Origin of the sequence: Gluconobacter sp. P5H9_a (genome assembly GCF_018812085.1) — a bacterium.
Taxonomy (GTDB): Bacteria; Pseudomonadota; Alphaproteobacteria; order Acetobacterales; family Acetobacteraceae; genus Gluconobacter.
The window spans coordinates 1-115343 of sequence record NZ_JACRVW010000001.1 but is presented as its reverse complement, the minus strand read 5'-3'; the positions used below and the strand labels follow the sequence as shown (position 1 = coordinate 115343).

Sequence of the window (115343 nt, the reverse complement as noted above, 5' to 3'; positions counted from 1 at the left end):
CTCCCTGCTACATGCCGAGCGGCAAGCCCGCGATAACCTGCTACAGGCCAACGAGACCTATAAGGCCACAGTCCTGAGTGCCATTCAGGACGTCGCGGACAGCCTTCATGCACTGGACTTTGATGCTGATGCGCTGATGGCGAATGAGAACGCCTATACTGCGACAGGAAAGAGTCTGAAGATTGCTCAGGCTCAGCTTCGTCTGGGAGATGTCAGTGAGCTGATGGTGCTTCAAGCCCAGCAGTCTCATGCTCAGGCGCGGTTGGCCTATGTGCAGGCACAGGGCGCAAGGTTCTCTGATAGTGTAGGTCTGTTCCAATCCCTTGGCGGCGGCTGGTGGAACCGTAATGACCTGGGGATGACTCCTGAAGCACAGAAAGCTCTCGGGAAATCGTTGCTACCATGGTGACGAAGCGCCACTCAGATCGTTTTTGATATGACGATCTTCTGTGGCGTACCTCTAGGGTACGCCACAGAAGGGAAATCGTTCAGTCCTTCACAGCATCCAGCAGAGCTGTGTATTCGGCAGGGACACCACAGAACGTAATCACGTCCTGAGGCACGAGATCGTAGTGGATCTTCCGCCCTTCCTTGATCAGGTGATTATAAAGCGGTGCGACATAGAGCTCCGGAGAGGAAGGCGTCAGACGCTCCTGCGCGAGAGCATTCAGAAAATCGCTGGCGCGAGCAAAGTGATAAAGCCCATCACAGCACAGATCTGAAATGGGCTGCTTTTCGGTCGTTCTGGCCGCCAGGGGTTCATTGCTGTTTTCTTCAGGTCCAACGTAAGACCAGTTGGCCCCTTCGCCTTTGAAAACTTCCAGATAACCGTCGGATGTCTTGAACCACGGTGCATCCGGAAACCGGAAGTCCTCACGAAATGTATCAATGTTGAAGATTGTCAGTGGCGTTTCCAAATCCAGCCCGGCTTTCCTGACGCCAAATTCAACTGTCTCAGCCTGCCCAGCCGTTTCATGATCAAGGATGATGATACGCACATCCTTGATGCCAAGCTTGGCTGTTTCTTCCCTGATGAAAGCTTCTGTATCTGCCACAGTCCGAGCGATGAAGATGAATGGCATCGTCTCGAAATAGGCTGAAAAGCTCTCGATGGAATGCGCAAACACGCTTTTCCCAGCCAGGGGCAGCATATACTTCGGCTTGGTATACCCGGCTTTTGTAAAACGGCTGGATAGACCAGCCATCGGGATGACGATCATCAGATTTTTCCTTCAAGAGTCGAATACAGACGCAAGGCATTGGCGATGAACGCCTTTTGTCGATCTGGTCTGTCGGAATGCAAAGGCAGCATGGAAATGAACAGGGACGTCGTGATTGCTCGAATTTCTGCGCTGGAAACAGAAATACCAGCAATGCTCATTTCAGAGAACGCGCTTTGCAGCCACTGACGATGAGAGGACGTATCGAAATTCAGGTCGAAATTGTAAAGTCCATCCTGCTTCAGGTCATACCGACCGGCAAGAATGAAGTCATACAGTCCGTCAACTGAGTGGGAATATTTTGCGATATCATATCGGCAATCACCGTAGATTTCGCGCTTTTCGCTGAAGACATACCCACGGGGATCAATGACAGAGATACGACTGTTTCTGGAGTTGTAAAGGATATTGCTGAAGCAGAAATCGCCATGCATCATGGTAGATGAAGCCGCAGGATCAAACGATACCATCGTTTCCAGCTGGCGGCTGATTTCTAAGAGAGACGGCATCTTCCGTCCCTTGTAAACCAGTTCATGCTCTATATCGAAGCCGGTTTCCTTAGCGAACCGCTCCAGCCGTTCGACCGTCTTGCTGCCCATAAGCTGCCGCGAGTAATCGTCTCTCGGCTTGTCCCCAGGTGTCGCTGCACAGATTTCCAGAAATTCTGCGCAGGAGGTCAGGATCTTCTTCCAGGAGACACGGCCGATTGCAGAGAAAACATAGAGTTCCGACAGATTCGGCGCGTACTGGTATTCAGTTGAATAGAAGGCCCTTTGCCCTTGGTCCCCCTTGTCCAGCAATCTCGCCGCGTAGGGCTGTACCTTTGGTGGAACACTCTCAAACCATTCAGCTTCAGCTTTCATCTTGAAGGTGTCAGCCGAAAGCTTACGAACCGTATTGCGGGTAATCTGAAGGGAGTTGAACGCGCGCGCTGTCGTTACGAGCCGACGAGAGCGGAAATAAGTCTGGATATGACCAAAGTCATACCAGTCCTGAATTTCCTCCATCTTCATAGGACGGCGCTGCAAGTAGTTGTTTATGCCGTCAATGAAACGACCGCGCACCTGGCTGATGGAGCGAACAAGCTCTGCACCACTGGAGAATGCGAAATAGCCGCAGGCAACGGGATTTTCGGTATTCTGCTCGCTTGTGGCCTCAAACGTTTGCAGACTGACGATAACATTGTCGCTATGTTTGATCGCAGCCCACGAATAGTCATCCCCCTCCGCATGACCGGCAATCACGTCGAGCTGGGTTGGGATCTGGCTCAGAACGGTGTCACCGTGCAAAATGCGGACGCCTGTATTGTAGGCGTTGATCACATTGATGGCGTAAACAATCGCTTCGCCGAGCTGCATGTCATCTGGAACGGGAAGAAGGGTAACTCCCTTTTCATTCAAACGCTGAGTATCGTAGGCCGGAACGTCAAAACTCTCGGGAACCGTCATGTACAGAGGGAATGTCTCGGTGAAGTTTTTCCGAAGACAGTCTATCTGCATGTCATACAGACGGCCTACGCCCAGCGGCAGAAATGAAGGGGGTAAAAGGCCGAACTCCGCAACCAGTTCTTGATCGACGAAGGCGCCTGATGTGATCAGACCAATGGAGGAGGGGGCACTCATTTGTGCGTCTCAATCAGCGTATTGATCTCTTCAAGCGACAAAGAGAGAAATTCAGACGGACGCACGGCACGGTCATCAATATAGAACCCTTCCGTCCCACACCACGGCTTGCCAACATAAATCTCGTCGTACGGTACGTCATGCTTTTTCAGCCATTCGATGATGATAGGCAGTGTATTGGCGTTGATCTTACCAACAGCCCCCTGATAGGTGCGCATGTTACGCGCCGTCTGGATCAGAATTTCGAAACCCTCAGACTTGTACTCCCGAAGCTTCTCGATCAGGGGAAGATTGGGCTCTTTATCACTGTAAGAGAGGTCAGGGTTGTTTTTCGTAAGAGTATCATCAAGATCAACAACTAGACGCTTCATAGTTCAGCACAGCCTCCGAGGATTTGAGTTTCACTTTTATCTTGGGTTTCTAGAGAATACCAGTAAGCCGATTGCCTGATACAGGCTTCAAGAGACAGATTTCATAATCGGCATTTTGAAAACATCCGGAGTTTTTCAGCGTAAAAGGACCGCCCGGATCGCCATAAGCCCTTGTATTAAGGGCAGAGCCATCAGATGTGAAAATTTCGATGACCGATGCATCCACATAAATATCTAGCTCTGCCGAGCGTGAACTGGATAACGGAACTGTATCTTCATTGCAGGACACTTCCGCTCCGGTTTTCTGCGGATTGTAGTCAAGATGCAGAAAACGATCTGTTCGACTGAAGACCAATTCGCCCGCCGAGCTCGCATCGAATCTGACACGTATCCGAACACACGGCCCTGGAAGCGTTACAGGTTCCTTGGGAGATCCGGAGAACAGAATCTCACCGTGAAGTGCCTCAACCGAGGGATGAAGATGAGAACGGACCTTTCCATCTGGCCCGGCGACAAGCAGCCGAGGAAAAGACATGACGCCGCTCCAGCCACGATCCGCGGCAGCGCCTGCCTGCCAGGGCTTTTCAGTAATCCAACCAAAGAGCGTACGCCGCCCTTGAGCATCAAGCATACTGCGAGCTGCGTAGAAATTACCGTAGCCTAGCGCATCCAGCGTTAAGGGGTGGAATTTCCCATTCACGTAGTCACCCGTTGCAACATGCACGACCCAGTTAATGGAAAACATCAGAGCATGTCGGGCGCCCACGCGAAAGAAATCCGGACATTCCAGCGCATCATCACCACCCCGCAAATCCGAAGGACCGTAAAAAATTCCTTTATAAGACCAGTCTCGAAGATCACGGCCTTCATAGCGTAAGATGACGCCCCCCTGGTTCTCAATGCTGCTACCAACAAGCATGACCCAGGTATCGCCTTCACGCCAGATTTTCGGGTCTCGAAAGCCACGGATCTTCAATCCAGGCGGCCCAACTGGCAGTACAGGATGAGATTCCTGACGCCAGTGCGTCATGGTGAGATCAGATGTAGCAATACATTGAACCTGGTCCGGCGCCCGCCCTGCCTTCAGACCGGTGTAAACAGCGATTGCCTGCTGTCCATCCAACACGACATCTCCTGTGAAGACACCGCTTGAATCCGGACCATCAGGCTGTGGCGACAAAGCAATAACCTGATGCTCCCACCTCACCAGATCACGGCTGGTCGCATGTCCCCAATGCATATTACCCCATACGGCGGCATCAGGATTCCACTGATAGAAAAGGTGGTAGGTGCCATTTGCAAAGACGGGTCCACAGGGATCGTTCATCCAGCCATGAGGTGGCAGCAGATGGGATTGCGGTCTGAAAGGATCAGACATCAGAAGATAGGCTGGGGGGGAATGCCCCGTTTCCCCCAACGCACGAGCAGAATACCCAAGCAGAGCGGCGGCCGTAGAAACCATGAGAGACCGGCGTGATAGCCGCGCAGGTAACGCATCGGTTAATAAGTACCTGGACACAGAACGTCTCCCTGTCGTGACCGCAATTGTCTATTGCGGGAGAGACTATGACATGAGACGCTGAACTGACACCAGAGAACGTCCAGCTACTCTATCAAAGGTGGGAAAACAGTATTGAACGCAGGTAGACTCTTTGCGGCAGTCATGATTGCAGGCAGCAGTTTTGCCTGCTTTCCCACCAGCCATGCTGAAGAACTATCAATTCTTCCGCTCAAGGCAACACTGACGAAAAGTACCCCGTCATTCCAGGTCAAGAATCTTTTTTCGTTCCAGTTACCCGCCAACCTTCCCGCACCCGCAAACTTTCGCGGGCTGATTGGAACACTTTCCACAACCACAAGCCCGGACAAGACAACACATAAGCCGGTTTGGTCAGAAACGCTCTTTGGGCTGGCGTATACAACACGGTCAGTATGCCCGTTATCCGGCCAAAAGATTGGGAGTTATTCTGAAATTTTCTCCAGCTTCCCCAGTCAGGGGCTGGCGGGGCTGATTGTTAAACAGTCGGGTCCAGGGACCGTGACAATCCCTGTGGCCMTCAAACTACCCGCCGGTCTTCCAATGCGCCTACCACCCGGCGGGTGCCTTTTCATGAGCTTTGACGGAACAGATTTTGCCAATCGTCCTTATACAATGACCAGCAATCTCTCGTTGCTTTACGACACGCAGCCCCCAAAATGGCCGTCTTACAGCGTCAACGGACTGGATGCAGAGTTCGTGGTTACGCCCAGCACCGCACACGGCCCAGTTCTCAACGCCTATACCGTTCTTCCCGTTTCAGAAAAGGGCCCCTTACACCCCGGGCTCCTCCTCGATGTTTACGGAAACGTCTCAGCCACATCATCCAATGGATTTTCCGGAGCCCCTGTAAAATCGGGTCGCTGGAGCATTCGGGAAATTGTCTCTGTTTACCGCCGGGGCAGCTGTAACCAAGCCTTTCCTCACCATTCGGAAAACAAGTTCATGTGGAATGACCATAGCGGCAATGGCACTGAACCCAATCCTTCTCATGCGCTAAAGCCCACAGCACAGAAAATACTCGATATTGTTCTGGATGGTAACGGGATTGATTCAGTAATGAAGCAGGCTAATGGCATACAGACATTGCCAGTCTCTTTAGAGGCAGGAGACTGCGTTGTTTCAGCCATTCTGCCCAATACAGTTGATAAATCGATTGATGGCAGCGTGAATGTGGAAACGCAGATCAAAACTGTCTCTACACCCTGATCTCCTCTTCCTATTTTGGCTGGACGCTTTAAGAATAGTCAAAACAGGCATAATGCTTTCAGGCGCGTGTACTGACGTTTGGTAAGGTGGAGCAAGTTTCGTGGGCAATATCACTACCGGATTCAGCATTCTTTCGAGCTCACAGACCTCTCCACAGGTAAACGAAGAATTTTCCTCTCAGCGCGAATGGTTTCCCTGGTGGCAGATCAGCCTCAAAGAGCCCGTTCGCGTCGAAGGCATAAGGCTTGAAGGCTTTCTGGAAGGCACGGACCAGCCTCCTCTCATGACGGTTCTTATTTCAGACGACGGGCAAAACTGGCTTCCTGTCTGGACACAACCTCTCTACGAGCCCGACACCCGCGCAATAACCTCAGTATCTTTCCAGCAGGTATTTTCTGCTCGCCACATCCGCCTTCGGTATGATGCGTTCGGCGTCCTGAGTTTTAAAAAAGCTGTTTTTGAGACTTCTGCTTTCACAGGGCATGAACAAACAGTTGAAGAGGCATTACGCGGCTATAAAAAAACAGCCGCAAACTCACAGGTCGTACTTTCAACGCTTTTCAACGAAAGCGATGAGTTCCTTGAACAATACATTGACAATTTTCTGGCCTACACCCCTGAGAATGTCTGTGTAGCGCTAAATTTTCCTTCTGAACGTGCAATTCCTCCCCACATCAAGACGATCAGCCCCCGTGTACATGTTTTCAACGGGAAAATCCGTCGTGAGAAATGGGGGCACACGCTTCTTCTGGGGCATCTGGAAGCCTTTGAAGAAGCACAAACCGCTTTTCCCAATTTTGATTATTTCGCCACCATGGCCTCCAATGGGCTCATGGTCCGAAAAATGGACGTTGCCGCCGCAATCGAGCAGCTTCCGCTGGCCTGTCGTGTTCCTGTCGCCTCCGAGCGGGCCTATGAGAGAGATCTCGATGTAGATGTGCTGGAGCCGACATACCATGGGACATGGATGTGGCATCATTTTCGCAACTCTACCGGTTTGGGAAATTATCTCCGGGAGAAACTGGCCGTAGAAAAGGTCTCTGCGACACAGATCGAAGGTCTTTTCGCGCGCAGGCAGGACTGGGACCAGCTCCATGCACGCAAAAGCCTGATTGAAGGGCTGGAAGACTTCATTTCCTTCGAAAACTATATGGCTATCGAGGAAGTGCTTCCAACGTCCATTTTCGATCGATTTGGAACGGGCCAATACACGCATATCTGTCGTGTTCTCTGGTCAGGCACCCGCCAGACAACGGTTTCAGACCTTCTGGAAATGGTCCCCACTATGCCGGATCATTTCTGTGCACTGAAGTGGTTTGACCGCTCCCGGATTGCCCAATCCACTGTTGCGGTGACAACACCTTGGGGCCGCAGCCTTCTGGAAATGGGTCAAAGCCAACACAGTGATATCGAACAGTTCCAGAAAGTTACCCTTGCCAAAACCCTGCTTGCAAAAGCGTATGAAGCAGAACATTTCGGCCCACTGACAAACCGTTGGTGGCCGACCGATGCACAAGGGAAAAAGGGCTTTAACTGGTCCGTCAGGGATCTGATATGCAACCGCCAGCATATTGAATTGGATATCCCTGAGCGGTCCCCTTCCCGGGTGGCTCCAGCATATCTGTTCATGGAAGCCACAAACCAACGTATCTCTGTGGCCTTGAATGTACGGGAAACTGCAGAGGCCGAAACCATTTTACGGCTATCCTGCAGCGCGTTGACAGAAGACGGCGCGCCCGTTTCAGGGGTGCATCTGCAAGGCTATCTCTATCTTTCCGGCCTGCAGGGAGACACCGTCTTTTGTCTCTCCATCCCTCGTGGGAAATGTTTTCCACATGATGCGCTGGCTCGAACCGTTTTTCACGATGAACACGGTTACACGGTCGATTACGCCGATCGTATTGAGCATTTTGATGATGTTGAAAAACGTTATTTTGTGCGCAAAGCGCGCGGAGCAGAGGGGCAGGTCTGGCTTGGTCTTCCTATTCACTGCAACGCCACAGTAGAAGTCGGCCTCTCAGTAGGCCCGGACTATCGCAACAACCGCAGCTTATCCGTCTGAGATCTGACACTGATATGATTGACCTCGCGCTCGGCAAACCAGCTACCCAGAGTTCCAAGCATCCAGATATTCTGCTGCCACTGACCGTTGATGCTGCCAATGCAAATCGGCCAGATCGCTCTGATGCTCATTTCCAAACGGCTGCAGAGTGGTTTCCCTGGTGGCAGGTTGATCTCGAAGAACTCTGCATCATTTCAAATGTAGTGTTGTACAATTCATCTTTCTGGCCGGGCCGGGCCCGCATGTTTTCAATTCTGGTCTCACAAGACGGCCAGACCTGGAAAGACGTCTTTTCGAAAACGGATCACAGCGTTTTCGGTGACAACGACGACACTGCTTACAAAGTCGTGTTTCCAGAGCCCGTTATCGGACGCTTCGTAAGAGTTCGACTGGATAACTGGGACCATCTCCACCTGAAAAGTGTCCGCGTTTATGGGGAGCCATGTCGAGCAACCCTGTCTACCAACACACCTGAAACGCTTTTATCTTCTCCTGAAGGGGTCGTAGTATTCGCGACCAACTACAACGAAGAAGACAGATTCCTACCGGTTTATATCGATAATTTTCTGAATTTTACTTCTGAAAATTGCCATATATTTATCAATTTTCCAAAATCACGCCAAATACCAACTGACCTTCTAACACCAAATCCACGTGTCCACGTTTTTAATGGTGTCATTGAACGCAAGAAATGGGGTGGCACCCTCTTGCTGGGCCATATGGAATCTTATGGCGAAGCACTACGCACGCTGGAAAAGATTGATTATTTCTGCACCTGCGCGTCAAACGGGTTATTCATACGTCCGTTCGATTTCGCGGCAGCTGTCCGACGCCTAGAATTAAAAGACGACGCACCCGTCGGCATGACCCGGCCATATCTGATTGATGCAGACCTCAAAACGCTACCGCGGGAAGGGGCAGATATGTGGGTCTGGAATAACTTAAGAAATTCCCACGGCCTGGATGAATATCTTGAAAAAAATTTGGGAATTACCAAATTTTCCCTCAACCAAATCGAAGGTTTATTTGCGGAAAGCTATGAATGGGACCAATTATATTTACGAATAAACGAGCTTACGAAATGCAATGAGCACTTCGGCATACCTGTATTCGAAACCCCTGCTTTAGAAGAATTCATTCCGGTAACTTTCTTTCGCCATTTTGGAAAAGGGCGATTTGCCAATATCTGCTATATGCTCTGGGACCCAATCCGGGAAATCATATTCCCAGATCTTCTTCAATGCGTGCAGAAACTTCCAGCTCATATGTGTCAGGTCAAGTGGTTCAGTCGGGATCCTGATTCCACGCCAACGGCCGCACTTTCTCACGCATGGAGCCGAGCTCTTCTGGAAACACTCTCCAATGAAGAGACCCCGGAAGCTTATCATGACCGGTTTCTGAACCGTGTTTTGACCCAGAGCTTTTCTGATGCCGTTCGTAAAAATGAAGTTTATACGCCTTTGACACGCCTTTGGCGCTCCGATGCACGGTGGGGCCGCGTTCAGTGGATTTACTCTTCTCTGCTTCCACAGGGCGAAAAAACAAAGGTATCTCCCGCATTTCCGGGCACCCCTATGCAGGAGGATGGAATTTCATCTGCGTGGGTTCTCTCCGCAGACCCTATGCACGATGGTCTGCAATATGAAGCCGTCGTTGCAGAAGAGCCTTCCAATACGACCCTTTCTCTTCAGGTGAGCCGAGAAGGCGAAGCTTTTGGACGGCACGAGTGGGGAGATACACGGGCTATTCTGTTTCTTTCTCCCTTGGCAGGAGAAAAAGCTCAGGTGTTCCGTCTTTCGTTGCGCCGGCCTTTTGAACACGCCCATGAACAACTCATGCACAATGTCAGGCGGTCTGATGGGCGGTCCAATTTTGCATGGCCGCTGATCATGCAGGAAGATGAAGGCAATATGCGCCACTTCTATTTCCTGCGTCCGCAGAACCATAAGGGCGAAATCTGGATCGGAATTCCTGCATTCCTCAGAACATCCATTTCCATGGAACTCGCTTTTGGAATTGCTTCCGTTTAAACGACGGGAGCTCAGCATTGTGTGTGGCAGACAGGGACTATCTGCTCACACACAATGACTGGCCAATAAAAAATTGGGCACGGCAATACAGCCCAATTTTCAATATCCCCTGCCAAGGGGGTGTTAATCAGTTACCAGCTCTGAAGTTCAACACGCTTCCAGCTATTTGAAGCAACACAGACGTAATGATAGTTTGCATCATCTGTGAAGTCGCCAGGCGTGCAATCCGCCGTTGAGGATGATGGTGTTGAAAGCGTTTCCCTGAAGGCCTTGGCTGTTGCCGTGGTCGCCGTAACAGTATCTGCACCAAACGTACTGACCCCGGTTGTTACGATACCAGCAAGGCGCAAAAACCCATTGGCATCTCCTGCCTGATTGGTCAGACTGATCGTCTGAGAGTCTATCTGAGAAAAGCTGGGAGCGTTCCCTGCACCAACTCTAAGCCCGGCTGGGGCACGCGCAGTACCATCAGATTCCGTCACAAGTCCCAGCTTGGTATTGCTGCCCTGGCCAACAGCAAGAGCGACACCGCCGGTATACCCACTAGGATCAAATACGATCTGGCCAGCCTGCACACATTGTGAGGCACTGATTCCAGAATCCAGCATATAAGCCGTTCCATCGCAAAGAGGAGCAGCGTTGTACTGGAGACTGGGGTTACTGCTTTCCAGCGCACCAAGATGCAAGGAGCCGTTTCCTGATGATCCATCCTGCGAACCATAGAACGAAAGTTCTGTGTATTTCCCATTTACAACACCATTACCCATCATAGAGATTGGCTGTGTTGCATTAACGTCTGCAGACATGTTGGCCTGATTACGGACGTCAAAGAACCCACTATCTGACTTGATCGTTTCGCCTCCTGGAATAACGCCACCTACCCAAAGACCGATACCAAGAGTATTGGCCCCTGACAGCCTCAGCATATAGCTGTCATTAGCCAAAGGTCCTGAGGTGCCATTATAGGCAAGGGTGAGCCCCTTCATGGATACTTCGCCGGGATGATCCTGATTCGCCCAGAAGTCCCACTCATTATCGAAGGAACGGGTAACGCTATCGGTTTTTCCGACGCGATACTGAAGGTTGTAGTTGTTGAAATTCTTGTTGTTCATGCCCAGAAAAAGCGTGGGCTGGCTATAATTATGATACTGGCTAGTGTGGGTTTCCTGTCCGGTAGCAGGGTGGGTATAAGTAATCTGATTGTCTATCTGGTCTCCACTATTTTGCCCTGGAGCTGCGGTGGCAGCGGCACCCCATTCACCAACGGTGCACCATCCCGGTTGGGCGGACGATGTCCCTGGGTAGTATCCGCTCTCTACAAAAAATGTGCTGTGCGCACTATCAGTGTTCGCCGCATCCCAACCAGAGAAATAGGCAAGATAGTAGTTCGGGAGATCCACATTCGTAGCGTCAGGATTGTACCCCCCTTCCGTGCTATTCATTCCTTTTGCGTAATTTGTCCAAATAGCCATACGATTTTGAAACAAATTCATTTCAAGCGTATTAAGCGCTGGATACACAGACACTTCGTTCGCCCCAAGGAACCTTATGGCATGAGCAATTCCGTCAGATGCCAGATACTGGACCGTTACACCTGTGTTGGCTGCAACTGCGGAGGCCAACGTGTATCCGGATGGCAGAGTGACTGTTGTAAGGTTGGTCGAAGGGTTATAAGCCGCCTGCATGATTTTTGCAGTTTCAGAAGACACAGTGCCGGACGCTCCTGCCAGCGAGAGGCCTGAAATCTGGCAGCCCGCCAAACTATCCGCCGCCTGAACTCCACACCCTAGAGCACCGACCAGCGTAAAGCTTGAGGCCCCGGCAGCAGCATCTGTCCCGATGCTGTATGAGGTTCCTACAACACGATAGGATCCGTCACTTTCTGTAGCCAGAGTATTTCCTCCCAAAGCATCCAGTGGGGAAACATCGCTGGACCGGGCATCAATATTAATTCCGTCCGTAATACCCGCGCCGGAACGGTTATTGATTTCTGGCCCCCCCATATCCGTGAACTGATAGCAGGACCCGCCTTCATCTCCACCACTGGTGTTTGCACACGAGGCTTTCAGATGCACCAGAGAATTTGCCGTAGATCCACCCAACATCAGTGTATTAGGGTTTTGGTTTACTGCATCCCAGTGATTGCGGGACATGGTAATAAAAGGAGTAGTAGTCGCACTCTGATAAACAGACTGTCCTTCGTATCCAACTTCCAGAGTTCGATCCAGCTTTGCAAGTGCGTCAGCAACGCTTTGCCCATTAACCGTGACGTCTGCACCAAAAATTCCCGTCCCGGTGGAAATTCTGTTATTAAACTCCCAGGTATTTCCATATGATAAATTATCGAAATGACAATGCCCCTGGCCGTCGCTGCCAGTGGCAGTGTCACACCAGATAAAGACATCATTATTTGCGATATAGGGATTACCCGGATGGAAGTGAATTGCCTCCGTCTGTCCGCTATTATTTTGCTGCTGTGCAAAAAGAATATTCCCAACGGCGTCGCGCCCGACCACCCCGTTAGGAACGTCTTTCTGATTGCTCGCCTGAAAGGCATCCATTGTTGTGGAAAGCGTATTCAGAAGACCTGAAAGCTGTGCGCCGCCAACAGTACCCTTGTCGATAGAACCACTGACCGGTGCCGTGATGTACCCTGAACTGTCCAGTACCACGGCATTGGATTCTACGCCCGTAGGAGCCTGACACGGAACAGGATGACCTGCATCATCCAACCCGCATGTCATCATGACAACTGTTGTGGCATGCCATTGATTATCCGTTCCTTTATATGCCGGAACGACAGGTTTCTCGTTGTTTCCAACGGCTGACACCACTTTAAGCGGCTGGTAGCTGCCATCAGTTCCTTTGTAAGCCGCAGGAGACGCAGCAAAAGAATGCAGAGGAATTAATAATGATGAAATTATTAGAAGATTTTTTTTCGTCATCGAATTCTCTGTTAATTAGATTTTCTGTAACGACGAGACACAAAAAAAGCCCTTTCCCCAGAAGAGGAAAAGGCCATCACCGTGAATTTATTGCTATTTTTACTTGAAACAGCCGTTACATATGTCGGCTATCTTCTTTTCTTCTACCATATTGCGCGTTCTGAATCAATTAAACTTTCCAACGCATTTAAAACACATAACCTAACAAACTGGCAGCCCCGCTAGAGGAATACGGGGCTGTTCAACAGTTTGCATTACAGTGGTGCGTAAATTGCTCCCAGATAATCGGGGGTGCCACTCACGCGATCCAGACGCGGGTAACGCAGGCCATCATGATATGGGATAGAAATCGTGCTGATGTGCTCGCCAGATTTCACGACAAGTCTGATTGGCTGTTTCGGGTCTTGTTGTGCGTCCGCGATGGCATGACGCAAACGATCCCCTGTGTAGGCCATGTCATTAACAGCCAGGATTGTCTCTCCTGACGCCAGACCCGCCTTGTAGGCAGGGCTCATCCAGTGAACACGTGCTGTTTTGCCATCACGTGTGACACTCATACCGAGCGAGAACGTCAAATCCACACTGTGACGAACAGCTTCCGATGCTTTGATGAAGGATGTTGGCTTGTCTGTGTAAACAAGCTTGTACCCACCGTTTGTCAGGCCATCCAGCGGAGCGTGCGGTCGGATAGTGTCCAGACGATCATGCAGGAATTTGGCCCAGTCATAGGGCTGGATGCTGTTCAGGGTCGAAGCCACCTCATCGAACTGATAGGGGCTGACGATAAAGCTTCCATTATTCGTGCCGAAAAAGGCCTTCGCGAAATCGTTCAGAGATTTCTGTCCGTTGGAAAGCTTGCGGATCAGCGTATCTGCGTCGAGCCAGACAAGCTGACCTTCCACATAGTAGTCTTCCGAACGCTGCCAGTCGCGCCATGATAGAGGAGCACGCTGAGCAATGACGGGGTCATTGGTGGTATCTTCCAGCGGGCGCCACAGACGACCTGTTTGGTTTTCGTAGGTCGCTGCCATATAGGCCAGTGCTTCGAAGCCCTGATCCTTCGTCACAAGCCCTGAACGGGCGGCAAGAACATTTCCCCAATACTGGGTCTGACCTTCATACACCCAGAGTAGAGACCCGCGTTGTGGAACATTAAAGTTTGGAGCCCACATATCAGCCGGGCGACGATACTTTCCGTTCCAGGAGTGCGTGTACTCATGCGCAAGCAGATCACGCTCAGGGAACGTCTTGTCCCATTCCGTGAAATATCCCGGAGCAGCAGCATTCTCGCTGGACTGATGATGTTCCAGCCCAATCATGCCCAGCTCTTCCGTCAGGGCGAGCAGGAAGTCGTAATGATCATAATGGTGGGAGCCGAAAAGAGCCGTAGCCTGTTTGACGAGGTTCTTATGAGCTTCGATCTGCTGCGGCGTCGCATTCAAGGACTCTGCATCGTCTGCAACAACATTGAGCGCGACAGGGACATGATCCGGCCCGGTCAGATCAAACTTACGGAAATACCGGCCCGCATAAATCGGGGAGTCGACCAGCGTATTATAGGTCGTTGCATTGAAGTGGGTTTCATCGCCATAGGCAGAGGCGCGCAAAGCGGAGCCAATCTGCCATCCATGCGGCACCAGAACGCTTGGCTTGACCGTAATATCCCGCGTGAAATACCCAGCTGGATATAGAGAAACCTGATCCCACTGAACATTAACGATGGATGGCGTCATAACGACACGACCCTGACCCGGCGTAACCGGAGACAGAAGCTGGAAATGGACGTCGAGTGTGGGGGTCGTGGCGGAAACGGGAATATGAAACGCAGCGATATTGACCGTGTCGCGCTTCCAGGGAATCGTCTTGCCACCTGATTGGATTTTCAGGCTGGCAAGCTGCTCAATGACGCCCGTTGGGGAATGATCGCCCGGGATCCACATGGGATAGAGCAGGATCAATTCGCCTTTTTGTACAGCCTCTTGCGGAACAGGCACTGTCTCATGGATGGACATGACGTGGTGGGCTGTGTCGGTCGCATCCACAGCAACGGTCAGAGCGCCCGGGAAAGGTTTGTCCTGCGGATCAGGGATGGCGGCAGGGAGAGGAAGCGGTTCTGGCTGAGGCTGGGCAAAGGCTGGGGCAACCAGACTGCTGAACGCAGTCAATGCCACCAGAAAGCGCATACGCATCATAAGGAAGGTTCCGATTTGTAAATCAAAGTCCTTCCTGCCCTAATTGCCCTCGCAGGCATGCACAAGGGGTAATAGTGTCGAACGGGTTTTCAGGCTCGTGGCGTGTAGCCCATCTTGGATCCTACAAGAATATAGTGATCCAGAAGCGTATCGTAGCGCCCCATTGCAACATCCATGGCAGCAGCGGGGTAAGCGGTAGCATAGTATTTGTTGTCCAGGTGAACGGGATGTTTCCCTTCCCAGAAACCGGCGCTACAGAAATGGTTGATTGACCCTACAGCTCCATAAGTTCCAAACAGCCCTATATCTCCGTACATTCCAAGGTAATCTGCCACGTTGAAAACACTGAGCGCGTCATTCAGTGTGGGGCGGTTGCTCTGGCGTTTCTGTAATATGGATGCTGCTGGAACATATTGCCATGTTCTTCGTACGGGATCGAGATAGTCCCGATAGTTCGCGATGGCTCGCGAGTGATAAATAGGAAAGACATAAAATTCGTATCGGGGGTCATCCAAAGGCAGCAGCATTGATGAAGGATGCTGCTGCGGTGACATCACGCCTGCGACCGGAAAAAAGATTTTTCTGGCATCTGAAAGCCACGCAGCGAGCCAGGAGAACGTACTCAATGCTGGAACGATGTAGTGTGATCGACGAATATAATCAAAATCAAGCGCCTCCCCGCGGGAGGAAATAAAACGTGCATCTGGAAAGCGCTGTTTCAGTTCGTCCAGATAAGGTGATGGCGTCAGTTGACCATAGAAAATTGGTTTCTTGCCGGTTTTCTGGATGAGGTGTTCATAGAATTCCGGAGGGAGCATTGTATAATCCGGATGCAAACCCGTAAGAACCTCTCCGCCACGGATATTAATGACAAGATCATCAGGCCCCCCATACTGCTCATTATCGGAGCAGTATGGGAAAATTTTATCATAGTCCGTAATTCTGCGATCAGGAAAATTGTCGATATGCTGGCTATACCCTTCCAGACTGATAAACGCCGCATTGGAGCGAGGGACAATATGGCAGTAACCATCTGTTGAGACACGTCCATGAACCCGAGAGTTGATAACCTCTGTGTCATGCAAGCCAAATTGATTTCTGGTGTCGATGTCTGGAATTGAAATATCGAAAAGCGGAATTCTTACATTGCAGATGGTCCCATAACCAAGATCCGACTGAAGCTTCAGAGCCGAAAGATACATCATCATGATGTTCCCGGTATTTCCGTACAGAGATACTCTGATTGTAAAGTTCTTCATGGCCTGTAGCACAGTTATGGTTCAGCTAGACCATAACATTTGTTGAAACAGGGGTCCATTCCATGAAGAACCCAAGCGGTAGAGGAAGATTACGCGTCTTCTGGAATGTAAGGGAGAATGGACCATCCCGCCTCTGAGGGTGACAGATAAAGCGGGGTTGCATTTGGCAAACGAACATTGACGGGTAGACTCATTCCCGCCCGCAGGCTTCTGAACAAGGCGCCATGTGCGACAAAGAGGGGTGTTCCGTCAGTTTGCAGGGAGCGGTTAACCGCTCCAACAGCACGCGCCTGAAGGGTTGCAAAGCTTTCAGCACCTTCGGGCGTATAGCCATCTTCAATCCATGGGTCATACCATTCTCCCATGGGTTGCCCCTCCTGTACCCCGAAGCAGACTTCCTTGAGTTCGGGATCAATGATCAGAGGAAGATCAGGCCCCCCGCTGTCACGAATGGCATCACGAGTGTGTTCTGCGGTGACAAGGGCGCGGCAGAGGGGGGAGGCAATAATCCGGTCGAAAGGTGTTTCTCCCTTCCGGAACAGGTCCGCAAAAATCTGACCTGCACGGATCGCCTGTGTCAGCCCCGTGGCATTCAAAGGAATGTCCGTCCGCCCTTGGGAGAGACCTCTGAGGTTCCAATCCGTTTCACCGTGCCGGAGATACCAGTAAGGCTTGGTCAGGATCTTCGGCATGGATGAAACCTCCAGAGATGGGAAAGCTTAGTCGAAGAGAGAGGAAACCGAGCTTTCATCTGCAACAGCGCTCATGGCGCGAGCCAGAAGATTAGCAGTCGTAATCTGGCGAATGTTTGGCGTATCGAGCAGCGCCTGGGTAGCAGGGATGCTGTCCGTCAGGGTCAGCATGTTCAAAGGACTGTTTTTCACGCGCTCGCAGGCATTACCAGTCAGAACGCCGTGAGTGACATAAGCCTCCACGCCTTCCGCGCCCCGGCTCATGAGAGCATTGGCCGCGTTACAGAGTGATCCACCACTGTCCACAATGTCGTCTACCAGCACGCAATAACGTCCTGAGACATCGCCAATCACGTTCATGACTTCCGACACGCCGGCGCGTTCACGGCGCTTGTCGATGATGGCCAGGTCAACGTTCAGACGCTGTGCAAGCTGACGGGCACGAACAACGCCACCAACATCAGGAGACACGATCATGAGCTCCCGGTCCGGAAGGCGCGTTTTAAGATCACGCACGAAAAGCGGAGCCGCATACAGGTTGTCCGTCGGAATATCGAAGAATCCCTGAATCTGCATGGCGTGCAGATCCATTGTCAGGATACGGTTCGCACCCGCTTCTGTCAGCAGATTGGCAACCAGCTTTGCACTAATGGGCGTACGGGGGCCGGACTTGCGATCCTGTCGGGCATATCCAAAATACGGCATGACAGCCGTTACCCGGCGGGCAGACCCACGACGCAGCGCGTCGAGCATCACCAGCAGTTCCATGAGGTGATCGTTTGTCGGCATGCAGGTGCTCTGCACCACGAAAACGTCCTCACCGCGGACGTTCTCCTGAATTTCGACAAAGACTTCGCCATCCGCGAAGCGTTTGACCACGGTTTTGCACACGGGCAGCCGTAGTTCACTCGCCACCGCACGAGCCAGCGGCAGATTACTGTTGCAGGCAACGATCTTCATGAAACGGCCTCGTCTGGTATCCGTCAGGGGGAGAATTGCGCGCTTTCTAACAGCGCACCCCCCTGCTGTCATCAGTTCTGAGCCATTCTTTGCACGGAAGTTGGGCTTGATGTGCTGACCGATGCAAGCGAAACACATTCAAGAACTGTCTGCGCGGCCTGCTGGAGGCTGCTTCAAGCTTCAGGAAAGGTCGGGATATGGCCCTGAAAGACTGTACGGGTTTCGTTGGTCGGAGACTTCTGATTCAGGACCTCCCAAACCAGCGGGACGTCAGAAATGCTGTCTTTATCCCGCCTGGAACTGCCCCACAGTGGGGACTTTTCGAACCCTCGGGCCGAAGTGTGCCTGAGGGAATGCTCTATACCGGCGCCGGTGCGCTTCACACACCACTCTGTTCCAGAGATTGTGCGGATATTCCGGCATGCCCGGTTCTGAGTGATGAGTTTGATTATTTTTTCCTTGGAAACCTTAATCCGTCATATCCTTATTTCTTCGCCAACGTCTTCTCTCGCCTGTGGGGCCTTCCTCCTTACGCACGATCACGCCTGAAGCTGGTGTTTAGCAGTCCGCAGCCTGTGGCTCAGTTGATGGCGCAGAGCTACTTTCGGACGATCATGACGGCCCTTGATCTGACGGCAGATCATTTCCTGCAGGTTTTATCCCCAGTCCGCTTTCCAAGGATCACAGTTGCAGCGGCGGCATTTGAAGAGCTTTCCTTCATTTATGATGTCTTTGCAGATCTGGCGCACAGCATTGGGCGAAAGATTTTGCCCGAAGGCGAACAGAACCACCCGGGGCGCGTGCTCTTTCTCTCGCAAGAGAAGCTGCCCGAGGGCAATGTCAGGGTGGAAAATGAAAGCCTTTTGACGTCCGCGTTGAGAGCGAAGGGTATTGGAACCGTTTATCCAAGTGAAATGACTTTCCGGGATCAGCTCAAGCTCTGGGCGTCAAATCCCCTCGTGATCGGGTATAATGACGCCTATCTGCATACGAGCCTCTTCTTCCCTCAGCGCAGGGTTGTCACACTGGCACATGGTCCGGATATGTGGGTTAACCAGTGCCTGGTCGATAAGGCGAACAACAATCACGCCCGCTATCTGTATGATAGCGCCGGCCTGGATCCGGTTGGCGCAGGAAGTGGCTTTCATATGAACTACCGGATTCCTGACCCCGAGAAACTTGCAGATGAACTGGCGGACTTTACCTTGGGTTAACCGGATCAGCCCCTCGAAGGCATGTTCGATTTCTGTTTCATTTTGAAACAATCGGGCCACACAAACGTCTTGTCGCGGATGAACTTTCCTCCGCGAATAGCGTTTCGATAACGAACGCTTCTTCAAGGAGTTATACCCAATGTCCATCAAGTCCGTCGCCCGTGTTGCACTTTCCCTGACGCTACTGTCTGGTGCCGCCGTCTCTCTCTCGGCCTGCAACACTGTTCGGGGTGCTGGTCAGGACGTCAGTTCCGTGGGCCACAATGTGTCTCGCGGTGCGAACGCAACGCAGGATGCCATTCAGCGTCACACGGATGCCTCCACGCACTGATTGCTGTCTCTCTTCAGGGAGAACAGTCAGAAAAAGCCGCCAGAGTCTTCTCTGGCGGCTTTTTCTATGGCGCTTAAGAAAACCTACAAGATCACGAAATATGACACATAAGCAGTTTTCACGTCTCTTTGTGTTCGATTCCACTTGTAATCTGTGATTTCCCGGTCTCATATTCCTGACTGAACAGACGTTCTCGGGGCGGGGTGAAACTCCCCACCGGCGGTATTGAAGGGATTTCGGTCCCTCCTAAGCCCGCGAGCGCCTTCTTATCTACGGATAGGAAGGGTCAAGCAGATCCGGTGAGACTCCGGAGCCGACGGTCATAGTCCGGATGAGAGAGAACGCAGCACTTGCCCGATTGCTCGGGTGGGAGGACCGTGCATCTTCGCGCTCTCCCACTGCGAATATCGGTTAAGGGCGGCGTGCGCCCTGCGAACGTCCCTAATAATGGGACCGTGACCGCAGCCTTGTTAAAACAAACCACCTTTTCCAGCGCAGCGAGTGCAAGCCAGATCCGAGCAGGATTTCGCTTGGCCCTGGACCATGCGGCCGACACGTTGGGAGCAACCTCTCCCAATCCATCTGTCGGATGCGCACTGCTCGATGCAGAAGGCCATGTTCTTACAGTCGGCGTTCATCCACGAGCTGGGCAGCCTCATGCAGAAGCCATGGCTCTTGCACAGGCTCGCGATGCCGGTGTTCTGGGCAATGTGCGAACTGCACTTGTAACTCTGGAGCCCTGCAATCACACGGGGCGTACCTCTCCCTGCAGTGAAGCGCTGCGCAATAGTCCCGTCGAGCATGTCTGGATCGGCGTTGCTGACCCTAATCCGCAGGCTGCAGGCGGCGCAGAGCGGCTGCGGGAGATGCCGAACGGGCGCCGCGTGACATTCCTTTCGGATGTCCCGGAAATGGCTGATCTTGAACGCGATTGCCGTGCCCTGCTGGCACCTTTTCTGAGCCGCGTCGTTCGTCATCGCCCCTGGATCAGTGTCAAGCAGGCTCTGGATTCAAATGGTACGATGATTCCGCCGACGGGACAGACGACGTTCACCTCCGAAGCCTCACTGACGCTGGCTCATCGTCTGCGCCGTGCTACCGATGCCATCATCACGGGCATCGGGACAGTTCTGGCTGACAAGCCGCGCTTTACAGTGCGTCGGGTAGCGGATCACCCGGATCGCGGCCCACGCCTTCTTGTGGTGTGTGACCGGAAAGGGCGCCTGCCCACAGACTGGAAAACCGGGATGGAACAGGCCGGGTTCACGGTTCTGGTCAGTCCTGACCTTCTCTCCGTACCCCCCATGCTTGCCCAGCGCGGCGTGAACTGGGCCATGGTGGAAGCCGGTCCATCCCTTCTGAAAACCGTCTCCGATGCCGGCATGTGGGACGACTGGCTGACCATCCGCAAGGATGGCGACACTGATCACATCGAACTTCAATCGCGGGACGAGAGCCCGCTACGACTGCTGAGGGAAAGCGCATGTTCTCTGGAATCATAGAGCGTCTGGGTACTGTCAAAGCCGTATCCCTCCGTGACAAGGCCATGGACCTGACCGTCGAGACAGGCTTTCCGGATCTTGAGTTAGGCGAAAGTGTCGCTGTGAATGGCGTCTGTCTAACGGTTGAAACGTTCGATGCGGCTGGGGTGGCAACATTTCACCTGAGCGGCGAAACTCTCTCCCGGACACCTCTGGAGCAGCTCAAAGCCGGGTCTCGCGTTAATCTGGAACGTGCGGTCGCAGCCAATACCCGATTGTCCGGGCATATCGTGCAGGGACATGTCGATAATGTCGCGACGTTTGCCAGTGTCGAAAAATCCGGAGACTCGTATTCCCTCCGCATTTTCGTCCCACAGGCTTTGCGCCAGTATGTTGTGGAAAAGGGCTCCATCACGTTCGATGGGATCAGCCTGACGGTCAACGAACTGCATGATGATGTTGTGCGGGGAAACCAGTCCGGATTTGAGGTTGGTCTGACAATCATCCCTCATACCTGGGACCATACGAACCTCTCGTCCCTCACAGTCGGAACACGCATAAACGTGGAGGTCGATGTACTCTCCAAGTACGTCGAAAACCTGCTGCGCTTCTCGCCTACACTTGGAAAGGTTGCGTCATGAAGCCATCCCTGAAAGCTGCCATTGAAGCCATTCGCGCAGGTGGCATGGTCGTCATGGTTGATGACGAGAACCGTGAAAATGAAGGCGATCTGGTCATGGCGGCGCAGTTCGCCACACCGGAAGCCATCAATTTCATGGTGCGTGAAGCGCGGGGTCTGGTCTGCCTTCCTTTGGAAGCTGAGCAGGTGGACCGTCTTGGTCTACCCCCCATGGTCAGCCGCAACCGTGACCCGCGGGGCACGGCCTTCACAGTCTCCATTGAGGCGGCCACAGGCGTAACCACTGGCATTTCGGCCGCAGACCGTGCCCGAACAATCGTTGTTGCCGCCAGCCCTGACGCAACAGCAGCTGATGTGATTTCGCCGGGCCACATCTTTCCTCTGCGCGCCCACCCAGAGGGTGTGATCGCCCGTAATGGCCACACGGAAGGGTCGATTGATATTGCGCGCCTCGCTGGCCTCGAGCCTGCGGGCGTGATCTGCGAAATCATGGCGGACGACGGGAGCATGATGCGCCTGCCCGAATTACGCCGCTTCGCTGCAAAGCATGGAATGCCAGTCGTCAGTATTGCGGACTTGCAGGAGTGGTGCCGCGAGCACGGGCGTGGCTCCGTGGATGATGCTCAACTGATCAGCACACCAGTCCCTGCTACCGGTGAAATGGTGGCTGTATCTGCTCTTCCCAGCATTTTCGGTGGCCATGATCTGAAGATCCATGCTTTCCGGGCCGTAGACGGTGTCGAACACGTGGCCCTCGTGAAGGGAGATCCTTCTCAGGGAATCCCGCTGGTTCGACTGCACTCAGAATGTGTCACGGGTGACGCATTGGGTTCTTTGCGGTGCGATTGCGGTGCTCAGCTTCGGGAAGCTCTTGAGCGGATATCAGCGTCTGAATGCGGCGTGCTGGTTTATATGCGCGGTCATGAAGGCCGAGGCATTGGCCTTGCCAACAAGATTCGGGCCTATGAGCTTCAGGATGGCGGCATGGACACCGTGGAGGCAAACGAGGCTCTGGGCCTGCCCGCGGATGCCCGTGAATGGGATGCAGCCGCCGACCTGCTCCGGCATCTGGGCGTCACGTCCCTTCGCCTTCTGACGAACAATCCGGACAAGGAATCCAATCTTGTTCGCTTCGGTTTTGATGTGCAGTCCCGCGAGCGACTGGAAATTGAAGCCAACCCTTTTAACCGGGCCTATCTCGCCACCAAGCGGACGCGGATGGGCCATTTCCTTCAGGAACAGCCCGCATGAGCAAGCATATCCCCGTCGCCCCTGACCTGCGCCTTTCTCCAGCCCCCAAAATGGCGATCATCGTCAGCCGTTTTAACACCGGTATCACAGGTGGCCTGAAGAATGGGGCGCTCGAATGGATGGAAGAGCGCGGCATCACGGATGTGGACGTCTATGATGCTCCTGGTGCATTTGAGCTGCCGCTTCTTGCTCAGAGACTGGCCAAATCGGGCAAATATGAAGGTGTGATCTGCCTCGGCTGTGTCATCAAGGGAGATACCGCCCACTTCGAGTTTATCTCGCTGGGTGCGACCATCGGTATTATGCAGGCTCAGCTCGCAACGGAAGTGCCGGTCGCGTTTGGTATCCTGACAACTTACACCGAAGCACAGGCTGTTGCCCGTTCACGGGAAGACGCTGAGAACAAAGGCCGTGAAGCTGCTGCGGCCTGTGTGGAAAGCGTAGCTTTCCTTCGGAACGTGCCGGTAGCCTAACTCAAATAAGCCAGGACGGCCTCAGTCGTCTTGGCTTAAAAACCTTTCATTAGCCTGCTGCCGAAACCAAGGCGTCATGCGACGCACAGCCTCTTCAATCCGATCGGTGGAAACGGCAAAACTGAACCGCATGAAGCGATTACCATTAACAGGGTCGAAGTCTACACCGGGCGCCGTCGTGACCCCCGTTTCCAGAAGAAGCTTACGACAGAACGACAGACTATCCTCTGTGAGATGTCCAATATCCGCGTAAATATAGAATGCACCATCCGGTGGTGCGATATGCGTCAGGCCAAGCACGGGCAGAGCTTCAAGAAGCAGATCGCGGTTTCGCCGATAGGTCTCAATATGGCCATCGAGCTCCTGCCGACAATCAAAAGCGACCAGTCCCGCATGCTGACTCAATGCAGAGGGTGTGAGGAAAAGATTTCCCATGCGCGCCCGGGCAGCATCTATCTTGTCCAATGGCACAATCAGCCACCCCAGCCGCCACGGAGCCATACTGAAGTATTTTGAAAAACTGTTGACCACCAGCGCGTGTGGGTCATGTTCCAGAACACTATGGGCGGGCTCCCCGTAGCTCAGACCATGATAAATCTCGTCTGATATAATTCTGATTCCACGGGCCTTGCAGACATCAATGATAGACTGCAATTCACTGTCTGGCAGAATTGTCCCCGTTGGATTGGCAGGGCTGGCAATAATAAGACCGTCTGGTGCAGGTTCCAGCTCGGCCACGGCTTTTGCCGTCAACTGGAAGCGTTCCGCTTCTCCGCAAGGCATTTCCACCGGCATCATATGAAGTGTGCGGAGCGTATTGCGGTAAGCAACATAACCCGGTCGCGCGAGCGCAATACGCTGCCCAGGCACAAAACAACTCGTCAGAGCCAGGACAAGCGCCGGAGAGGCGCCGCAGGTCAGGATTACCTGCTCTGGCTGAACGGCGACGCCGTAGGTCTCCTGGTAATGCCGGGCAATACGCTCCTTGAGTGGCTGGCTTTCCCAGTATCCCATGGGATCTGTCGCCAGAATATGCTGTGCCCGTTCAATGGCTTCCTTCGGCGCACCAGTGGAGGGCTGACCAAATTCCATATGGATGATGCTGCGCCCCTCCGCCGCAAGCTTGTGAGCAAGCGCACTAATGGAGATAGCGTGAAACTGGTCAATGTCCGGAACGGGCATGGGAAACTCGATACAAAACTTCAGAAGCGACGGTAAACCAGTTCAGGCGTTTCTGCCTGCTCCACCGCCTTCTCGACGATGTCATGAAATGGTGAGCGGCTGCAAACCGGGTCCATGTTGGCGGCATTCCCTGTCAGAGCCAGCGCCTGACAACGACAGCCTCCCCAGTCGATCTCCTTGCGGTCACAGGCCCTGCAGGCTTCCGGCATCCACTCCGTTCCACGAAACATGTTGAACAGGTGGGAATTGTTCCAGATCTCGGCCAGCGATTCATCCCGTACGTTCGGGAAGGTTACATTCGGAATGATTTCCGCAGCATGGCAGGGAAGAACGCGACCAGACGGGGAGATGTTCACGAACCGCTGCCCCCAGCCGCCCATGCAGGGCTTGGGACGGTCTGCATGATAATCTGGCGTGACATAGTCAATGGCCAGACCTCCCTTCTCACGCTCGGCTTCTACAGCACGCGTAGACTCTTCGAGCTGTTCTCTGCTGGGAAGCAGCGCATCGCGGTTTTTGAGGCCCCAGCCATAATACTGGGTATGAGCAATTTCGACGCGGCCAGCCCCAAGCTGACGTGCCAGCTCAAACATTTGTGGAATGCGCGCGACATTTTCCCGGTGAACAACAAAGTTCAACGTCATGGGCATCCCGGACGCCTGAATCAGCCGGGCGGCTTTAAGCTTGCGAGGCTGCGCGCCTTTCAGGCCGCCAATGCGTTCGGCGCCCTCTTCCGTCACATCCTGGAAAGAAAGCTGGATATGATCCAGCCCGGCCTTATCCAGTGCATCAAGTTTGGCTTCATCCAGCAGGACGCCGGACGTAATGAGATTTGTATAAAGATTCAGCTTTCGTGCCAGCGTCACCAGTTCGACCAGATCCGGCCGGGCCATTGGCTCACCACCCGAGAAGTGAACCTGCAGGACGCCCATCTCCGCCGCCTGTTCAAGCACCCGCCTCCATCCAGCCGTATCCAGCTCTGCCGCCTTGCGTTCCAGATCCAGCGGATTGGAGCAATAGGGGCAGGCAAGCGGACAACGATGGGTCAGTTCAGCCAGAAGGCTCATCGGTGGCTGGGGCAAGGTCATGCGCGCAGAACGCCCTTTTCCGTCAGATCAGAAAGAAGCGCGAGAACATCCGTGGAGATGACTTCGCGCGGGGCGGAGAACTGTTCCGTCAGCTTCTCTATAATAGAGTCAACAGCCAGCTCTCCGTCCACAAGACCTAGGATATGTGGGGCGGCGCCTTCGATAATGAAAGCCTTTTCGGGAGCCTGAACAAGCCAGACATCCCGAACACGGTCATGTTGCAACCGATGACCACGCGCAAAGGACAGGACGGTCTCTTCCGTCACGCTCATGGGACGAAAGCGCCCGGCGGGATGTGCCCTTCCACATACGCGTAATCCAGCGCATCCAGCATGGACCACAGAACGGAGCACTTGAACTCCAGAGCACCCAAAACTTCGCGCTGCTGTTCTGGCGTTCGAGCATTCTCCCGCACGTAGGCCAGCGCGAAATCGGAATCCCGAGGAGCCTGCGTAAGGCGTGGGGTGAAATAGGCCAGCGTTTCTTCAGAAATGAAGTCGTAGTGCCTCAGCATTCCTGAGACACGTTCGCTGATGATCGTCGGAGAGAACAGCTCGGTCAGGGAGGATGCGATAGCGGCCAGAATGGACTGATCACGCACGAAATTCACGTACGCATCCACGGCAAAACGAGTCGCGGGAAGCAGGCCGGCCGTGCTCTCAACGTACTCCCGATCCAGACCCAGACCGTCCGTGAGTACGAGCCAGCGCGCGACACCACCTGTTCCCGGCTCCGTACCATCATGATCCTCGATGCGGCGACGCCATTCGCGGCGCAGCTCGGCGGTCGGGAGGCGAGCAAGGAGCGTGGCGTCCTTGGCCGGGATCTTCGCCTGATAATAGTAGCGGTTCAGGGACCAAGCCTGTACCTGCTGCTTCGTCAGCAGACCGTCATGCAGCTTGCGGTGGAACGGATGACGGTTGTGGTAGCGCTCAGCCCCGATCTGGCGGAGACGGGTTTCGAGCTGGTCAGGGGTCAGGAGTGTCATGGTGTTTCCAGTCTGAAAGTCATGCCGTCTTCGGACACGGTCCACCCCGCGTTCTCGACGTCTTTGCGTTCCGGACTGTCTTCCATCAGAACCGGGTTCGAGTTGTTGATGTGAATCAAGACTTTACGCGGTTTTGAGCAGGACACGAAGCACTCCACCGGGCCGCCGCTATCCCGGACGGAAACATGCCCCATACGCTGACCTGTCTTGGGGCTGAGTCCCGCACGAATCATTTCATCATCGCGCCATAGGGTGCCATCAAAAAACAGCAGATCCGCTTGAGAGGCACGTTCGATGATTTCTGGTGTTATGTGGGCGCAGCCGGGGATGAACAGGACCGTCTGCTTTCCATCCGTGATGGACACACCCAGTGTCTCATCAGGCCGCGACCCTTCAGCCTCAGCGTAAAGCGGGGCTTTCCCCGGAACCGCGAAGGCTGTGAGCGTCAGGCCTGACAGGCTGCCATCCTTCAGCTTCAGAGCTGTGAGCGCATCAAGCGTCAGAGGAACGCGCGGGACAATCGCAGGATCGAGCGCACCGAAAATCGGATTGGCCGCCAGTTGCTCCAGTGTGGAGTCACTCCCCATGAGCGTGAAAGGCTCACGTTCCCGCAGGGTCAGCAGACCCGTAATGGCGTCAATTTCACCACAGGTGAGAATGACGCTCTGGATCGGCGTACCGCGCAGACTGCCCTGATGATGAAGGGCCGGAGTCTCGATAATCTGCTGCCGGAGATCAGGGGAGGCGTTGAGAACAAACCAGTGTTCTCCATCAGCACTCACGGCAATGGAGGCCTGAGTGCGAGGGCGTGCGCCCTGTCGCGTGCGGGCGGCAACACACCCCGGCGCTGCGGAGTTCCATTGGGGGAAACCACCGCCGGCCGCGGAGCCGAGCACGATGACATCAATCATTTTTCAGAAAACCGTCTGGGAAGCATGAACAGAAAACGGCCGCCCCTGTGGGAGGCGGCCGCCATTTTTCCCCAAAAGGGAAAAGATGATTACTTCTTCTCGCCGCAGACGTACGAGTTGATTTCTGCGCCTAGCGGAATTTCGGTAACTTTCGGCGTGTTCCAAGCCATGGCTGTTCTCCTAGCTCCAGGTTCGCCAGCAGGGCAGACCCCCACCAGCTCTGATCATTATTTAGTTACCTCTTCCCACTGGAGTTCAAGAGGGTTTTTGGGCAGAACACGCAACTGTGTCCTCTGTCAGGGCTTTTACCCTGACGTCACCCTTCTCCGCTTCAGGCGTCAAACATGTCCGGCCGTCCGACAGAGCCTTCCGCAGTTTCCAGCCAGAAAGCCTCTCTTCCGCCGGAAGAGGATGCATCCGGCCCAAGTTGGCCCCCTCCGCGGGATAATGATGAACTGCCAGATCCGACGCTCGACCGTAACATATTACGTCAGCACCTGAACGTCCGGGACATCTGCGTTCTGATTCTGACGATTCTGGCCGTATTCTACTCTCTATACTTCACAGCCCCCATTCTTCTGCCGTTCGTGTTCGCACTGGTCGTCAATCTGATGATGATTGCCCCCATGCGCTTCCTTCGGCAGAGGCTTCATCTTCCCAAACATCTGGCTGCCCTTCTGTTGATCGTTGCCATGTTTGGCGTGGTTGGAGGGATTGCGACCACGATTTCAGTCCCGGCGGCAGGATGGATTTCCCGCGCACCACAGACCCTCCCTGCTCTTCAGAGCAAACTGGCCGTCATGCGAGGGCCGATTGAAGTCATGCAGCGGGATTACATGCGGCTTTCCGGGATGTTCGGCGGCTACAGACCCTCTGGCTCTCATGCCGTAGCGGCTCCGATTGGTGGAGAGAATGCCCTCAGCCGCCTTGGAACGTCAGTTCTCGCAGGCACCAGGGAAATTGCAGGCGGCTTCTTTTCCATGCTGCTGATGCTCTTCTTCCTCATGACGGAAGGGGACACACTACTGCGCCGGATTGTGGAAATCATGCCCACATTCCGGAAGAAGCGTCGGCTCGTTCAGATTACGACCCAGATCGAACGGAATGTCTCGCTTTACCTTGCAACCATCACGATGATGAACCTGCTGGTGGGGCTTGCGAACATGATCCAGTGCTGGGCAACGGGCATGCCCAATCCCCTGCTCTGGGGGGTTCTGGCTTTTTTGCTCAACTACATCCCGATCATCGGCCCCCTGACCGGAATGGTGGTCTATTTCGTTGTAGGGCTCTTTACCTTCCCGTCCCTGCTTTATGCACTGGTTCCCCCTTCCATCTACCTGCTGATTCATGTGCTGGAAGGAGAAACCATTACCCCCATGCTTCTGGCCCGGCGCTTCACGCTGAACCCGGTTTTCGTGATGGGGTCTCTTCTGTTCTGGGACTGGATGTGGGGCATTTCCGGCGCCTTCCTGTCCGTCCCGATGCTCGCCGTTTTCAAGATCATCTGTGACCATATCGAGGTTCTGGCCCCCCTCGGCCACATCCTTGGCGGATCCCGCAGACGGTCTCTCAGCAGCGCAATAACAGCACAGCTTCAGTCGGAAACCTGAGGAACATCTGGTCAGACAAGGGGTTTTCAGGCTAGAGGCAGCGACATTGTCCTGCCTCAGGAAACATCAAGGAGACCCTCATGATCCAACAGCCCCGACGCGGTGTCTGCCTGGTGATTTCAGCCCCCTCCGGTGCGGGTAAATCCACGATTGCAAACGCCCTTCGTGCGTCAGAGCCATCATTGAAGCACTCTGTTTCCGTGACGACCCGTGGGCCGCGTCCCGGTGAAGTCGAAGGTGTTCATTACCACTTCCGAGATATCGAGGCGTTTCGCACGATGGCAGACGCCGGGGAGCTTCTGGAATGGGCAGAAGTTTTCGGCCGTGGCTATGGCACGCCACGCGCGCCCGTTGAGGAGGCATTAGAGGCCGGTCATGACATGGTCTTTGACATTGACTGGCAAGGCCATCGCCAACTGAGAGCCGCCCTCCCCGCAGACGTAGTGAGCCTGTTTGTTCTGCCACCGTCACTTGAAGAACTGGAACGCAGGCTCCACAAACGGGCCTCTGACGACCCGGCAGAAATTGCAAAGCGCATGAAAGCCGCGCTGGATGAAATTTCTCACTGGGCAGAGTTTGACCACACGATCATTAATTCTGACCTCGATACAGCTATCTCTCAAGCCAGATCAGTTCTGACTGCTGCACGGCTTGCGACACGAAGGCAGAGAAACCTCTCCAATATTGTAGCGGCCTTCAACAAGACCGCCTGACATCTTCAAAATCTAAATGTTCCAGAAGGCCGCAATTTCCTGATTGCGGCCTTTGTTTCTTTTTCAGAATGACAAAACATTTCGGTATCAGAATTTGCATAGCCAGACGTAACGAGTTCGTTATGAATAATGACAGCAGCGTTGGTGCTGCAGAAGACCGTAGCTTATTGGGAGTCGACGGTATGTCATCAAGGCGTCTCTTTTTCTTCGCAACAACGTCTCTCCTGGCGTCCACCGTCGGAACCCATGCTTTTGCCGCAACACCTACGGCAACGGCGAATACTCATCCCAAAACCATCCATCGTCATGCCACGCCTCAGGCAGCAACAACGCCCACGGCAGTGAAGCGACAGGCTGTGCAGCATCACGCTGCTGAAGGCGGCAATGAGAGCATGATCGTTACGGGGACACATGCCAGTAACAAAAGGGCTCGAGACAGCTCGAGCCCGGTAACAGTCGTGTCCGCAGCAACGCTTCGTCGGTCCGGCCAGATGAATCTGGCTGATGCCCTGACCCGCACCTACGCTTCGATCAACGTCTCTGCGAAGGGGAGTGATACTGCCGCTCTCACCTCCTCGATCCGGATGCGTGGCCTTAACCCGAACCAGGTGCTGATCCTGATTGATGGCAAGCGCCGTCATGTTACCGCCAACATCGTACAGAACGCCGGGCCCCAATTTGGCTCCACACCAGTCGATCTGAACATGATCCCGGCAAACATGATCGACCACATCGAAGTTCTGGAAGATGGCGCAGCAGCCATGTACGGCTCCGATGCGATTGCAGGCGTGGTGAACATCATCACCAAGAAGCAGAATCACGGCCTGAACATGTCAGCCCAGACTGGCGCGAACGCCTATAACGGAGACGGATGGCAGTACCAGCTCAATGCTGATGGTGGCTTCAAACTTGGCCATGATGGTTTCATGCACATCAGCGGGCAAGTTTATCACACGGATCACTTTGTTGCTGGTGCGAATGACCATCGCCTTCTGGGAAGCTGGCCGGCAGGCGCCAACACCAATGGCTACTATACAGGCGTTGTGGCCAATGCCGTGAACGTGCCGAAAAATTCTAACAAAATCATGAGCACCCCCGAAGAAACCCGTGAAAATCTGGGGATTGATTTCGGGAAGCCGATTACTGAAAAAATCGATTTGTATGGGCAGGTGACCTACGCCCATCGTCATGCCGAAGCCATTCAGAATTACCGCGTTCCTAGCATTGCCCCGACGCTTTATCCCTCCGGTTTCTCCCCCCTCGAAGTCATTGATGAAGACGACTACGCCGGTGAACTCGGCCTCAAAGGGCATGATTTCTATGGCTTCGACTGGGATCTGAGCACGGTTTACGGTGCGGACCAGGACAAGATCAGCAACAAGAACACGGCCAACACCGGTATGCTGGGCTCTACCTGCAACAACGGCAACGTCGCCAATTATTCCTCCACCGGGTGTGGCTGGTCTCCCACGACTGTGCGCGCGCTAAACTACCGTAATGCCCAGTGGACCAACAACCTGGATTTCCGCCGGAAGATCAACATCTTCAACACCGTCCCGATGGTTCTTGCCTTTGGAGGTGAACATCGCCTCGAAATGTATGACATCGTCGCTGGTGAGCCCGCTTCTTACGAGGTTGGTGGCACGCAGGGTTATGCTGGTCTGCGACCACAGAATGCAGGCTCCTGGAGCCGAAACATCTGGGCCGCATATATTGATGGCGATTTCCACCCTCTGAAGCACTGGGATCTGGATTTCGCAGGCCGGTTCGAGCATTACACAGATGTTGGCAATGCCCAGAACGGCAAGGTCTCCACACGCTACGACGCAACGCCCTGGCTGGCCTTCCGCGGCACGATCAGCACAGGCTTCCGTGCCCCGACCCTCGCCGAGCAGCACTACAGCACGATGAGTGTGAGCCCGACCAGCGCCAGCGGCCTTCTGCCTGTCAGCTCCGCAGCAGCACAGATCCTGGGTGCCAGCCCGCTCAAGCCCGAATACTCCGTAAGCTCCAGTGGCGGCGTCGTCGTGGAACCGGTCAAGGGCTTCCACGTGGAGGCAGACGTCTATCAGATCAATCTGCGCAACCGCATTTCGCAAGGTGGAACCACGAAGGGTCAGGCGGCTGTCGACGCCATTCAGGCCATGGGTTACGCGCTGCCAGTCAACTCTTTTGATGTCAGCAACGTCTCGGCCTATTACTTTGCCAACGTTGCCAGTACGCGGACACAGGGCCTGGACATTAAGGCCGACTACACGTTCCACCTGCATCGCTACGGTAATCTCGCTCTCAGCATGGCGCTGGATCTGAACCGTACCCGCATGCATCATGTTGCCAGCGATACAAATGGCAACCCGCTGCTCAATGCGCAGACAATTGGGTATCTCACGACGGGCTACCCACGGAGCAAGATCATCCTAAACGCGTACTACACGGTTGGGAAATGGGACATCAACGTGCGGCAGACGCGTTACGGCGAGACCACCAGCATGATGACCTATCAGGACTGGACGCCAACCTCTGCCACCTGCGCCGCTGCCGGCGGGGCCGCCCTTCGTTACTCCAACACCTGCTTTGGCCAGTTCAAGAACACTCCGCGCTGGCTGACCGATCTTGAAGTCGGCTATCGCTTCAACGAGCACTGGCATGTGGCTGTTGGCGGCAACAACGTCTTCAACATTCGTCCCCGCAGACTGCCAGAAGAGCTGAGCTCATACGGTGCTGCCGTCTATGACTCCAACTCGGCACAGGTGCCGATCAATGGCGGCTACTACTACGGCCGTATCAACGCGACATTCTGAGCCTGCAAAGGGCTGCCAGGGAGAAAACCCTGGCAGCCTTTTTTCTTACTTAGTCGTGTATCCACCATTCACAAGAATGGTCTGACCCGTCATCCACCAGCCATCAGACACGAGCGTCCGGACAAAGGGGACAACATCCTCAATATCGGTCAGGCCGGTCTTGCTTAGAGCGGACAGGGCAGCAGCCGTCTTGTGATATGCGACGGCATCCGCACCTTCCTGCCCATAAAAGAAGGGCGTATCCATTGGCCCGGGACCAATCGCATTCACGGAAATGCCTCGTGCACCGTACTCTTTGGAAGCAGCCCGTGTGAAATGCTCGACGGCTGCCTTGCTTCCCGCATAGGTGGAGTAGAACGGCGTGTAAGCTCCCAGAAGTGACGTAACGAGCGTCAGAATCTTGCCGTTGTCGTTGAGATGTTCTCCGGCTTCTTTAATGAAGAAAAAAGCCGACTTCGTGTTCACGTCGAACATCTCGTCGAACTCCTGCTCAGACGTCTCTGCCATTGGCTTCTTGAGCACTTTGCCAACCGTATTGATCGCAATATCCGGCCGACCAATCGCAGCCACAGTGTCAGCAAACAACTTGGTGTTCCCATCAGCGGTTCTCAGGTCCTGCTGAAAGGCGACGGCCTCCACGCCCTGGGCTTTGAGAGCCGCGATCGTTTCGTCCGCAGCGGGTTTTGTCGCTGCACTGTTGTAGTGAATGGCGATGGCACGAGCCCCATGAGCCGCAAGATCCCGAGCGATCAGGCCGCCAAGGTTCTTGGCGCCCCCAGCAATAAGAACCGTTTTTCCTTTGATACTGTGATCTGTCATGATCCGGTCTCCGCCTTTTTGAAATGGAACGCGCAGGCTACCGTCTGACGGAACATAACAAAGGCTGTATTCCTGACGACACCTGTCAGGAATCACGAACAAACTCAGGCCCCTGCTCTGCGGAGACTTTTTTGGACCGGATCGACCTCTTCCGCATTTTCACCAGAGTCGTTGAAACTTCCAGTTTCACACGCACGGCTGACATGCTGAACATGCCACGTTCGACCATCTCCACAGCCATTCGTGATCTGGAAACGCGAGCAGGAACGCGTTTGCTCGCCAGAACCACGCGCGCGGTCTCTCCCACTCAGGACGGACTGGCTTTTTACAAGCGTTGCCTGCGCGTCATCGGGGAGGTGGAGGACATTGAAACGCTGTTCCGGAAAGACCGTGACGGCCTCAGTGGTGTCGTAAGGGTCAATATGCCGGGCAGGATCGGACGTCTCATTGTTGCCCCGGCTTTACCCGATTTTTTATCCCGTCACCCTGGCTTGTCCGTCGATCTTGGCGTCACGGACCGAGCCATCAATCTGGTGGAAGACAGAGCAGATTGCGTTCTGCGTGTAGGGCCGTTGCAGGATTCCGGTCTCATCAGTCGCAGGATCGGAGAACTCAATCTGATTAACGTCGCGAGTGCGGCCTATCTTGACCAGTTTGGCAGCCCTGCCCACCCAGATGCCCTGAACGATCATTACGTGGTGCGATATGCATCCCCCGTCACTGGCCGACCGGAAGAATGGGAATGGCAGGAGGGCGGAGAGACCAAAACCGCTTCGCCACCCAGTCGCGTGACGGTGGATAACGCTGAAGCCCTCATTGCCTGCTGCCTGGCCGGGCTGGGTCTGATCCAGATTCCGGCCTACGACGTGCAGCATCACATCCAGACTGGAGAGCTCGTCAGCGTAATGCCTGAATGGTGCGCAGAGGCTCTGCCTATGACCATTCTATATCCACACAGGCACTCCGCTGGTGATCGTGTGACAACATTCGTGGACTGGCTGGAGCCTCTCATCAAAAGCCACGTTCTGACGTGATTTAGGCTGATGGTGCTTCAGAATCCGTTTGTGTTGCGGTTTGCACGGCCGCAGCAAAGGCGGTCGCACTGCCCATCGCATCGGCCATGGTGGTCGGCATCAGGATGGTCGTTCCACGGTTTTTGTTCATCTCAAAAACGCGGTTGATCTGAAGAATCTGCAGGGCAATCGGTGAGGCTTCATACGTTTTGGCTGCAGCCGCCAACTCCACAGCAACAGCACGCTCGGCACTGGCGAGCGTAACACGCGCTGCACGTTCCCGTTCTGCCTGCGCCTGACGGCTCATCGCATCCTGTAAATTATCTGGCAGCTGAACATCACGGATCTCAACGGCCTGCACCGTGACACCCCATTCGCGCGTCTTAACCTCAATCAGATCCCGAAGCTGGTCATCAATTCTGCGACGATCCTCCAGCAACACGGCAAGGTCAGAACTGCTGACCACTTCACGCAGAGTCGTCAGGGCTACCATAGACACGGACCCCTCGTAGTCATCCAGCTCCGTGATGGCGCGGAGTGGATCATGAACCATCCAGAAAACAACAGCATCCACATCCACCGGCGTCGTATCACGCGTCAGGGTTTGCCGCGTATGCACCGGAACCGTCCTGATCCGCTGATCAACCACTTCGGTGACCTGATCTACGAAAGGGATGATGAGAAACAGCCCAGGTCCCCGCAAACCCTGAATTTTACCGGCTCTCAAGACCAGAGCACGCTGCCAGGAATTACACATTTTCAGAGACAGAAGGACGAGAACGCCCAACACCACGCCGATGATCGAGAAGGCGAGGTTAAAGGTCAGAGCCTGTAAGCCCCCGCCGACCAGAACACACCCGAGAGCCAGTGCAATAGACACCGAATTGACAGGAAGGCCATTGCTGCGCCGCGACATGGACGACGGAAGTGTTGGATACGAAATCATGACTATGCCTTTCCGGCGCCGGTATCTGGCGCGATTGTGGGCGAAGACGCTTCAAGAAGGTGCTGCATGGCCCGGAGGAGCTCGTCTGGATCGAGCCCCAAGGCATGGCTCCGGGCGATTGTTGCCGCAGCGAGATTCATGAGCTCTCCCTTCTTTCGATCAATATCGGCCGATGGAGGATGCTGGCTCACAAAACTGCCTCGCGCCCGATACGTCTCGATGGCACCCAGCCGTTCCAGTTCCGCGTAAGCACGCTGCACAGTGTTGAGATCAACCCGAAGATGAACTGACAACGCCCGCATCGTGGGAAGCTGGTCTCCCGGAGAGAGCAGACCAGACCCTATCGCTGTCAGGATACGCTCCCGCATCTGTGCGCGCAGGGGCAGGCCACTCGCAGCAGAAAGGGGGGTCGGAAACAGCAATGTCTCTATGTTTGCAGACATGCATACAAGATGCATCGATATGCACCCTTCCTGTCAAGAAATTTTGGAAGACCGCCGCTTCGTGATATGCGCTGCTGTTCTCTTTTCATTGGCTGCGGACAGCAAGGACAGACGCCCCATGACAGCGCCTCAGACCGGAACGGACACTTCTGACCGAAGCGGTTCTCCGCTGATCCTTGCCCTTCCAAAAGGGCGGATTCTCAAGGCGTTAGCCCCCGTTCTGACACGAACAGGCATCGAACCCGATGCGGACTGCCTTCAGGAAAGCAGCCGTCGGCTGCGATTTGGCACCTCCTATCCAAATCTGGATGTTGTGCGCGTCCGTTCTTTCGACGTCGCAACTTTCGTAGCGTATGGTGGGGCGCATATCGGTGTCTGTGGCGCAGATGTCCTGATGGAATTCGACTATCCGGACATTTACGCTCCGCTTGATCTCGGAATTGGTGGCTGCCGGATTGCCGTGGCGCGCCCTAAAACCGTCACCGAAGATCCGGCAGCGTCTCAGTCACGCCTGCGTGTCGCCACGAAGTATCCGACCATTGCACGCCGTCACTTTGCGTCCCGCGCCGTGAATGCAGAAATAGTACACCTGAATGGTGCCATGGAGCTTGCGCCTACGCTTGATTTGGCGAGTGTGATTGTAGATTTGGTTGATACGGGCTCCACTCTCCGCGCCAACGGCCTCATGGAAACCGAAACCATTGCGCACGTCACAAGCCGCCTGATCGTCAATCGCGTTGCGCTCAAGACGCGCCCTGAAGAGATTGGCGCATTGATCGAGCGATTCCGGGCAGCCCTCAACACTGAGGGAGCGTCAAAATGAAACGTCTCGACACCCTGAGCGCCAGTTTTGAACAGGATCTTGCGAGCCTTCTGGCAGATCGCAGCAGCGACGAGCGCAGCGTTGCGGAGCCGGTCCGAGCCATCTTAGCTGACGTTCGTCAGCGCGGAGACGAGGCGCTCTGTGACTATACGGCCCGCTTTGACCGCCTGACTCTGCCTGCTGAAAAACTACGCATCAGCGCGGAAGAAATTGCCACGCAGGCAGATCTTGTCCCTTCAGACCTGATGGATGCTCTCAAAACCGCTGCCCGGCGCATTGAAGCGTTCCATGCTGCACAGATGCCGAAGGATCTGGATTTCACGGACGACGAAGGAATCCGCCTTGGCATGCGCTGGACGGCTCTGGATGCCGTGGGTCTTTATGTGCCCGGCGGAAAAGCCGCTTATCCTTCCTCGGTGCTGATGAATGCCCTTCCCGCGCGCGTCGCTGGGGTGCAACGCGTGGCCATGTGTGTTCCGTCTCCTGATGGTGTGCTGAACCCACTTGTTCTGGCCGCGGCCCGCCTTTGTGGCGTGGAAGAAATTTATCGGATCGGCGGTGCACAGGCTGTGGGCGCCATGGCGTACGGAACAGAACTGATTGCTCCGGTGGACCGGATCGTCGGTCCAGGCAATGCGTTCGTGGCGGAGGCCAAGCGACAGGTCTTTGGCCATGTTGGCATCGACAGCATCGCCGGGCCTTCGGAAGTTGTCGTTGTGGCAGATGGGAATAATGATCCCCGTCTGGCAGCAGTCGATCTTCTGGCGCAGGCTGAACATGATGAACAGGCACAGGCCATTCTCATCACCACGGATGCCGCGTTTGCAGACGCAGTAACGGTGGCTGTCCAGACAGAGCTGGAAACCCTTCCCCGTACCGTTATCGCGGCCAAAAGCTGGGAAGACCATGGTGCAGTCATTGTCGTTCGGAATCTGGATGAAGCCGCCCGGATTGTGAACCAGCTTGCTCCTGAACATCTTGAAGTGCTGCTCGACGAACCGCGTGCCTTCAGTGCAAAAATCCGCCACGCGGGGGCCATCTTTATGGGCCGCTACTGCCCGGAAGCTGTGGGCGATTACGTTGGTGGCCCCAACCACGTTCTGCCCACAAGCCGCACGGCCCGTTTCGCCTCAGGGCTTTCTGTGTTCGACTTCATCAAACGCACAACGACCATTGAGGCGGATGAAGCCGGGCTTGAAAAGATCGGCCCCGCTGGGGTTGCTCTCGCACAGGCAGAGGGGCTGGATGCCCATGCTCTGAGTCTTTCCCTTCGTCTGGGCCAGCTCAAACACTAAGTCTTTGCCCACCTCTCATTGGGGTGGGCAAATGTTCCTCTTCGCACATAGCTCTCTGTGACCTTAAAAAGAGAAACCTCTGTAGCTGAAGCTACGATATCTCTCCCCTGCGACGAAGATGGTCATGAACCGGCTCACATGATCCACCTTCCAAGGTGCCGTCCCTCCACTACCTTTTTCGTACCGAGTGCATGGACAATCCGCATGTCCTGTGGGAAGCCCACAATCATTTCAGCCAAAAACATCAGAAAAACCGCGTTAAGCTTGACCTTTTGCCGGACAGTCCGCACATAGCGGAACTGGATTTTCAGGCTCCGATCGGGGCCACTGCCATCCGCAGACCTTTACCCTGTCCCTGAAGCAAGGATTCCCATGTCCAAAGAAGACCTTATCGAGTTCACCGGCACCGTCATGGAACTGCTGCCCAACGCCATGTTCCGTGTCACGCTCGACAACGAGCACACCATTCTCGCCCATACGAGCGGCAAGATGCGCAAGAACCGTATCCGCGTTCTCGCTGGTGACCGCGTAAACGTTGAAATGACCCCATACGACCTGTCCAAGGGCCGGATCACGTTCCGCTTCAAGTAAGAGACTGCGGCGTATGCCCCATTCCCAGTCTCCCGTGCCTGAAAACGGCATGACAGATCGCCCGGCGCTTGTTCTGGCGTCTGCCTCTCCCCGACGTCTGGCTCTTCTGAAGCAGATTGGAATCGTGCCTGATGACGTCATCGGCACAGATGTGGATGAGGAACCGCGCCCCGGTGAACTTCCCCGCGCGCTGGTACAGCGTCTTGCCCGAGCGAAAGCTGACCATGCAGCAGCACAGCGTCAGGATGCAGCTCTGGTGATCGGTGCGGATACTGTCGTTGCGGTTGGACGACGCATTCTCCCCAAGGCGGAGGATGAACAGACTGCACGCGCGTGTCTGCGGCTGCTTTCAGGCCGAAACCACAAAGTTCTGACCGCAGTGGCTCTGCGTCCCACCTCTGCCTGGCCGGACGGTGTGGCCAATGAGCGCCTTGTAGAAACGGCCGTTACGTTCCACCGCCTGACTGACAGCCAGATCGACGCACTGATTGCCAACGGAGACTGGCAGGGCAAGGCTGGCGGCTACGCGATCCAAGGGGCTGCCGCAGCTCATATCCGGCAAATTGGCGGCAGTTACTCTGCTGTTGTGGGTCTCCCGTTGTTCGAAACTGCACAGCTTCTGCGCGGGCAGCCCCGTCGTCAGGGTGGGTGGATCGCGTGATCGAGATCCGCGCCGCCTGCTCTCCGGGCGATGTGCGGATTGCGGTTACGGACCATGAAACCCTTCTGGATGCTGCCATTTGGCGTCCCGGCCTTCCGGATGGGTTTGATGACTGGCATATTGCGCGCATCCAAACGGTCGCTCCCGCATTGGGCGGGGCCTTTGTCACACTCCACAACGGAGACAATGGCTTTCTGTCCTGCCGGGACGCGCTGGTTCAAGGAGAACTGATCTCCGTCCGCGTCAGTCGCTCCGCGCAGAATGGCAAGGGCCTGCGCCTGCGTAAGGCAGAGCCTGTGCCGGATATGCCTGTTGCGCCGACGCTTCTGGCCTGCGGCCCTTCACCACTGGAAGAGCTGGCAGACCGCTATCCTGACGCCCCTCTGTACGTTGATGCGCCAGGTATTGCCGCGCGCCTTCCGGCCCGACTGCGTCCTCGGTTTCAGCGATGCCAGCAGGCTTTTGACGGCACGCTGGAAAGCGAATTTGACGAACTTGGCTCTGAATTCGCAGATCTTGGCCAACTGACGGCCAGCATTTTTTCCACCCCCGCCCTGATCGCCATAGATCTGGACAGCAACAGCGCTCCTGACTTCAAGGGGAACGTCGCAAGCTTTCCAGCCCTGGCGCGACAGATCCGTCTCCGCAATTTGTCAGGCACCCTGCTGATTGATCCCGCAGGCGTCAAAACCCGTAAGAGGCCGGCCCTCGTCAGCTTCCTGCGCGATGCCCTGTTGGATGATCCCTTGAAGTCGCAAGTGCTCGGAGCCACGCCTTCCGGCCTTCTGGAAATCACTCGCCCGCGGCGCAGACCTCCCTTGCATGAACTTTTGTCCTCCCCACATGGGAGGGCGCTGTCAGTGCTCCGCACCATTTTGCGAGAAGACCGCAGGGGTCGCACTCTGACAGCATCCATTTCTCTCGTCAGGGCTCTGGAGAACGATCCGGAGGCCCTGAGTGACTTTACTTCCTGCCGGGCCGCTCCTCTGGAGCTGGTCATGGATCCAAACGCATCCCCCGCAAGCTGGAGCCTGTCATGAGTGCCACCTGCCCTATCTGCAATCGCCCAACGGAACCGGCTTTTCGGCCCTTCTGCTCACAGCACTGTGCAGACATTGATCTGGGGCGCTGGTTCAACGGTAACTACCGCGTTCCGTCCTTCAGGCAGGATAATGAAGAAGACTCTGAAGAATATCCTCATACTGAGGGTTGATCCCAAGCGAATCATCAGCTAAACCCCGTTTCCGCAGCGGGTGTCTCACCTTAAGCTCGGTGCCCAAGTAGCTCAGTTGGTAGAGCATGCGACTGAAAATCGCAGTGTCACTGGTTCGATCCCGGTCTTGGGCACCATTTTTTCCAGAAAACAAAAAACAATCTGTTTATGTTAAGGCTTAAGGCTTAAGGCTTAATCGCTTTGGTGCGTCTGAACTGCGCTGAGGCCCCTGAACAAAGCCGTCATTCCTGGTCCACTGCATCAATTTGTGGCGGCAGGCGCCGATCAATCCATTTCACCAGAACTCTCAACACCGTATTGGCACCGAGAATAAAGACGGTCAGCAGAGCTGCCTCCGCAATCATGTCGCACCCTGTGCACGCGCCGATGGCTGCTGAGCACCAGAGTGTTGCCGCAGTGTTCAGGCCCCGCACGTTGGGGCCATCTTTCATGATGACGCCAGCCCCAAGAAATCCGACACCTGACACGACATAGGCAATCACGCGAATGGCCGAGACATCTCCGCCAATACGCTCTGCGAGGTCTACGAAAGCAGACGCACCAATCGCGACCAGCGCATTGGTGCGTAACCCGGCGGTCCGTTGGCGGAACTGACGTTCCGCCCCGATCAGCGTCCCAAATACAAAAGCAGCCAGATAGCTTCCGAACGTATCCAGAAAGGAGTGCGCATCAAAGGTCTGGGTAAAATGCATTGTTACTCTTTCGCTGCCTGCCGTGTATCGCGGTTCAGAAGCATTGGCTGTTTGCGATCATACGGCGGTCGGACGATCCATGGTTTTCCGCAGAGGATACAGACTGAGATTTTCGATGGTTGCACCAGCGTTCGTTGCCTGAAGACTAAGTGTATCCAAGGGACTCGCAGGAAACACCAGAGCTGTCCCAACCGACAAGCCGTCATTGATGAAGATTTCGAGCGCACACGCATCCAGAACCAGTTTCAACGAAAAACGTCGGCTGTTTGCCGTCAGTGGCGTGGAGAACCTCTCCGTGAAAAATGGCTGCGAAAAGCCATGCAGATCTCCGCGATCCAGCCAGAGCTGAGCTGAAAATGCGTCAAACCCGATAGAGAGAGATTCTCCCTGTCCGTTGGAGAAGACAATCAGGAAGCGACCCGCTCGCCCCTTGTTGCCATCAGGCTGAGGGTTTCTGCGCTCATCCACGGTTACCGTCAGAGAGAGCTCAATGGCCTGTCCTGTGGGGATGGAGACCTGAACGCCGCTCTGGGCAGCAATACGCTCAACCCGAAAGGGAATCTGCTCGCCTCTCAGCGCTTCCAGTCCTCGAGGACGCTGCACCAACCGTAGCCAGTTCATATCGTCCCGCCTGAGCGACAAGGTTCGCGGAAGGGTCATAAGACCGCGCCAGCTTCTGTTCGGGACCTCTTCGCAATACTGCCAGTTCCCAAACCAGGCGAAATAGACAGCTTCATTGCGCGGCATGTTTTCATAAACCTGCATGGCGTAGCTGTCTTTGGCGAAGTCCGTCAGGCCTATGACCGTGTTCTCGGGGATAAAGCGCTCACCGTCAAAGTCACCAACGAAATACTGCGTGACACTGCCGCCCTGAGGTCCACCGGGATTGACCGAGACAAACAGAACCCAACGGGATGCCTTCCCCTCATCCTCAACCGGCAATTCAATAAGGTTGGGACATTCATAATCCACGCCGAACAAACCTGCTGGCCCGAAATCACTGAGATGCATCCAGTGTCTCAGATCAATCGATCCGTAGAAGGCCACCCTGTGAGCCCGAGCCTTCACGACGACCATAACCCACTTTCCACTGGGTTCGTGCCAGAACACTTTCGGATCGCGGAAAGAGTTCAGCCCGATATCCAGAACGGGGTTGTGCTCGTAGTCGATAAAGCGCTTACCGCCATCCGGACTCCATGCCAGATACTGCGTCTGCTTCTGGGGTGTAGCGCGCGTGTAAAGAGCGACCAGACCACCCGGCATGGATGGTAACGGCGGAACCGAAGGAGCCGCTGGCGGAAGTTCAGCGGTTGTTGGTGGATCAAAAACATGCCCGAAAGGAGCACTAGTCCCCGGACCAAGAACATCCATGTTTTCCGGCGAAAATGGCACATCTGACGTGGCCTTGGTCAAGCCGGGTGCCAACGCCTCAACAGCCGCCTGCGTTGCCGTCTTGGGAGCGGGTGGATTGTCCCCTTGCGTAGAGGAGTTTTCCTTCGGCGGGAAAAGACCAGAATCATTATTCCGGTCCAGAACCACGCACCCTGAATACGCTTCGCCAGCGGCTGTCTGATCAATCGCGACAGGTTGATCTTGCCACGTGTATAAGTCCGTACTGGTTGCATGACCCCAGTGAACCTGACCCGCATAGGGTGCGAAAGGGTCGTACTGGTAATAGAGATGATACGTCTGGCCGTCGAAAATCAGTCCGTTGGGATCATTCATGAAGCCCGTCTGTGGCGAGAAATGAACCGTGGGACGATAGAGATAGTCACTCTGCGTTCTGACAACGGGCTGGCTTGCTATCCCCGGATGATTGCCTGGCTCCTGATGGGAATTGCTGGGTTCATCGTGATGAGGGGTCATTGCAGACATCGGCGTTTCCTCGGCGGCTCTGGCAATCCGGCTACTGCCGACAGCAGCTCCTGCGGCTAAAATGCTGGCCAGAGCCGTGCGGCGCCCGAGTTCGGGCCTGTCGTTTCGATCTGTCATACCTCCACCATACAGAAGGATGCTTAACCCGGAAGCCTTTCAGGAAAGTACCCGTCTTCAAAAAGAGGAAGGACATTGCATGTCCGTTGCGAATACGCACATAAGAGCGTCATGAAGCGCTTTGACCCTTTCCTGATGGCCCTGATCTGCGCGATCATCCTGGCCTCCGTCCTGCCCTGCCGCGGGGAAATGCAACATATCCTGCAGCAGGTCGTCACGGTTCTCATTACCCTGATGTTCTTCTTCCAGGGAGCCAAACTTGAGCGCCACGCCATTATCGAAAGCGTGCGCGACTGGCGCCTTCAGGGAACGGTTCTGCTCTGCACATTCGCTCTCTTCCCACTTCTTGGCATTGGGCTGCATCTGCTCTTCCGCAATTTGTTCCCGAATGCGCTGTTCGGAGAAGATCTGTGGGCTGGCATTCTTTTCCTGTGCTGCCTGCCTTCAACCGTTCAGTCCTCGATTGCCCTGACTTCGATTGCACGCGGCAATGTTCCTGCGGCCATCTGCGCAGCCACTGTGTCGAATATTGCAGGCATTGCATTGACCCCTCTTCTGACAGGCATTGTCCTTGGTCACGTTGGTGCAGGTCATTCACCCCTTGAGAGCGTTCTGGACGTTGCAAAGGAACTGCTTCTTCCGTTCATTCTCGGGCAGATCCTTCAGAAATGGATTGGCCCGATTGTCAAACGCCACAAATTCCTGATCTCGTTCACAGATCGTGGCTCCATCGTCGTTGTCGTCTACACTGCGTTCAGTTCAGCCGTTGTCGAAGGCATCTGGCACCGCGTTTCACCGCTTCATTTGCTTGAGGTGGCATTGCTGGACAGCCTCATGCTGGCGCTGGTGCTGATGGCCTCGCATTTCATGGGCAAGGGCATGAATCAATCCACGGAAAACAGCATCGCGCTTCAGTTCTGTGGTTCAAAAAAATCGCTGGCCTCTGGTGTTCCGATGGCGAGCGTTATCTTTCCGTCAGCCTCGGTGGGGATCATTGTTCTGCCTCTCATGATCTATCACCAGATCCAGCTTTTCACCTGCACGCTTCTGGCGCGTCATTATGGAAAACGCATAGGCTTGGAAACGCATTCAAAGCCTCATTCCTGAGCTTCATGTCAAAGCTGTTAAAGAGGTTTCTTTTTGTCACGAGGTGGTCTTTGACCCCCTTGGGTTCGTAGACCAGTGTGGCCCCAGTTTGAAAACCGGAGCTACAGACTATGCCGTCATACTCGACCTTGGTTCAGGAAAAAATTCCTGAATCGTCGGTACTCAGGCCTGTACCAGACGGCGTTCCACAATCCCTTCTCTGCCGACTTTTCCGCGTTCAGCAATTCAATGATATTCACGAACGGGCTGCAGAACTGCATCTTCGCCTGCCCTTGGGCAAAAAGCGCCTGAAACGCTTGGAATGTATTCGAAGTGCTGGCGCACTGTTTATTCATGTTCCCAAGAACGGGGGCACATCCATCTGCAACCAGCTTTACGGCTGTTCCATGATGCATCAGACGTTCCGGTACTATCGTCATGTCACGCCCGAACTCTCCAGAGAACTACCGAGCTTTGCCATCTGGCGCGACCCGGTAGAACGATTTGTTTCCGCGTGGGCCTTTGCAAGAAAAGGCGGCACTTCAACGGTCAGGATTCACCCTTCTGTCAATGCACTTTACCGCTCTTTCGATATGCTGGATGATGCCATCACACATGTAGAAAGCCAGTCATCCCCATATGATGTGGATCATGTTTTTCGCCCACAGGCTTGGTACATTTGTGGAAAGGACGGAAAGCTGGAAGTAGATCGCCTGTTTCCTATGAAACAAATTGCGCAGCTTCCGGAGCTTGTTCCCGCCATGAAGGGACACATCATCCCTCACTTGAACCAGAACCCGCACGCAATCGAAGTCACGGCACTTCAGGAACGCAGAATCCGCAGGCTGTACCAACAGGACGAAGCGTTACGGCCGTAAGGCCAAGAATAGAGGAAAAGAGAAATATTCTCCTTTTCTCTAAACTGTCACAAAGCATACAGCTATCGCTCTATAAATAGCTTCCGAACGACTGCATTGTTGCGAAATTACCATACACACTAAATGTCATAGTGTGACTGACATCATCTGATTGAAGATCATTTCAAACCATGGTCTTTCTCAGCCATACCAACCCCACCTGGCCGAGAAAGACCCCACAGACGATGCGCCTTACACGCCTCCTCTCGACCTCTGCGCTGATCGCATTTGGCACACTGCCAGCACTTGCAGCGCCTGTTTCAGATACGAAACATCAGTCTCAAAAATCCCATCCGAAAACGGAAGTAGCTGCTCCATCCATGATGGGTAGTACGGCTCCTACCGATGTGCATGAAGAGCATGTCTCCGTCAGCGGCCGTCATTCTTTCGATGGCGTAACGCGTCGTGCCGTGGGTGGTGGTTTGATGGAGAAGCAGGATAGCGCCAAATCTGTCTCGGCCGTCTCTCGCGACTTCATCGAGAAGCAGGTTCCTGGCGCTGACCCAATGCAGCTGATCTCTCTGCTTCCAGGTGCAAACGTTTCGTCTGGTGACCCTGCAGGCCTGACGGGCAGTTCCATGAGCATGCGCGGACTGGATCAGTCCCAAATCGGCTTTACACTCGAAGGTTTTCCGATCAACGACATCGGTAACTTCGCGGTTTACTCTCAGGAAATCGTAGACTCCGAAAACCTTCGTACCGTTCGCGTAGCCCAGGGCTCCGCTGACCTCGACAGCCCACATATCAGCTCTACCGGCGGTGTGGTCGATATGTACATGATTGATCCCACCATGAAGAGTGGTGGTCGTCTTGGAGTCAGCTACGGGTCCTATGATTACACCCGCGGCTTTCTGCGCCTGGATACGGGCAAAATCGGTAACACCAATCTCCGCGCATACTTCTCAGGCTCCTATGCCACGGAAGGCGTGAACAACAGCGATGCGACAAACCGCAAGCTGCACGCAGAAACCAAGATCGTGAACGACTGGGGCGATGGAAACCGCGTCTCTCTCGCGATCGTGGGGAACCGACTGTACAACTACCTGACCCCGAACGTGAACAAGGCCTCCTGGGATGCCTATGGCCGCGGGGTTAAGGATCGCTACGTTGCTCCGGGACGAAACGCAGCGGGTCAATCGATTTCCAATACTGTCTGGAACTCCTCCTACGACCCCTCCGCGTCTGACAATGGCGCTTCTTATTACAAGCTTCATCAGAACCCGTTCACCAATATCTATGCCAGCGCACCATCAACCTTTAAGCTGACAGACCATCTTGTTCTGACTGAAACGCCTTATTTCTGGTATGGTGATGGCAGCGGCGGAAGTGGTCGCTACACGAACCTGGACTCCCTGAATTATGGTGAGCAGTCTGTAACAGGCTCCCTGAACGGCTCAGGAGGTCGGCGGATGCTTTACAACCCGTCCCTGACCAAGACGTATCGCCCAGGTGCTGTCACGAAGCTCACCCTGACAACAGGCAACAACCGCCTGATGGTCGGTTACTGGTTCGAATATTCCAAGCAGGCGCAGCAGGCACCTTATACGGGCGTTGGTGCTGATGGTAACCCTTGGAATGTCTGGGGGAGCGATGCAAATGCTATCCTGTCCAATGGCCAGACTTACCAGTTCCGCGATAGCCTGACACAGACACGCGTGCATACGATGTTCATTGGTGACACACTGTCGCTACTGAACAACAAGCTGACCATTGATGCTGGCTTCAAATACGCAATCGTTCTGAGAAGCGGGACGAATATGCTGCCGGATACCTCTACAGGGCGAAATAGCAGCCATACGTATCAGGAACCGCTACCAACAGTAGCCATCCGTTACCAGATCAACCCTGAAAACCAGATCTTTGTTTCTGGTGCCACTAATTTCCGGATGCCGACCAATTACGCCCTGTATGATGCTGGCGTTTACAGTGCCCGAAGCCATGCCTACGCAACTCAGGCAAACCTAAACCAGAACCCGGAAATCTCGATTTCAGAAGAAGTTGGGTACCGTTACACCGGCAAAACCATTATGGGGTCCATCACGTACTTCCATTATGATTTCACGAACCGTCTGATGTCATCCAGCCAGTGTTTGGATAGCCTCTGCCAGAACTTTGTCTCAACCAACGTCAATGCAGGCGGTCAGACAACAAACGGCGTAGATGCTGAAATCGGTACGCGGCCAATCTTCCGTTACTTCCGCCCATATGTGTCCTTCGAGTATGTTGATGCCCGCCTGGGCAGCAACCTTCAGGCTGGTAGCGGCTCTGGCATCGATTATCTCCACACCAAGGGCAAATTCGCTCCGGAAACACCGAAGTTCCAGGTTGGCTTCAACCTTGATTATGACGATGGCCATCTGTTCGGTGGTTACAACCTGAAGTATGTGTCCCGCCAGTACTCCACGTTCATGAACGACCAGTCCATTCCGGGCTATGTCCTGATGAACGCGAACATCGGCTATCGCTTCGGCAACCTTGGCTTTTTGCAGGCTCCGAACGTTCGCATTAACTTCTCCAATCTGTCGGACAAGGCCTACCTGGGCTTCGTCAAGGGCATTCAGACCAACGCAAAACAGCAGACTGGTATCTTCGGCAAGACTATCAGCGGTTCTGCTCCAACATATGCGATTGCAGCTCCATTCGCCGCTATTGCGAGCGTAAGCGCCGGTTTCTGATATTCAGAACAGACGCCGCGTTATTCAGTCCTCGTGCCAGCCTTTGGCATGAGGACTTTTTTTATGCCGCTCTCCAATTTTGATCATGACGTTGACAGTTCACTCGCCATGAACAGATATAGGCTCAGATCCCGTCATCGTGACGCTAGAGGAAACCAATGGCTGGCAGAACCAAGTCCACAGAAACAACGGCACTGGATATTTATCTGGAGCGGTTGCAGGACCATCTGGCGATCGAGACCAAAGCCATCGAAACCGTTCTTTCAGAACTGCCTTTCTGTGAACGCTATGGAAGTGTCAGTGCCCAGATGAAGCAGGATCTCATCCTGCGCCGAAAGCATGTCAGCGACATTACGGCGATTCTTAGCCGGCATGGCAGGCACACACCCGCGACCCATGAGACGGTTTCTTCCATTCTCAGCACTGTCTCCAGTCTGCTGCTCACCGGCGAGGAAAGTAATCTTCTCAAGAACGTTCTTACAGACGTGAGTTACCGCGCTCATCAAATCGCATCTTTGAACATACTTACAATCCTGGCAGATCGACTGGGTTTTAGCAGCGATCTTTCTTTTTTAGAGCGCCTCCGCAGTGAAGAAGTAGCCTCGACTGAAACATTGCAAAATAACCTTCCAGATATCGTTACGCAGTATCTCCTCAACCATTGAGACTATATTTTTTGGGCTTCAGTCAACGTTCCCATAAACCTGAACCTGGCTGAAATGCAGGTATGTCTTTTCGCCAAGAACTGTAATCCTTACAAACCTTGCCTTAACCCCTTCCGGGGTTGTCCAGATATAGGGTGTGCCGTCGGCACCACCGAAAATCTGTCCATCTTCTTTGCGATGCACTTCAATCCAGGATTCTCCATCAGTTGAGACGGAAATCGTCAGATTAGCTGCGCGTTCCAATGCGGAATCAAGTCGGTTAAACAGCCTTACTTCATGAACACAGGCTTTTTCCTGAAGATCGACCTGCCACCAGGGATTCTTCTCTTCAGCAGTATGGTGAGCTGGAAAATTTCCAATTTGTCCCGAGAGAGGACCTTCCGCGTCATCCTCTGAAGAAATTTCCGAAAACGTTGAAGATTGTGTTGCGGAACAACCTTCTGACAGCAGCGGCCAAGTAGAAATTGGGAAAACGCAGGTTAGCCGAGCATCGGACAATTTCTTCCAGTAATCAGCTAGATAGGTGTCCTGAACGGCATTCGTCATGGAGAAAAAAACTGCCCGTTCTGCCTGCGTCATACTCTGCCAGGTTTTTTGAGCAATGAAATTTCCGACAACGCTCCGCTTTGCCCGGATCTCAAAATCCTGTTCAGACTTGATATTGTAATGAGCAATAAAAGCCACATCCACGATGGCGCGGTTACGCTGGTTCTCCTTCAGATATGCCCAGGCTTTTTCAGGAAAATTGTCATAGTACCCATGCATGGAATCTCCCAGAACATTAATTGCCCTGAGATCTGGCGCTACCGTAAGAAGGTTATGATGAATAGCTTCATGCGGGTTCTCAAATATAGCCTCGTACGGAACCATCGCTGAACGTACAAGAATTTTTGTAAAAGGCGTCGCTCCATCTTCGCGACGTATATAATTGGTTAGCACAGCACCTTTAGGTCTGGTTTTATAACCATTATGACCAAAAAATGACCAATTGAAGTAAAGAGCATCAAGCGGAGAGAATTTTTCAAGAAATTTCCCGATATCGTCGCAATCTTTTAGGCAAAGAAATTCATCGACATCCAAAAACATATGCCACTCGGTTTCAGTCGAGTAGTGGCGTAAATAATGAAAGAACATCTGAAACTGTGCACCGACAATCCCATATTGAACGAATGTCACCTTAGGATTTTGTCCAACAGTTAAAGGAAGAATTTCATTGTAAAGTTCGGCCGGATCATCATCATTGCAATATATATAGACATGATCAAACCCTATCGAAAAATGATAGGTAAGCCATTCCAAAATATACGGTGTTTCCCAACGGACTGTAGTTACCAAGGAAAATTTATGCTTTGGAGAAGGTCGTTGTCCTCCTCCAGCAATCACTTCACGAGGGGCAGTACCGTAGGCCGTCCAACTATCCATAAATCCGGCATAGGGTGGGTCGTCTCGCCTCGTCAAGGCCTCCTTCTGAAACACTCTTCGTTCGACTCTGCTCTCAGGTTAGAGTGTTGGCATGCCCAACTTCTCCTTCCTGCACGCTGCCGACATTCACCTTGATAGCCCCCTTAAAGGACTAAGCCGCTATGAGGGCCTTCCACTGGAAGAAATTCGAAATGCAACGCGACGGGCTCTTGATCGTCTTATCGATACCGCACTTGAAGAGAAGGTAAATTTCCTGATCCTCGCAGGTGATCTGTATGACGGGAGCTGGCAGGACGTCAGCACCGGCCTCTACATGATGAAGTCGCTCAGCCGTCTCGTGAATGCTGGAATTCGAGTTATCACTCTCTCAGGCAATCACGATGCCCAGTCTGTCATCGCACGTGAACTTCCCCGCCCCCCTGGTATTGATCACTTCAGTTACGATGCTCCTGAAACTGTGCGACTGGAAGACATCCAGGTAGCGCTACATGGTCAAAGCTTTCGGGACAGACATGTTCGGAAAGACATGACGCCAGCATATCCTGCACCTGTCCCAGGTTGGTTCAATATTGGTGTCCTGCATACGTCTCTTTCAGGCTACGGCGAACACGAAACCTATGCTCCTTGCTCCATAGAGACACTTACATCCAAACACTACGACTATTGGGCTCTGGGGCATGTTCATGCCCAACAAATTGTCTGTCGCCATCCCTGGATCGTTTTCCCAGGCGTACTGCAAGGCCGGCATATCCGCGAAACAGGCTCGTGTGGTGCATTACTTGTGACTGTCGAAAATAACATCGTTCAGTCTGTTACACCGGTCGCATGTGACGTCGTACGCTGGACCCATATCGTCATAGATATAGCCGACATGCATGACATGGAGGACATTAATCATGCTGCAAGACGGTACATGGAGAAGGCACTTACTCAGGCAGAGGGACGGACTGTTATCGCACGTGTCACGTTAACGGGTGCATCCTCCCTTCATGACAATCTCTGTGCATCTACATGCTGGCAAGACGACTTACGAAGCATAGCTGTCTCTCTGGACACAGGTCAGAACCAGATTGCGCTGGAAAAACTCCGGAACAAGACGACGTCTCTACCATCGGCAAAAACACTGCACGATGTAGATGCCGCTTTGGCAGAGTTAATCAGCGATCCTGAGTTTTTGGCCATGCTCCCCGAAGAGTTTGAAATGTTTTTTTCTGCATTACCCAGCTGCGTAGAGAAAAGCGCATTAATGTCTGACGATAGCAACTGGCCCTTGGAAGAGGCCAGATCTGCCTTACGAGCACGACTTATGGGAAGTACCACCTGATGCGGTTTGATCGTCTTGACCTCTTCCGATATGGCGGCTTTCAAAATCGCAGCATTGCCTTCCCTGAATCGGAAGCGGATTTCCATGTCATTCATGGGCATAATGAAGCCGGAAAATCCACAATGCTTGCAGCTATAAGGGATTTTCTTTTCCAGTTTCCGCATCACATCAGCGCAGACTGGATGAGTGCTGCCCCCCTTCTGCGAGTGGGTGGAAAAGTAAGCCATGAAGGAGAAGTTCTGGAGGGCGTGCGCCGAAGGGCACGCACACAGACTTTCTATGAGCCAGACGATTTCACCCCACAAAGTGATGACCTTCTAAAGCGCTGGATGGGAGACCTGGACGCAAAAAGCTTCGAAGCTGGATGGGCTCTTAACCACACCCGCCTCCGTGAGGGCGGGGAAGAAATGAGACGCCTCAAAGACGACGCCGGCCTCCAAATTCTATCAGCAGGTCTGGGAATAGGCGGTCTGGGGGGTCTAATGACCTCTCTTGATAAAGAAACGAGTACCCAATGGAGAAAAGGGAGCAGCAAGTCAGAAATTCCCAAGGCGAAGCGCGATCTTTCGGAACTCAATAAAGCCTTGAGAAGCAATGCCGTCCTTCCTCATGACCTGATTGGTGCGCGTGAAGCGCAAGCGAAAGAAGAGCAGGCTCTTTCAGAATGCAACGCGGAACAACAGCGCCTGTTGATGCGGCAGCGAGAGAATAGCCGCGCCAGAAGCATCAGCATTCCCTATCTTCAATTGGTAGATCTGCAATCGCAACTTTCCGGATCCAAATTTCCAGAATTTTCCAGCCCTGAATGCGACAACTTCGAAGCCATCCTCTCTGAAATCAAAACTCAAAGTTCTATTGATAATGAAACAAAATTAAGATTAGAAACAGTTTCGGAATATATTAAATCACTCCCCGACAAGCCTGCCATTCTGAATGATGGTGAGCAAATTATTTCATTAGAAAAAAGAAATGATCTTATCGACAAGATCGAACACGATACGAATTTAAGAACAAGTCGAATTCGAAATGACAAAATCTGGTTGGAACAATTCTGGGCGCGTTATCATGCTGCCCCTTGCCGCCTTCCCTGCGCAGCCGCATTGGAGGCTTTAAACAAAAAGCTTCAGGATCGGGAAAATTTCATCACTCTTGAGCAGGAAATAAAACTTCGCATTTCGAGATTGAGACAAGAGCAAGATGTCATAAAGTCTCTGTCCGACGGACCCAAGAGTGTTTCTACGATTGATCTTCAACGCTTAAAAAGTAGCCTGAACCACGCGCGCAACCTTGGAGCCATTGATGACGATCTTCAAGAACTGCAAAAGGCGCTAAAAGCCGCCATTCATGCCACTAATGCCGCTTTTGATCGTCTCCTTCCCTGGACTCCCGCTGATCCATCTACGCGCTGGAGAGCGCTTGATGGTCTGCCTATTCTACAAAAAACAATCATTGACGCTGAGTGCCTTGTCTGGCGTGAGCTTGAGGATAGACACCTCAAAGAACGTGATCTTCTTTTAAAGCTCCAAAAAGACTTCTCGAAGAAAAGTTTTGATTACGATGCCTTGGAAAGAAATGGAGAAGCCGTTTCTCCTGAGTCGCTCTTAAACGCGCGGCAGATGCGTAATGCGGCTTGGGAATCAATTCAAAGCCTCCTGCAAACTAAGCAGCATCCCGAATCATCCGTTCTAAACGCTTTCTCGGTTTTGCTTGAAAATGCAGATACACTCGCGGATCGGCGGCACGCATATGCTGAGAAATCTGCACGATTAAACGATCTTAGCCAGCAAATTACCACAATAAAAATAGAAATTGAGCAGGCTGAAAGAACCGTTTCTCTTATTAAATCAGACCAGATATCTCGGCAGCAATCTTGGTATGCGAAATTAAAATATCTCGGCTTGCCCGAACTTCCGCCTGCAGAATTTCTCGGTTGGTGTGATGCCAGAATCGATGCTCTTTCAAAATCAGAGGATCAGGATCGAGTTTACGAAATTCTGCAGCAAAAGCAGAAACAAAAGCATTCGGCACTCAAAGAGTTAGTACCTTATATATCTGACACTCAGAATGATAATTTTGCGCTTTGTCTTCAACATGCACAAAATATCCAAGATGAGTATGAAACTCGTTTAAGAGCCGCCAGGGATAAAAAACAGGCCCAGGAAAGACTAGAAACATCTCTTGCTGCTGAAGAAAATCAACTTGAAGCGCTGCGGCATAAGTTGGTCCTATGGCAAGTCGAGTGGGATACAGCCTGTGCCTCCTGTCACTATCCTGCTGGTCCCCGCCAAGTTGACCTTGGGGATGTACAGGAAGCTCGAGCCATTCAAATTCGCTTGGAAAATGAAGAAAGCGAACAGCTTAAAAATAGTACGGATATCCTGGAATTCAAAAATTCACTCAATTTTGTTCTCAAAAAAAATAATATGACCTCATTGGATGAATTGTGCGCTTCACTCAAACAGGCTCAGGAAACAGAACGAAAACGCGAAGAATTTATGGCGCAGCGGGCAACACTTCTGGAAACACTTGACGCGACCAATGCACGACTTACTTCACTAAAGCAGACCCTTTCTCCAATTTTATCGCGGCTTAAAATTCCATTCGGAGAAGGCCTGTATAGTGTCGCTACCGAACTCAGACATCGTGCCAACCTTCTTCAAAGACGTGAAGAACTGAAAGCTATTATTCTCTCTGCAGGTAACGGGCGCTCTCTGGAAACTCTTCTATCAGAAGCGAAACAGGCTGATCCCGAAACCCTTGAAAAAGAGTCGGATGAATTGGAACAGCAGAATCTTTCTCTGAAACAAAGGCATTCTGAAATTGAAAAAAAATTATGGGATGCCCGTCAGAATTTAAAAACCCTAGAGGATAAAAGTGGATCGCATGAAACGGCTGAGCAAATACAGGAAGTCGAAGCCGACCTGAACGATCGCGCAGCACGATATGTCTCTCTTCGCCTTCAAAGCCTGATGTTACGTCGTCTCGTAGAAAAACAGCGTCAGGAGACTCATGGCCCCTTGTTGAAAAGAGCGGGGGCCATGTTTTCACATCTGACACAACATCGCTATGCAGGGGTTGCCCTGGAAGACACGGGAACAGACAACCTGACTCTATCTGGTCTCCTTGCCGATGAATCCTCCCTCGTCTCGGTGCATGCCATGAGCGAAGGTACACGAGATCAACTTTATCTGGCACTCCGCCTTGCGTCCGTAGAACAGTCTCTAGATCGTGGCATTCAGCTTCCCTTTATCGCTGACGATCTCTTTATAACATTCGACGAGAAAAGGTCTCTTTCAGGACTTGAACTTCTTTTCTCCATAGCAAAAAGAACTCAAATATTATTCTTTACACACCATGAACATATTGCATATATCGCAAAAAATTTCGGCCATCTTACGACTCTCTAATTTATCCTATCCGAGGAATACTTTATAAATATCTTTCAGATGTTATCTGCCGACATGAAACGAAATTCCATATTTTCATTCCACTACATGAGTAATTTCGTTATAGCAGACTACTCCTGTGTTCCTCTGGAGGCTCCTTAGAGTTTCTGCCATGACCCAAAAAGGGCATTCCCCAGAGCTGCCCGCTCGCATCATTCCTCTTGCGACGCTTGCCATTCCATCCTCTGGCTTGCAACCGGTTGTCCAAAGACAACAATGCTCCCTCCAAGAAATGCCCGAGAGCCTTTTTCCATACTTCAAAAATGGACAAGCTCTCTTCGTAATCTCGCGAGAAAACGGTGGAAACCTGTATATAGATCGCGAACACCTCAGAAGATCTTATAGTTCTGAGGTGTTCCGTCCTGAGCATGAAAATTTGATTACGGACAGCATTCTTATATCTGTGACACAAAGCGTCCTGCTTAATCACCTGCCCGTGTTGTCCGGCCTGCCTGTTGTTCATTTTGAGGTCCACTCGGGACCTGGTCGTTTTCTCTTCACGTGTTGTGAATTAATTCTTGAAGGCGCCTTAGAAGCCTCTCCTTCTCAGACTCAAACGCGTCTGTTCAAACATCTGACAGATCTTCTGATCACAACCCTTCTGGATTCTTTAGATCTAGAACTCAGCGTTGCAGGCCGACGCAGACATCGCCAGAAACACATTCGATCCTATATCGAAAGCCGTTTGCAAGAACCCGATCTGACGCCAAAAAGTATTGCAGATGCTTATGGTATTTCTTCCCGAGCACTTTACCAACTCTTTGATGGGGAACCTGATGCTGTTTCGGGGTGGATCTTGAGCCAGAGATTGGAGAGGATTTACAAAGACCTTCAGTCTTCCACTTACGTTTCCATGACCATCGCCGAGATTGCTGCCAAACATGGCTTCAGAAATGCAGCTCATTTCTCAAGGCGCTTCCGTCAAAAATTTGGACTTTCGCCTAGGGAATTTCGTCAGAAGAAACTGACAGGATAAAGTATTACTCGTCACCCAATTACCTAAAAAAGGCGGAAGAATAATCTTCCGCCTTTTTTTCTGTCCAGACTGCCGACCAAGACTCAATCAAGCGGCAGAAGTACCAGCAAGCAGCTTTGCAAGCAGGCGAGCAAAACCGGTCGGGTCTGGCAAAGGCTCACCTTCCTGAACACGAGCCAAATCCAACAGCACGCGTGCAAGATCCTGAATGTTTTCTTTATTCTCGACCCGCTGAGCCAAAGCTTTGATCAGCGGGTGACGAGGATTAATTTCCAAAATGGGTAGTGTTTCTGGAAGAGCCTGGCCTGACCGGCGCATTAACCTCTGCATGGCCAGATCTGGTCCGCCTTCAGAAGTCATGACGACCGCGCTATCCGTAAGACGAACCGTACTACGAACATCTTTCACTGCATCACCCAAAGCCTCCTTCAACGCAGGAACCAGAGTGTCTACATTGGCTGCCTCGACTGTTTCCTCACTGTCCGTAGGGAACTTCTCAAGATCTCCATGAGAATACACGACTGACCGCAAAATTTTGTCGTTGTATGAATGCAGTCGCTCTGGCCAGAATGCATCCACTGGATCCGCGAGGAGAAGAACCTCCAGTCCACGGGCACGGAAGCCCTCCAACTGTGCGGATGCCTTCAAAGCCTCAAGGTTATCGCCCGTCAGGAAGTAAATAACGTCCTGTCCATCCTTCATGCGCGAGATATAATCATCAAGCGTCGTTAGATTGTCGTCATGAGTGGTATGGAACCGTGCGAAACCAGCAATTTCCTGACGGTGTTCGCTATCTTCCCACAAACCTTCTTTCAGAACAGCTCCAAAGTTTTCCCAAAATGCGTTAAATTCAGCATCTGCATCTTTGGCCCGGGTTTTAATCTCCGTCAGAACCCGTTTCGTGACAGCCTTGCGGATACGAGCAAGAACTGGGGTTGCCTGCAGCATTTCACGAGAGACATTGAGCGGAAGGTCTTCCGTATCGACTACGCCCTGGACAAAGCGCATCCAGTTGGGAAGCAGATCTGCGTCGTCCGTGATGAACATGCGGCGAACATGCAGGTGAATCTTGCTTTCCCTAGACTGTTCCATGAAATCAAATGGTCGAGCGCTGGGGAGAAACAGAAGGGCTGTGAACTCTGTCGTCCCTTCTGCATGCCAGTGCATGGTTGCATAAGGCTCATCAAAGGCACGCGCGATGTGCCTGTAGAATTCCGTATATTGCTCAGGCGTAATTTCAGCCTTCGGCTTGCGCCACAAGGCTGTTCCTTCGTTGGCAGCTTTTTCTTCGACTGTTCCGTCTTCACTAACCTCACGCAAGGTGATCGGCCAGGAAATATGGTCGGCCCATTTGCGGATAATCGACCGAAGACGCCAGCTATCCAAAAACTCTTCCGCATCACTTTTCATATGCAGAACAATGTCAGTGCCAGGCGTAGAGCGGGTGGAAGGCGTCAGGGTAAAAGCGCCCTTCCCGTCTGAAGACCAAGTCCAAGCCTCGTCTGCCCCAGCCTTGCGGGACGTCACATCCACCCTGTCGGCAACCATGAACGCCGCGTAGAACCCAACACCAAACTGACCAATCAGACTTGGGCGATCTTCAGCTTTGGCAGCATTCAGTTTTTCACCGAAAGCGCGTGTGCCTGAACGGGCGATCGTACCTAGATTTTGAGCCAGTTCATCATGCGTCATTCCCACACCGTCGTCGGAAATGACCAACTCTTTCTTGTCTTTTTCCGGGGCAATACGAATTGACGCATTTGCTGGAAGAGCGAGAGCAGAATTCGTCAGCCCTTCAAAACGACGTTTATCCGTCGCATCTGCTGCATTCGCAACAAGTTCACGCAGAAAAATCTCTCGATCCGAATAAAGCGCGTGCACGACAAGATCGAGCAGGCGCCCCACCTCTGCACTGAATTCATGCTGTTCGGGCTGGCCTTGCGTTGCACTCATCGTCATCAATCTCCTCTTAGGAAAGTAACGAAGATATGTGACGTCAGGGTCAATTTTTCAACAGAGTTCAGAGATAACTTGCGAGCGTCATACCCTTCATATTTGCGATAATAGAATATGATGCCTGGAGCTGATTGCTGGTATCATTCAGTTGGACGGAAACCTGCGCCAGATCTGCATCTTTTGCGGTTCCAAGCTGGGTTGTCAGAGCGGCTTTCATCTGTGCCAGCATCGTACTCTGACTGGTCAAGCTGTTCTGCTGTATTCCAAGGCCCCCACTGATATCGGATAGCCCTTCGATGACATCGGTGTTCGTCGTCTGTAATCCTTGAACCAGCTGTGTGTAATCTGTGGTTCCTGCGTCATCAGAACTCAGAGATGCAACAACCATCAGGTTTCGCATGAGATCTCGGATTGGTGAGCCTGTTGATGTTTTTGAAGAAGTACTTCCTTGTGTCGCAACGATACCTGCGGAAACCGTTTGATTATTCCCAACAGTAATTTTCAGGTTTTGCTGGGATGCTGTGACCGGATTAGTCGAAAGCGCTGCGGAAAACGGTTGATTTTGGCTAGTTTGTCCCGCCAGAGAAAGCGTCTCAGACAGAACATCTGAGGCACTACCATTTCCCATGCTTTGTACAGCTTCCTGTATAGAAGACGAGAGATTAGAGTTACTTAGAATGGTGCTTACGGGGGCAGTAGAAGACTGCAACCCTGCAAAAACATAACTTCCGCCTTCCTGCGTGTTCAGCAGGTTGCCCAAGGATAATAAATCTGATTTAGCCTGCTCGGACGCTGAGCTTATGGACGTTGAGGAAACATTCTCAACAAGGGTTGAAAGTGTCTCATTCAAATTATCTGCGATTGTCGAAATTTGGCTGACTGCACTCTGCGTGACCGTCAATCTGTTTTGCGCCATGGTCACGTTGGCGGTCCAGGCCGACACCTGAGTGATTGCAGGCTGAAGCGCCAGCGCCTGCGCACGTGTGTCTCCAAGCTCTGCGTAGTTGCTGGATTTCACGCCCGTAGAAGCTTGTCCCTGAAGGTTGTCTTTTATCTGGGATAACGAAGCCAAATTTAGCGTCTGTTGATTCGATAATCCGCCATAACCAAACGATGCCGTAATTCCAGTCATAATCAGCTTCCAACAGCATTTAAAAGAGCGGTGAACATGGCCTGTACGGACGAAATAACTTTTGCATTGGCTGAATAGGCGTTCTGTAATGTGACGATATTTGCCATTTCAGTATCCACAGAAACAGTTGATGCTCCCGCTAGACTTGAAGCCAGATTGGTCTGTGTTGTTTGAGCAAGAGAAAGACGGCTATTTGCAGTATTGGCTGTAGCGGCCTGGTTGGCTGTCAGAGACGTTGCAAGAGCTACAAGACTTTGGTTTCCACTATATCCCGTGGACAATTTTCCTGTCACCCCCAGGTTTTCAGTAGGTGCTGCTACCTGTCCTGTACCATCTGATTGAGTGGTTCCAAATGCATAAGACAGAATGTTCTGGACAACACTGCTACTTGCGGTCTCACCAGATACAAGAAGCGATGGATCGTCCTGATAGGACTGGGAAACCTGAATATTCTGAGCAAAACCAGCGCTTCCCTGCGGCACAATGGACGTCTGGGACGCATCGGGAATATTGCCACTTGATGTTGTAAATAAAGACATGCCCTGCGCATCGAAGCGGCTGGCTACGGTATAGGCTAGAGAGTCAAATTGGGCCTGCATCGTTGGGAGCGTGGTATCTCGCAGAGTTATATCAGCTCCGAGGCTTCCACCCGTCAGATGACCAGTAATATCTTTTCCGTTCAGCGTAATTGCTGGAATCGCATTAGCGTCGGAGTTACCCGGGTAGCTCATACTGGTTGAAATTTGCGCTGAGGCTGTCGTCAAAGGCCACGTGCTCGAAATGGCATCTGCTGAACCCGAAGACGTATTGTGTGTAGGGAGCGTGACACCGTCTTCCGTGGTAATGGACATGTCTCCATTGGAGGAAACCTTCCAATTCACACCCAATTCACTGGAGAGCGATGACAAGGCCGTAAAGCGCTGATTTTCAATATCCGCAGTATCGAGCCCTTGCCCTTTAAGAGCCATGATCTTGGTAGACAAAGAGCCAATAGTCGTCAGGTTGGTATTGATATCCGAAACTGACGAGACAACACTATCCTGTGCGTTCTGACGTTGCTCCTGCACAGTGTCTGCAAGAGTGTTCAACGACTGGGTAAAACTATTGGCCGCAGAAATAACTGTGCTTTGGGTGGTCGAACTGGACGCGGAGCTGGTCAAAGAAATAAGAGCTGACTGAAGTTTTCCCAACTGGTCAGAAAGTGTCCCGCTGCTACCAGAATCTGCAGAGGTTGAACCTTGTAGAGCCGTGACGACAGAGAGCGCGTTGCTTGTTGTCGTATATTGGGAAACATCTGAATTCTGGGAATATAAAGCAGTCTGGATATGTGCGTTTGTAGCCAGACTGGTTGTTGCGCGTCGTACGCCGCCACCCGTCCCGTCATTTACGACAGACTGAACGTTTGCGACTTCTTTGATATAACCTGCAGTAGACGCATTGGCGACATTCTGGGAGGCCGTAGACATTCCATACTGGACGGCCTGCAAGCCAGAGACGGCGATTGAAAGTGAATCAGTCAGCCCCATGATAGAGAGTTCCCTTCACCCGGCCTTACTGAATCATCGCCAAAGTGGTCTGCAAAAGCTGATTTGCAGTGGTCACGATTTTTGTATTCGCTCCATAAGCCTGCTGCGCGACGATAAGTTTGGTAAGATCGCTGGTCAGGTCTGTCGTCGAGCTTTCAGTGGAACTCGTGCTGAGCGTCCCTGCCCCATTCGTATTCACTGCATTGACTGTCGGTGCACCAGATGACGCCGTTGCTGTATAAGCCTGCCCGTTCTGGGCAGAGAGTCCATTAGGATCTGCGAACGTCGAGAGCGGTATTTTTGCAAGAAGCTGGGAAAGCCCATTATCAAATGTCGCCATCACAGACCCGTCGCTTTGCATAGACAGACCCGTGAAGGTACCGCTTGTGACGCTGTCCGTCGTCATTGTGGGATTGGTGCTATAATTACTGCTGTCTGTTGCCAGACTAACACCTGACGTGCTTCCGATAGTTCCCAGGCTGACAGTCATATCCTGCGGCAGCCCCGTATATGAAAAAGTAGCCGCTGAACCCGTGGACTGGGACGCTCCGTTTACAGATGCCAGAGAACCATCACTGTTAAATTTCACTGTGGCTGAATTGCTCGAATCTGCTGAATTACTGACAGTCCAGACCAAGGGATCCGTGGAAGACTGTTTCCAGTTCAGGCTCACCTCCTGAGCATTTCCCTTACTGTCATAGGCTGTTGCCGTAGATGTATTGATACCTTCTGCCCCAGAGGTGCTGCCAATCGCAGCAGACAGAGAAAGAGTTGTGCTCTTAGTTGGCTGAAATGCGACGGAGTCAGCAATTTTTATAGGTGACAGGGTGCTACTCAAAGCACCTTCTGAACCCACCTGATACCCTTCCAGATAATAACCCGAAGTGTTGACCAGATATCCTTGGTTATTTTGTGAGAAGTCACCATTTCGCGTGTAAAACTGCTGGCTGCTGAAGGTCGGCGCTGTGCTGGATGTCGTGCTACCCGTGGGCTGAACAACGTTGAAAAACCCATTCCCCGAAATAGCAAGCGCCAGCGTATTGGTGGAAGACACGACCATACCCTGATTGTCAGTATGTTGCCTGGTCGTGGCGGCCACACTGTCGCTCAATGATTCCCCGTCACTTGCCAGGTCGTTACTCGTCACATAATCGGCAAAGCTTGTTGTTGCAGCTTTGTATCCTGTCGTCTGACTGTTCGCGATGTTGTTGGAGAGATCGCTGAAAGCGTGAGACTGGGAATTGAGGCCACTGACAGCCGTGTTGAGAGAATTGATGATCGACATGGCGGACTCCGGCAGAAACTGGGCTTCGGGCCTCACGCCCGGGTGTTATCTGACCTGACAGTTCCACACCATGCGTTAACGAAACCCTTACACTCGCGGAAAACCTCCTTCTTCTTCCCACGCTCCCTTTCCTTTCTGGCAGACAGAAAACCTTCCCAACAAAGCACTTCAGGCACTGGTTCTTTGTCACGGGACGAGGCAGTATATGCCGACATGCCAGTACTATCAGATGACCCATCCAAGCCCAGAATTCCTGACGATTCTCCCATAAAGCCGGCGAGATTCGTGCATGGCAGCATCATGCGTCATGTCATCACCATGGCTGGAACCGGGGCCATTGGCCTCATGGCAGTTTTTGCTGTCGATCTTCTGAACTACTTCTACATCTCCCACCTGCATGATTCTGCCCTGACGGCCGCCATCGCTTTTGCGACGTCTCTAAGCTTTCTTCAGATTTCAGTATCCATTGGCATGACCATTGGACTTGGCGCCTGCATTGGTCGTCTGATCGGCGCGCGCCAGCATGCGGAGGCCCGAAGTCTCGCATCTGCTTTCATTGCTGTCATGGTTGGCATAGCGGCCGTTCTGGGCACGCTCACGGCGGTATTTGCCACGCCACTTCTCAGGCTGCTTGGCGCTCAGGGAGCAGCTTTGGAAAACGCGGCGACCTTCCTGCACATAGTGTCGCCAGCTCTTCCATTAGTGTGCCTGGGAATGGCTCTGTCAGCTCTGTTGCGCGCAGTTGGTGATGCCAAACGGTCCATGCGCATTACCCTGACAGGTGCGCTTGTTTCAGCTCTGCTGGACCCCTTGATGATCTTTGTGCTGCATCTCGGTCTGGAAGGTGCAGCCATCAGCACCATTCTGGCGCGATGTGCCATTACAGCGAGCGGCTTCCTGAACCTTCGGGGGCACGCCATGCTGGAATGGCCAAAGAAAGAAGCCTTTGAGCCTGCAATGCGAAAAATTGGCGGCATTGCTGTCCCGGCGATTGCAACCAATCTCGCCACACCAACAGGCGCACTGTTCGTAACTCACGCCATGGCACAGTTTGGGCTGGACGCTGTTTCGGGACAGGCAACTATCGACCGCATTGTGCCTGTTGCGTTTTCATTGGTTTTTGCTTTGACAGGTTCTGTCGGACCCATCATGGCGCAGAACCTTGGTGCCCAACAATTTGATCGGGTGCGTGAAGCCCTGATGGCCGCACTGAAGCTGACAGCGCTCTGTGTTGGAACCACCTGGTTTGTTCTTGCTGCCGGGCACAATGTCATTCTCCAGCTTTTCAACGTTCAGGGTATTGGGGCGGAAATCGTACGCCTGTTCTGTTGCTGGCTGGTCCTGAGCTATATGTTCGTCGGGCTGCTTTTTGTCGCCAATACGGCGTTCAACAACCTTGGGCACCCTTTCTATTCAACCGGCTTCAACTGGGGACGCGCCACACTGGGAACCATCCCGTTTGTGTGGTTCGGCTCAGCTTATGGCCCTATTGGTATTCTCGTTGGGCAGTCTCTTGGTGTCGTTATTTTTGGCACGTTTGCAGTTCTGACGGCTTTCCGCGTCATTGGACGGCTCGGGCCGCACACAGCTCCCTGACAGATGCAGGCATGATCTCATGCCCGCATCGTTGAAATTCAGGGAGCGGGGTTTGAATGCACCTGGTGAATGGCGTTGATCTTGGCTTCCAGTTCAGGCGTGATCTGTAGACGGGTTGAGTCCAGAATTGTTTGAAGCTGATCCGTGCTGGTGGCCCCAATGATATTGGATGTCACGAACGGACGCGACGTCACAAAAGCCACAGCCAACTGAACCGGATCCAGTCCTTCCTCACGGGCCAATGCGTGATAGGCCTCAATGGCAGCATCCACACCGGGCTTCTCGTAACGCTGACCACGATTAAAGAGCGTGGTGCGCGCGCCAGCAGGGCGTGCTCCGTTCAGGTATTTCCCCGTCAGATATCCCTGAGCCAGCGGAGAGTAGGCCAGAAGCCCGACATCTTCCCGCAGGCACATCTCTGCCAGACCAATTTCGAACGTCCGGTTAATGAGATTGTAGGCGTTCTGAATGGATGCCAGCCGCGGAAGACCACCATTCTGCGAAGCCGCAAGGAATTGTGAGACTCCCCAAGCTGTTTCGTTTGAAACACCGACATGACGAATTTTACCTTGTGCGACCAGATCACCCAATGCGCCAAGAGTTTCAGCAATCGGAACTTCATTGGCTGCCGGCACGTCCCGAAACGTCGTGCCGCCTTCACCAAACAATCCGATTTTACGGTCGGGCCAGTGAAGCTGATAAATATCAAGATAGTCCGTCTGCAGACGTCGTAAAGAGCCTTCAACGGCATAGTGAATCTGCTTTGGCGTCAAACGGGCTTCCTCACCGCCGGGCCGAAACCACGGTGAAGAACTGCGTCCAACAACTTTGCTCGCAATGACAAGTTTGTCTCGGCCGCCTCGAGCTTTTAGCCAACTTCCGACAATGGTCTCAGTCGCGCCATAGGTCTCAGCACGCGGGGGAATTGAATAAAGTTCAGCAGTATCAATAAAATTGATCCCCTGATCGAGCGCCATATCGAGCTGCGCATGCCCTTCGGCTTCCGTATTCTGCTGACCGAAAGTCATTGTGCCCAAGCAGATTTCACTGACCTGAAGACCAGTGCGTCCAAGTTTGCGATGTTTCATAGAAGGTCCGATGAGATGATTTCTTGGATGTCAGGTTGCGCATCCAAAAGTTAAATGCGCAACCGGTTAAGTTGACTCTCTCCTGTGCCGGGATCAAACGCAAGGGCAGGGCATGCATGTTTGCGCTGCCCGCGACCAAGGAATTTCATTCTTTCCAATTTAATATTTCTTATTCAGAACGTTCAATCCAACCATTCCGGAATAAAATCGAATTTTTATAAAGTCTTCTATTTTGATTTCTTTATTCATAAGGCCAAATCAGCAGATGCGGCAAAAACAGTTCGGTAAAATCTCAGCTCTCTCTCAAGAGCATCTTCGACAACCTCACGGGATCTAAAACCGTGACCTTCGTCCGGGTAAACATGGAGATCAGACTGTGCCAGTTTTGTTCTCATGGCTTCAGCCTGTGCGAGAGGCACCACCTTGTCAGCACCACCATGCAGGAACAGGACAGGAACGGAAATTTTCTCTGCATGTGTAAGAGGAGAACGTTCCAGATACACAGCTTCCTTTTCGGGATAAGGGCCAATCAGACCGTCCAGATAGCGTGCTTCGAATTTATGCGTCTCTGCTGCCAAGGCCCTTAGATCCGTAACGCCATAAAGAGAGGCGCCTGCCACAAAAAGATCAGACTGTGCCAGTGCTGACAGAACCGTCAGGCCTCCCGCACTGCTTCCGCGAATAACGCAGCGTGCTGGATCAACCAGCCCTTGCTCAATCAGGGACTGAACACCAGCCAGGCAATCCTCAACATCTGCAACACCCCATTGTTCGTTTAGGGCTTCCCGATATTTGCGACCAAACCCTGTTGAACCGCGGTAATTGACATCAAGAACAGCGAAACCGCGGGAGGTCCACCATTGCACTTTGAAAGCAAAGCCTGAATTGGCACGCCCTGTTGGACCGCCATGAGCCATAACAACCAAAGGCGGTTTTTCGCCTTCTTTTAGATGCGACGTGCTGCTCGCTGGTTCATAGAAGAGCGCGTATGCCTTCGATCCATCGGCTGTTGGAAAAGAGAACAGAGAAGGCTTGGCAATGTCGTCACACGTAATCGTATTAGGCAGCACAACACTTGAGCGAAAACGCTCGAAATTCCCATCCATGTCACCAATAGCCAAAGCAGGTGGAGCGTTTTCGGGGGCATCAATCCAGGCAAACTGTCCATTCGACAGACGTTCTGGAACGTTGACGGGCGCTCCCATCTGAACAGTTTTCCAATGTCCATCTGCAAAGAGCAGAACGCCAGTGAGGCCTTCCCGAATTCCTAATGCGAGAAGCTGACCGTCAGGCAGTGGTGTGAGTGTTCTTTGTCCGAAGACCCAATGCGGCAGACCAATCTCAGCTCCAGCCTCTGGGAAAAACTGCTCTTTCCATCCCGTTTGATCATGCACGAATTTAACAGGCGTCCAGCAGCCCTGAGCATCTGATGTCGCATAGAGGTAACCATCTGCTCCCCAACGCGGTTCAATGATGCTGCAGGGTGTCTGACCACTCAGATCTATGGCTCGTCCAAGCTTGAGGCCAGGTCGATCAATAGGTGCCACAGACAGTCGGGTGACTGTCCATGGCATTTCCGGATTCTGCCAGGAGAACCAAGCCAGAGAGGCACCATCCAACGAGGGGCGAGGGGCTGCATAGAAATCAGCCCCGTCTACCAGAACCGTTTCCTGGCCCGACTGTGATACATGGACAAGCGCCGCTGTTGGCAGACCTTCGTCATGCGTTTCACGAACACAGAAAACACCGTCTCCGGCTGTATCCCATGTCAGATCAGCATAACGCATTTCCGGTGCACGATCGCCAGATAACGCCTGAAACATGCCCTCTCTGTTACTGAACCACAGACCGCCAACCTTTCGATCACTGAAAACAACTTCTGGATATCCGTTTTTCAGGCGGACATCCCACGCTCCTCCACCATATTCGTGAACACGGGTTCCGACAGTTCTCTCTGGCGGTATCAGGTCTACGAGTGTTCCATCGTGACGTCGTCCGACGATCACCGTGCGGCCTTGCTCTTCTGGTCGGGTCTCCTGCCAGAATACCCAGTCTTCAACCGTTCTGAGTTCAGAGAAAGAAAGAGTGCGGCCAGCCACGAGTTCAGGGCCAACCCAGGAGGGCCAGTTTCCGGCTACGTGAGGGGGGCAAAGCTCAGTCATTTTTCATCCCGTGTCTGATGTCCTAATATCGTAGCTGGCGGTTTTGCCTTCCGCCATATTCGCACAGGATCACGACACTGTTTCATCTCACGCAATTTCTCGATCACCTGCTCCAGGAATATGGCTACGGCGTTATCGGCGTGACAGTCATGCTGGAAAGCATGGGCCTGCCACTGCCAGCGGAAAGCATCATCATCGCTGCGTCCCTCTATGCAGGCAGTACGCACCATCTAGAGATTCGATGGATTGCCCTTGCCGCTGTGACAGGCGCCATCATGGGCGATAATTTCGGGTATCTGCTCGGCCACCATTTTGGCTACAGCATCCTGAAGAAACACGGCAAGAAAGTCGGCTTGACTGATGAGCGCCTGATGCTCGGCCGCTATCTTTTTCGCAAACACGGCGGGATTGTTGTCTTCCTCGGACGCTTTGTCGCTGTTCTGCGTGTGTTCGTTGCTCTTCTGGCTGGAGCAAACCGAATGCCCTGGCATTCGTTTCTTTTTTTCAACGCGCTGGGCGGTCTCTTCTGGGCTGGGGGCTATGCCTTCATCACTTATGAACTCGGTAAGCAGATCGAAAAGATCACCGGGCCGGTTGGAATTGCTCTGGCCGTCGTAGGAGCCTGCTGTCTGGGAGGAGCGTTTCTCTTTCTCAAAAAGAACGAGAAACGACTGACTGAAGAAGCCATCAAACAGGCTGAAGAAGATGAAAAGCGTTCAGCCGCCGGAGCCCACGAAAAAGGACAACACTAATGACCCGTCTTTCCCAGACCAGCTGGTCTCTTGATAATCTGAACCGTCTGGATGGCCAGACTGCGCTCATTACGGGCTCTACAGGCGGTCTGGGKTTCGAAATTGCCTGTGGACTGGCTGCACGTGGCGCTTCCATCATTCTAAGTGGGCGTAACCTGGAGAAGGGCAGGGCGGCTCTTAACCGCCTGTATGAACGTGTTCCAAGTGTGCAGGGCCGCTTTGAAGTGCTGGATCTTGCCTCACTGGCATCTATTGCAGCTTTTGCCACCGCTTTGCGCGAGCAGGGACGCCCCATTCAGCTTCTTGCCAATAATGCTGGCATCATGGGCCCTGCATCCCGGCTCACCACGAAAGACGGGTTTGAACTTCAGTTTGGTACCAACCACCTTGGTCACTTTGCTCTGACCGGACGGCTGCTCCCTCTATTAGCCGCGGGCAATGCGACAATCATGACTGTCGCGTCTCTTGCTGCCCTGAAGGGTGAAATTCCGTTTGGTGATCTGAATGCCCGGCACCGCTACAATCCGATGGCACGTTACCGGCAGAGTAAACTTTCAAATCTGCTCTTTGCTCTGGAACTAGACCGTCGGGCCAAGAAAGCTCCTTGGCCCATTCATTCACGGGCTGCTCATCCCGGCTGGGCAGCAAGCGATATTGTCTCCAATAACGGCTCGCTTGATCGGAATGGTACACCGATTGGTCGCTGGGGTCGTAAAATTGCCCGAAGCTTCGCCGGCCCTGTGTTTCATATGATGGGACAGACAGTGGAGGAGGGGGCTTGGCCGCTTCTCTATGCTCTGGCGTCTCCTGAAGCGCAGGACGGAGGTTATTATGGGCCTCTGGGCAAGGGAGAAAGAACCGGTCTCCCGGGTGACGCCGGGCTGCCAGAGGCTGCGTCAGACCATACGCTTGCAAAACGCCTCTGGGCAATTTCTGAAGAAATGACTGGCGTCAAATACGGCCTTCTCTAAGGCCGTATCTGTACAGGCGACGTGTCTCAGGGCCGAACCATGATCATGATGACAATGATCACCATGAGAATGGTCGGTACCTCATTTGCGATCCGGTAATATTTCTCGGAATGCGGATTACGGTCTTCTGCGAACAGACGACGCCATTTGCTGCATGCCCCATGAAACCCCATGAGGCCGAGAACGCAGATCACTTTTGTCCACCACCAGCCGCTGTTCCAGTCCACCAGACCCGGCACCGACGACATCATGCCCCCCACGAGCACGGTAACAATCATCGCAGGCGTCATGATCTGACGGAGAAGCTTGCGCTCCATGATTTTGAAACGTTCGCTCTCCGCAGTACCAGGCGTTGTCTGGGTATGGTACACGTAAAGGCGTGGCAGATAGAATGTCCCCGCCATCCAGGCTGTGAAGGCCATGATATGGAGGGACAGGAACCAGCTCAGGTGATCAACAACAAAGTCCATCAGTTCTCTTTCTGGCTTTGAAGTGTCTTGCGAAGCAGCGGTACCAGTTCAGAGAGGTGACCGATCCTGACAAAGCCTGGCGTTGGCCAAAATGTCGGAAGAGGAAGGTCTTCCGAACGAAGAAGCACACAACTCATACCAGCACGCTGGGCGGCTTCAGCACCCGTGTCACTATCCTCAATCACAACACAGTTTTCTGGCAGAACACCTTCTGCTTTTGCAGCGTACAGATAAACCTCAGGAGATGGCTTCGGTTCATCCATGTCATTGGCTGAATGGACCCGGTTTTCCGGGAAAAACGTGGTCATCTGCGTCCGTTCAAACTTGGCGTCCATCTCTACGACAGACGAGTTCGAACCAACACGAAACGGCAGTTGTAAACCACGTATTCCCTGTAGCATTTCCGGCGCTCCCTCTACAGGTTCCGCCATTTTCTTCATCAGGTGTACGAGATTTTCTCTCATTTTGAGTGCCGTATTTTCAGGAAGAGCATGTCCCGTTTCATGCTCTAATTCTTTCACGACCTGAGAGAGTGCCTTACCTGAAAACCTGTCATGAGCCTCATCGTCTGAAATCTTGAGACCAAGCGACCGAGCGAATTCTGCTGTGGCCCGACAGGACGCACGCTCACTGTCCACGAGTACACCGTCACAGTCGAAGATGACCAGTTTCAGCTGGCCTGCTGTATCCAGAGCCGTGGTCATATCGCGCGCACCGCTTCCACGAGAGCACCGACGTTTTCAGGCGGCGTGTGCTGCATAACGCCGTGTCCCAGGTTGAAAACATGCGAACGTCCGCGAAGCGCGTCCCGGATCCCCTGAGCCTCACGCACCATGGCCTCACCGCCAGAAAACAGGACCATCGGGTCCATGTTTCCTTGCAGCGTCACGTTTGGTACCAGCTCCGCAATCTGCGCCGGATCAGCCACTGTATCGAGCGCCAGCGTATTGATCCCGGTCTTTTCTGCGTATTCGCGTATCATGATCCCTCCGAGGCGCGGAAAACCGATAATCGGCGTTCCCGGATGCTTCTCCCGGATATGACGCACGATCTGCCGGGTGGGTTCGATCACATACCGACGGAACGCATTGGGAGGAAGAATTCCAGCCCAGGAATCGAAGAGCATGACAGCTTCGGCCCCGGCTTCAATCTGGCCGCAAAGCATCTCTGCCGTGCTGATCGTCAGAGTTTCAATCAGACGGTCAAACAGCGCTGGATCAGTTTGCATCATTCTGCGGGTATTGGCGAAATCCCGCGATCCGCCGCCCTCAACCATGTAACAGGCGACCGTAAAGGGGCTACCAGCAAAGCCGAGCAATGTCGTGACATCTGGGAGCGATTTACTCAGTCGCGACAGTGTCTCCCGCACAGGCGCCGTGGCCTCCTGTACACGCTTTGGATCAAGTTTTTCCAGATCTGCCTGAGAACGGATGGCGCCAAGAACCGGGCCTCGACCATCAATGAATTCAAGGGACTGACCCATTGCCCAGGGCAGAATGAGAATGTCCGAGAACAGAATTGCTCCGTCCATTCCATACCTGCGGATCGGCTGCAGGGTGAGTTCTTCAGCCATGTCCGGAGTCATGCAGCGCGTCAGGAAGTCGGCCTTGTCACGCATGGCACGAAATTCGGGAAGGTAACGCCCTGCCTGCCGCATGAGCCAGACCGGCGGGGGCCAGACAGCTTCACCCTTGAGAGCTCTTAAAAGCGGTTTCGAGGACGGGGAGAGGGGTGCGTTTTCCGAATTCATGCCGCTCACTAACCATGAAAGAAATAAGAAAGAAATCCTGGAGGATAGGATGATCCCTGTGGATACCGGGGTACCCGGCTCTCTAAAAATGTACCCCGTCTTACTCACACTGTGTACAACTGCAAAACCCGCAGTGGACAAGGGGGTGTAGGATTCTATCCCGATTTGCTCACAGACCCCCTGTGTACAACCCCCAAAATTCGGGGGCGTACCCAACAATCCACGGTACTCGGTACCTTCCCGCAAACTTCAAGTACTGTCCCCATGTACCCCAGTACTGACACAATCTTTTCACCGGGTCATACGCAGTACTGGCACTTGTGCTGGCCGTCGATAGTTTGGAGTCGCATCTTATGACCTTGCTCAATAATTCCATAATCCTCGCAAGTGGCTCGAGTGCCCGGCGAGTACTTCTGGAAGAGAGTGGTCTGATCATTCAGGTTCGACCAGTAGATCTGGATGAAGAGGCCTTGCGCCAGCAGTGTGAAAGTGAAGGAAAATCTCTGGGAGACACGGCTCTGGCTCTCGCGGATGCCAAAGCGAGGCTTGCGGCCGATGTATCGCCGGACACCAGTCTGATTATCGCGGCTGACCAGATCCTCGATCTGGACGGAACAGCCTTTGCGAAGCCGCAGGATCTCAATGAGGCGAAGACGCATCTTCAATGCCTTCGAAACCGCATGCATACTCTTCAGACGGCTGTCGTTCTGTATCGGGGTTCACAGAAAATCTGGGAGACACTCGCTACTCCTCAAATGACGATGCGCCCCTTTTCCGATGAATTTCTGGAGTTCTATCTAAGAGAGGAGGGAGACAGGATACTGTCCTGCGTAGGGGCTTATCGGCTGGAAAGCTTGGGTATTCAGCTCTTTTCCAAAATTTCGGGCGATCAGGATGCTATCCTTGGACTTCCACGGCTTTCGCTTTTTGAGAAGCTGCGTCAGGAGAACGTGATTCTAGCCTGAAAAAGTGTTTTTATGGCTTGTCACGATGAAAACATCCTTATATACCGCGCTCATCCGGCTCCACCCCAAAGGGGCTGTAGATGAAACACGTGGGGCCATAGCTCAGTTGGGAGAGCGCCTGAATGGCATTCAGGAGGTCGTCGGTTCGATCCCGATTGGCTCCACCAGTTTCTCCCAAAAAATCTGAAATTTCTGCTCTACGATTTTTGTGTTTTTACACACGAAGCGCGTATCGCCTGCGCAGACCTTGCCCTTTCAGTATGAAAGGTCACGCCTGTATCAAATTCAGGGCAGTGGGCGAACGAGGTCTGCGACCAGACCGTTCGTCGCTATGAGAGCATCTTCCGGTCCAAGTTCCAGAAGAAGGCCGCGGTCTCCGCCATTGATGACAACAGGGGGGCCATCCATTGCACTCTGATCAAACGCTGTTGGTACAATACTGCGCTGGCCGAATGGGCTTACACCGCCAATCTTGTACCCTGTCCGCTGTTCTGCCTCCGGGCGAGAGAGCATTTTGGCTTTTCTTCCCCCAAATGCTGCTGCGACCCGTGTGAAATCCAACTCGCGATCAGCAGGCAGGACAACACAGGCAGGGCGCCCGTCAATCTGCACCATCAGGGTTTTGAGAACATGATCCGGGGAAAGACCCAAGGCTTTGGCGGCGGCGATACCAAGTTTCCCAGCGGATGGATCGTAGTCATAAATGCGACGCTGATAGGGAATGGACAGAGCATCCAAGGTCAGGGTTGCGGAAGTGTCCTGTGTATTCATTCCTGTTGCTCTTATTCTCTCGGCTTGTTGTGTCAGGATGGCAGGTAGGGTCAGGGGATGCTAGACTATGAGCTTCTTTAATAAAGATGACAGGGTTTCATGGCCGCTGGTTTCCTAGCCTGTATGCTTGCTTCGGCTTTGCATTATCGCATTCCTCCCCGTGTTCTTCCCGCAATTCAGCGGGTTGAGGGTGGAGTAATGGGCAAGGTTAGCCAGAATAAGGATGGATCAGTGGATATTGGTCTCATGCAGATCAATTCGCGTTGGATCCTTCCTATTTCATCCATGCTGCACCAGAGCCCTGCCCAGATTGCAACGCGACTGGCCCTTGAGCCTTGTTTCAATGTTGCTGCTGCTGCGATGATCCTTCGCACCGCTCTGGATAATGAACATGGGAATCTCATGCGTGCCATTGGAGATTACCATTCGCGGACCGTGCCGTTGAATATGGCGTATCAGCGTAAGGTGCTTGCCGCAGCAACCGAACTTTACGTAAGGCCGCCGTCCCGAGGATAGCCAAATGAAGAATGTTATCTTATAACGTTTTTCCTTTCCATCCGCCCGGGGAAACTCATGCGCTGTGTCCGAACCCTGTTTCTGGCTGGTTCGCTTCTGACTGCGCCTTTTGCGTATGCTGCTCCGCTGCCTGTGGTCTGCGTTGAGGCAGCCTGGTGTAATATTGCAGCGCAGATTGGTGGGCCAGCCGTCCAGACACAGTCGTTAATTTCAACTCCGGGCATCGATCCCCATGAATTGACGCCAACGCCATCCATGGCGCGGAACATGGCTCATGCCAGCGTCATCGTTCTGAATGGCGCGACCTACGATGACTGGGCAGTCCATTTTTCTCCTTCATCAGCAACACGGATTATTGCCGCCGAAGAAGCGGGATGGCACCCGGGGGATAATCCGCATCTGTTCCTCGATCTGAGCGCCGTGCGTAAAGTGGCCTCAGCCGTGGCGGACGCGTTTATAGCGCGGGGCCTGGATCAGACGGATATTCGTGGTCGCCTAACGAGCTTTCTGACTCAGGTTGATGCTCTGTCTGGCCAGACAGCAGTCATCAGGCAGAAATACGACGGGACTATCATCGGTGTCATGGAACCGGTGGGAGTTGATCTGATCCAGACGATGGGACTCAGGATCATTGACCCCGGGTTTGCCCTGTCAGTCATGCATCATAGCGAACCGTCTCCGCGGGATGTGGCCCAACTGGAAACTGCAATCGACAGCAGACAGATCAGATTTCTGATCGTCAATCCTGCCGTCAGGTCTCCACAGATTGACCGTATGGTAGAGCGGGCCAGGGGCAGCGGTCTGCCGCTGGTTATGATAGGAGAGACGCTCCCTGTCAGCCAGCAATGGCAAGACTGGGTCTCGTCGATCCTTCAGTCCGTTCAGCAGGCACTTGATGGCCAGTCCCGATAACCTTGTTCTTGAGAATGTTACCCTCTGTGCAGGCCAGACACGTGTTTTAAATCAGGTTTCCCTGACCGTGCCTCTTGAAGGCATTACGCTTCTGTCAGGGCGAAATGGTGCAGGAAAATCGACTGTTCTGCGGGCCTGTCTGGATCTTGTAAGGCCCGAAAAAGGACAGATCCTGATTGATGGCCTCCCACCCGGAATGGCCTGTGAACGCATTGGATACATGCCGCAGGGCTTGAGCGATGCGGCTCTCATGATCCCGGCGATCAGTCATGTGATGGCTGCCATGGATGGTGCGCGCTGGGGTGTGCCTGTTCGTTTTGGTCAAAGAAAAAGGGAGGCCGAGAGGCTTCTTGCCCTGACTGGAGCACTCTCTTTCTCAAAACGGCCTCTGGGACATCTGTCAGGGGGAGAGCGACAGCGTGTCTGTCTGGCACAGGCACTTGCTGGTCAACCGGGTCTGCTCCTTCTGGACGAACCCCTTGCGGCTCTGGACCATAACGCGCAGCAGCAGATTGTTTCCTTGCTGGTATCACTCATCCAGACGCTTGGCGTTTCAATCCTTATGACATCTCATGAAACTGCCGCGCTGGAAGGAAAAGTAACGCGCGTTCTGGCTTTGGAAAATGGCGAGTTGCATGTTCGAATTTGAATTCATGCGGCATGCATTTCTGGGATGCACGCTCGTCTCTGTTCTCGCAGGAACTGTGGGATGGTTTCTGAGCCTGCGGCGACAGGCTTTTGCAGCCCATGCACTGGCCCATATTGGCTTCAGTGGAGCCGCAGGGGCAGTCTGGCTTGGCGTTTCGCCTCTCTTCGGAATGATTGCTTTCAGCCTTCTGGCAGGCCTTGCCATAGGAAGCGAAGGTGAGGGACGCGGTAAAATTCCCCCTCAGAGAGACAGTACGATTGGCCTTGTGCTTGCTGCCAGCCTTGGCCTGGGCACCTGGTTCCTGCATGAGGCTAATGGAGCCTCCAGCATGGCGACGACACTGCTATTTGGGGATGTGCTCGGAATTGACACTCCGACGCTGTTCATTCTGGCTGGAGTGACGGCTCTTTGTCTGTTGGGCCTGGTTTTTCTTGGGCGGCCGCTTCTGTTTTCGAGCCTGACGCCAGAAGTGGCGCGTGCACGTGGTGTTCCTGTGCGCCTGACGTCCCTTGGATTTATGGCTGTAGCAGCTTTGGCCTGTTCAGCATGTGCCGAAGTTTCCGGCGCATTGCTGGCCTTCAGTCTCATGATTGGCCCGGCGGCTACGGCATTGAGGCTAGGGCTATGCCCGGCGATGGGACTACTGGTTTCGGTATTGCTCGCTCTTGTCCTGTCCTGGGGCGGTCTGATGCTATCCTGGATAACGGATATTCCCATTCCATTCTGGATTGGGTTGGGAGCAGGAGTTTTTTACGGATTGGCGAACGTTTGGACGCGTTTCAAGGCTAGTTGAGTGTTCCTGCACACGAGGACACAAGTACGATAAAAGCCACAAGACCAATATGCATGATGATCAGGGCTCTGCCAGAGATGTATGGGACATCACGGGTGGTATCAGGTGTAGGCGTTAGCATCGAGGGCCTCCGGAGCAGTCCTGGAATTCATATAGAGTTCTGATTTTCATGGCTAGAATAAGTGGAAAGTCACTTAATTTTCAAAAAAATAGAAAAATGCAGAAAAACTGAATAGATTGCGATATGTTAATGTCATTATGCCAAATGATACAAAAACATCTCGACCTGCTCGTGAACAGATAGACCTCTCACAGGTTGAGGTCTCACCAAACGCGAAATTGATCCTGATGCTTGCAGCTATGGTTGCTGCAATCTGTGGTGGTCTCTACGGTTACGACACGGGCATCATCTCAGGCACATTGCCTTTGATTGGTGATGATTTTCATCTGAACTCCACAATGAAGGAAAGTGTAGCTTCGGCTATTCTCCTTGGCGCAGTATTCGGGGCCTTTATAGCCGGATCTTTGTCAGAGAAATTCGGGCGCCGCACCACAACATGTTTGGTTAGTGGTGTCTTTGTCCTTGGCGCGACCGCATGTGCTTTCTCTCCGGATGTATGGAGCCTCATTGCCGCACGGTTTGTGCTTGGACTTGCCGTTGGTGGTTCCACACAGGTTGTGCCGATGTATATTTCGGAACTGGCTCCCCAAGAACGGCGGGGAAGCCTGGTGACGATGTTCAATGTGGCCATCGGTCTCGGTATTCTGATTGCCAACATTATCGGTCTTACCCAGCGCACAAACTGGGGTTGGCGCCCTATGGTGGGGATTGCCGCCATACCGGCTGCCCTCGTCTTCGTATCCATGTTCTTCATGCCGAAAAGCCCGCGCTGGTCTGCTGAGAATGAAGGCATGAAGAATGCCATTCTTCATCTTAGCCGTATCCGTACCACAAAAAGGGCTGTTCGCAAGGAAGTCGAAGCCATTCGTGAGAATGCAGAGGGTATCAAGCAGGAGAACCGAGGGTGGCGTGGTCTTTTTCAGCCATGGGTTCGTCCGGCTCTGGTCGCAGCACTGGGCGTGGCGTTTTTCACCCAGTGTGGTGGCCTGGAGATGATGATCTACTATGCCCCAACATTTTTGAATGATGCTGGTTTCGGCGCATCGTCGGCGCTTTGGGCCTCGCTTGGTGTCGCAATCGTTTATTGCATCATGACCATTCTGGGCTGTCTTTTCGTAGACCGGATCGGTCGGCGTCGCCTGATGCTGATCATGGGCCCGGGGGCTGCACTCTCGCTGGTTGGTCTGGGTATCATGTTCATGCTTCACCCGGCCGCAGGCAGCGCGGGGTCTTATCTGATCGTGGCGTTCCTGCTGTTGTTCATGATGTTCAATTCTGGTGGCATTCAGGTCTGTGGCTGGCTGTTGGGCGCTGAAATGTTCCCGCTGTCCATGCGTGGTCAGGCAACCTCGCTACATGCCGCTACCTTGTGGGGGGCTGATCTGCTCGTCACCAGCACGGCTCTTACGATGGCAGAGGGAATTGGTCTGACATGGACGATGTGGTTTTATGCCCTCGTCAATCTGGCTTCGGTCATTTTTGTCTTTTTCTTCGTCCCAGAAACATCCGGTGCTTCTCTCGAAGATATTGAAGACGCCTTGGTGGAAAACCGTTTCCGGCCCACTCGCGATAACAAGCGCATTGTGCCGGAAGACGATGAAGAGGACGCACGCTCCGCTGCATGATAGCTTTCCCTTTTTGAAGGGAAACATACATGTTGGATGTTATTGCAAAACGGGTTGTTGCCGCGCGAAGTGGCAGCAACCCGTTTGTCATTGGGCGTATGAAATCTGGTTGGCTGGTTATTGGTGAGACGCAGCCTCTTGCAGGATATTGCCAACTCCTGGCTGATCCTGTCGTGTCTTCCCTGAATGACCTGAAAGGTGAGGAGCGGATTCAATATCTTCTGGATGTTGCTGCCGTCGGGGATGCTCTTCTGGCTCTTACCGCTTCAAACCGCATCAATTACGAGACATGGTGCAATCTGGCACCGTCTCTTCATACGCATATTGTTCCGCGGTATGCCTCAGAACCTGAAGACCTGCGTATCAAAGCCGCCAACATTGCTTATGATTATGCGTCTGCGCGCCCGTTCAGTCTTGAGCATGACGGGGCCTTCATGGATGCCATGCGACGTGAGCTACATATTCAGCCTTGAGAAGGCTGCCGGACTGCAAGAAGAAACCATAGACGGAAAATAGCGGTCTCACAACGTGTCTGGCGTTGAAGCTCTCTTCGCTTCCAGAGGATTTTGATTCTGGCTCTTAACGTTCGGGCTCCGGCCAGTTCTGACAGAAGGGTCTTTGCGTCTTCTGTCAGGGTATCCGGTTCCTGGAGCAGGTGCTGAACATTGGACTCAAAGATCGTCATGAAGACGCCGGGTCCACGTCTAAGAGCACTTAAGCCTCGACTGAGAAGCGAGCGTTTGGCTCCGACGGTGTTGCGCGCGTGCTGGCGATAATAGCTGACACACCGCTCATCAAAAAAGACTTTGCCGCCAGAGGCCATCGTAACGAGATAAGCCCACCAGTCATGCAGGATGAAGGGCGGAGGCAGTCGCTCATATAAAAGCTCATATGTCGCCACGTTGATAACAACCGTGTGCCCGGTTGCGATGTTTTGCGTCAGAGCGGATGCAAAGTCAGGGGCTCTGCTGAGGGACGCCGACTTACTGAACACGTTGAGCGAAGAATCTGTCAGATACTGACGGGCACAGTATAAGGCTGGCATATCGAGCGGCTGTTTCTGTAGCCATTCCAGCGCCCATTCCAGCTTTTGAGGCTGCCAGACGTCATCCTGATCTGCGAACGCTACGAATGGCGTTGGAGGAATGGAATCCAGAAGATGCAGATAAGACCCCGTCACGCCCATATTGCCCATGACGGATGTAATTTCGATGCAACGCCCGTGACCGCGATGCTCTTCAAATGAGAGCATGATCACACGGGAGGCATCAGTTGATCCGTCATCACGCCAGTAAAGGACCCAATCCGTGTGGGTCTGGGCGAGAATGCTGTCGAGCTGTGCGTTGAGATAGGTTTCGCCGTTATGCAAGGACAGTAGAATGGCGACACGGTCTGTCCTGTCGGCGGTCTGGCTTGCTCCTCCCCGTATCATCTGTGGGTTCCAGCGGCGGATGCCGGAGTGGGGAGAAGACATAATATCCTTGGTTGAAACGGGTCAGGAAACTAGGGCCATCCTGCGAAATTTCTGGGATGACCCCTTATTCTCAGGTTGCTGCGAAAAGCCGGTGAACTGTCCGCGCCACGCTCTCACGCCATTCTGGCAGACGAACACCGAAAATACGATGCAGTTTCGAGCAGTCTAGTCGGGAATCCTGCGGGCGCTTGGCTGGGGTTGGCCAGTCTTCCGTCCGGATTGCACTAACTGTTGGCATGGTCTGACCATGCTTTTCTGCTTCTTCGAGCGCGGCAACAGCCAGACCGTGCCATGTCGTTTCGCCTGTGCCGCTGGCGTGATAGATGCCAGCAAATTCCGGCTTCCAGCCATCTTTTTTGATGAGGGCCAGAATAGCGAGAATAGCATCAGCCAGGTCGTCAGAACTGGTGGGGTTGCCGCTTTGATCGCCAACAACCTTGAGCGCCGGATTTTTGGCGCCAGCATTGATCATGGTCTTGACGAAATTTTTGCCGTGCGCGGAGTAAACCCAAGAGGTCCGAAGGATGATGCTCTTTGGGTTTGCCGCCAGAACAGCCTGTTCGCCGTCAGCTTTTGTGCTGCCATAGACTGTTTCAGGGCTGGTAGGATCCTCTTCCGTGTAAGGAGATCCCTTGTCACCGGAGAAAACATAGTCCGTTGAAACATGGATGAACGGAATGCCGGCCTTTGCGCAGGCTTCTGCGAGCGCCTTTGGGCCGGAGCAGTTGGCGCGTTCAGCTCCAGCTGTTTCCGTTTCTGCCAGATCAACGGCCGTCCATGCGGCTGCATTCACGACAGCTTCAGGGCGGTATTTTTCGATAGCTGCGGAAATGGTTTCCGGCTTGTCAAAGTCGAATTCAGGGCGCCCAACACGGATGATCTGATCACCCCCGATGTTCGCAAGAGACGTCGCAAGCTGGCCATTGCCGCCCGTGACGAGGATAGGACCTGTGCTGGACATAACGCGACTCACTTTTCGTAAGAGAACCAGCCCTTGGCTGCGGAGAAGTGCGGAGCGACCTTATCCTTGTCGGAAAGGATAGCTTCTTCTTCGGCGATGGGCCAATCGATATTCAGGTCTGGGCAGTTCCAGATGACGGCCCGCTCGGAAACCTTGCTGTAAAGCGATGTGCACTTATACTGAACTTCCGTGTTCTCTTCGAGAGTCACGAAACCATGCAGAAAGCCCGGCGGAACCCAGAGCTGAGACCAGTTTTCAGCAGACAGCTCTGCAGCTACCCACTGACCATAGGTCGGGGAGCCTGTACGGGCATCTACAGCAACGTCCCAGATGGCACCGCGCGTCACACGAACCAGCTTTCCCTGCTCGTAGGGGGCAAGCTGGCAGTGAAGTCCGCGCACAACGCCTTTTTCGCAGGACAGGCTCTGATTGTCCTGAACGAACGGAAGGTTGATACCCGCTTCTGTCATACGATCGAGATTGTAGGTCTCCGAAAAGAAACCCCGATTGTCACTAAAACGTGGCGGCGTGACGAGAATGACGTCGGGAATGGCGAGACGTTCAACCTTCATGACGAATTCCTTTTTATAAACGATGTCCGGGAGCGGAGACAAAACAGAGAGGGGGCAGAAAAAACGCTGTCTGGGAAATTTAGACAGCGTTTTGGACATCCAGTTCAGGAAGCGTGGTCTGCCAGTTCAAGCAGAAGGCGGCCGAGTTCTGTTTTGCCCATTTTTTTCGCGTGGGCACGAAGCTGGTCAGCGTTGATGAACTTGTTGCGGAACGCGACTTCAGCAGGTGAGCCAACCAGCATGCCCTGACGGGACTGAATGGTCTGAACGAAGGTTCCAGCCTGCATCAGGCTATCTGGCATACCAGCATCAAGCCAGGCACAGCCACGACCAAGGCGGTCAACCTGCAGGGTGCCTTCTTCAAGATACATACGGTTGAGATCAGTGATTTCCAGCTCGCCACGGGGGCTGGGCTTCACCTTCTTGGCGAAATCCACCACACGGTGATCATAGAAATACAGACCTGTGACGGCCCAATGGGATTCCGGTTGAGCTGGTTTTTCTTCGACTTTTAGAGCTCGGCCGCTTTCATCAAACGAGACCACGCCATAGCGCTCAGGATCACGGACCTGATAGGCGAAGACGGTTGCGCCTTCCGGCCGGTTCGATGCTGCGCGCAGCAGCACACCCAGATGTTCGGAGAAGATCAGATTGTCGCCGAGAGCGAGTGCGCAAGGAGCGCCCTGGATCCAATCCTCGGCAATCAGAAACGCCTGTGCCAGACCGTCTGGGGACGGCTGAACCCGGTATTCAAACTTCACGCCAAACTGTGATCCATCGCCCAGAAGACGCTGGAACTGCGGCATGTCGTGCGGGGTCGTGATGATCATGATATCCCGGATTCCCGCCAGCATCAGCGTGGAAAGAGGATAATAGATCATCGGTTTGTCATAGACTGGCAGGAGCTGCTTTGAGGAAGCAAGCGTCATGGGATACAGGCGTGTGCCCGAACCGCCAGCCAGGATAATGCCCTTCATGGGCTTCGTCTCGATCGTGCTCATGCGCGTGTTCCCAGTCGCTGTCCCGTATAACGCTTGGAACGGATTCCTTCCCACCAGTCACGGTTGTCGAGATACCACTGAACCGTTTTGCGGATGCCAGTTTCGAAATCGTTCTTGGCTTTCCAGTCCAGCTCTTTTTCGGCATGGGACGGGTCGATTTCATAGCGGAAATCATGGCCGGGACGGTCTGTCACATAACGGATCAGACGCTCACGCGGGCCTTCCGGGTCTGGCAGGAGTTCATCCAGAACGGCACAGATCTTCTTGACGACTTCGAGGTTCGTGCGCGGCTGACGGGCACCGATGGCATAGGTCTCACCGGGTTTGCCAATTTCGACAGCGCGGACGAGAGCTTCAGCATGGTCTTCAACGAACAGCCAGTCGCGAATGTTCTCACCCTTGCCATAAACCGGCAATTCACGACCTTCGATGGCATTGATGGTCACGAGCGGAATGAGCTTTTCCGGGAAGTGCCAGACACCGTAGTTGTTGGTCGTATTGGTGACGAAAGTTGGCAGACCGTAGGTATGATACCAGGCACGAACCAGATGATCAGACGAGGCTTTTGATGCGGAGTAGGGGCTGCGTGGATCGTAAGGGGTCGTCTCGGTGAAAGGCGGATCGTTTGGCTCTAGATGGCCAAACACTTCATCCGTTGAAATGTGATGGAAGCGGAAAGCCGCTTTCTCATCATTTCCAAGATTGCTCCAGTATTTCCGGGCAGCTTCCAGAAGAGAGTAAGTGCCGACAATATTTGTCTGGACAAAAACGCCTGGACCATCAATCGAGCGGTCTACATGGCTTTCAGCAGCAAGATGCATGACTGCATCCGGACGGTATTCTTCGAAAAGGCGTTGCATTTCAACGCCATTCACGATGTTTGACCGTGCGTGAGAGTAACGCGGATCGGAAGAAACTTCGGATACGGTGTCTTCGGACGCTGCATATGTCATGCAGTCCACATTCAGAACGCTGTGTTCAGTGTTCCTGATAATATGACGCACCACGGCCGAACCTATGAAGCCGCAACCGCCTGTCAACAATATCCGCATTTCAACCTCTTAACATCACGGTAGGAGCTTCAGCCCCGTCACGAAGAAGTATCTTACAGTGTTGTACAAGAGGCGCAAATTTTGCTTGTGGTAATATTTAGTGAAACCAATTGCCGTAACCATTAAGGCCTCGCCCCGAGTTCCGTAATGAGCTACCCAGACATTCCTGTTAGGCAGGAGATTAGAGGTATGCTGGCTGATATACTGACCCGATCGCTTGTAGACGTTTTGGAACGTCCGGACCTGCGGGTCGTGGCTGCAGGACTTATGCCCGAGCTCGATATTTCGCTGGAGCAGTCTTTTCAGTTGGGTGAGAATCTCCTGTCTGAAGCAAGTTCAGTAACGGGGCGAGCATGTCTGAAACTAGGTGAGCCATGTTTGCGGACGCCCGGTTTAGCGCCGACATTTCTTCGCCAGGCTGTTGAACTCTTTCGACTTCTGCATAATGGGGCAGATGTCCGCCTTGCGAGCTTTGCTGCTGCCCGTGTCGCAGCGCTGTTTCATGCGCTCGATACGAATGCGGTCAATCCGCTTCCACGGGAATTGGCTCTTTGTGCGGGAGACGTTCCGGACAGCACAACGCTTCTGGCACTCTGGACTAGCCTGAAGCACCACCTGTCAAACCCTCCGGAATTCACCGAAGATGACGCAAAGCGCCTCAGACCCGTTCTTGTGCGGCTGTGGCACGTTATGGCCCCGGCAGAAACACTGATGAGTAGCGGCGGGGATTCTCGCCTGGCCGTTGATCCCGAAACTGGCCTGAACAAGTATTCTTGTTCTCATCGCCCACGCCCATGGGCCGTGACGTTCGGTTCTTCCACAGCATCCTCTTTGTCAGAACGAGGTTTTGGGGGCGCTGAATTTGCGCGCTGCATGATGATGAATGCGCTCCTGTCAAAGCAGGACCCGGATCTCGTGCAGGAAAGCATGGTCAGAAGTGCGCGTGCAGGTATCGGGCGGCATTATGGTTTGCTGGAAGATGCCGTTCTTCTGTCCGCATCCGGCACGGATTGTGAACTTGCTGTGCTTGCCCTTGTGGCGGCTGGAACAGATCGACCAGTCAGTTCCATTCTTCTGGCTCCTGATGAGACAGGGAGTGGGGTGCCCTTGGCCGCTCGTGGGCGTCACTTCGCGGGTGATAGCGCATGCTCTACGACAGTCGGAAAGGGGGAACTGATTGAGGGATTCCCCGAAGACACACAACTGTTTTGCGTTCCCATTCGGAATGAGGATGGAACCTCGCGTCTGCTTGAAGACATTAATGCGGAATGTAGGGAGTTGGCCCAACGAGAAGTGAAGGCTGGCCGACACGTCCTGCTGCATCGTTTGGATCAGTCAAAAACGGGTCTTGCAGCACCTGATATGGAAACGGTTGCAGAGTTGCAGGCTGAGTTGGGAGAGCACCTCAGTGTTGTTGTAGATGCCTGCCAGGCACGCCTTAGCCCATCGCGTGTTTCAGAATGGGTTAAAGATGGTCTGCTAGTTATGATCACAGGGTCAAAATTCTTTACCGGACCACCGTTCTGTGGGGCTCTTCTGCTGCCAGATGTAATCCTGGAGAAGATGTCATCGCTTTCGCTCCCCAAAGGCTTGAAGTCTTATGGAAATCGGGACGAGTGGCCTGAGCAGGCTGACAGGCACGCGTTGAATGAGGGCCATAATATCGGTCTGGCCCTCCGCTGGCATGCGGCTCTCGCTGAAATGGATGCGCTCTTCTCGCTTCCTGACTCCCTGATTCGCCAGAGACTCAATGATTTCATGACTGAGGCTGTTAAGCTGGTAGAGGCCAGTCCTACCTGCACGTTACTGCCAGTCGGAAAACCCATTGATGATGGTCGGTGGGACGCTGTGCCGACCATTCTGTCATTTCTGGTGGAAGACCCCAAAAATCCGGATGCGCCTCTCGGACTGGAAGATGCCCGTAAGTTGCACCGGTGGCTCAATGCAGATCTTTCACCATGGGTAGGGGAGGGCGAGGCAGCACTTCTCTGTGTTCTTGGCCAGCCTGTTCCGGTTCCACATCCCTTGGTGACTGGTCATGCCGGAGCTTTGAGATTGTGTGGCGGTGCGCGTCTGGTCTCAGGCGAGCCATCGCACGAAGGTCTGGATGAAAAGCAGCGCTTGCAGCGGGAGTGCGCAGACGCGAAGCGGGTGCTTGCCAAACTTGAGCTCATTTTGGAAAACTGGGACGTTCTTCTGGACGCCAACCCTGTTCCCCGTTACGCGCCTCTCTCATGACACAGACAGACCAAGCCGTCCCTCATGGACACTTTCTTGATACGCCTGAACTGCCACGCGGTATTACCCGCTTCTGGTTGATCAGACATGCCGTTGTAGAGGCGAGCGCGCGCAAGACCATGTATGGCGCAATGGACGTTCCGCTTTGCAGGGATGCGATGGCGAGCCAGCAGGGTGGATACGCTGCTCTGGCCCGAAGGCTGCCGTCCGATGCTGTCTGGTATACCTCACCGCTGCAAAGGGCACGGGACACTGCTGCACAGATACGCTGCGCAGGAGCGTTTACACACGCTGACGTCACGGTTGATCCAAGATTTATTGAGCAATCTATCGGAGAGTGGCACGGAACGCCGCACGATCAGTTTCTCTCTCTGCTGAGGCTGCCGCCTAATCCATTCTGGTCTTTGTCAGCCAGTGAGTTGCCGCCAGGCGGAGAAAGCATGCTGGATGTTTGTGCACGCGTCTCCCATGGGCTGGAAGATCTTGCTAACGCAAATGCTGGTCAGGACATGGTTGTTGTGAGCCACGGTGGCGCGATCCGGGCCGCACTTTCACATGCTCTGGCCATTCACCCTGACATTGCTCTGCGCTTCACTATTCAAAATCTGTCGATTTCGATTATCGAGCGTATCAATGGGCTGTGGCGTGTTGTGGCTGTTAACGAACTGCCAGATTTTCGGGGATAAACCGGGGATGCCTCTGAGGAGGTCTTGGTCAGGTATTCTTTTTCTTTAAGCGAGCGCTTGTCACATCAACAATCCATTGCATCAGGCAACCGCCGAGTGCAGCCAGAATATAGGATGCGTGATGGTAATCTTGCAGAAGTTTGTATGTCAGAACTGCGAACAGCGCCGAGCAAAAATTCCTTAAAGCTTTTTCCTATCGTCTTTTTGTCGTCAAAAAAGACGATAGGAATATTTCATTATCACCAAAGAAAGCTCTTCTAAGGGGCTATTATTTTAATTTTTGTGAAAACGTTCGAGCGAATGTTTTCTAAAAGCGAGAGTAACCAGATTTGAAAATCCAGATAAAACTCTTTGAGATGCATATTTTCAAGGGTAAGACCGGAAACGGAGCTTGGTGGGCACACAAGGGCTCGAACCTTGGACCCGCTGATTAAGAGTCAGCTGCTCTACCAACTGAGCTATGTGCCCGTCGCTCCGTTTCCGGTGAGGCGCCTTATAAAGGGGAATCAGGAGTGCGCGCAAGGGGTTTTTTTCAGATTAATATGAAAAAACTCAAAAAACTGAGGTGCCCTTTGATAACTGTCTCTTATTCCCGATTGAGAAGACGCATGAGGCTCTCAAACTGCTCCAGAGACCGGTAATCGATCTTCAAGGAGCCGCCCTTTTTTCCATCGTAAGCGATGTGGACTTTGAGTCCCAGCCGGAGAGCCAGATCTTCTTCAATCTGGACAATCTCTGCGTCCCGGCGCTTTTTCTGAACGGCTTTCTTCTCTGATTTCTCAGCGACAAGAGCTTCTGTCTGGCGGACATTCAGCCCTTTTTCCAAAACAATTTTGGCCGCTGCTATCGGGTCTGGATGGCTCAGAAGGGCACGGGCATGTCCGGCTGATAGCTCACCACGGCGGACATGGGCCCGGATCTCTGGCGGCAGGTTCAGCAAGCGCATTGTATTGGTGATGTGAGGGCGGGATTTCCCGACTGCTCCCGCCAGTTCTTCCTGAGTCAGGGTATAATCTGTGATGAGCCGCTGAAGGCCTTCGGCTTCTTCGATCGGGTTCAGGTCGGCGCGCTGAAGGTTTTCCACAAGCGCGGCTGCCATGGCATCCGTGTCATCCAGTTGGCGCACATGCACGGGGACACTATGCAGCCCGGCAAGCTGAGAGGCGCGCCACCGCCGCTCTCCTGCGATGATCTGGTATCGCTCAGGGTTGGCCGGGTCTGGTCGGACGAGGAGGGGCTGCAGCACGCCGCGGGACCGAATGGAATTGGCCAGTTCTTCCAGTCGCTCAGGGTTCATGTCCTGACGGGGCTGAAAGGGGCTGGGCTCCAGCACGTCAACGGGCAGGGACGTATGCTGCTGAACAGGCGCATTGGCGCGCGTAGCTCGGGCAAGTTGGGGAGCTTGATCGCCCAGAAGGGCGGCAAGACCACGACCGAGGCGCGGGGAGGAGTCCTTTTTGGCCATCGCAGCTTACGCCTTTGTCCTGTTCTCGGTTCGCTTCAGAAGTTCGTCCGCCAGTGCCACATAGGCGACTGCGCCTGTGGAGCGCGCATCATAATTCAGCACCGGGCTGCCATGGCTCTGAGCTTCGGAAATACGAATATTTCTTGGGATCAACGTTTCAAGAACCTGCTCACCGAAGAAACCCCGCGCATCCTGTGCGACGAGTTCTGAAAGATTGTTCCGTCGATCATACATGGTCAGCACAATGCCTTCGAGATGCAGATCTGCATTGAAAGCACGACGCACACGGTCAATGGTTCGAACGAGCTGACTGATCCCTTCCAGCGCAAAGAACTCACACTGTAGCGGCACGAGAACGCTGTCTGCAGCGACGAGGGCATTGAGCGTGAGAAGGCCAAGGCTGGGCGGGCAATCGATCAGAATGGTATCGTAGTCGCCTTCAAGGGAGCGCAGAGCATCCCTTAGACGATATTCACGACGCTCATCTGCGATCATCTCAAGCTCAGCACCAGCCAGCTCATTATTGGCGGTGATAATCGAAAGATTTTCGAACTCTGTCGGCTGTGCGAGAGCCTGAGGCTCCGCTTCCTGCATCAGGGCGGCATACGTGCCAATATTCCGCTGATCATACTCAATGCCCAACCCGGTCGAGGCATTGCCTTGAGGGTCCAGATCAACGAGCAGGACGCGCTGTTTCCGTGCCAGCGCTGCGGCTAGGTTGATTGTGGTCGTGGTTTTGCCGACACCGCCCTTCTGGTTGGTGACGGCAATGATGCGGGTGGTGGGGGATACGGAATTAGACGACACGCTTGAAATCACTGACCTTGATAATGGCTCCGCCGGGGTCGGTGCGGCTGGGAAGAATGGTAGATGTCATGTGCCAGTCACGGCTTGCCTCGGTCAACTCATCCTGCGCCTTTATGCCTTTGAGAAACAGACAAAATCCGTTTTCTTTCAGCAGAGGGCGTGCCCATCCGAGAAGTTTGACGAGAGGCGCCAATGCACGGGCTGTAATAATGTCCGCTTCTGGCGGGGTTGCTGACTCAATCCGCTTTGGAATGACCGTGACTTTGGCTCCGCAGATGCGACCAGCTTCCCGGAGGAAGGCACATTTCCGCTGGTCGGACTCAATCAACGTCACAGGATTATCTGTTGCGATTGCCAGAATAAGGCCAGGAAAGCCTCCGCCTGAGCCCAGATCAGTAATGGTTGCATCGGCAGGAATCATGTCTGCAAGTTGTAGGCTGTCCTGGATATGGCGTGGCCACAATTGGCCCAGATCTTTTGGGCTGACCAGATTGATCTTCGCATTCCATTGCACGAGCAGGTCTGCGAAGCGTTCCAGTCTCTCCTGCGTTTCACGTGAAACGGTGGTCATGACAGGGTCCTTACATGGGCCAGCAGGGCAACCAGCGCAGCGGGGGTTACACCTCGCACACGTTGCGCAGCTGCAAAGCTGGTTGGTCGTGCCTGAGTAAAACGCTCACGCATCTCACTGCTCAGGCCGCCGATAGCGTTGTAATCCAGATTGTCCGGAAGAGCGATGGCGCTTTCAGATGCAAGCTGCTTGATCTCGCGATCCTGCCGTTGGAGATAGCCGCCGTAGCGGGCTTCCGTCTCCACGTGGCGGCGGATACGGAGAGGGAGGGCACCAAACCATGGCGCCAGATCCAACACCTTCGAATGATCGCCGTTGCTGGCCAGAACATCCAGAATGCTGCGACGCCGCCCATCCAGAGAGACCTCAAACCCGACGTCCTTGAGGGCTTGGGGCAGGAAGGTCGTCGATGCTGCCAGTGCCATGGCCGCGTCAATCTGGGTTTTCATGTCGGTAAAGGCTTCAGCGCGTTCAGATAGAATGCAACCGGCTTCCATGCCTTTTGGCGTAAGTCGTAGGTCTGCATTGTCAGCCCGAAGGCTCAGGCGATACTCGGCCCGTGACGTGAACATGCGGTAGGGCTCGCTGATGCCGTGCAATGTCAGGTCGTCAATCATGACACCCAGATAAGCATCGCTCCGATCCAGAATGAGCGGATCGTTTCCGGCGGTCGCGCGAGCGGCATTCAGGCCAGCAAGAAGACCCTGAGCGCCGGCTTCCTCATAGCCTGTCGTGCCGTTGATCTGCCCCGCCAGGTAAAGGCCAGGTAGGCTGCGCAACTGAAGTGAGGGCATCAGTTCTCGCGGGTCGACGTAATCGTACTCCACCGCGTATCCGGCTGTGACGATCCGCGCTTTTTCCAGCCCTGGCATCGAAGCGATCATGAGGGCCTGAACATCAGCGGGAAGGCTGGTGCTGATCCCGTTCGGGTAAACAAGGTCACCCCCGGGATTCCCAGGAAGCGCTTCGGGCTCAAGAAAAACCTGATGGGAAGACCGCTCTGCGAAACGGACAACCTTGTCCTCAATCGACGGGCAATATCGTGGGCCACGGCCTGCAATCGCGCCACCATACATGGCTGAACGGTGCAGGTTTTCGTTGATGATCCGGTGCGTTTCAGGTGTGGTTTGGCTGATCCGGCATGAGACCTGGGCGTTGGTGATGCTGCTCGTCAAAGGGCTGAACGGCTCTGGAACTTCATCACCCCGATCTTCAGGCAGGTTCTCCCAGTCAATGCTGTCTCGGGCAATGCGTGGTGGTGTGCCAGTCTTGAGGCGGCCCATACGAAGCTTCAGAGCTTCCAGTCGTTCTCCCAGCTTGGTGGCGGGCGCTTCACCGATGCGCCCCGCAAGCTGCTGTTCGTGGCCGACATGGATGACACCGCGCAGGAATGTGCCCGTCGTGAGCACCACGGCGCCACCGCGGAAAGACCGACCATCTTCGCAGATCACACCACGAATATGCCCGTTCTCTTCAATCAGATCTCCAACCGCACCTGCCATGATGGTCAGGTTGGCTGTTTCTGCCAGAAGGGTTTGAATGGCCGTTCTGTAAAGGGAGCGATCTGCCTGCGCGCGCGGGCCATGTACAGCCGGTCCCTTGGAGCGATTGAGCAGCTTGAAATGGATGCCAGCGCGATCAGCGGCTTTGCCCATCAGGCCATCCAGCGCATCAATCTCACGCACGAGATGCCCTTTGCCAATCCCGCCGATGGCTGGGTTGCAAGACATAGCCCCGATGGTTTCGAGCTTGTGCGTCAACAGGAGCGTCTTGGCCCCAAAGCGCGCTGACGCTGCGGCTGCTTCACAACCAGCATGGCCGCCGCCGATCACGATGACATCGAAATCGCTCAAAACTTACTTCCCGATACAGAACTGCCCGAAAATTGCATCGAGCAGGGATTCAACATCAACACGTCCTGTCAGACGTCCCAGAGCCTGCATGGACAGGCGTAATTCTTCTCCGCGCAACTCGGGCCACGTGGCACCTCGGGCGAGATCCAGATGCGTAACAGCTTCCTGAATGCCTGCACGGTGGCGAGCACGGGTCAAAGGCGGCGCTCCGGCATTGGCCGTCATCGCTGAGACCCGTTTGGTCAGGAAGGCTCGCAGTTCTGACAGACCTTCACCCGTCTGGGTGCTGATGCCTAGCATGTTCGGGGGCGCTGGTGCGATGTCGATTTTTGTTCGGACAGAAATTTCATTGGAAGACAAAGCATCTTCTGCTTCATCTGGCCCAATGAGGTGCAGAATAACGTCCGCCTGTTTCACGTGAAACAGTGCCCGGCGAATACCTTCCGCCTCAATCTCATCTTCAGTTTCCCGCAGCCCGGCGGTGTCGATCAGACGAAGACGAACGCCATCCAGAACCCAGTCTACCGCAATGGCATCCCGTGTTGTTCCTGCGCGGTGAGTGACAATAGCTGCGTCATATCCGGATAACGCATTGAGAAGGCTTGATTTTCCTACGTTTGGCGAGCCTGCGATCACGACCGTCAGCCCTTGTCGCATCAGTTCTCCACGGTTGTCCTGAAGATGAGCGGACATCTCGTTATGTAGAGCTGACATCTCGGCCAGAAGAGTGTGTTCCACCTCGGGGGGAAGGTCTTCATCAGGAAAGTCGATCAGAGCTTCCTGATGGGCCAGAACAAGCCTTAACCGTTGAGCCCATCCGTCATAAAGGCGGCTTAGCGCCCCATCGGCCTGTTGCAGAGCCTGTCTGCGCTGGCTTTCAGTCTCGGAATCGACAAGGTCTGCGATGGCTTCTGCCTGCAGGAGATCCAGTCGGCCCTTCTGCACGGCGCGCTTTGTGAATTCTCCCGGCTCTGCAGGGCGGGCGCCCAGATCCGTCAGGGCGTCAGCGACACGTGCAATAACGGCCGGACCTGCATGCAGGTGCAGCTCGAACCCATCTTCTCCGGTGTAGGATTTTGGCCCTGGCAGCCAGAGCACCACAGCATGATCCATCACCTCGCCCTGATGGCGAAGGCTCCGGAGGCTGGCACGCCGAGGCTCGGGCAAGGACCCGCATAGGCTTTGGAGAACAGAGGCGCTCCCCGGTCCGCTGGCGCGCATGATGGCGATTGCCGCGCGGCCTGCGCCTGTGGCCAGAGCAAAAATGACCTGGGGGTCCGAGGAGGAAAAGGGGTTCATGCCCCTTTATGTAATGCAGGACGTCGTCATGTGAAATCGGCCTGCACAAAAGAAAACGGGCGGCCCGTTTCCGGACCGCCCGTTTCTTTCAGACCGATAGGGTCAGAAGAGGCTTATTGAGCCTCGTCCACGCCCGTATGAGTCTGCGGGGAGAAGGTCCAGCCTTCGCCGTAAGGTTGTGGCATGTAAGCCATCCAGCCTTTGGAAGAGACATTCCAGCCTGCGGTGGAAACCGCAGCGCCCGTCGTGCGGAGCTTGCGGATATCCGAAGCAGACAGCGTGCCTGGAGCCTGGTTACCCCAGCTCTTGCGCATGAAGTTGACGGCGTCTGCGATCTGCTGGTCAGACAGATGATCGCGGAAGCCTGGCATGGCAACAGCAGAGGGTGCTGTGTTCGTCGGAGGCAGAATGCCACCGAAGGTCACGATGTTGGCCATCGAGGTTGCATCGTCCGTGATGACAACCGGGTTACCAGCCAGAGGCGGGAACATGCGGTTGACGCCTGTACCGTCGTTCATGTGGCAGATGGAGCAGTTGTGGAGGTAAACTTCTGCACCTGCATCACCCTTACCACCTGCTTCCAGCAGGGCAGTTGCCTTGCCATCGTCCTGACCAAGGTTCTTGCCTTCAGGCACGGCAGGCATGCTCTTCAGGTACTTGGCTGTGGCGTGCAGGTCGTCGTCCGTCCAATGCTGGGTGCTGTAGGCCACCACGTCAGCCATACCACCGAAGACGGCAGAATGGTCGATACGGCCGCTCTTCAGGAACTGGGCAATGTCGTCTTCAGACCAGCGACCCAGACCTGTGTCGCTGTTGCTGCGCAGGCTTGGAGCAATCCAGTTGTCGATTGGTGCACCACCAGACAGATAGGCGTTGCCGTCCTTGGCCGTGTAACCCTTGACCTGCATGGCCATACCACGAGGCGTATGGCACTCGCCGCAATGGCCTGGGCCATTCACCAGATATTCGCCGCGAGCCACTTCCGGATCGGAAATGCTCTTATCGAGGCCTGGCGTGACGGTTGGAACAAACATTGCGCGCCAGATGGCAAGCGGCCAGCGCATGTTCATCGGCCAAGAGATACCTGGCTGCTTGTTCTGAAGAGCAACCGGCTTCACCCCATGCATGAAGAAGGCATACATGGCCTTGATGTCGTCATCGGACAGGCGGGCGAACTCAGGATACGGCATGGCCGGATAGACCGTTGCGCCGTCCTTACGGATGCCTTTGCGGATCGCCTTCGTGAAGTCTTCCAGCGTGTAGCTGCCGATACCGTATTTTGGGTCCGGCGTAATGTTGGTGGAGTAGATCGTGCCAATCGGGCTCTTGATCTCCAGACCACCAGCATAAGGCTGGCCGTGTAGTGCGGTATGACAGGCGACGCAGTCAGACAGGCGGGCCACGTAGGCACCGCGCTGAATCAGGGCGTCATCAGCGTCCTGGGCTTGGGCAGCGCCAAAAGACACTGCCATAAGGCCGACTGCGGCCGCGAATTTCCATCCCTGTTTCATCTCAGATACCAGTCTGTCCCGAGTTAATGCCTTGAGCATGTCACGTCATTCCTTTCAGCGTGACGGTTTCCCGTCACGGATGGTCCGGCGTTGCAGGCGCAACCGAACCCTGAGGGACGTTGAGGAATTCGTCGTTCGGGACGCCTGCCTCATTCTCTCGGGCCTTGACTTCGTCTGCGTAGGACTCGTTGGCGCGCTTTACGATGAAGTTGCGGATGTCTTCGATTTCAGCCGGAGACATGGACGTGTCGAAACGATCCATACCGTAGGCCGTCAGAGCACCCTTGCCGACAAGCTTGTAGAACTTCTCAGGCCCGCGGATCGCACCGGACCAACGCAGGTCAGGCAGAACGCCGCCAGAGATGCTGTTGTCGCCGTGGCAGGCTGCACAATAGGTCTGGAACTGGAAGTAACCGTCCTTGGTCTTGGCTTCGTCCCACTTCTCAGGCGGCTTCACCGGAACAAATCCAAGCTCGTTCTTGGCAGGCAGCTTATCGTTGCCATCAAGAGCGAAGGCGATGATTCGTGAGTGGTTGACGGTCCAGCCGGAGGTCCGGGCTACGCCACCCAGGAAGAATGGATAGATACCGCCCCAACCCACTTCAACTGCAACATACTGCTTACCGTGAGCCGTATAGGTCACCGGAGGAGCAATGATGGCGCTCTGGGCTGGGAACTTGAACAGATCCTTGCCTGTCGTAGCGTCGTAAGCATGGAATTCACCGGTCGCGAGACCCTGGAACAGAACGCCGCCAGCCGTGGCGAGAAGGCCACCATTCCACGGACCCTTGTGGTCAACCGTGAACGCTGCCTGCTGCTTCTGCGGATCCCAGGCCACGATCCAGCCCTTCAGATCTTTCAGGAACTGGGCTTTGTCAGCCTTGTGCTGCGGATCGTTGTCATCCAGCAGGCCGATCTTGTTCATGTCCAGACCAAGGTTCCAGCTATCGTGGTGAGCTTTGAAGCCACCCTTCTGCGGGTCATAGACGAACGGAACCTGCTGAGCCGGGATGTAAACCAGCTTCGTCTGCGGGCTGTAAGCCATGGCAGCAAAGTTATGGCCACCCAGATCGCCCGGAATGCCGTACCAGGGCTTGCCGTTCAGCGTCCACAGAGCGTCGGGGTTATAGTTCGGACGACCCGTTACAGGGTCCAGACCATTGGCCCAGTTCTCGTAGGTGTAAGGCTTGCCGGAAATGAACTTACCGGTCTTGGCATCGAGGATATAGAAAAAGCCGTTCTTTGGCGCATGAACGAGCACATGGCGCATTTCGCCATTGATCGGCATGTCGAGCGCCATGATCTGCTGAACCGAGGTGTAATCCCACTGGTCCATCGGCGTTTCCTGGAAATGCCAGACGTATTTGCCGGTATCAGGATTGATGGCCACGATGCTGCCGAGGAAGAGGTTGTTTCCTTTTCCTTCAGAACGGAACTTGTAGTTCCATGGCGAGCCGTTACCGACGCCCAAGTAGACGAGATCTGTGACCGGGTCATAGATCAGCGAGTCCCAGACGGTACCGCCGCCGCCCTGCTGCTTCCATGCGCCGCCCTTACCCCATGTCGGGTAAGCCTTGGACATCAGCACATCGTCAGAAGCGGCGCCGTCCGGCTTGTTGTCGGGGTTCGGAACGGTAAAGAAGCGCCAGTTCAGCTTGCCTGTTTCAGCGTCATACGCTGTCACGAAGCCACGGGCGCCGAACTCTGCACCACCGTTGCCGACGATGACCTTGCCCTTGGCAATACGCGGGGCGCCATCAAGCGTGTAAGAGCGCTGGTGACCGAGCTGTGCTTCCTTTGGAACCGTGTAAACGCTCCAGACCAGCTTGCCGGTCTTGGCGTCCAGAGCGATCAGACGACCGTCGAACGTGCCAAAATAGACCTTGCCGTTCCAGTAAGCCGCACCACGGTTGACCGTATCGCAGCAGCCGCGGTCAGCGATATTGCCGGGAACTTTTGGATCGTAGGACCAGAGCAGTTTGCCTGTTGCTGCATCCAGAGCCTTCATTTTGCTCCAGTTGGTCGTGGCATACATGACGCCATCGACGATCAGCGGCGTACCTTCCTGCCCACGATTGGTATCCAGATCATAATGCCATGCAAGCTTCAGGTTGCCGGCATTGTCCTTTGTGATCTGGTCCAGCGGGCTGTAGCGCTGCTCGGAATAGGTCCGGCCATAGCTCATCCAGTCTCCTGGATGCTGGTCGGCGTTGGTGATGGCGGTACCGGTGTCCTCAGCGAGGGCAAGAGGGGAAGCTGCGCAGAATGCCAGTGCGGCTGCGCAGCCTAGAAGGCGCTTCTTCGTAACGTTGATCGGCGTCAGTAGACCAGAGACCATGATCCGACTGTCCTTTTTGCAAAGACTGTTCTTATTGCTGATATTCCGGACCGCTTAAGTCCTGATAGATGCCTTACAGGTAAGGAATCATCAGTTTTTCAAGTTGCCTGGAAAACCAGCATCACGAGAACTTACTACTCCTTATCTTATTGTTTATAGAAAACTGGGCTTCTGACGTTTCCGTGATCGTTATGCTGGCAAAAATCTGAAAACAAGTAGATGAGAACTGTTCTCAAAAACTAATGACCTGCATATGGGGCATCCTGTCGCGTTTTTGACACACGAATGGCTATTTCCCAACAGATTGCAGAGTATTTCAGGAAAGGATACGAAAATAGTTCCATATGTTTTTTGAGAATATCGGCCTCCCGGAATATGCAGGGCATGCATACGTTTTTTTTACCGGGACTCTTTTAGGGAAGCATGATTGACGCTTTCCGAGGCATCGGGCAGCCTAACTGTATGCCACAGCTATCCTGTTATTCCCCCTTGGGTGCCCTGACCATCAGTGAAGACGAAGGGCGTATTGTCGCCCTCGACTGGGGATGGGGACGCGATCAGGAGCAGACTCCGCTCCTCGTAAAAGTTCGGGATCTGCTCGAACAGTATTTCGATGGCGAAAAGGTAGATTTTTCCAGTCTGCCATTCTCTCCATATGGCACGCCGTATCGCCAGAAGGTCTGGCAGGCAATCCTTGAAATCCCCTACGGAGAGACCCGAACATACGCCCAGATTGCGGCTCAGGCTGGTGGATCAGCCCGGTCCATAGGCGGAGCAATGGGCGCGAATCCGATCCCTGTTCTGATCCCGTGTCATCGTGTTGTGGGAACAAACGGGCTTGGAGGCTATTCGGGCCTGAATGGTGTTGTAGACAAGAGAATTCTCCTCAATCTCGAAAAGGGTGAGTGAGAAAGCCCAATAAAAAAGGGGAGCCATGGCTCCCCTTTTTTTGTGATGCAAACAACAGGATCAGTTGTTCATCGCGTCGAAGAAGTCCTGATTGGACTTGCTGTACTTGAGCTTGTCCAGCAGGAAGTCCATGGCATCCATCGTGCCCATCGGGGCAAGGATGCGACGCAGGACCCACATCTTGGAAAGCTCACCGCGCTCAACAAGAAGCTCTTCCTTACGTGTGCCAGACTTGGTGATGTCGATGGCCGGGAAGGTACGCTTGTCTGCAAGCTTGCGATCCAGGATGAGTTCGGCGTTACCGGTGCCCTTGAACTCTTCAAAGATCACTTCGTCCATGCGCGAGCCCGTATCGATCAGGGCCGTTGCGATGATGGTGAGTGAGCCACCTTCTTCAATGTTACGGGCCGCACCGAAGAAGCGCTTGGGGCGCTGTAGGGCGTTTGCGTCCACACCACCTGTCAGCACCTTACCCGATGAAGGAACGACGGTGTTGTAGGCGCGGGCAAGACGCGTAATGGAGTCCAGCAGGATGACCACGTCGCGCTTGTGCTCGACGAGGCGCTTGGCCTTTTCGAGAACCATTTCCGTCACCTGAACGTGGCGTGTTGCCGGTTCGTCGAAGGTGGAGGACACGACTTCACCACGCACCGAGCGCGCCATGTCCGTCACTTCTTCCGGACGCTCATCAATCAGAAGAACGATCAGGAAGACTTCAGGATGGTTGGCTGAAATGGACGCAGCGATGCTCTGGAGCATCACGGTCTTACCCGTGCGGGGCGGAGCAACGATCAGGGCACGCTGGCCCATGCCGATTGGCGTTACCAGATCGATTACACGCGGGGTGTAGTCGCGCTGGTCCTTTTTGCCCTTGCTACGCGGAGAAGACTCGCTGGCGGCTGGCTCGGACTGCTCAACTTCCATCTTCAGGCGGCGCTCAGGGTAGAGCGGCGTCAGATTGTCAAAGTTGATACGCGTCCGGACAACGTCCGGGTCTTCGAAGTTGATGGTGTTGACCTTGAGCAGAGCGAAGTAACGCTCGCCGTCACGCGGTGCACGGATCTGACCTTCGACGGTATCGCCGGGGCGGAGGCCGAAGCGACGAACCTGGGTCGGGGAAATGTAGATGTCGTCAGGGCCGGGAAGGTAATTTGCTTCCGGGCTGCGCAGGAATCCAAAACCGTCTGGCAGGATTTCCAGCGTCCCTTCGCCGTAGATCGCCTGATCGCGCTCGGCAAGGGTCTTGAGGATGGCAAACATGATGTCCTGCTTGCGCATGGACGAGACGTTCTCGATCTCCAGTTCCTCTGCATAAGCCAGCAGATCGGCCGGAGATTTTTTCTTGAGTTCGGCGAGATGCATGAAAGGCGCGCCTTATGTGCCCGTTGGGCAGACCTTAATGGGGGAGGATGTGCCTGCTTGATGCAAGAACTGGATCGGAAGCAGTGGTTCGGGATGTCTGACACCCATAAAGGGCCGGGCATCGCAAACGGGCATCATCCGGTTAGGAAAGGAGACCGGGCAGCTGATAGCCACCAAGAAGTCACGCTCGAATTACCGGAGCGCATAAAGGGGTGTCAAGCCTCGTGCGCTTCGGGGTGTCACTTTGATATAAATCAGTTTTTCAACATGGCATCTGCGGTGCGCAAAGACAGGGCCATAATGGTCAGGGCCGGATTGGCGGCCGTCGCACTGGGAAAGGTTGAATGATCGCTGATCCAGAGGTTGTCGATATCAAAACTCTGGCCGTATGGGGTAACGACGGCTGAACCAGACTCCGTCCCCATCCGTGCCGTTCCCATCATATGGGCTGCCCGATCAAGAAGACGTAGATCCTTGGCTCCGATGGCTTGCCACATGCGCGTTAACAGACGCGATGCATGAGCGTGCATTGCCAGTTCGTTTGGGCCGTAGCTGTGGGTAATGAGTGGCTTTGGCAGACCCAGGGCATCCTTTTCGTCTGACAGAACAACCCGGTTTTCAGGGCTGGGCATGCAGTCACCATGAATCCCCATGCCGATACTGCGGTTGTACCCGGCCAATGTTCTTACGAGATCTGCTCCACGACGCTTTGACCCGCGTGCAATGTTGGAGGCCCAGGTGATCGGCATCATTCCGAGGGACTGAATCAGATAGCCCCCCGCAAAATCGGCATCTTTGGGGCGCATCATGTCTTCTGTGATTGTGAGGGACGGATAACCCCGGTTCGGGCGTACTTCCTCATCAATTTCTCCCCAGATCTGCGTCGAGATATGGGTCATGTAGTTTTCACCGACCTGTCCGGAGCTGTTTGCCAGTTCGTTGTGAAGCAGCAGTCTTGCCGTTTCGACAGCACCAGCAGACAGAACAAGGCGCTCACAGCGTTGGCGGACGTTTTCACCGTTTCGGGTATAGACGACGCCGGTGACGCGTCCAGCTTGGTTCGTCTCGATTGTATGGACGTGGCATCCAGAGCGAATTTCAGCACCATGCGCGACAGCAAGCGGAAGCCACGTATTGTCTGCGCCTGACTTGGCCCCGTTGCGGCAGCCCTGATGACATGCGCCGCAATTTGCACACGCTTTACGAGTTCCAAAATGAGGCTGGTTGAAATCGCGCGTAATGAGAGCCGTTGGTCCATCAGCATGACGAATACCAACGGCGTCGCAGGCTTCCCGCATTTTCATTGCAGCCGGATTGGCTGGTGGAGGGGCGTAGGCATAACGCCGGGCAGGATCCCATGGATAGTTTGATGGCCCCGAGACACCAATGAAGGCTTCAACCTCTTCGATGTAGGGGAGAAGTTCTTCATAAGAAAAGGGCCAATCCACACTGCGGCCGGTTTCAGTATGAAGCCGAAAATCGCCAGCATGAGGACGGGGTAGAAAAGCGCCGTAATGTAGCAGGGAGCCGCCCACGCCAGTGCCACTGTTATTTCCACCGAAAGGTTGAGGATTGCGGCCACCAGACAGACGTTCATGCAGCCAGTAGATTTCGCGCGCTTCAATCTCGTCTGATGTATAACGGGAGGGTAAAAAGCTCGGGCCAGCTTCTAGGACCAGGACACTTTTTCCGGCTTCGGCCAGACGAGCGGCAAGAGGAGCGCCGCCTGCGCCACTGCCAATGACAATGACGTCCAGAATCTCTGTTTCGGCATAGGTCTTCATGGAAGGGTCTTGTCTCACGGCTTGGCTGAAGGGATTTTGGGTGAGGGTTCGAAGGATTCCCGCTTATTTGCATCAACAGTCTGGAACCCTTGGAACACACCATCCCCACCGTTGAGATTGGCGGAAATTCCCAGTGCATCCTGAACACGAGCATCGGCAAGGAAGCATTCAATTGCGTCTGCTCGGAGATCGAATGACCATTTTTGCATCTGCTCAGGCGTCAGGCGGTTAATCGCGTCTAGACCGTGGCGTCCTTCCGCGAGGTCATCGAGCGTCTGACCAATCGCTGAAGTATTAAGCGCCGGGAACGGCATATTGTGCTGAGCTTGGGCGAGATCATCCAGAGTCAGTAATGCCTGCTCCCACGCCGTGACGTCCGAAGGGAGTTCTGCAAACCGCCAGCCGTCGCGTGGTCCGGCAAGTGCGGCATCTACGCGAGCCGCCAGATTAAGGGGACTGTTTCCCAGAATATCTTCCTGAGGAAGCAAGACCGGCAGGAGGGCCTCAAGAACCGCAAAGGCTTTTGGGGAAAGGACGCGTGGCGCCTGTAACAGGTCGTCCTCAAGGCGCGTGACGAGAATGTCGCGCGTCCTTCCAGAAAGATGATCGGATGCAAGAAATTCGGGATAATCCGAGGGAAGGGGCATGACGGTGTCCTTTGCTCTTCTTTTCAAAGTCCCGGCATAGGGATAGTTCCTGGCTCCCGTTTGACCGCAAGATGCACTATCCTGTTTTTGTGATCCTGTCGTATGTCCGACGGAACGGGAATTTTATAGAGATCCATCCCTTGATCGGGATGTTTGTGCAAGTAAGGAGTGACGATGGCGGTCGAAATCCGGGTACCGGCGCTAGGGGAAAGCCTGACGACCGCAATCGTCGCGCGGTGGCTGAAGCAGTCTGGCGACTATGTTCAGCACGATGAAACAATTCTCGAACTTGAGACAGACAAGGTCAGCGTTGAGGTGACGGCCCCGTCCGCCGGGCGTCTTGAGAATTGCATCGCGGTTGGCACAGAGGTGGAAATAGGGGGTCTTCTGGGAGAAGTGGACGAAACGGCTGAAGCACCGGCTGTCGCTCCCGTTGCTCCTGTCGAAGCAGTAAAGCCTGAGCCTGTTTCCACGCCTGCCCCCGAACCTGTGCCTGCTGCTGTTCTGAAGCCGGAACCCGTTGCGGCACCGGCTAAAGCACCAATTCCCTCAGCGCCAAGGGCAGATGATGGTCGCGAGCGTCGTGTTCCCATGTCACGCCTTCGTCAGACTATCGCACGGAATCTGAAAGCGGCTCAGAATACGGCTGCCATTCTCACGACGTTCAATGAAATCGATATGTCAGCGGCAAAAGCCTTGCGGGCAGAATATCGTGAAGAGTTTGAAAAAAAGCATGACGGTGCCCGGTTGGGCTTTATGTCATTTTTCGCCCGGGCTGTTGTTGGAGCGTTGAAGGATTATCCGGCACTTAATGCACAGATCGAAGGCGATGAGATTGTTTATCGCGATTTCGTTAATCTAGGCATTGCTGTTGGCACGGAACGGGGGCTTGTTGTCCCGGTTCTGCATGAAGCCGACCAGATGAGCTTCGCCGAATTGGAGCGTCGCATTGCCGACTATGGAAAGCGTGCGAGAGTTGGGTCTCTCAAGCTTGATGAGCTTTCTTCTGGAACGTTTTCCATAACGAACGGAGGCATTTTCGGCTCACTTCTGTCCACGCCGATTCTGAATACTCCGCAATCGGGTATTCTGGGGATGCATGCCATTCAGGATCGACCCGTTGTGCGGGATGGTCAGATTGTTGTTAGACCGATGATGTATGTCGCACTTTCCTACGATCACCGAATTGTCGATGGTCGGGAAGCGGTCAGTTTTCTTGTTAGAGTGAAGCAGCTTGTTGAAGATCCAAGACGCCTGTTGCTCGACCTGTGACTTTTTTGGGAGATGGCGCGTTAAGGCGTGGCGTCTCCCGTTGAACGCTGGACGGTTCTGCCGATCCCCCGCGTTCATTGAACCATTATGAACCGAGGGTAATCCTGTCCATGCGGCCTGTTTCCACATTGTATCGCTCTGCCAGACTTCTTGTCGTGACAACCGCATTATGCGGTGGCGGTCCTCTGTTGACGGCCTGCGCACATGCCGATCCAACCCCTGCTACGCCGACTGAAAACGGAGATGTATCTGTTCCTCCGCCAGCTGATAATCCAGTGACAGATGCGACGCCGGTGGTTCCTTCAGTTCAGATTCCGCCTCTTCCTGTTGTCAGCAATACGGAAGCTCATAAGGAAGCCGCACGCCTTGTAAAAATGATGGCGAAGACGGTGAAGGGATTCACCACATATAAGCAGGACCGTCGGGAGGCATTCGTGTCTTTGGCACAGGCAGAGGTTGCAAAAGCGAACCAGCCTGTTTCGCGCCCGCAGCTCATCATGGTGGTCGATCGGAATGAGCGCGTTCAGCATTTGGATTTTGTTTTGGCCCTGCCTGACGAGCCGTGGATTTCTTTGGGGGGGACACCAGTTTCAACAGGAACAACAGGCCGGAAATACTATTACATTACTCCGACAGGTGTGTTCCAAAATTCAGCCGACCGCTTGGGCTATCGCGCTGAAGGCACAAAAAACAAATATGGTATCCGCGGGATTGGTGCCAAAGGATCCCGTGTTTGGGATATGGGATGGCAGACGGCAATGAAGGGCTGGCTTCCAAAACATGAAACCGGGCAGATTCGGCTGGAAATTCACGCTACGGACCCACAGTTTCTCGAGTGGAGACTTGGTCACTCTGCGTCTGAAGGGTGTATCCGAATTCCTGCGACGATGAATCGCTTCATGGATCACTATGGTCTGATAGATGCGCTTTACGAACAGGCGACAAGCTATGATCCACGCTTTGGGGCACTTCTGCCCAAGGACCGGGAGGCGACCCCGATCGCAGGAGATCTGGTTGTTGTAGTGGACTCCGGCCCATTGACGGAGCCAAAGATTGACCCCATCGCGGACAAGCGACCGCTACCCTGATACATTCCAATATCAAAATATTTCATAATATTTATGACAGATTTTGGTATTTCATATGAAGTTTCTATTGCATGATGGTAATTGCTGTTCTCAGCGCTGGGTAGTAACAGTAATGAGCGTTCTCTATTCCACGGGAGCGCGCAATTCCAATGATCAGTACCAGAAAAAAAATCGTCCTGCAGACAGGCGTTATGGCTGCGGCGATATTTTTTGGGTCAACGATCAACGCGGCAGAGCTCAAACAGGCTGACACCGAAAAGGATGCTTCCAAAGAAAAGCCGAAGGTGGAAAAGCTCACAGTTCTTGGGCACGCCGAACGTATCGCTCCCGCAACGGTTTCGCTAGACATTACGCAACCGACATCAAAAATTCAGTCGGGGTTTTTGGCAAATAATATTATTCCGCTCGCAAGCGTTGATGACATTATTCAATTCCAGCCAAGCGTATTTTCTCAGAACCCGAATGGTCCGGGAATGGGAAAAGCTGAAACCATGAGTTTGCGTGGTTTTCAGGATGGCCAATATAATATGACATTCGACGGCATTCCTTTCGGAAATGCTTCCGATATGGGCCATACGACGTCCTCACTATTTATCTCTCACTTTTTGGGGGAGGCGCAGATTGATCGTGGTCCTGGCACAGCGTCAACGATTGGAAATGCGACGTTCGGCGGAACCATGGGATTTACGTCCAAAAACCCAGCGGCGCGGATGGGAACAACGCTTTACGGGACGTACGGTAGTTTCAATACTCGCGCAGGTGGTATTGAATTCGATACAGGCAAAACCAGAATGGGCCGTGCTTTTATCGATATGCAGCACGAGGAAACCAATGGTTATCTGACCAATTCTTCTGAGCGTCGCAGCAACCTGATGTTCAAGGATGTTATCGATCTGGCGCCAGAAACAACGCTTACGATTGAAACGACGTATAACAAGGAATGGCAGTACACGACCCAGGGCGCCACGCTGGACGATTATAAAAAATATGGAAAGAACTACGGGTTATGCAATGACCCGTCGAAGCAGTGTTATTATGGTTATCAGCCAAGCGTTTATACATCTGATTTTGATTATATTTCCCTTAAAACAAAGCTACTGCCCTGGCTCACATTAGAAAATCAAATTTACACCAGTGGCTTTGAGCATGATTATTCTGAAAGCACAGACGCAAGTCAGGGTGATACCGCAGCAAACGGTGTGACATTTTATAATGCCGCCGGGAAAAAGGTGGCGACCTATAAAAACGATATTCCTGGAAAATACGCAGATGCAGCTTACCGGACATATGGCGATACCCTTCGTCTGAAGGGGCATACGTCTTACGGTTATATTCTTCTGGGGGTTTGGGCTGATGTTCAGAAAGATCGCCGCTACACGTATGCCATTGATCTGAGCCAGAGTTCCGTTCCGGTTCTTGGTAAAAATGGTTCAGCATATAGCTATGATATTTCAGACCTGAACACGACAATTCAACCTTATCTGGAGCTGAATTTTCATCCGTGGGCAGGGGCAACAATTAAGCCGGGCGTAAAATATTCCATTTTTAAAAGAGATTATGACGCGGGCATTAATAAGGGGACAAAGCTCCCGCTGAAAGACACGCAAAGCTATGGATCATGGCAGCCATCCATTGCGATTAATCAACGTATTATGAAGAACTGGAGCGCTTATGCTCAGGTTGCGCGCGGCTTTCTCGCGCCACCACTGTCTGTTTTTCAGGTTAGTTCAGTTGGAAACGTAAAGCCTGAAACCACCATGAATTATCAGGTTGGATCGGTATATCATGGCCGCAACTGGATGCTTTCTCTGGATGGATATTACATCAATTTCTCGAATTATATTGCCTCTGCGCAGATTCAGGTTCCCAACATCGGTACGACATCGACATATGTGAATAGCGGTGGTGCAGTTTACCGAGGAATTGAACTCGAAGGGCAATATGTCATTGGTTACGGTTTTTCCCTTTATGGAAATTACAGCGTCAATGACGCAAAATATAAGCACAGCAATGTTCGCGTTGCCAAAAGCCCAAACGCTTTGGCGTCTTTCGGGCTGCTTTATGAGAGTGAACATGGGCCCTATTTCTCGATTATGGGAAAATATGCCGGAACGCATTGGGGCTTGGACAGCACGACTGATGATGCAGATAATACGGTCTTCAAAAATCAGTACAAAATTGGAAGCACTGTGACGGCGGATCTCGCCATGGGCTGGCGTATTCATCATATTGGCTCATTTTTCAGTAATGTGACCCCAAGCATCAAGATTGCCAATCTGTTCGACAACCGCGCCATCAGCGACTTTGCGGGTAATCAGTCTTATGGAGATGCCCCACTGTTCTGGCGTATTGCTGGCCGGAGCGTGTTCTTCAACATGACGGCAACGATGCCATGATGCGGAGACTGTCTTCGCTTGCTCTTCTGTTCGCCTTGGGGGGCTGTGCCTCTCAGGCGCAGCCAGACGTTCTCGAAAAAGTCGTTTTTCTCGGCCGACACGGGATCCGCAGTCCGACGCTCTCGCCGCAGGAAATGCAGCATCGGACGGGTCATACCTGGCAGACATGGTCTGTAGCGCCTGGAGAAATGACACAGCACGGTGCCGCAGCGTTGGCAGCGATGGTGCAGGCTGTTCAGAGAAACTATAGCGCAAGCGCTCTGTTTCAGGGCGCCGAGACGTGTCAGATCCTGGAGCAGGAGACTGTTGTCTGGGCTGATACGGCTGATCATCGGACGCGACAGACGGGGGACGTCTGGGCCAAAGAAATAGCCCCAGGATGCGCCATAAAGGCCCATTGGGCGACGACAGGTGTCGATCCGGTTTTTAATGCGCTTGGCACTCAGGCAGGCAAGATTGATCGTGGAGTTTTGGAGCAAGAATTTGCAGCCGCCACGAAGACATTGCCCGAACCGGCCTCTCATAACGCTCTGAAAGCCGTTCAGTCGCTCATGGCGCCGGAAGCATGCTCGGAGAGTAATTCGTCGCCGCAATGCTTTTTAGGTGCAACGAAGAATGAGTGGAAAAAAGGAGCACCACATCTTCAGGGTGGCTTCGTAACGGCAGGCATGGCCGCAGAAAGTCTGTTGCTGACTTATGCAGAAGGTTTGTCTCTGGCTGACTTCGAGGTGGCTGACAAAGATGCGCCGCACGTTCTGGAAGCTGTTATGCCCGCGCATGAGGCAGAAAATCATCTTCTGAGGCGTCTGCCCGAATATGCCCGCGCCAGAAACGGGGTGATGGCGGAAAGTATTCGTGCGTTTTTGTCTGATCGCCCGGTTCTGTCTATCCCCGGGATATCGCCTTCCACAAAGGTGCTTGTTCTGGCTGGCCACGATACCAATCTGGCCGCCATGATGGCGCTGTTCGGGCTCGACTGGTCTTTCCCCGATCAACCGGATTCTACGGCCCCGAATACCGTTCTGGCGTTCGAACGCTGGCGTCACGCAGATGGCTCACGGGATGTCAGGATCAGGGTTTTCCACCAGTCTCTGGCAGAGCTGCGTCAGGGGAGGGCGCCTGATATCGAGACGTCTGCCTTAACACTGTCCCCTTCGCGGCCCATTCTTTTTTCTACGCAGTGAAAAATAAAAAAGCCCGGATGAGAACATCCGGGCTTTTTCGTAACTGATCCTGTTGGAAAGGCTTAGTGAGCCCAGCCTTCAGGAACTTTACCACCGTTCTTGGCCAGCTCGGCATAGACCTGCTTGATGAGCCAGACGTTCATCGTTGCTGAGTCGTCCGTGCTGCCCGTGTAGTGCAGTTCGCCTGCAAGCTGCTTGCGTGATTCCAGGGAACTGTCGAGGCCGAGCAGCTTCAGAAGATCCACAATCGAGGTCTTGTAGTTCAGCGGCTGGCCAGCCTTGGATGCCAGATCCGAAAGAACGGCATCCACATCTACTGGTGCGGCTGGAGTTGCAGGCGTCGCTGGGGCTGCGGCAGCCGGAGCGCCAGCGGAAGCCTGTGCATCAGCCGTGCCGGAAGTTGTCGGCGTGGCTGCTTCTGCATGTCCGAAAATCTTGGACATGATCGAGCTGAAAAGACCCATAGGAAATTCTCCTGACGGTTTGAAAAACAGTGTCGGGGTAGACAACGCCTACCCCGTGTCACCTGTTCCGCTCAGTAACGATATTCTTCGTGCTTGAACGGACCGGCAACCGGAACGCCAATGTAGTCAGCCTGCTTCGTGGACATCTTGGAGAGTTCGGCGCCAACCTTTGCGAGGTGCAGGGCAGCAACCTTTTCGTCCAGAGCCTTTGGCAGGGTGTAAACCTTCACCTCGTACTGGCCCGGCTTGGCGGTCCAGAGTTCGATCTGGGCCAGCGTCTGGTTGGTGAAGGAAGCGGACATCACGAAGGACGGGTGACCCGTGGCGTTGCCAAGGTTCACGAGACGGCCTTCGGAGAGCAGGATGATGCGGCGGCCTTCGGCCAGCTCGACTTCGTCAACCTGCGGCTTGATGTTGTTCCAGCGATAGTTGCGCAGGGCTTCAACCTGGATTTCGCTATCGAAGTGACCGATGTTGCAGACGATCGCACGGTCCTTCATTTCGCGCATGTGGTCGATCGTAATGATGTCCACATTGCCCGTGCAGGTGACGAAAATGTCGCCGCGCGGAGCTGCGTTTTCCATGGTGACGACTTCATAGCCTTCCATGGCGGCCTGAAGGGCACAGATCGGGTCGACTTCGGTCACGAGAACGCGGCAGCCTGCGTTGCGCAGGGAAGCAGCGGAACCCTTGCCCACGTCGCCATAACCGGCAACGACGGCAACCTTGCCAGCCATCATGACGTCCGTGCCGCGACGGATCGCGTCCACCAGGCTCTCACGGCAGCCATACAGGTTGTCAAACTTGGACTTCGTGACGCTGTCGTTCACGTTGATGGCCGGAACCTTCAGCGTGCCAGCCTTGGCCATCTGCCAGAGGCGATGCACACCCGTTGTCGTTTCTTCGGACAGGCCGCGGACGTCCTTCAGGAGTTCCGGGAACTGGTCGTGCATCATGACCGTGAGGTCACCGCCGTCATCAAGGATCATGTTCGGCGTCCAGCCGTCCGGACCCGTGATGGTCTGCTCAATGCACCAGTTGAATTCTTCTTCCGTCAGGCCCTTCCAGGCGAAAACCGGAATACCAGCGGCGGCGATGGCCGCTGCGGCGTGATCCTGCGTGGAGAAGATGTTGCAGGACGACCAGCGGACCGTGGCACCAAGGGCCGTCAGTGTCTCAATTAGAACTGCGGTTTGGATGGTCATGTGCAGGCAGCCAGCGATGCGGGCGCCCTTCAGAGGCTGGGAGTCCTTGTACTCTTCGCGGAGTGCCATCAGGCCGGGCATTTCGCCTTCAGCGATGGAAATTTCCTTACGGCCCCAGTCTGCCAGGGAGATGTCGTGTACCTTGTAGTCCTGCGTGGTCATGATTGGCCCTTACTGCCCGTCTTTGATGGCAGCAGGTATAGAGATTTGGCGGAGCCACGCAAAGTGTGGCTCCGTCGCACCTGACCTGTGTCAGTTCGGCTGTGTGGTGTCAGGCTTGGTTTTTACCGTCAGGTGCGGCTGATGTGTCCGCTTCAGATGGTGTTTATATTCTGTCTTGCCCTGCTTGGTGGTGTCCGACATGGCATGAGGAGCCTTGGGCGCGGGCTGATCCGGTTGCTCTTCAATCGTGTTGGGATTGGTTGGCAGATGATTGGACGGCTGATCGATGGTAGAGTTCTGGGCCTTCTGCGCTGCGGTGTTGGCCGTTTGCGTCTGGTCGTTACTCGGGCTGCTGATGGCCTGTGCGAATGCTGTTGAGGACACTGCAGGAGCGGCCATCAGAACAGCAGTGGCAAGCAGGGAAGCTTTGAGGCGAAAAGTCATGATGATATTTCCTTTGATGGTGAAGAGCTGGCTCTTCCAGGAATAATCTGTTAACTCCCCGCCGGCGTAACAGTTGCCATAAAGAGCATATTGCGTCTGCTGTGCGGCCATGTCAGAGAACGGCAGATCACCTCTGTCGTGTTGCTCAGTGCCGACGAAGGTCCAGAATACCCCCTGAAGAACAGGAGGATGCCGTGTCAGAGAACTCCACCTACAATTTTCCTTTCACGGTGATCGATCCTGCATATCAGGAGACGGGGAAGCCTGCGTTTGCGAATGGGCTGGTATGGGCTGTCCATGCTGTGCCTGGACAAGACCTGCGACCTCTGGGGCAGGAAGAGGTTGAAGATCTTCTGACGCCCGGCCATGAGTTGACGTCTCAGGGCTGGTTCTGGCTTCACTTTGATACGGTCCACAGCTCCGCACGGTCGTTCGTCGCACATCTGCCAGATCTGCCTGAAGACGTGTGCGGGATGCTGGCAGAAACGGAATACGGGATCGCGCTTGAAGCAGCAGATGACCTGATCTGGGGCGCACTGCCAGCTTTTGATGATGCCTTGTCGGAAGATGACAGGGAGATTTGTGCATGGCGCTTTGCGATGCGGCCGGATCTCCTGATTACAACCCGGCGTAATCCGATCCCGGTTCTTGGCGCTGCTTACCGGTCTTTGAAAGCCGACCATATTCCGCCGACGCCTGCAGGAATCATTGACCGTGCTCTGCGCGAGTTCACGGGAACAGTCAGGCGCCAGCTTGGCCAGCTTGATGATGATCTGGATCGTGCGGAAGATGCTCTTCTACTGATCGAGCATCGTTCTGATCTTGGTCATCTGGGCGGTATTGTTGGCAAGGTGCGGCGTCGGGCGACGGAGTTGCGCCGTGTTGTGACGCCAATTGATCGCGTTTTGAAAGACGAAGATCTGGATCTCCCAGACTGGGCGGAAGATGAACTGCGGGATCGTGCGGAACGTCAGGTTCACGCTGCTCTGGACGATCTTATCGCGCTTCAGGATCGTGCCCGGTCATTGCAGGACGAGCTGGGATCTAATCAGGCAGAAGAAACCAACCGACGGCTCTATATCGTTTCCGTGGGAACGACATTGATGCTTCCCGCTACGTTCGTGACGGGTTTCTTCGGAATGAATACCGGGGGAATGTTTCTGGCTCAGGGAGCGTGGGGAACTGTCGAAGCCGGTTTTGTCTGCTTCGTTTTCATGAGTGTGACGTTTTTGTTCATGAAATTCGCACGTCTTCTCTGAAGGCTTCGCAGCGTTAAAATTCTTGGAAATTTCGCGGGATAAGGTCTTGGTCTTGTCGCTTAAGCGATTAGTCTGTGTGTCTGTTACGAAAAGATACAGTTATTTTGGCTGTGCTTGATGATGGGGACTGGACAGTGATAGCGCGTTTTCAAAAGACCATTGCTCTTGGCGCCTTGGGGGTCAGTCTGGCTGCATGTTCACCGGATGTGTACACGCCAAAAACGGCTATTGCAGCGGCAGCGGCAGACCCGACGGGTGTTGTTGGCACATTTGAGATGACTGTCCAGCGCGTCGGCCGTCAGGACAATATGGTCTATCTGGATTCTGCCGATAATTATCGGGATCCAACGACGCTCATCATCGCCATTCACGAGAGCACGGCAAACGACCTGCTACAGGGGACGTCCCAGACGGCAGAGCAGTATTTCATGCACCGTCGGGTTCGGGCCTCAGGTCTGGCCAAAAAAGTCCCTGTCGGACGGCTCAAGGCAGATGGCACCGTTGGCAGCATTTATTATCAGACGCAGGTTTTTATCGGCGGGGTCGAAGATATAAAGATTCTACCCTCGGACTAAATCTGTAGCGGTCTGTTGGTGGTGATTTCGGGAAGGGAAGGCGGATCAGCTTTCCCGTGATGGGGTGAATGTGTGGAAGCAGCGCGCCTATCTCAGCTAATTAGCAATGCAGAGTAGGTCAGACGGTTCTGATGGCTTCTGCCGGTTTGGCAAAGGGCCCCGTGTAGTTCTGGTTATATAAGCCGTCGCGTGAATTTCGGTTTTGATGACGTAGAGTATTGCGAGAGCAATAATGATGCACGCTATACCCAGAGGACTTCCGGTACGGATCGACTATGAGGACGTGGTGGCCATTAGAGGTTGCGGCTGCCACGACATTTCGTCCTCGGCTTGAGTCTCTCTTGGAAAAGATCTGCGGCGTATGTTGCTCTGACGTGTTGTTTCATCGTTGGTCATCGGGGTCGTTAAAGGAAAAAACCAGGGTTGATAGTCCTCCTTTGAAGAGGCCGGCCTGCCCTGAGAGCGATGGGTAATTTCCCTTACGAAGTCCTTAAGGCAGAAGCCGTTGAAAGTGCGATTATTGACCGTGACACGATCTGGGTTGATCTCCAGAACGTTCTCGCCGTGAATAAGGTTCTGCCAGCCTACGGAGGAATAATCATTCCAGACTGGGGCGAGCGTGATGATTCCATCCGCCTCATGAATGATCTTTTCTGTCCCCGGATTGCTGATTTCGTCCCAGTAAATGCTCTGGAAAGCCGGATGCTCTGCAGGGAAGAGGCTTTTGCCAGCACTTACAACCGTAATACTGCACCCAAGGCTATCAGCGAGTTCTATTGTGTTTTCAAGCGCCTCGACTGCCGGAAGCTTGCTGCCGACAAGAATGACGATTCTATTCCGTTTTTTGAGGAAGCAGAGACTTTCATCCACAGCTTCATTCAGGCTTTCCAAATCTGGCGCCGGATGGAAGCAAAGTGAGGAAACGGGACTGGGTCTTACGCACGGCTGGTCTGCGATATGACAGGCAATTTCCAGATATGCGGGTTTTTTCTCACGCAGTGCTGTTCGAATAACGTGATCGATCTGTGCCGGTGCCGTTTCAGCCGAAGTGATGATTTCTGCGGCTACGGTAATGTGGCGGACCATCCCGATCTGGCGGAGGGGGGTAAGATCTGACCTCGGGTCACGCGTGTTGGGTGTTCCTGAAATCAGAATAACCGGCAGATTTTCGGCATAGGCTGCGCGAATGCCATTCAGGGCAGAAATGGCGTCAGCGCCAAAGGTGATGACTGCGGCCGCTGCACCGTTGACGCGGGCATAGCCCTCCGCTGAGAGGCTGCAAGTCAGCTCATTGCAGCTATAAATCTGCTTCATGCCACCGTGCGCGAGAAGCTGATCCAGCAGGACGAGATTGCAGTCTCCCGTTACGGCGAAATGATGCTTCAGGCCAATCTGGGTGAGACGTTCCGCAAGGTAATGTCCGACGGTGAAAATCATGTTTTCCGCGCTTCAGGAGCCATGATCAGTGAGTGGCCGCCTTGAGGGGCGTCTGTTCTGCAGCCGTTGGGGCAGTTTTGCCGAGTGTGGGAACGCCATGAGGCTGCTGGGCTGCATATTTCTCGAAGGCTTCCTGCGTGCCGATATAAGCGCAGTCACAGATGTCCCGGTCTGCGTAGATGTAACGCAGGCCTTCCGGTGTAGTCCGGGTCAGGAAGACATGCTGTGGCATGAGCTGAAGTTCGGCCCGGCGTGATGGGGAATTGGCTGGGTGTCTGACAAACCCTGCAGAAGCGAGTTGCTGTTCCTGCGGACTCATCGGTTCAGAGACACAGCCAGCAAGGCCAAATGCTGCAAGGCACAGGGCTGTCGGGACGGAAAGGGCAGAAGAAAGTTTGAACATAGCAGATATCCTAACTGTCTGAGCGGCGAGGGGTTCCATCTCATGCCAGGTGTGAGCGTGGTTGGGAGTGAGTTTACAACGCATCTTTAGGCAGATGGATCATCTGACCCGTTCTGGCGGACTGATAGAGGGCTTCCATCAGTTTCTGGTCCCGCAGGCCTTCTTCACCGGGCGTCCGGGGTGTCTGGTTCTTGAGAATGCATTCGGAAAAATGGTCGATTTCCAGAGCAAACTGGTTTCCGGCCGGGATGTGCCATTCGCTGACGGCTTTATGGTCGCCCTGGCGTCGTCCGATCCGCAGGCGGTGGCCTGTATAGGCGAAGGCGTTTTCCAGAGTGATCCATCCTTTTTCCAGTTGGATACGAAGGTCTTTGCTTTCGTGTGCGCCATAGCTGGTCGCGCAGTTGGCAATGACGCCTGACGGGAAGCGGAGCATGAAAGAGAATGTTTCATCCAGGTTTCTGTAGCGTGGATCATCGGGGGGGCTGACCATTTGCGCGAACAGACTCTCAGGTTCTTCTCCGAGCACCGCGCGCGTGCCGTTGAGGCAATAGAGGCCGATATCCGGAAGGGCTCCTCCGCCAGCCAGTTCAGGTTTGAGGCGCCACTGATCGGCGTCTCCCTGCATCTGTGTGTTGATGGCTTCGACGAGTTTGGGGCGGCCGAGTTCCCCGCTTTGAACCAGTTTTCTGACAAGCTGGTTGAAGGGTTCATAATGGCAACGATAGGCAATCATGAGTTTCACACCTGCGGCATGGCAGGCTTCAATCATGCGTCTGGCGTCCTCGCTTGAGTTGGCCATGGGCTTCTCGCACAGGACGTGTTTGCCTGCTGATGCGAGGGCTTCGACCTGACCAGCGTGGAGTGCGTTGGGGGTGACGACATAAACGGCCTGAATATCGGGCCTCTCTGCCAGCTTGTGGATTTCGTCATAGGTGAAAAGTGACTCTTCCCCGATGCCATAATCATGTCCCGCGGATCTGGCCTTTTCCTTGCGACCGGAAATAAGCGCTACAGGTTTGGCGAGGCGGCACTGAAGGAAGGATGGAAGAATTTCTCCGAGAGTCAGCCGTCCCAGTCCCATGACGGCGAACCCAACCCGCTCGGACGGGGGGAGCGCATGAGGGGGCTGTGCTTCAGGGGCGTCGGCGTCTCCGCGCCAGTTACCGAAAGTGATCTGGCCCTTTTCGACTGTTCCCGTATCCAGTTCGGAAGGGAGGAGATGTTTGAGGTCAGAGGACGGAGTCTGAGGCATTGTCACTGCTTTCCCTGAAGGGTGTTCAGGAAAAGCAACGCAGGTTCAGCCCTGAAAGGTCTGCAAAATCCTAAAACCTCACGACAATCGTGAAATCCGTGTCCTGATGTGTCAGCCAGGTCGTCTGACGTGAACCCGGAGAGGAGGCTGATCATCGTTTCGAATAAACGAGATTTCGGCTTCATGCCGTGCTGGCAGCCTCCCGATCTGTTCAATATTCTGGATGTTGGCTGTGAGGGGAATAGACGTGTCTCCCAGCACCCACAGGAAGCCTTCGCCGGGCCTGATGGCGGAAAGAACCTTGCCTGTTTTCACGTCGATCAGGCTTGCGGCTTGAGAAACCAGGAGAGTGGACAGGCCACGCATGGCGTCTTCCGTCATGGGCAGGAAACGTTCCCATTCCCCAGGGTTCGTAGAGTCTGTGCCAATTCTGCCTGTGCCGGGAACAGGGGCACTTATCAGGAAAGTTTTAAGTTCTTTCTCCTGAAAAATAATCAGACCGTTTCCAGCGTCCAGAGCTTCAAATACGGGCAACGGCCGCGGCATCGAAACGCGCTTTTCAAAAGTGATGTCGCAAGGAAGATTTAGGGGAAGGGCAATCTTTGCGGATATGCCGGGATAGACGCCAGGCTGGAACGGCGTAGGAGAAAAATAGTCACTGATGGGATCATGATCCAGAACGCGGCCATGCCAGTCCATGAACCAGAGCCGGGTTTTGGGAAGAGTCTGGCTCATATTTTCTCCATATCAGTGGCTGCGAGGGCGAGGCATTTCTTCATGACGCCCGGCAATGCTGCGCGCGTCGTTGATCGAAACGCACCGAAGGATGGGTCGATCCCTGCATTATGTCCCGCAGGGAGGGTCTTTACGTAAACCATGAGCCGAAGTGTGAAGTGGGTAAAGACATGTGTAACTTCCCCTCTCTGAGACCAGGGTCCCAGAGAGGGAGCATGGTTCATGGCATCTGCTTCAGTCCAGGGTACATCGCGCCATTCCGTGCCCGGAAATTCGTCCATTCCGCCGAGAAGACCTTTTTCCGGTCGGGTTCTCATCAGGACCTGTCCGTTTGTATCCAGAAGGACAAAGTGCACGCCGTAACGCGTGGGGCGTGCCTGTTTGGGTGCTTTGCGGGGAAGTGTGGATGCTATCCCTTTGGTATGACCAAGGCAGGATGGACGCCATGGGCATGTCAGGCACGACGGATTGCGGGGCGTGCAAACCGTGGCGCCGAGATCAAACAGGGCTTGGGCAAAGTCTGAGGGGCGCTGCTGTGCTTCTGCTGACTGGTTGAGGAGCGCTGCCTGTTTGGCCAGAAGCGGGCGCGAGGCGGGGAGAGGGTTTTCTATGGCGAAAAGGCGTGATGTCACGCGCTCGACATTCCCATCGACCGGTACGACGGGGCGGCCGAAGGCAATCGCGGCGATGGCGCGTGCGGTATAAGCGCCCACGCCCGGAAGCTTCAGAAGGTCTTCGACTGTGTCCGGGAATTGCCCGAGTTCTGCAACGCGTTTGGCGCAGGCGTGGAGATTACGGGCACGGGCGTAGTAGCCGAGGCCGGCCCAAAGATAGAGAACGTCTTCCTGCAGGGCTGCGGCCAGATCCTGCACGGTCGGGTAATGCGTGAGAAAGCGTTCGTAATAGGCTATGACAGCCTTTACGGTCGTCTGCTGAAGCATGATTTCGCTCAGCCAGACGGCATAGGGGTTAGGCCGCTGCCCCGGGAGGCTGCGCCAGGGAAGGGTGCGGCGGTGAGTGTCGTACCAGCGGAGCAGGTCGGAAGCATCAGGAGTCACGGAGAGGGATATGACGAAGGATCACGGTCCGGACAAGAACCTTCGTGGTCGGGCAGCGGGAATGGACCCAAAGCCCGCATGGATTCCCAAGCGGGGAGGAGCGCGGCAGATCGGTGCTCTGGTGCCGGGAATTACCAAGCCGGCGTTCAAGAAGAAGTCTCCGCTTCTGGTTCGGCTTTCCATCGATTGGGAAGATTTTATCGGCCCACGTCTGTCTCGTGTGACCGAGCCGCGTCGGCTGTCGGCAGGGTCTCTGACGCTGGCGTGTTCTGGGCCGATTGCCATGGAATTGCAGCATCTCGCACCTCAGATCATTGAACGGATCAATACAGCCTGTGGTCTGAGGGGCGAGCATCTCATTCTTCGGCTGAAGATTGTTCAGGACATGACAGCATTTGAGAGGCCCAAGCCGCCAAGGCCCAAGCCTGTTCAGGTTGATGTTCCTGAAATTGAAGATGACGAGTTGCGGGATGCCCTGCAACGCCTTGGTGGTCATATCGGAGCGCGGGGTGGCCGCAGGCGTCGGTGACAGAAGTGTTTCACGTGAAACGACTTGTTTCATGCCCTGAAAGAGCCCTTTTCAGGGGCCAGAGTTCTGACGATATGGAAAGCTGAAAGCGGCTATTTCCAAGGAGACAAGCCATGAACATCACGAAAAAATCTGCTGGAGCCTTGGTTCTTGCTGCATTGATCGGCACTGCGCCGTTCTCGGCCATGGCGCAGCGTGGCGGCGGTCCGGGCGGTGGCGGCGGTGGTTTCCATGGCGGAGGCGGAGGCCGTGGTGGTCCCGGTGGTGGGATGGGCGGATTTCGTGGTGGTGGCGGTTACGGTGGTGGCCCGGGAGGTGGATTCCGCGGTGGCCCCGGCGGCGGTATGGGTGGTTTCCGAGGTGGTCCGGGCGGTAGCTATGGCTATCGTGGAGGCCCCGGTTGGGGCTTCCGTCCCGGCTATGGTGGCTGGGGCGGTGGATGGGGTGGCCCGCGTTTCGTCGGTTGGGGCACGCCCGGTTGGGGTGGATGGAATGGCTGGGGCGG

At 53.9% G+C, this 115343-nt stretch carries 100 protein-coding genes, 3 tRNA genes, 2 pseudogenes and 1 riboswitch (1 of these 106 running past the window's edge); of the genes and pseudogenes, 50 read left to right on the top strand and 55 right to left on the bottom strand.

The genetic code is table 11. The annotated features are described in order from the left end of the window. Nucleotides 1–409, top strand: the 3' end of a protein-coding gene (locus KP708_RS00525) for an efflux transporter outer membrane subunit (protein WP_215749694.1). 1103 nt of this gene lie to the left of the window's left edge; the window shows 409 of its 1512 coding nt (coding positions 1104–1512); its start codon lies off the left edge, out of view; the stop codon is at nucleotides 407–409. 79 nt (nucleotides 410–488) lie between these two features. Here KP708_RS00525 and KP708_RS00520 read toward each other — a convergent pair whose 3' ends face one another. From KP708_RS00520 to KP708_RS00505, 4 genes are read right to left on the bottom strand one after another with little or no spacing between them, the layout of a single operon-like run. Then, nucleotides 489–1220 carry a glycosyltransferase family 2 protein gene (locus KP708_RS00520; protein WP_215749692.1) on the bottom strand — a complete coding sequence of 244 codons (732 nt, stop codon included), beginning with the start codon at nucleotides 1218–1220 and terminating at the stop codon, nucleotides 489–491. Then, nucleotides 1220–2842 carry a capsular biosynthesis protein gene (locus KP708_RS00515; RefSeq protein ID WP_215749690.1) on the bottom strand — a complete coding sequence of 541 codons (1623 nt, stop codon included), beginning with the start codon at nucleotides 2840–2842 and terminating at the stop codon, nucleotides 1220–1222. Before KP708_RS00515 ends, KP708_RS00520 begins: the two co-directional genes overlap by 1 nt. Beyond that, nucleotides 2839–3213: a capsular biosynthesis protein gene (locus KP708_RS00510; protein ID WP_202206925.1), complete on the bottom strand. Its 375-nt coding sequence runs from the start codon at nucleotides 3211–3213 to the stop codon at nucleotides 2839–2841. The genes KP708_RS00515 and KP708_RS00510 overlap by 4 nt, the downstream gene beginning before the upstream one ends. Nucleotides 3214–3262: 49 nt before the next feature. Beyond that, complete coding sequence (locus KP708_RS00505) at nucleotides 3263–4675, bottom strand: glycoside hydrolase family 32 protein (RefSeq protein WP_215757133.1); 1413 nt, start codon at nucleotides 4673–4675, stop codon at nucleotides 3263–3265. A 171-nt stretch (nucleotides 4676–4846) separates the two neighbouring features. Between KP708_RS00505 and KP708_RS00500 the strand changes: the two genes are divergently transcribed. From KP708_RS00500 to KP708_RS00490, 3 genes are all read left to right on the top strand, one after another. Further along, nucleotides 4847–5959 (top strand): hypothetical protein, encoded by a 1113-nt coding sequence (locus KP708_RS00500; protein WP_215757132.1) that lies wholly within the window; start codon nucleotides 4847–4849, stop codon nucleotides 5957–5959. Nucleotides 5960–6059: 100 nt separating this feature from the next. After that, on the top strand, nucleotides 6060–8021 hold the full coding sequence (locus KP708_RS00495; RefSeq protein ID WP_215749683.1) for a discoidin domain-containing protein: 1962 nt from the start codon (nucleotides 6060–6062) through the stop codon (nucleotides 8019–8021). A gap of 14 nt (nucleotides 8022–8035) precedes the next feature. Further along, nucleotides 8036–10051: a discoidin domain-containing protein gene (locus KP708_RS00490; protein WP_215749681.1), complete on the top strand. Its 2016-nt coding sequence runs from the start codon at nucleotides 8036–8038 to the stop codon at nucleotides 10049–10051. Between the two features lie 131 nt (nucleotides 10052–10182). On the opposite strand, the gene KP708_RS00485 is transcribed toward KP708_RS00490, so the two are convergent. The 5 genes from KP708_RS00485 to KP708_RS00465 form a co-directional block, all read right to left on the bottom strand. Continuing rightward, nucleotides 10183–12996: a hypothetical protein gene (locus KP708_RS00485; RefSeq protein ID WP_215749679.1), complete on the bottom strand. Its 2814-nt coding sequence runs from the start codon at nucleotides 12994–12996 to the stop codon at nucleotides 10183–10185. A gap of 254 nt (nucleotides 12997–13250) precedes the next feature. Continuing rightward, complete coding sequence (locus tag KP708_RS00480) at nucleotides 13251–15188, bottom strand: M61 family metallopeptidase (protein WP_215749677.1); 1938 nt, start codon at nucleotides 15186–15188, stop codon at nucleotides 13251–13253. An 89-nt stretch (nucleotides 15189–15277) separates the two neighbouring features. After that, nucleotides 15278–16396 carry a hypothetical protein gene (locus tag KP708_RS00475; RefSeq protein WP_252347320.1) on the bottom strand — a complete coding sequence of 373 codons (1119 nt, stop codon included), beginning with the start codon at nucleotides 16394–16396 and terminating at the stop codon, nucleotides 15278–15280. 140 nt (nucleotides 16397–16536) lie between these two features. Next, entirely contained in the window at nucleotides 16537–17139 is a 603-nt protein-coding gene (locus KP708_RS00470) for a histidine phosphatase family protein (protein WP_215749672.1), read from the bottom strand. A 27-nt stretch (nucleotides 17140–17166) separates the two neighbouring features. Next, a complete protein-coding gene (locus KP708_RS00465; RefSeq protein ID WP_046900960.1) occupies nucleotides 17167–18099 on the bottom strand; it encodes a ribose-phosphate pyrophosphokinase in 933 nt (310 codons plus the stop codon). A 197-nt stretch (nucleotides 18100–18296) separates the two neighbouring features. On the opposite strand from KP708_RS00465, the gene KP708_RS00460 reads away from it, so the two are divergent. The 6 genes from KP708_RS00460 to ribH all read left to right on the top strand — a co-directional run bounded on the left by KP708_RS00460 (nucleotide 18297) and on the right by ribH (nucleotide 23489). Further along, nucleotides 18297–19313, top strand: coding sequence for a DUF563 domain-containing protein (locus KP708_RS00460; RefSeq protein WP_215749670.1), 1017 nt, complete (start codon nucleotides 18297–18299; stop codon nucleotides 19311–19313). Nucleotides 19314–19452: 139 nt separating this feature from the next. Beyond that, a complete protein-coding gene (locus KP708_RS00455) occupies nucleotides 19453–19644 on the top strand; it encodes an entericidin A/B family lipoprotein (RefSeq protein WP_046900458.1) in 192 nt (63 codons plus the stop codon). A gap of 185 nt (nucleotides 19645–19829) precedes the next feature. Beyond that, a riboswitch (FMN riboswitch) is annotated at nucleotides 19830–19991 on the top strand. Nucleotides 19992–20111: 120 nt separating this feature from the next. Then, on the top strand, nucleotides 20112–21146 hold the full coding sequence (gene ribD / locus KP708_RS00450) for a bifunctional diaminohydroxyphosphoribosylaminopyrimidine deaminase/5-amino-6-(5-phosphoribosylamino)uracil reductase RibD (RefSeq protein ID WP_215750100.1): 1035 nt from the start codon (nucleotides 20112–20114) through the stop codon (nucleotides 21144–21146). Continuing rightward, nucleotides 21128–21766 (top strand): riboflavin synthase, encoded by a 639-nt coding sequence (locus KP708_RS00445; RefSeq protein ID WP_215749668.1) that lies wholly within the window; start codon nucleotides 21128–21130, stop codon nucleotides 21764–21766. Before ribD ends, KP708_RS00445 begins: the two co-directional genes overlap by 19 nt. After that, on the top strand, nucleotides 21763–23016 hold the full coding sequence (ribB, locus tag KP708_RS00440; protein WP_215749666.1) for a 3,4-dihydroxy-2-butanone-4-phosphate synthase: 1254 nt from the start codon (nucleotides 21763–21765) through the stop codon (nucleotides 23014–23016). The genes KP708_RS00445 and ribB overlap by 4 nt, the downstream gene beginning before the upstream one ends. After that, nucleotides 23013–23489 carry a 6,7-dimethyl-8-ribityllumazine synthase gene (gene ribH / locus KP708_RS00435; RefSeq protein WP_202206914.1) on the top strand — a complete coding sequence of 159 codons (477 nt, stop codon included), beginning with the start codon at nucleotides 23013–23015 and terminating at the stop codon, nucleotides 23487–23489. Before ribB ends, ribH begins: the two co-directional genes overlap by 4 nt. Nucleotides 23490–23510: 21 nt before the next feature. Here ribH and KP708_RS00430 read toward each other — a convergent pair whose 3' ends face one another. The 6 genes from KP708_RS00430 to pqqA all read right to left on the bottom strand — a co-directional run bounded on the left by KP708_RS00430 (nucleotide 23511) and on the right by pqqA (nucleotide 27828). Next, nucleotides 23511–24671 carry a pyridoxal phosphate-dependent aminotransferase gene (locus KP708_RS00430; protein WP_215749664.1) on the bottom strand — a complete coding sequence of 387 codons (1161 nt, stop codon included), beginning with the start codon at nucleotides 24669–24671 and terminating at the stop codon, nucleotides 23511–23513. 20 nt (nucleotides 24672–24691) lie between these two features. Continuing rightward, nucleotides 24692–25759: a pyrroloquinoline quinone biosynthesis protein PqqE gene (gene pqqE, locus KP708_RS00425; RefSeq protein ID WP_215749663.1), complete on the bottom strand. Its 1068-nt coding sequence runs from the start codon at nucleotides 25757–25759 to the stop codon at nucleotides 24692–24694. Further along, nucleotides 25756–26031 (bottom strand): pyrroloquinoline quinone biosynthesis peptide chaperone PqqD, encoded by a 276-nt coding sequence (gene pqqD, locus KP708_RS00420; RefSeq protein ID WP_215749661.1) that lies wholly within the window; start codon nucleotides 26029–26031, stop codon nucleotides 25756–25758. Before pqqD ends, pqqE begins: the two co-directional genes overlap by 4 nt. After that, the gene (gene pqqC, locus KP708_RS00415) at nucleotides 26028–26747 is read right to left on the bottom strand and encodes a pyrroloquinoline-quinone synthase PqqC (protein ID WP_215749659.1); all 720 of its coding nucleotides are present in this window, start codon (nucleotides 26745–26747) and stop codon (nucleotides 26028–26030) included. The genes pqqD and pqqC overlap by 4 nt, the downstream gene beginning before the upstream one ends. Then, complete coding sequence (gene pqqB, locus KP708_RS00410; RefSeq protein WP_215749657.1) at nucleotides 26744–27658, bottom strand: pyrroloquinoline quinone biosynthesis protein PqqB; 915 nt, start codon at nucleotides 27656–27658, stop codon at nucleotides 26744–26746. Before pqqB ends, pqqC begins: the two co-directional genes overlap by 4 nt. An 89-nt stretch (nucleotides 27659–27747) precedes the next feature. Continuing rightward, nucleotides 27748–27828: a pyrroloquinoline quinone precursor peptide PqqA gene (gene pqqA / locus KP708_RS00405; RefSeq protein WP_010502998.1), complete on the bottom strand. Its 81-nt coding sequence runs from the start codon at nucleotides 27826–27828 to the stop codon at nucleotides 27748–27750. 174 nt (nucleotides 27829–28002) lie between these two features. On the opposite strand from pqqA, the gene KP708_RS00400 reads away from it, so the two are divergent. The 3 genes from KP708_RS00400 to KP708_RS00390 all read left to right on the top strand — a co-directional run bounded on the left by KP708_RS00400 (nucleotide 28003) and on the right by KP708_RS00390 (nucleotide 32782). After that, nucleotides 28003–29268 carry an AI-2E family transporter gene (locus KP708_RS00400; RefSeq protein WP_215749655.1) on the top strand — a complete coding sequence of 422 codons (1266 nt, stop codon included), beginning with the start codon at nucleotides 28003–28005 and terminating at the stop codon, nucleotides 29266–29268. 80 nt (nucleotides 29269–29348) lie between these two features. After that, nucleotides 29349–29981, top strand: coding sequence for a guanylate kinase (gene gmk / locus KP708_RS00395; RefSeq protein ID WP_202206909.1), 633 nt, complete (start codon nucleotides 29349–29351; stop codon nucleotides 29979–29981). A 182-nt stretch (nucleotides 29982–30163) separates the two neighbouring features. Further along, nucleotides 30164–32782 carry a TonB-dependent siderophore receptor gene (locus tag KP708_RS00390; protein ID WP_215749653.1) on the top strand — a complete coding sequence of 873 codons (2619 nt, stop codon included), beginning with the start codon at nucleotides 30164–30166 and terminating at the stop codon, nucleotides 32780–32782. 45 nt (nucleotides 32783–32827) lie between these two features. Here KP708_RS00390 and KP708_RS00385 read toward each other — a convergent pair whose 3' ends face one another. Further along, on the bottom strand, nucleotides 32828–33601 hold the full coding sequence (locus KP708_RS00385) for an SDR family oxidoreductase (protein WP_215749651.1): 774 nt from the start codon (nucleotides 33599–33601) through the stop codon (nucleotides 32828–32830). A gap of 131 nt (nucleotides 33602–33732) precedes the next feature. Between KP708_RS00385 and KP708_RS00380 the strand changes: the two genes are divergently transcribed. Next, the gene (locus tag KP708_RS00380) at nucleotides 33733–34635 is read left to right on the top strand and encodes a LysR family transcriptional regulator (RefSeq protein WP_215749650.1); all 903 of its coding nucleotides are present in this window, start codon (nucleotides 33733–33735) and stop codon (nucleotides 34633–34635) included. Nucleotide 34636: 1 nt separating this feature from the next. Here the strand turns inward: KP708_RS00380 and KP708_RS00375 are convergent, their stop codons facing one another. Together KP708_RS00375 and KP708_RS00370 are read right to left on the bottom strand one after the other, a co-directional pair. Then, nucleotides 34637–35560 carry a slipin family protein gene (locus KP708_RS00375; protein ID WP_215749647.1) on the bottom strand — a complete coding sequence of 308 codons (924 nt, stop codon included), beginning with the start codon at nucleotides 35558–35560 and terminating at the stop codon, nucleotides 34637–34639. A gap of 2 nt (nucleotides 35561–35562) precedes the next feature. Continuing rightward, nucleotides 35563–36003, bottom strand: a complete 441-nt coding sequence (locus tag KP708_RS00370; RefSeq protein WP_215749645.1) for a GntR family transcriptional regulator — start codon at nucleotides 36001–36003, stop codon at nucleotides 35563–35565. A gap of 118 nt (nucleotides 36004–36121) precedes the next feature. On the opposite strand from KP708_RS00370, the gene hisG reads away from it, so the two are divergent. The 7 genes from hisG to KP708_RS00335 all read left to right on the top strand — a co-directional run bounded on the left by hisG (nucleotide 36122) and on the right by KP708_RS00335 (nucleotide 40723). Next, nucleotides 36122–36826, top strand: a complete 705-nt coding sequence (gene hisG / locus KP708_RS00365) for an ATP phosphoribosyltransferase (RefSeq protein ID WP_252347318.1) — start codon at nucleotides 36122–36124, stop codon at nucleotides 36824–36826. After that, entirely contained in the window at nucleotides 36823–38121 is a 1299-nt protein-coding gene (gene hisD, locus KP708_RS00360; protein ID WP_215749643.1) for a histidinol dehydrogenase, read from the top strand. The genes hisG and hisD overlap by 4 nt, the downstream gene beginning before the upstream one ends. Nucleotides 38122–38493: 372 nt before the next feature. After that, entirely contained in the window at nucleotides 38494–38712 is a 219-nt protein-coding gene (infA, locus tag KP708_RS00355; protein WP_007282896.1) for a translation initiation factor IF-1, read from the top strand. A 13-nt stretch (nucleotides 38713–38725) separates the two neighbouring features. Continuing rightward, on the top strand, nucleotides 38726–39373 hold the full coding sequence (locus KP708_RS00350) for a nucleoside triphosphate pyrophosphatase (protein ID WP_215749641.1): 648 nt from the start codon (nucleotides 38726–38728) through the stop codon (nucleotides 39371–39373). Then, complete coding sequence (locus KP708_RS00345; RefSeq protein WP_215749639.1) at nucleotides 39370–40413, top strand: ribonuclease E/G; 1044 nt, start codon at nucleotides 39370–39372, stop codon at nucleotides 40411–40413. The genes KP708_RS00350 and KP708_RS00345 overlap by 4 nt, the downstream gene beginning before the upstream one ends. After that, nucleotides 40410–40586, top strand: coding sequence for a DNA gyrase inhibitor YacG (locus tag KP708_RS00340; protein ID WP_211502471.1), 177 nt, complete (start codon nucleotides 40410–40412; stop codon nucleotides 40584–40586). The genes KP708_RS00345 and KP708_RS00340 overlap by 4 nt, the downstream gene beginning before the upstream one ends. A 61-nt stretch (nucleotides 40587–40647) precedes the next feature. Continuing rightward, nucleotides 40648–40723, top strand: a tRNA-Phe gene (locus KP708_RS00335). A 144-nt stretch (nucleotides 40724–40867) separates the two neighbouring features. Here KP708_RS00335 and KP708_RS00330 read toward each other — a convergent pair. Together KP708_RS00330 and KP708_RS00325 are read right to left on the bottom strand one after the other, a co-directional pair. Continuing rightward, nucleotides 40868–41299: pseudogene (locus KP708_RS00330) on the bottom strand (MgtC/SapB family protein); the annotation flags it as partial. A 57-nt stretch (nucleotides 41300–41356) separates the two neighbouring features. Next, nucleotides 41357–43291, bottom strand: coding sequence for a glycoside hydrolase family 32 protein (locus tag KP708_RS00325; RefSeq protein ID WP_215749637.1), 1935 nt, complete (start codon nucleotides 43289–43291; stop codon nucleotides 41357–41359). Nucleotides 43292–43402: 111 nt separating this feature from the next. Between KP708_RS00325 and KP708_RS00320 the strand changes: the two genes are divergently transcribed. From KP708_RS00320 to KP708_RS00305, 4 genes are all read left to right on the top strand, one after another. Then, nucleotides 43403–44398, top strand: a complete 996-nt coding sequence (locus KP708_RS00320) for a bile acid:sodium symporter family protein (protein ID WP_215749635.1) — start codon at nucleotides 43403–43405, stop codon at nucleotides 44396–44398. A gap of 110 nt (nucleotides 44399–44508) precedes the next feature. Further along, complete coding sequence (locus KP708_RS00315; RefSeq protein WP_252347317.1) at nucleotides 44509–45255, top strand: sulfotransferase family 2 domain-containing protein; 747 nt, start codon at nucleotides 44509–44511, stop codon at nucleotides 45253–45255. Between the two features lie 224 nt (nucleotides 45256–45479). After that, a complete protein-coding gene (locus tag KP708_RS00310; RefSeq protein WP_215749633.1) occupies nucleotides 45480–47969 on the top strand; it encodes a TonB-dependent receptor in 2490 nt (829 codons plus the stop codon). A gap of 158 nt (nucleotides 47970–48127) precedes the next feature. After that, the gene (locus KP708_RS00305; protein WP_215749631.1) at nucleotides 48128–48634 is read left to right on the top strand and encodes a DUF892 family protein; all 507 of its coding nucleotides are present in this window, start codon (nucleotides 48128–48130) and stop codon (nucleotides 48632–48634) included. An 18-nt stretch (nucleotides 48635–48652) separates the two neighbouring features. Here KP708_RS00305 and KP708_RS00300 read toward each other — a convergent pair whose 3' ends face one another. Beyond that, entirely contained in the window at nucleotides 48653–50092 is a 1440-nt protein-coding gene (locus KP708_RS00300; RefSeq protein WP_252348070.1) for a discoidin domain-containing protein, read from the bottom strand. A 55-nt stretch (nucleotides 50093–50147) separates the two neighbouring features. On the opposite strand from KP708_RS00300, the gene KP708_RS00295 reads away from it, so the two are divergent. The 3 genes from KP708_RS00295 (at nucleotide 50148) to KP708_RS00285 (ending at nucleotide 55802) form a co-directional block, all read left to right on the top strand. Then, nucleotides 50148–51380, top strand: a complete 1233-nt coding sequence (locus KP708_RS00295; RefSeq protein ID WP_215749627.1) for a DNA repair exonuclease — start codon at nucleotides 50148–50150, stop codon at nucleotides 51378–51380. Continuing rightward, nucleotides 51380–54787: an AAA family ATPase gene (locus KP708_RS00290; protein ID WP_215749625.1), complete on the top strand. Its 3408-nt coding sequence runs from the start codon at nucleotides 51380–51382 to the stop codon at nucleotides 54785–54787. The genes KP708_RS00295 and KP708_RS00290 overlap by 1 nt, the downstream gene beginning before the upstream one ends. Before the next feature lie 151 nt (nucleotides 54788–54938). Further along, nucleotides 54939–55802 carry a helix-turn-helix domain-containing protein gene (locus KP708_RS00285; RefSeq protein ID WP_215749623.1) on the top strand — a complete coding sequence of 288 codons (864 nt, stop codon included), beginning with the start codon at nucleotides 54939–54941 and terminating at the stop codon, nucleotides 55800–55802. 87 nt (nucleotides 55803–55889) lie between these two features. Here the strand turns inward: KP708_RS00285 and htpG are convergent, their stop codons facing one another. The 4 genes from htpG to flgE form a co-directional block, all read right to left on the bottom strand. After that, complete coding sequence (gene htpG, locus KP708_RS00280) at nucleotides 55890–57755, bottom strand: molecular chaperone HtpG (RefSeq protein ID WP_215749621.1); 1866 nt, start codon at nucleotides 57753–57755, stop codon at nucleotides 55890–55892. Between the two features lie 67 nt (nucleotides 57756–57822). Further along, nucleotides 57823–58890, bottom strand: coding sequence for a flagellin (locus KP708_RS00275; protein ID WP_215749619.1), 1068 nt, complete (start codon nucleotides 58888–58890; stop codon nucleotides 57823–57825). A 2-nt stretch (nucleotides 58891–58892) separates the two neighbouring features. Then, nucleotides 58893–60416, bottom strand: coding sequence for a flagellar hook-associated protein FlgK (flgK, locus tag KP708_RS00270; protein WP_215749617.1), 1524 nt, complete (start codon nucleotides 60414–60416; stop codon nucleotides 58893–58895). A gap of 25 nt (nucleotides 60417–60441) precedes the next feature. After that, on the bottom strand, nucleotides 60442–61701 hold the full coding sequence (gene flgE, locus KP708_RS00265) for a flagellar hook protein FlgE (RefSeq protein ID WP_215749616.1): 1260 nt from the start codon (nucleotides 61699–61701) through the stop codon (nucleotides 60442–60444). Between the two features lie 300 nt (nucleotides 61702–62001). Between flgE and KP708_RS00260 the strand changes: the two genes are divergently transcribed. Then, entirely contained in the window at nucleotides 62002–63297 is a 1296-nt protein-coding gene (locus KP708_RS00260; protein WP_202206887.1) for an MATE family efflux transporter, read from the top strand. Nucleotides 63298–63335: 38 nt separating this feature from the next. On the opposite strand, the gene KP708_RS00255 is transcribed toward KP708_RS00260, so the two are convergent. Beyond that, a complete protein-coding gene (locus KP708_RS00255) occupies nucleotides 63336–64385 on the bottom strand; it encodes an aldo/keto reductase (protein ID WP_215749613.1) in 1050 nt (349 codons plus the stop codon). A gap of 245 nt (nucleotides 64386–64630) precedes the next feature. Further along, nucleotides 64631–66547, bottom strand: a complete 1917-nt coding sequence (locus tag KP708_RS00250) for a S9 family peptidase (RefSeq protein ID WP_215749611.1) — start codon at nucleotides 66545–66547, stop codon at nucleotides 64631–64633. 149 nt (nucleotides 66548–66696) lie between these two features. Between KP708_RS00250 and KP708_RS00245 the strand changes: the two genes are divergently transcribed. Both KP708_RS00245 and KP708_RS00240 read left to right on the top strand, forming a co-directional pair. After that, nucleotides 66697–67299, top strand: coding sequence for a DedA family protein (locus tag KP708_RS00245; RefSeq protein WP_202207248.1), 603 nt, complete (start codon nucleotides 66697–66699; stop codon nucleotides 67297–67299). Continuing rightward, entirely contained in the window at nucleotides 67299–68270 is a 972-nt protein-coding gene (locus KP708_RS00240; protein WP_202206884.1) for an SDR family oxidoreductase, read from the top strand. Before KP708_RS00245 ends, KP708_RS00240 begins: the two co-directional genes overlap by 1 nt. Nucleotides 68271–68296: 26 nt before the next feature. Here KP708_RS00240 and hemJ read toward each other — a convergent pair whose 3' ends face one another. From hemJ to hemE, 3 genes are read right to left on the bottom strand one after another with little or no spacing between them, the layout of a single operon-like run. Beyond that, on the bottom strand, nucleotides 68297–68740 hold the full coding sequence (hemJ, locus tag KP708_RS00235) for a protoporphyrinogen oxidase HemJ (protein WP_369826506.1): 444 nt from the start codon (nucleotides 68738–68740) through the stop codon (nucleotides 68297–68299). Next, entirely contained in the window at nucleotides 68740–69444 is a 705-nt protein-coding gene (locus KP708_RS00230; RefSeq protein WP_215749609.1) for an HAD family phosphatase, read from the bottom strand. The genes hemJ and KP708_RS00230 overlap by 1 nt, the downstream gene beginning before the upstream one ends. After that, on the bottom strand, nucleotides 69441–70490 hold the full coding sequence (gene hemE, locus KP708_RS00225) for a uroporphyrinogen decarboxylase (RefSeq protein ID WP_215749607.1): 1050 nt from the start codon (nucleotides 70488–70490) through the stop codon (nucleotides 69441–69443). The genes KP708_RS00230 and hemE overlap by 4 nt, the downstream gene beginning before the upstream one ends. 353 nt (nucleotides 70491–70843) lie before the next feature. Here hemE and KP708_RS00220 point away from each other — a divergent pair, with 353 nt between their 5' ends. Further along, nucleotides 70844–71455: a Maf family protein gene (locus tag KP708_RS00220; RefSeq protein WP_215749605.1), complete on the top strand. Its 612-nt coding sequence runs from the start codon at nucleotides 70844–70846 to the stop codon at nucleotides 71453–71455. Between the two features lie 91 nt (nucleotides 71456–71546). Continuing rightward, nucleotides 71547–71622 (top strand) — tRNA-Ala (locus KP708_RS00215). A gap of 118 nt (nucleotides 71623–71740) precedes the next feature. Here the strand turns inward: KP708_RS00215 and KP708_RS00210 are convergent. After that, nucleotides 71741–72226 (bottom strand): aminoacyl-tRNA deacylase, encoded by a 486-nt coding sequence (locus KP708_RS00210; RefSeq protein ID WP_211508055.1) that lies wholly within the window; start codon nucleotides 72224–72226, stop codon nucleotides 71741–71743. A 99-nt stretch (nucleotides 72227–72325) separates the two neighbouring features. Here KP708_RS00210 and KP708_RS00205 point away from each other — a divergent pair, with 99 nt between their 5' ends. From KP708_RS00205 to KP708_RS00180, 6 genes are all read left to right on the top strand, one after another. After that, nucleotides 72326–72742, top strand: a complete 417-nt coding sequence (locus tag KP708_RS00205; protein WP_086633305.1) for a lytic transglycosylase domain-containing protein — start codon at nucleotides 72326–72328, stop codon at nucleotides 72740–72742. Between the two features lie 57 nt (nucleotides 72743–72799). Next, entirely contained in the window at nucleotides 72800–73654 is an 855-nt protein-coding gene (locus KP708_RS00200) for a metal ABC transporter solute-binding protein, Zn/Mn family (protein ID WP_215749603.1), read from the top strand. Continuing rightward, entirely contained in the window at nucleotides 73638–74303 is a 666-nt protein-coding gene (locus KP708_RS00195) for a metal ABC transporter ATP-binding protein (protein WP_215749601.1), read from the top strand. Before KP708_RS00200 ends, KP708_RS00195 begins: the two co-directional genes overlap by 17 nt. Continuing rightward, entirely contained in the window at nucleotides 74290–75096 is an 807-nt protein-coding gene (locus KP708_RS00190) for a metal ABC transporter permease (RefSeq protein ID WP_215749600.1), read from the top strand. The genes KP708_RS00195 and KP708_RS00190 overlap by 14 nt, the downstream gene beginning before the upstream one ends. 258 nt (nucleotides 75097–75354) lie before the next feature. Further along, nucleotides 75355–76842 carry a sugar porter family MFS transporter gene (locus tag KP708_RS00185; RefSeq protein WP_215749599.1) on the top strand — a complete coding sequence of 496 codons (1488 nt, stop codon included), beginning with the start codon at nucleotides 75355–75357 and terminating at the stop codon, nucleotides 76840–76842. Between the two features lie 29 nt (nucleotides 76843–76871). Next, nucleotides 76872–77315, top strand: a complete 444-nt coding sequence (locus tag KP708_RS00180; RefSeq protein WP_215749598.1) for an HIT family protein — start codon at nucleotides 76872–76874, stop codon at nucleotides 77313–77315. On the opposite strand, the gene KP708_RS00175 is transcribed toward KP708_RS00180, so the two are convergent. The 5 genes from KP708_RS00175 to rfbB all read right to left on the bottom strand — a co-directional run bounded on the left by KP708_RS00175 (nucleotide 77306) and on the right by rfbB (nucleotide 81902). After that, nucleotides 77306–78316 (bottom strand): glycosyltransferase family 2 protein, encoded by a 1011-nt coding sequence (locus KP708_RS00175; protein WP_252347316.1) that lies wholly within the window; start codon nucleotides 78314–78316, stop codon nucleotides 77306–77308. The genes KP708_RS00180 and KP708_RS00175 overlap by 10 nt on opposite strands. A 70-nt stretch (nucleotides 78317–78386) precedes the next feature. Next, complete coding sequence (rfbD, locus tag KP708_RS00170) at nucleotides 78387–79277, bottom strand: dTDP-4-dehydrorhamnose reductase (protein ID WP_252347315.1); 891 nt, start codon at nucleotides 79275–79277, stop codon at nucleotides 78387–78389. A gap of 8 nt (nucleotides 79278–79285) precedes the next feature. Beyond that, nucleotides 79286–79849: a dTDP-4-dehydrorhamnose 3,5-epimerase gene (gene rfbC / locus KP708_RS00165; RefSeq protein ID WP_215749594.1), complete on the bottom strand. Its 564-nt coding sequence runs from the start codon at nucleotides 79847–79849 to the stop codon at nucleotides 79286–79288. A gap of 104 nt (nucleotides 79850–79953) precedes the next feature. Next, nucleotides 79954–80826 carry a glucose-1-phosphate thymidylyltransferase RfbA gene (gene rfbA, locus KP708_RS00160; RefSeq protein WP_202207245.1) on the bottom strand — a complete coding sequence of 291 codons (873 nt, stop codon included), beginning with the start codon at nucleotides 80824–80826 and terminating at the stop codon, nucleotides 79954–79956. Between the two features lie 20 nt (nucleotides 80827–80846). Next, the gene (gene rfbB, locus KP708_RS00155) at nucleotides 80847–81902 is read right to left on the bottom strand and encodes a dTDP-glucose 4,6-dehydratase (protein WP_215749593.1); all 1056 of its coding nucleotides are present in this window, start codon (nucleotides 81900–81902) and stop codon (nucleotides 80847–80849) included. Nucleotides 81903–82091: 189 nt separating this feature from the next. On the opposite strand from rfbB, the gene KP708_RS00150 reads away from it, so the two are divergent. Both KP708_RS00150 and KP708_RS00145 read left to right on the top strand, forming a co-directional pair. Next, nucleotides 82092–84140 (top strand): hypothetical protein, encoded by a 2049-nt coding sequence (locus tag KP708_RS00150; protein WP_215749591.1) that lies wholly within the window; start codon nucleotides 82092–82094, stop codon nucleotides 84138–84140. Further along, a complete protein-coding gene (locus tag KP708_RS00145) occupies nucleotides 84137–84826 on the top strand; it encodes a histidine phosphatase family protein (protein ID WP_086634871.1) in 690 nt (229 codons plus the stop codon). The genes KP708_RS00150 and KP708_RS00145 overlap by 4 nt, the downstream gene beginning before the upstream one ends. Nucleotides 84827–85218: 392 nt before the next feature. Here KP708_RS00145 and KP708_RS00140 read toward each other — a convergent pair. The 8 genes from KP708_RS00140 to KP708_RS00105 all read right to left on the bottom strand — a co-directional run bounded on the left by KP708_RS00140 (nucleotide 85219) and on the right by KP708_RS00105 (nucleotide 94670). Further along, a tRNA-Lys gene (locus KP708_RS00140) sits at nucleotides 85219–85294 on the bottom strand. Between the two features lie 118 nt (nucleotides 85295–85412). Further along, nucleotides 85413–86291, bottom strand: a complete 879-nt coding sequence (locus KP708_RS00135) for a ParB/RepB/Spo0J family partition protein (protein ID WP_215749589.1) — start codon at nucleotides 86289–86291, stop codon at nucleotides 85413–85415. A gap of 6 nt (nucleotides 86292–86297) precedes the next feature. Beyond that, nucleotides 86298–87098 carry a ParA family protein gene (locus KP708_RS00130; RefSeq protein WP_099211280.1) on the bottom strand — a complete coding sequence of 267 codons (801 nt, stop codon included), beginning with the start codon at nucleotides 87096–87098 and terminating at the stop codon, nucleotides 86298–86300. Continuing rightward, nucleotides 87088–87669 (bottom strand): 16S rRNA (guanine(527)-N(7))-methyltransferase RsmG, encoded by a 582-nt coding sequence (gene rsmG / locus KP708_RS00125; protein WP_215749587.1) that lies wholly within the window; start codon nucleotides 87667–87669, stop codon nucleotides 87088–87090. The genes KP708_RS00130 and rsmG overlap by 11 nt, the downstream gene beginning before the upstream one ends. After that, complete coding sequence (mnmG, locus tag KP708_RS00120; RefSeq protein WP_215749585.1) at nucleotides 87666–89522, bottom strand: tRNA uridine-5-carboxymethylaminomethyl(34) synthesis enzyme MnmG; 1857 nt, start codon at nucleotides 89520–89522, stop codon at nucleotides 87666–87668. Before mnmG ends, rsmG begins: the two co-directional genes overlap by 4 nt. 3 nt (nucleotides 89523–89525) lie before the next feature. Beyond that, nucleotides 89526–90821, bottom strand: a complete 1296-nt coding sequence (gene mnmE, locus KP708_RS00115; RefSeq protein WP_215749583.1) for a tRNA uridine-5-carboxymethylaminomethyl(34) synthesis GTPase MnmE — start codon at nucleotides 90819–90821, stop codon at nucleotides 89526–89528. Nucleotides 90822–90934: 113 nt separating this feature from the next. Beyond that, nucleotides 90935–92371: a cytochrome c gene (locus KP708_RS00110; RefSeq protein WP_215749581.1), complete on the bottom strand. Its 1437-nt coding sequence runs from the start codon at nucleotides 92369–92371 to the stop codon at nucleotides 90935–90937. Between the two features lie 34 nt (nucleotides 92372–92405). Next, nucleotides 92406–94670, bottom strand: coding sequence for a PQQ-dependent dehydrogenase, methanol/ethanol family (locus KP708_RS00105; protein WP_215749579.1), 2265 nt, complete (start codon nucleotides 94668–94670; stop codon nucleotides 92406–92408). Between the two features lie 423 nt (nucleotides 94671–95093). Between KP708_RS00105 and KP708_RS00100 the strand changes: the two genes are divergently transcribed. After that, nucleotides 95094–95579 carry a methylated-DNA--[protein]-cysteine S-methyltransferase gene (locus KP708_RS00100; protein WP_202206863.1) on the top strand — a complete coding sequence of 162 codons (486 nt, stop codon included), beginning with the start codon at nucleotides 95094–95096 and terminating at the stop codon, nucleotides 95577–95579. A gap of 60 nt (nucleotides 95580–95639) precedes the next feature. Here KP708_RS00100 and rho read toward each other — a convergent pair whose 3' ends face one another. The 3 genes from rho to KP708_RS00085 all read right to left on the bottom strand — a co-directional run bounded on the left by rho (nucleotide 95640) and on the right by KP708_RS00085 (nucleotide 99372). Next, on the bottom strand, nucleotides 95640–96941 hold the full coding sequence (gene rho, locus KP708_RS00095; protein ID WP_046900397.1) for a transcription termination factor Rho: 1302 nt from the start codon (nucleotides 96939–96941) through the stop codon (nucleotides 95640–95642). Nucleotides 96942–97195: 254 nt separating this feature from the next. Next, nucleotides 97196–98725: a GMC family oxidoreductase gene (locus KP708_RS00090; protein WP_215749578.1), complete on the bottom strand. Its 1530-nt coding sequence runs from the start codon at nucleotides 98723–98725 to the stop codon at nucleotides 97196–97198. A 14-nt stretch (nucleotides 98726–98739) separates the two neighbouring features. Further along, complete coding sequence (locus KP708_RS00085) at nucleotides 98740–99372, bottom strand: gluconate 2-dehydrogenase subunit 3 family protein (RefSeq protein WP_252347314.1); 633 nt, start codon at nucleotides 99370–99372, stop codon at nucleotides 98740–98742. 174 nt (nucleotides 99373–99546) lie between these two features. On the opposite strand from KP708_RS00085, the gene sucB reads away from it, so the two are divergent. The 4 genes from sucB to KP708_RS00065 all read left to right on the top strand — a co-directional run bounded on the left by sucB (nucleotide 99547) and on the right by KP708_RS00065 (nucleotide 105312). Continuing rightward, a complete protein-coding gene (gene sucB, locus KP708_RS00080) occupies nucleotides 99547–100644 on the top strand; it encodes a dihydrolipoyllysine-residue succinyltransferase (protein ID WP_215749574.1) in 1098 nt (365 codons plus the stop codon). 110 nt (nucleotides 100645–100754) lie between these two features. Further along, on the top strand, nucleotides 100755–101732 hold the full coding sequence (locus KP708_RS00075) for a L,D-transpeptidase (RefSeq protein ID WP_215749572.1): 978 nt from the start codon (nucleotides 100755–100757) through the stop codon (nucleotides 101730–101732). 149 nt (nucleotides 101733–101881) lie between these two features. After that, a complete protein-coding gene (locus KP708_RS00070; protein WP_215749570.1) occupies nucleotides 101882–104128 on the top strand; it encodes a TonB-dependent receptor in 2247 nt (748 codons plus the stop codon). Then, nucleotides 104125–105312 (top strand): phosphoanhydride phosphohydrolase, encoded by a 1188-nt coding sequence (locus tag KP708_RS00065; RefSeq protein WP_215749568.1) that lies wholly within the window; start codon nucleotides 104125–104127, stop codon nucleotides 105310–105312. Before KP708_RS00070 ends, KP708_RS00065 begins: the two co-directional genes overlap by 4 nt. A gap of 62 nt (nucleotides 105313–105374) precedes the next feature. On the opposite strand, the gene KP708_RS00060 is transcribed toward KP708_RS00065, so the two are convergent. The 3 genes from KP708_RS00060 to KP708_RS00050 all read right to left on the bottom strand — a co-directional run bounded on the left by KP708_RS00060 (nucleotide 105375) and on the right by KP708_RS00050 (nucleotide 107587). Continuing rightward, a complete protein-coding gene (locus KP708_RS00060) occupies nucleotides 105375–105776 on the bottom strand; it encodes a DUF3597 domain-containing protein (RefSeq protein ID WP_086634721.1) in 402 nt (133 codons plus the stop codon). A 71-nt stretch (nucleotides 105777–105847) separates the two neighbouring features. Continuing rightward, complete coding sequence (gene ahcY / locus KP708_RS00055; RefSeq protein WP_086634722.1) at nucleotides 105848–107143, bottom strand: adenosylhomocysteinase; 1296 nt, start codon at nucleotides 107141–107143, stop codon at nucleotides 105848–105850. Between the two features lie 90 nt (nucleotides 107144–107233). Further along, nucleotides 107234–107587: a hypothetical protein gene (locus tag KP708_RS00050; protein ID WP_202206856.1), complete on the bottom strand. Its 354-nt coding sequence runs from the start codon at nucleotides 107585–107587 to the stop codon at nucleotides 107234–107236. A 194-nt stretch (nucleotides 107588–107781) separates the two neighbouring features. On the opposite strand from KP708_RS00050, the gene KP708_RS00045 reads away from it, so the two are divergent. Then, complete coding sequence (locus KP708_RS00045; protein ID WP_046900389.1) at nucleotides 107782–108846, top strand: transporter; 1065 nt, start codon at nucleotides 107782–107784, stop codon at nucleotides 108844–108846. Nucleotides 108847–108950: 104 nt separating this feature from the next. Further along, nucleotides 108951–109421: a hypothetical protein gene (locus tag KP708_RS00040; protein WP_215750133.1), complete on the top strand. Its 471-nt coding sequence runs from the start codon at nucleotides 108951–108953 to the stop codon at nucleotides 109419–109421. 273 nt (nucleotides 109422–109694) lie between these two features. On the opposite strand, the gene KP708_RS00035 is transcribed toward KP708_RS00040, so the two are convergent. From KP708_RS00035 to mutY, 5 genes are all read right to left on the bottom strand, one after another. Next, on the bottom strand, nucleotides 109695–110858 hold the full coding sequence (locus tag KP708_RS00035; protein ID WP_215749566.1) for a thiamine pyrophosphate-binding protein: 1164 nt from the start codon (nucleotides 110856–110858) through the stop codon (nucleotides 109695–109697). Nucleotides 110859–110883: 25 nt separating this feature from the next. Further along, entirely contained in the window at nucleotides 110884–111261 is a 378-nt protein-coding gene (locus KP708_RS00030; protein ID WP_215749564.1) for a hypothetical protein, read from the bottom strand. A gap of 73 nt (nucleotides 111262–111334) precedes the next feature. Further along, nucleotides 111335–112516 (bottom strand): Gfo/Idh/MocA family protein, encoded by a 1182-nt coding sequence (locus tag KP708_RS00025; protein WP_215749562.1) that lies wholly within the window; start codon nucleotides 112514–112516, stop codon nucleotides 111335–111337. A 111-nt stretch (nucleotides 112517–112627) separates the two neighbouring features. Further along, on the bottom strand, nucleotides 112628–113251 hold the full coding sequence (locus KP708_RS00020) for a hypothetical protein (RefSeq protein WP_215749560.1): 624 nt from the start codon (nucleotides 113249–113251) through the stop codon (nucleotides 112628–112630). Next, nucleotides 113248–114309 carry an A/G-specific adenine glycosylase gene (gene mutY, locus KP708_RS00015; RefSeq protein WP_215749558.1) on the bottom strand — a complete coding sequence of 354 codons (1062 nt, stop codon included), beginning with the start codon at nucleotides 114307–114309 and terminating at the stop codon, nucleotides 113248–113250. The genes KP708_RS00020 and mutY overlap by 4 nt, the downstream gene beginning before the upstream one ends. A gap of 10 nt (nucleotides 114310–114319) precedes the next feature. Here mutY and KP708_RS00010 point away from each other — a divergent pair, with 10 nt between their 5' ends. Both KP708_RS00010 and KP708_RS15910 read left to right on the top strand, forming a co-directional pair. Continuing rightward, the gene (locus KP708_RS00010; RefSeq protein WP_215749556.1) at nucleotides 114320–114838 is read left to right on the top strand and encodes a DciA family protein; all 519 of its coding nucleotides are present in this window, start codon (nucleotides 114320–114322) and stop codon (nucleotides 114836–114838) included. 113 nt (nucleotides 114839–114951) lie between these two features. Next, nucleotides 114952–115343 (top strand): annotated as a pseudogene (locus tag KP708_RS15910) (hypothetical protein); the annotation flags it as partial.

Bases quoted from the DNA above. Each gene is read 5' to 3' on its own strand.
- KP708_RS00505 (WP_215757133.1), bottom strand. From the start codon at position 4,675: ATGGTTTCTACGGCCGCCGCTCTGCTTGGGTATTCTGCTCGTGCGTTG.
- KP708_RS00325 (WP_215749637.1), bottom strand. From the start codon at position 43,291: ATGACAGATCGAAACGACAGGCCCGAACTCGGGCGCCGCACGGCTCTG.
- KP708_RS00185 (WP_215749599.1), top strand. From the start codon at position 75,355: ATGCCAAATGATACAAAAACATCTCGACCTGCTCGTGAACAGATAGAC.
- KP708_RS00255 (WP_215749613.1), bottom strand. From the start codon at position 64,385: ATGAAACATCGCAAACTTGGACGCACTGGTCTTCAGGTCAGTGAAATC.
- KP708_RS00100 (WP_202206863.1), top strand. From the start codon at position 95,094: ATGATTGACGCTTTCCGAGGCATCGGGCAGCCTAACTGTATGCCACAG.
- KP708_RS00490 (WP_215749681.1), top strand. From the start codon at position 8,036: ATGATTGACCTCGCGCTCGGCAAACCAGCTACCCAGAGTTCCAAGCAT.
- KP708_RS00470 (WP_215749672.1), bottom strand. From the start codon at position 17,139: ATGCCGAAGATCCTGACCAAGCCTTACTGGTATCTCCGGCACGGTGAA.
- KP708_RS00455 (WP_046900458.1), top strand. From the start codon at position 19,453: ATGTCCATCAAGTCCGTCGCCCGTGTTGCACTTTCCCTGACGCTACTG.
- KP708_RS00150 (WP_215749591.1), top strand. From the start codon at position 82,092: ATGCTGGCTGATATACTGACCCGATCGCTTGTAGACGTTTTGGAACGT.
- KP708_RS00515 (WP_215749690.1), bottom strand. From the start codon at position 2,842: ATGAGTGCCCCCTCCTCCATTGGTCTGATCACATCAGGCGCCTTCGTC.
- rfbA (WP_202207245.1), bottom strand. From the start codon at position 80,826: ATGAAGGGCATTATCCTGGCTGGCGGTTCGGGCACACGCCTGTATCCC.
- KP708_RS00070 (WP_215749570.1), top strand. From the start codon at position 101,882: ATGATCAGTACCAGAAAAAAAATCGTCCTGCAGACAGGCGTTATGGCT.
- KP708_RS00310 (WP_215749633.1), top strand. From the start codon at position 45,480: ATGCGCCTTACACGCCTCCTCTCGACCTCTGCGCTGATCGCATTTGGC.
- hisG (WP_252347318.1), top strand. From the start codon at position 36,122: ATGACAGCGCCTCAGACCGGAACGGACACTTCTGACCGAAGCGGTTCT.
- pqqD (WP_215749661.1), bottom strand. From the start codon at position 26,031: ATGAGCGTGACGGAAGAGACCGTCCTGTCCTTTGCGCGTGGTCATCGG.
- infA (WP_007282896.1), top strand. From the start codon at position 38,494: ATGTCCAAAGAAGACCTTATCGAGTTCACCGGCACCGTCATGGAACTG.
- KP708_RS00025 (WP_215749562.1), bottom strand. From the start codon at position 112,516: ATGCCTCAGACTCCGTCCTCTGACCTCAAACATCTCCTCCCTTCCGAA.
- KP708_RS00135 (WP_215749589.1), bottom strand. From the start codon at position 86,291: ATGGCCAAAAAGGACTCCTCCCCGCGCCTCGGTCGTGGTCTTGCCGCC.
- mnmE (WP_215749583.1), bottom strand. From the start codon at position 90,821: ATGAACCCCTTTTCCTCCTCGGACCCCCAGGTCATTTTTGCTCTGGCC.
- rfbC (WP_215749594.1), bottom strand. From the start codon at position 79,849: ATGAAGGTTGAACGTCTCGCCATTCCCGACGTCATTCTCGTCACGCCG.
- KP708_RS00400 (WP_215749655.1), top strand. From the start codon at position 28,003: ATGTCCGGCCGTCCGACAGAGCCTTCCGCAGTTTCCAGCCAGAAAGCC.
- pqqE (WP_215749663.1), bottom strand. From the start codon at position 25,759: ATGACCTTGCCCCAGCCACCGATGAGCCTTCTGGCTGAACTGACCCAT.
- KP708_RS00305 (WP_215749631.1), top strand. From the start codon at position 48,128: ATGGCTGGCAGAACCAAGTCCACAGAAACAACGGCACTGGATATTTAT.
- rfbB (WP_215749593.1), bottom strand. From the start codon at position 81,902: ATGCGGATATTGTTGACAGGCGGTTGCGGCTTCATAGGTTCGGCCGTG.
- KP708_RS00200 (WP_215749603.1), top strand. From the start codon at position 72,800: ATGCGCTGTGTCCGAACCCTGTTTCTGGCTGGTTCGCTTCTGACTGCG.
- KP708_RS00065 (WP_215749568.1), top strand. From the start codon at position 104,125: ATGATGCGGAGACTGTCTTCGCTTGCTCTTCTGTTCGCCTTGGGGGGC.
- hisD (WP_215749643.1), top strand. From the start codon at position 36,823: ATGAAACGTCTCGACACCCTGAGCGCCAGTTTTGAACAGGATCTTGCG.
- htpG (WP_215749621.1), bottom strand. From the start codon at position 57,755: ATGAGTGCAACGCAAGGCCAGCCCGAACAGCATGAATTCAGTGCAGAG.
- KP708_RS00010 (WP_215749556.1), top strand. From the start codon at position 114,320: ATGACGAAGGATCACGGTCCGGACAAGAACCTTCGTGGTCGGGCAGCG.
- KP708_RS00315 (WP_252347317.1), top strand. From the start codon at position 44,509: ATGCCGTCATACTCGACCTTGGTTCAGGAAAAAATTCCTGAATCGTCG.
- KP708_RS00020 (WP_215749560.1), bottom strand. From the start codon at position 113,251: ATGAGCCAGACTCTTCCCAAAACCCGGCTCTGGTTCATGGACTGGCAT.
- hemJ (WP_369826506.1), bottom strand. From the start codon at position 68,740: ATGGACTTTGTTGTTGATCACCTGAGCTGGTTCCTGTCCCTCCATATC.
- KP708_RS00390 (WP_215749653.1), top strand. From the start codon at position 30,164: ATGTCATCAAGGCGTCTCTTTTTCTTCGCAACAACGTCTCTCCTGGCG.
- KP708_RS00375 (WP_215749647.1), bottom strand. From the start codon at position 35,560: ATGATTTCGTATCCAACACTTCCGTCGTCCATGTCGCGGCGCAGCAAT.
- sucB (WP_215749574.1), top strand. From the start codon at position 99,547: ATGGCGGTCGAAATCCGGGTACCGGCGCTAGGGGAAAGCCTGACGACC.
- KP708_RS00085 (WP_252347314.1), bottom strand. From the start codon at position 99,372: ATGCCCCTTCCCTCGGATTATCCCGAATTTCTTGCATCCGATCATCTT.
- rsmG (WP_215749587.1), bottom strand. From the start codon at position 87,669: ATGACCACCGTTTCACGTGAAACGCAGGAGAGACTGGAACGCTTCGCA.
- pqqB (WP_215749657.1), bottom strand. From the start codon at position 27,658: ATGATTGATGTCATCGTGCTCGGCTCCGCGGCCGGCGGTGGTTTCCCC.
- KP708_RS00105 (WP_215749579.1), bottom strand. From the start codon at position 94,670: ATGGTCTCTGGTCTACTGACGCCGATCAACGTTACGAAGAAGCGCCTT.
- ribB (WP_215749666.1), top strand. From the start codon at position 21,763: ATGAAGCCATCCCTGAAAGCTGCCATTGAAGCCATTCGCGCAGGTGGC.
- gmk (WP_202206909.1), top strand. From the start codon at position 29,349: ATGATCCAACAGCCCCGACGCGGTGTCTGCCTGGTGATTTCAGCCCCC.
- flgE (WP_215749616.1), bottom strand. From the start codon at position 61,701: ATGTCGATCATCAATTCTCTCAACACGGCTGTCAGTGGCCTCAATTCC.
- KP708_RS00190 (WP_215749600.1), top strand. From the start codon at position 74,290: ATGTTCGAATTTGAATTCATGCGGCATGCATTTCTGGGATGCACGCTC.
- KP708_RS00430 (WP_215749664.1), bottom strand. From the start codon at position 24,671: ATGCCCGTTCCGGACATTGACCAGTTTCACGCTATCTCCATTAGTGCG.
- KP708_RS00510 (WP_202206925.1), bottom strand. From the start codon at position 3,213: ATGAAGCGTCTAGTTGTTGATCTTGATGATACTCTTACGAAAAACAAC.
- KP708_RS00220 (WP_215749605.1), top strand. From the start codon at position 70,844: ATGACCTTGCTCAATAATTCCATAATCCTCGCAAGTGGCTCGAGTGCC.
- KP708_RS00290 (WP_215749625.1), top strand. From the start codon at position 51,380: ATGCGGTTTGATCGTCTTGACCTCTTCCGATATGGCGGCTTTCAAAAT.
- KP708_RS00175 (WP_252347316.1), bottom strand. From the start codon at position 78,316: ATGTCTTCTCCCCACTCCGGCATCCGCCGCTGGAACCCACAGATGATA.
- KP708_RS00245 (WP_202207248.1), top strand. From the start codon at position 66,697: ATGCTGGAAAGCATGGGCCTGCCACTGCCAGCGGAAAGCATCATCATC.
- ahcY (WP_086634722.1), bottom strand. From the start codon at position 107,143: ATGACCACGCAGGACTACAAGGTACACGACATCTCCCTGGCAGACTGG.
- KP708_RS00035 (WP_215749566.1), bottom strand. From the start codon at position 110,858: ATGATTTTCACCGTCGGACATTACCTTGCGGAACGTCTCACCCAGATT.
- KP708_RS00340 (WP_211502471.1), top strand. From the start codon at position 40,410: ATGAGTGCCACCTGCCCTATCTGCAATCGCCCAACGGAACCGGCTTTT.
- KP708_RS00110 (WP_215749581.1), bottom strand. From the start codon at position 92,371: ATGCTCAAGGCATTAACTCGGGACAGACTGGTATCTGAGATGAAACAG.
- KP708_RS00480 (WP_215749677.1), bottom strand. From the start codon at position 15,188: ATGATGCGTATGCGCTTTCTGGTGGCATTGACTGCGTTCAGCAGTCTG.
- KP708_RS00050 (WP_202206856.1), bottom strand. From the start codon at position 107,587: ATGACTTTTCGCCTCAAAGCTTCCCTGCTTGCCACTGCTGTTCTGATG.
- KP708_RS00260 (WP_202206887.1), top strand. From the start codon at position 62,002: ATGCGTCATGTCATCACCATGGCTGGAACCGGGGCCATTGGCCTCATG.
- KP708_RS00475 (WP_252347320.1), bottom strand. From the start codon at position 16,396: ATGATGATGTATCTTTCGGCTCTGAAGCTTCAGTCGGATCTTGGTTAT.
- KP708_RS00465 (WP_046900960.1), bottom strand. From the start codon at position 18,099: ATGAAGATCGTTGCCTGCAACAGTAATCTGCCGCTGGCTCGTGCGGTG.
- KP708_RS00320 (WP_215749635.1), top strand. From the start codon at position 43,403: ATGAAGCGCTTTGACCCTTTCCTGATGGCCCTGATCTGCGCGATCATC.
- KP708_RS00385 (WP_215749651.1), bottom strand. From the start codon at position 33,601: ATGACAGATCACAGTATCAAAGGAAAAACGGTTCTTATTGCTGGGGGC.
- KP708_RS00520 (WP_215749692.1), bottom strand. From the start codon at position 1,220: ATGATCGTCATCCCGATGGCTGGTCTATCCAGCCGTTTTACAAAAGCC.
- KP708_RS00090 (WP_215749578.1), bottom strand. From the start codon at position 98,725: ATGAAGACCTATGCCGAAACAGAGATTCTGGACGTCATTGTCATTGGC.
- KP708_RS00075 (WP_215749572.1), top strand. From the start codon at position 100,755: ATGCGGCCTGTTTCCACATTGTATCGCTCTGCCAGACTTCTTGTCGTG.
- KP708_RS00445 (WP_215749668.1), top strand. From the start codon at position 21,128: ATGTTCTCTGGAATCATAGAGCGTCTGGGTACTGTCAAAGCCGTATCC.
- KP708_RS00250 (WP_215749611.1), bottom strand. From the start codon at position 66,547: ATGACTGAGCTTTGCCCCCCTCACGTAGCCGGAAACTGGCCCTCCTGG.
- KP708_RS00145 (WP_086634871.1), top strand. From the start codon at position 84,137: ATGACACAGACAGACCAAGCCGTCCCTCATGGACACTTTCTTGATACG.
- KP708_RS00370 (WP_215749645.1), bottom strand. From the start codon at position 36,003: ATGTCTGCAAACATAGAGACATTGCTGTTTCCGACCCCCCTTTCTGCT.
- KP708_RS00230 (WP_215749609.1), bottom strand. From the start codon at position 69,444: ATGACCACGGCTCTGGATACAGCAGGCCAGCTGAAACTGGTCATCTTC.
- ribH (WP_202206914.1), top strand. From the start codon at position 23,013: ATGAGCAAGCATATCCCCGTCGCCCCTGACCTGCGCCTTTCTCCAGCC.
- KP708_RS00195 (WP_215749601.1), top strand. From the start codon at position 73,638: ATGGCCAGTCCCGATAACCTTGTTCTTGAGAATGTTACCCTCTGTGCA.
- KP708_RS00485 (WP_215749679.1), bottom strand. From the start codon at position 12,996: ATGACGAAAAAAAATCTTCTAATAATTTCATCATTATTAATTCCTCTG.
- KP708_RS00460 (WP_215749670.1), top strand. From the start codon at position 18,297: ATGGCCCTGAAAGACTGTACGGGTTTCGTTGGTCGGAGACTTCTGATT.
- KP708_RS00285 (WP_215749623.1), top strand. From the start codon at position 54,939: ATGACCCAAAAAGGGCATTCCCCAGAGCTGCCCGCTCGCATCATTCCT.
- KP708_RS00030 (WP_215749564.1), bottom strand. From the start codon at position 111,261: ATGTTCAAACTTTCTTCTGCCCTTTCCGTCCCGACAGCCCTGTGCCTT.
- pqqA (WP_010502998.1), bottom strand. From the start codon at position 27,828: ATGGCTTGGAACACGCCGAAAGTTACCGAAATTCCGCTAGGCGCAGAA.
- rfbD (WP_252347315.1), bottom strand. From the start codon at position 79,277: ATGTCCAGCACAGGTCCTATCCTCGTCACGGGCGGCAATGGCCAGCTT.
- hemE (WP_215749607.1), bottom strand. From the start codon at position 70,490: ATGAATTCGGAAAACGCACCCCTCTCCCCGTCCTCGAAACCGCTTTTA.
- KP708_RS00210 (WP_211508055.1), bottom strand. From the start codon at position 72,226: ATGAATACACAGGACACTTCCGCAACCCTGACCTTGGATGCTCTGTCC.
- KP708_RS00060 (WP_086634721.1), bottom strand. From the start codon at position 105,776: ATGGGTCTTTTCAGCTCGATCATGTCCAAGATTTTCGGACATGCAGAA.
- KP708_RS00180 (WP_215749598.1), top strand. From the start codon at position 76,872: ATGTTGGATGTTATTGCAAAACGGGTTGTTGCCGCGCGAAGTGGCAGC.
- pqqC (WP_215749659.1), bottom strand. From the start codon at position 26,747: ATGACACTCCTGACCCCTGACCAGCTCGAAACCCGTCTCCGCCAGATC.
- KP708_RS00350 (WP_215749641.1), top strand. From the start codon at position 38,726: ATGCCCCATTCCCAGTCTCCCGTGCCTGAAAACGGCATGACAGATCGC.
- KP708_RS00295 (WP_215749627.1), top strand. From the start codon at position 50,148: ATGCCCAACTTCTCCTTCCTGCACGCTGCCGACATTCACCTTGATAGC.
- flgK (WP_215749617.1), bottom strand. From the start codon at position 60,416: ATGGGGCTGACTGATTCACTTTCAATCGCCGTCTCTGGCTTGCAGGCC.
- KP708_RS00205 (WP_086633305.1), top strand. From the start codon at position 72,326: ATGGCCGCTGGTTTCCTAGCCTGTATGCTTGCTTCGGCTTTGCATTAT.
- rho (WP_046900397.1), bottom strand. From the start codon at position 96,941: ATGCATCTCGCCGAACTCAAGAAAAAATCTCCGGCCGATCTGCTGGCT.
- KP708_RS00275 (WP_215749619.1), bottom strand. From the start codon at position 58,890: ATGACTGGAATTACGGCATCGTTTGGTTATGGCGGATTATCGAATCAA.